86 protein-coding genes, 1 pseudogene and 1 riboswitch (1 of these 88 only partly in view) are annotated in these 88,370 nt (G+C 46.3%); of the genes and pseudogenes, 40 read left to right on the forward strand and 47 right to left on the reverse strand.

Annotation, left to right across the window (positions count from 1 at the left end; all coding sequences use genetic code 11):
• Window positions 1-504, forward strand: partial view of a DMT family transporter gene (locus tag RJ32_RS08205; RefSeq protein ID WP_034821127.1) — the 3' portion only. Its footprint begins 369 nt before the window's first position; only the last 504 of its 873 coding nucleotides appear in the window; the start codon falls outside the window, past its left edge; its stop codon occupies window positions 502-504.
• Window positions 505-590: 86 nt separating this feature from the next.
• A complete protein-coding gene (dbpA, locus tag RJ32_RS08210; protein ID WP_034821130.1) occupies window positions 591-2,015 on the forward strand; it encodes an ATP-dependent RNA helicase DbpA in 1,425 nt (474 codons plus the stop codon).
• Between the two features lie 97 nt (window positions 2,016-2,112).
• On the opposite strand, the gene katG is transcribed toward dbpA, so the two are convergent.
• The gene (gene katG, locus RJ32_RS08215; protein ID WP_034821133.1) at window positions 2,113-4,368 is read right to left on the reverse strand and encodes a catalase/peroxidase HPI; all 2,256 of its coding nucleotides are present in this window, start codon (window positions 4,366-4,368) and stop codon (window positions 2,113-2,115) included.
• A 234-nt stretch (window positions 4,369-4,602) separates the two neighbouring features.
• On the opposite strand from katG, the gene RJ32_RS08220 reads away from it, so the two are divergent.
• From RJ32_RS08220 to RJ32_RS08255, 8 genes are all read left to right on the forward strand, one after another.
• On the forward strand, window positions 4,603-7,419 hold the full coding sequence (locus tag RJ32_RS08220; RefSeq protein WP_034821136.1) for a TonB-dependent receptor domain-containing protein: 2,817 nt from the start codon (window positions 4,603-4,605) through the stop codon (window positions 7,417-7,419).
• A gap of 8 nt (window positions 7,420-7,427) precedes the next feature.
• Window positions 7,428-8,597, forward strand: a complete 1,170-nt coding sequence (locus RJ32_RS08225; protein ID WP_034821139.1) for a M14 family metallopeptidase — start codon at window positions 7,428-7,430, stop codon at window positions 8,595-8,597.
• Window positions 8,598-8,702: 105 nt separating this feature from the next.
• A complete protein-coding gene (locus RJ32_RS08230) occupies window positions 8,703-9,311 on the forward strand; it encodes an outer membrane protein (RefSeq protein WP_034821143.1) in 609 nt (202 codons plus the stop codon).
• 292 nt (window positions 9,312-9,603) lie between these two features.
• Complete coding sequence (locus tag RJ32_RS08235; protein WP_034821243.1) at window positions 9,604-11,226, forward strand: BCCT family transporter; 1,623 nt, start codon at window positions 9,604-9,606, stop codon at window positions 11,224-11,226.
• 71 nt (window positions 11,227-11,297) lie between these two features.
• Window positions 11,298-13,151 carry a DUF294 nucleotidyltransferase-like domain-containing protein gene (locus RJ32_RS08240; RefSeq protein ID WP_034821146.1) on the forward strand — a complete coding sequence of 618 codons (1,854 nt, stop codon included), beginning with the start codon at window positions 11,298-11,300 and terminating at the stop codon, window positions 13,149-13,151.
• A gap of 3 nt (window positions 13,152-13,154) precedes the next feature.
• On the forward strand, window positions 13,155-13,901 hold the full coding sequence (locus RJ32_RS08245; RefSeq protein ID WP_011234666.1) for a 3'-5' exonuclease: 747 nt from the start codon (window positions 13,155-13,157) through the stop codon (window positions 13,899-13,901).
• A gap of 119 nt (window positions 13,902-14,020) precedes the next feature.
• A complete protein-coding gene (locus RJ32_RS08250) occupies window positions 14,021-15,988 on the forward strand; it encodes a methyl-accepting chemotaxis protein (RefSeq protein WP_235598936.1) in 1,968 nt (655 codons plus the stop codon).
• Window positions 15,989-16,210: 222 nt separating this feature from the next.
• A complete protein-coding gene (locus RJ32_RS08255; protein WP_011234668.1) occupies window positions 16,211-16,825 on the forward strand; it encodes a hypothetical protein in 615 nt (204 codons plus the stop codon).
• Window positions 16,826-16,841: 16 nt separating this feature from the next.
• On the opposite strand, the gene RJ32_RS08260 is transcribed toward RJ32_RS08255, so the two are convergent.
• From RJ32_RS08260 to RJ32_RS08285, 6 genes are all read right to left on the reverse strand, one after another.
• Window positions 16,842-17,096, reverse strand: coding sequence for a hypothetical protein (locus RJ32_RS08260; protein WP_011234669.1), 255 nt, complete (start codon window positions 17,094-17,096; stop codon window positions 16,842-16,844).
• Window positions 17,097-18,275: a 2-methylaconitate cis-trans isomerase PrpF gene (prpF, locus tag RJ32_RS08265; protein ID WP_034821153.1), complete on the reverse strand. Its 1,179-nt coding sequence runs from the start codon at window positions 18,273-18,275 to the stop codon at window positions 17,097-17,099.
• Window positions 18,276-18,287: 12 nt separating this feature from the next.
• Complete coding sequence (gene acnD / locus RJ32_RS08270; RefSeq protein ID WP_034821157.1) at window positions 18,288-20,882, reverse strand: Fe/S-dependent 2-methylisocitrate dehydratase AcnD; 2,595 nt, start codon at window positions 20,880-20,882, stop codon at window positions 18,288-18,290.
• An 83-nt stretch (window positions 20,883-20,965) separates the two neighbouring features.
• Window positions 20,966-22,090, reverse strand: a complete 1,125-nt coding sequence (gene prpC / locus RJ32_RS08275) for a 2-methylcitrate synthase (RefSeq protein ID WP_034821160.1) — start codon at window positions 22,088-22,090, stop codon at window positions 20,966-20,968.
• Between the two features lie 100 nt (window positions 22,091-22,190).
• Window positions 22,191-23,069 (reverse strand): methylisocitrate lyase, encoded by an 879-nt coding sequence (prpB, locus tag RJ32_RS08280; RefSeq protein ID WP_034821163.1) that lies wholly within the window; start codon window positions 23,067-23,069, stop codon window positions 22,191-22,193.
• The gene (locus RJ32_RS08285; RefSeq protein ID WP_011234674.1) at window positions 23,066-23,755 is read right to left on the reverse strand and encodes a GntR family transcriptional regulator; all 690 of its coding nucleotides are present in this window, start codon (window positions 23,753-23,755) and stop codon (window positions 23,066-23,068) included. Before RJ32_RS08285 ends, prpB begins: the two co-directional genes overlap by 4 nt.
• Before the next feature lie 161 nt (window positions 23,756-23,916).
• On the opposite strand from RJ32_RS08285, the gene RJ32_RS08290 reads away from it, so the two are divergent.
• The 3 genes from RJ32_RS08290 (at window position 23,917) to RJ32_RS08300 (ending at window position 27,748) form a co-directional block, all read left to right on the forward strand.
• A complete protein-coding gene (locus RJ32_RS08290) occupies window positions 23,917-24,684 on the forward strand; it encodes a TerC family protein (RefSeq protein ID WP_011234675.1) in 768 nt (255 codons plus the stop codon).
• 118 nt (window positions 24,685-24,802) lie between these two features.
• Window positions 24,803-26,365, forward strand: a complete 1,563-nt coding sequence (locus RJ32_RS08295) for a peptide MFS transporter (RefSeq protein WP_011234676.1) — start codon at window positions 24,803-24,805, stop codon at window positions 26,363-26,365.
• A 66-nt stretch (window positions 26,366-26,431) separates the two neighbouring features.
• Window positions 26,432-27,748 carry a M24 family metallopeptidase gene (locus tag RJ32_RS08300; protein WP_034821166.1) on the forward strand — a complete coding sequence of 439 codons (1,317 nt, stop codon included), beginning with the start codon at window positions 26,432-26,434 and terminating at the stop codon, window positions 27,746-27,748.
• On the opposite strand, the gene RJ32_RS08305 is transcribed toward RJ32_RS08300, so the two are convergent.
• The 3 genes from RJ32_RS08305 to RJ32_RS08315 all read right to left on the reverse strand — a co-directional run bounded on the left by RJ32_RS08305 (window position 27,738) and on the right by RJ32_RS08315 (window position 31,067).
• The gene (locus RJ32_RS08305; RefSeq protein WP_181813900.1) at window positions 27,738-28,214 is read right to left on the reverse strand and encodes a hotdog fold domain-containing protein; all 477 of its coding nucleotides are present in this window, start codon (window positions 28,212-28,214) and stop codon (window positions 27,738-27,740) included. The genes RJ32_RS08300 and RJ32_RS08305 overlap by 11 nt on opposite strands.
• 97 nt (window positions 28,215-28,311) lie before the next feature.
• The gene (locus tag RJ32_RS08310) at window positions 28,312-30,537 is read right to left on the reverse strand and encodes an NADP-dependent isocitrate dehydrogenase (protein ID WP_034821168.1); all 2,226 of its coding nucleotides are present in this window, start codon (window positions 30,535-30,537) and stop codon (window positions 28,312-28,314) included.
• An 89-nt stretch (window positions 30,538-30,626) separates the two neighbouring features.
• Window positions 30,627-31,067 carry a VOC family protein gene (locus RJ32_RS08315; RefSeq protein WP_034821171.1) on the reverse strand — a complete coding sequence of 147 codons (441 nt, stop codon included), beginning with the start codon at window positions 31,065-31,067 and terminating at the stop codon, window positions 30,627-30,629.
• Window positions 31,068-31,259: 192 nt separating this feature from the next.
• Here RJ32_RS08315 and RJ32_RS08320 point away from each other — a divergent pair, with 192 nt between their 5' ends.
• Entirely contained in the window at window positions 31,260-31,481 is a 222-nt protein-coding gene (locus RJ32_RS08320) for a hypothetical protein (protein WP_034821175.1), read from the forward strand.
• On the opposite strand, the gene RJ32_RS08325 is transcribed toward RJ32_RS08320, so the two are convergent.
• The 6 genes from RJ32_RS08325 to RJ32_RS08350 form a co-directional block, all read right to left on the reverse strand.
• Complete coding sequence (locus RJ32_RS08325) at window positions 31,474-32,190, reverse strand: M48 family metallopeptidase (protein ID WP_034821178.1); 717 nt, start codon at window positions 32,188-32,190, stop codon at window positions 31,474-31,476. The two genes, RJ32_RS08320 and RJ32_RS08325, sit on opposite strands and share 8 nt — an antisense overlap.
• A complete protein-coding gene (locus RJ32_RS08330) occupies window positions 32,174-33,001 on the reverse strand; it encodes an ion transporter (RefSeq protein ID WP_034821181.1) in 828 nt (275 codons plus the stop codon). Before RJ32_RS08330 ends, RJ32_RS08325 begins: the two co-directional genes overlap by 17 nt.
• An 11-nt stretch (window positions 33,002-33,012) precedes the next feature.
• A complete protein-coding gene (locus RJ32_RS08335) occupies window positions 33,013-33,810 on the reverse strand; it encodes an undecaprenyl-diphosphate phosphatase (RefSeq protein ID WP_034821184.1) in 798 nt (265 codons plus the stop codon).
• A gap of 85 nt (window positions 33,811-33,895) precedes the next feature.
• The gene (locus RJ32_RS08340; RefSeq protein ID WP_011234684.1) at window positions 33,896-34,240 is read right to left on the reverse strand and encodes a hypothetical protein; all 345 of its coding nucleotides are present in this window, start codon (window positions 34,238-34,240) and stop codon (window positions 33,896-33,898) included.
• 81 nt (window positions 34,241-34,321) lie between these two features.
• Window positions 34,322-35,662, reverse strand: coding sequence for a lysine-sensitive aspartokinase 3 (lysC, locus tag RJ32_RS08345; RefSeq protein WP_034821188.1), 1,341 nt, complete (start codon window positions 35,660-35,662; stop codon window positions 34,322-34,324).
• Between the two features lie 97 nt (window positions 35,663-35,759).
• A riboswitch (Lysine riboswitch) is annotated at window positions 35,760-35,937 on the reverse strand.
• 44 nt (window positions 35,938-35,981) lie between these two features.
• Window positions 35,982-37,031, reverse strand: a complete 1,050-nt coding sequence (locus RJ32_RS08350) for an NAD(P)-dependent alcohol dehydrogenase (protein ID WP_011234686.1) — start codon at window positions 37,029-37,031, stop codon at window positions 35,982-35,984.
• A 136-nt stretch (window positions 37,032-37,167) separates the two neighbouring features.
• Here RJ32_RS08350 and RJ32_RS08355 point away from each other — a divergent pair, with 136 nt between their 5' ends.
• From RJ32_RS08355 to RJ32_RS08365, 3 genes are read left to right on the forward strand one after another with little or no spacing between them, the layout of a single operon-like run.
• A complete protein-coding gene (locus tag RJ32_RS08355) occupies window positions 37,168-40,080 on the forward strand; it encodes a diguanylate cyclase (RefSeq protein WP_034821191.1) in 2,913 nt (970 codons plus the stop codon).
• On the forward strand, window positions 40,077-40,955 hold the full coding sequence (locus RJ32_RS08360) for an MBL fold metallo-hydrolase (RefSeq protein WP_034821194.1): 879 nt from the start codon (window positions 40,077-40,079) through the stop codon (window positions 40,953-40,955). Before RJ32_RS08355 ends, RJ32_RS08360 begins: the two co-directional genes overlap by 4 nt.
• Window positions 40,956-40,971: 16 nt before the next feature.
• Window positions 40,972-42,786 (forward strand): DUF885 family protein, encoded by a 1,815-nt coding sequence (locus tag RJ32_RS08365; RefSeq protein WP_034821197.1) that lies wholly within the window; start codon window positions 40,972-40,974, stop codon window positions 42,784-42,786.
• 1 nt (window position 42,787) lies between these two features.
• Here RJ32_RS08365 and RJ32_RS08370 read toward each other — a convergent pair whose 3' ends face one another.
• The 4 genes from RJ32_RS08370 to RJ32_RS08385 all read right to left on the reverse strand — a co-directional run bounded on the left by RJ32_RS08370 (window position 42,788) and on the right by RJ32_RS08385 (window position 48,192).
• A complete protein-coding gene (locus RJ32_RS08370; RefSeq protein ID WP_034821198.1) occupies window positions 42,788-44,185 on the reverse strand; it encodes a phospholipase D family protein in 1,398 nt (465 codons plus the stop codon).
• Window positions 44,182-45,351, reverse strand: coding sequence for a VWA domain-containing protein (locus RJ32_RS08375; RefSeq protein WP_034821201.1), 1,170 nt, complete (start codon window positions 45,349-45,351; stop codon window positions 44,182-44,184). The genes RJ32_RS08370 and RJ32_RS08375 overlap by 4 nt, the downstream gene beginning before the upstream one ends.
• A gap of 8 nt (window positions 45,352-45,359) precedes the next feature.
• A complete protein-coding gene (locus RJ32_RS08380; protein WP_034821203.1) occupies window positions 45,360-46,196 on the reverse strand; it encodes a MoxR family ATPase in 837 nt (278 codons plus the stop codon).
• A 61-nt stretch (window positions 46,197-46,257) separates the two neighbouring features.
• Window positions 46,258-48,192, reverse strand: a complete 1,935-nt coding sequence (locus RJ32_RS08385) for a PAS domain-containing protein (protein WP_034821205.1) — start codon at window positions 48,190-48,192, stop codon at window positions 46,258-46,260.
• A 101-nt stretch (window positions 48,193-48,293) separates the two neighbouring features.
• Here RJ32_RS08385 and RJ32_RS08390 point away from each other — a divergent pair, with 101 nt between their 5' ends.
• Window positions 48,294-48,764, forward strand: a complete 471-nt coding sequence (locus RJ32_RS08390) for a hypothetical protein (RefSeq protein WP_011234694.1) — start codon at window positions 48,294-48,296, stop codon at window positions 48,762-48,764.
• Window position 48,765: 1 nt separating this feature from the next.
• Here the strand turns inward: RJ32_RS08390 and RJ32_RS08395 are convergent, their stop codons facing one another.
• Both RJ32_RS08395 and RJ32_RS08400 read right to left on the reverse strand, forming a co-directional pair.
• The gene (locus RJ32_RS08395) at window positions 48,766-49,833 is read right to left on the reverse strand and encodes a hypothetical protein (protein WP_034821206.1); all 1,068 of its coding nucleotides are present in this window, start codon (window positions 49,831-49,833) and stop codon (window positions 48,766-48,768) included.
• A 14-nt stretch (window positions 49,834-49,847) separates the two neighbouring features.
• Window positions 49,848-50,171 carry a DUF3392 domain-containing protein gene (locus tag RJ32_RS08400; RefSeq protein ID WP_011234696.1) on the reverse strand — a complete coding sequence of 108 codons (324 nt, stop codon included), beginning with the start codon at window positions 50,169-50,171 and terminating at the stop codon, window positions 49,848-49,850.
• A 121-nt stretch (window positions 50,172-50,292) separates the two neighbouring features.
• Between RJ32_RS08400 and xthA the strand changes: the two genes are divergently transcribed.
• On the forward strand, window positions 50,293-51,102 hold the full coding sequence (gene xthA, locus RJ32_RS08405; protein WP_011234697.1) for an exodeoxyribonuclease III: 810 nt from the start codon (window positions 50,293-50,295) through the stop codon (window positions 51,100-51,102).
• Window positions 51,103-51,126: 24 nt separating this feature from the next.
• On the opposite strand, the gene yfbV is transcribed toward xthA, so the two are convergent.
• Window positions 51,127-51,561 (reverse strand): terminus macrodomain insulation protein YfbV, encoded by a 435-nt coding sequence (gene yfbV, locus RJ32_RS08410; RefSeq protein WP_011234698.1) that lies wholly within the window; start codon window positions 51,559-51,561, stop codon window positions 51,127-51,129.
• 214 nt (window positions 51,562-51,775) lie between these two features.
• Here yfbV and RJ32_RS08415 point away from each other — a divergent pair, with 214 nt between their 5' ends.
• The 5 genes from RJ32_RS08415 to RJ32_RS15215 are packed head-to-tail and all read left to right on the forward strand — an operon-like array spanning window position 51,776 to window position 54,579.
• The gene (locus tag RJ32_RS08415) at window positions 51,776-52,249 is read left to right on the forward strand and encodes a PTS glucose transporter subunit IIA (RefSeq protein ID WP_227016292.1); all 474 of its coding nucleotides are present in this window, start codon (window positions 51,776-51,778) and stop codon (window positions 52,247-52,249) included.
• A 20-nt stretch (window positions 52,250-52,269) separates the two neighbouring features.
• The gene (locus RJ32_RS08420; RefSeq protein WP_011234700.1) at window positions 52,270-52,614 is read left to right on the forward strand and encodes an arsenate reductase; all 345 of its coding nucleotides are present in this window, start codon (window positions 52,270-52,272) and stop codon (window positions 52,612-52,614) included.
• Window positions 52,611-53,741, forward strand: a complete 1,131-nt coding sequence (gene dapE / locus RJ32_RS08425; protein ID WP_034821209.1) for a succinyl-diaminopimelate desuccinylase — start codon at window positions 52,611-52,613, stop codon at window positions 53,739-53,741. Before RJ32_RS08420 ends, dapE begins: the two co-directional genes overlap by 4 nt.
• Entirely contained in the window at window positions 53,735-54,439 is a 705-nt protein-coding gene (locus tag RJ32_RS08430; RefSeq protein ID WP_034821212.1) for a M15 family metallopeptidase, read from the forward strand. Before dapE ends, RJ32_RS08430 begins: the two co-directional genes overlap by 7 nt.
• Before the next feature lie 38 nt (window positions 54,440-54,477).
• Window positions 54,478-54,579: a hypothetical protein gene (locus RJ32_RS15215; RefSeq protein WP_231378638.1), complete on the forward strand. Its 102-nt coding sequence runs from the start codon at window positions 54,478-54,480 to the stop codon at window positions 54,577-54,579.
• On the opposite strand, the gene purC is transcribed toward RJ32_RS15215, so the two are convergent.
• From purC to dapA, 3 genes are read right to left on the reverse strand one after another with little or no spacing between them, the layout of a single operon-like run.
• Window positions 54,576-55,289 (reverse strand): phosphoribosylaminoimidazolesuccinocarboxamide synthase, encoded by a 714-nt coding sequence (gene purC / locus RJ32_RS08440; protein WP_034821216.1) that lies wholly within the window; start codon window positions 55,287-55,289, stop codon window positions 54,576-54,578. The two genes, RJ32_RS15215 and purC, sit on opposite strands and share 4 nt — an antisense overlap.
• A 23-nt stretch (window positions 55,290-55,312) precedes the next feature.
• Window positions 55,313-56,401, reverse strand: a complete 1,089-nt coding sequence (bamC, locus tag RJ32_RS08445; RefSeq protein ID WP_034821219.1) for an outer membrane protein assembly factor BamC — start codon at window positions 56,399-56,401, stop codon at window positions 55,313-55,315.
• Window positions 56,401-57,291: a 4-hydroxy-tetrahydrodipicolinate synthase gene (gene dapA / locus RJ32_RS08450; protein WP_011234706.1), complete on the reverse strand. Its 891-nt coding sequence runs from the start codon at window positions 57,289-57,291 to the stop codon at window positions 56,401-56,403. Before dapA ends, bamC begins: the two co-directional genes overlap by 1 nt.
• A gap of 177 nt (window positions 57,292-57,468) precedes the next feature.
• Between dapA and bcp the strand changes: the two genes are divergently transcribed.
• Complete coding sequence (bcp, locus tag RJ32_RS08455) at window positions 57,469-57,939, forward strand: thioredoxin-dependent thiol peroxidase (protein ID WP_011234707.1); 471 nt, start codon at window positions 57,469-57,471, stop codon at window positions 57,937-57,939.
• 22 nt (window positions 57,940-57,961) lie between these two features.
• On the opposite strand, the gene RJ32_RS08460 is transcribed toward bcp, so the two are convergent.
• On the reverse strand, window positions 57,962-59,041 hold the full coding sequence (locus RJ32_RS08460; protein ID WP_011234708.1) for an AI-2E family transporter: 1,080 nt from the start codon (window positions 59,039-59,041) through the stop codon (window positions 57,962-57,964).
• A 145-nt stretch (window positions 59,042-59,186) separates the two neighbouring features.
• Here RJ32_RS08460 and RJ32_RS08465 point away from each other — a divergent pair, with 145 nt between their 5' ends.
• Window positions 59,187-60,638, forward strand: coding sequence for a M48 family metalloprotease (locus RJ32_RS08465; protein ID WP_016341340.1), 1,452 nt, complete (start codon window positions 59,187-59,189; stop codon window positions 60,636-60,638).
• Here the strand turns inward: RJ32_RS08465 and RJ32_RS08470 are convergent.
• A complete protein-coding gene (locus tag RJ32_RS08470) occupies window positions 60,630-61,079 on the reverse strand; it encodes a TlpA disulfide reductase family protein (RefSeq protein ID WP_011234710.1) in 450 nt (149 codons plus the stop codon). The two genes, RJ32_RS08465 and RJ32_RS08470, sit on opposite strands and share 9 nt — an antisense overlap.
• Before the next feature lie 70 nt (window positions 61,080-61,149).
• Here RJ32_RS08470 and arsC point away from each other — a divergent pair, with 70 nt between their 5' ends.
• From arsC to RJ32_RS08485, 3 genes are read left to right on the forward strand one after another with little or no spacing between them, the layout of a single operon-like run.
• On the forward strand, window positions 61,150-61,497 hold the full coding sequence (arsC, locus tag RJ32_RS08475; protein ID WP_011234711.1) for an arsenate reductase (glutaredoxin): 348 nt from the start codon (window positions 61,150-61,152) through the stop codon (window positions 61,495-61,497).
• Entirely contained in the window at window positions 61,497-62,054 is a 558-nt protein-coding gene (wrbA, locus tag RJ32_RS08480; RefSeq protein ID WP_011234712.1) for an NAD(P)H:quinone oxidoreductase, read from the forward strand. The genes arsC and wrbA overlap by 1 nt, the downstream gene beginning before the upstream one ends.
• 9 nt (window positions 62,055-62,063) lie before the next feature.
• Window positions 62,064-62,453 (forward strand): DUF2069 domain-containing protein, encoded by a 390-nt coding sequence (locus tag RJ32_RS08485; RefSeq protein ID WP_011234713.1) that lies wholly within the window; start codon window positions 62,064-62,066, stop codon window positions 62,451-62,453.
• On the opposite strand, the gene hda is transcribed toward RJ32_RS08485, so the two are convergent.
• Window positions 62,450-63,163: a DnaA regulatory inactivator Hda gene (gene hda / locus RJ32_RS08490; RefSeq protein ID WP_034821224.1), complete on the reverse strand. Its 714-nt coding sequence runs from the start codon at window positions 63,161-63,163 to the stop codon at window positions 62,450-62,452. The genes RJ32_RS08485 and hda overlap by 4 nt on opposite strands.
• Complete coding sequence (locus tag RJ32_RS08495; protein ID WP_235598937.1) at window positions 63,163-64,248, reverse strand: DUF2066 domain-containing protein; 1,086 nt, start codon at window positions 64,246-64,248, stop codon at window positions 63,163-63,165. The genes hda and RJ32_RS08495 overlap by 1 nt, the downstream gene beginning before the upstream one ends.
• Before the next feature lie 152 nt (window positions 64,249-64,400).
• Here RJ32_RS08495 and RJ32_RS08500 point away from each other — a divergent pair, with 152 nt between their 5' ends.
• A complete protein-coding gene (locus RJ32_RS08500) occupies window positions 64,401-65,687 on the forward strand; it encodes an MFS transporter (protein ID WP_034821227.1) in 1,287 nt (428 codons plus the stop codon).
• Between the two features lie 4 nt (window positions 65,688-65,691).
• Here the strand turns inward: RJ32_RS08500 and pgm are convergent, their stop codons facing one another.
• Both pgm and RJ32_RS08510 read right to left on the reverse strand, forming a co-directional pair.
• The gene (pgm, locus tag RJ32_RS08505) at window positions 65,692-67,329 is read right to left on the reverse strand and encodes a phosphoglucomutase (alpha-D-glucose-1,6-bisphosphate-dependent) (protein WP_011234717.1); all 1,638 of its coding nucleotides are present in this window, start codon (window positions 67,327-67,329) and stop codon (window positions 65,692-65,694) included.
• A complete protein-coding gene (locus tag RJ32_RS08510; protein WP_011234718.1) occupies window positions 67,329-67,811 on the reverse strand; it encodes a replication initiation negative regulator SeqA in 483 nt (160 codons plus the stop codon). Before RJ32_RS08510 ends, pgm begins: the two co-directional genes overlap by 1 nt.
• 106 nt (window positions 67,812-67,917) lie before the next feature.
• On the opposite strand from RJ32_RS08510, the gene RJ32_RS08515 reads away from it, so the two are divergent.
• From RJ32_RS08515 to RJ32_RS08535, 5 genes are all read left to right on the forward strand, one after another.
• The gene (locus RJ32_RS08515) at window positions 67,918-68,694 is read left to right on the forward strand and encodes an alpha/beta fold hydrolase (protein WP_011234719.1); all 777 of its coding nucleotides are present in this window, start codon (window positions 67,918-67,920) and stop codon (window positions 68,692-68,694) included.
• 100 nt (window positions 68,695-68,794) lie between these two features.
• Window positions 68,795-69,010, forward strand: coding sequence for a DUF2788 domain-containing protein (locus RJ32_RS08520; RefSeq protein ID WP_011234720.1), 216 nt, complete (start codon window positions 68,795-68,797; stop codon window positions 69,008-69,010).
• A 77-nt stretch (window positions 69,011-69,087) separates the two neighbouring features.
• Entirely contained in the window at window positions 69,088-69,621 is a 534-nt protein-coding gene (fldA, locus tag RJ32_RS08525) for a flavodoxin FldA (protein WP_011234721.1), read from the forward strand.
• 45 nt (window positions 69,622-69,666) lie between these two features.
• Complete coding sequence (gene fur / locus RJ32_RS08530) at window positions 69,667-70,113, forward strand: ferric iron uptake transcriptional regulator (protein WP_034821232.1); 447 nt, start codon at window positions 69,667-69,669, stop codon at window positions 70,111-70,113.
• A gap of 4 nt (window positions 70,114-70,117) precedes the next feature.
• Complete coding sequence (locus tag RJ32_RS08535) at window positions 70,118-71,155, forward strand: trans-acting enoyl reductase family protein (RefSeq protein ID WP_011234723.1); 1,038 nt, start codon at window positions 70,118-70,120, stop codon at window positions 71,153-71,155.
• On the opposite strand, the gene glnS is transcribed toward RJ32_RS08535, so the two are convergent.
• From glnS to RJ32_RS08565, 6 genes are read right to left on the reverse strand one after another with little or no spacing between them, the layout of a single operon-like run.
• Window positions 71,142-72,827 carry a glutamine--tRNA ligase gene (gene glnS / locus RJ32_RS08540; protein WP_011234724.1) on the reverse strand — a complete coding sequence of 562 codons (1,686 nt, stop codon included), beginning with the start codon at window positions 72,825-72,827 and terminating at the stop codon, window positions 71,142-71,144. The genes RJ32_RS08535 and glnS overlap by 14 nt on opposite strands.
• A gap of 48 nt (window positions 72,828-72,875) precedes the next feature.
• A complete protein-coding gene (locus RJ32_RS08545) occupies window positions 72,876-73,829 on the reverse strand; it encodes a biotin-dependent carboxyltransferase family protein (RefSeq protein WP_011234725.1) in 954 nt (317 codons plus the stop codon).
• On the reverse strand, window positions 73,826-74,539 hold the full coding sequence (pxpB, locus tag RJ32_RS08550; protein ID WP_011234726.1) for a 5-oxoprolinase subunit PxpB: 714 nt from the start codon (window positions 74,537-74,539) through the stop codon (window positions 73,826-73,828). The genes RJ32_RS08545 and pxpB overlap by 4 nt, the downstream gene beginning before the upstream one ends.
• 25 nt (window positions 74,540-74,564) lie before the next feature.
• A complete protein-coding gene (locus tag RJ32_RS08555) occupies window positions 74,565-75,341 on the reverse strand; it encodes a 5-oxoprolinase subunit PxpA (protein ID WP_011234727.1) in 777 nt (258 codons plus the stop codon).
• Window positions 75,338-75,742: a hypothetical protein gene (locus RJ32_RS08560; protein ID WP_011234728.1), complete on the reverse strand. Its 405-nt coding sequence runs from the start codon at window positions 75,740-75,742 to the stop codon at window positions 75,338-75,340. The genes RJ32_RS08555 and RJ32_RS08560 overlap by 4 nt, the downstream gene beginning before the upstream one ends.
• A 27-nt stretch (window positions 75,743-75,769) precedes the next feature.
• Window positions 75,770-76,030: a hypothetical protein gene (locus RJ32_RS08565; RefSeq protein ID WP_011234729.1), complete on the reverse strand. Its 261-nt coding sequence runs from the start codon at window positions 76,028-76,030 to the stop codon at window positions 75,770-75,772.
• Between the two features lie 76 nt (window positions 76,031-76,106).
• On the opposite strand from RJ32_RS08565, the gene RJ32_RS08570 reads away from it, so the two are divergent.
• The gene (locus RJ32_RS08570; protein WP_011234730.1) at window positions 76,107-76,565 is read left to right on the forward strand and encodes a hypothetical protein; all 459 of its coding nucleotides are present in this window, start codon (window positions 76,107-76,109) and stop codon (window positions 76,563-76,565) included.
• A gap of 7 nt (window positions 76,566-76,572) precedes the next feature.
• On the opposite strand, the gene RJ32_RS08575 is transcribed toward RJ32_RS08570, so the two are convergent.
• The 8 genes from RJ32_RS08575 to RJ32_RS08600 all read right to left on the reverse strand — a co-directional run bounded on the left by RJ32_RS08575 (window position 76,573) and on the right by RJ32_RS08600 (window position 82,608).
• Window positions 76,573-77,343, reverse strand: a complete 771-nt coding sequence (locus tag RJ32_RS08575) for an SDR family oxidoreductase (RefSeq protein ID WP_011234731.1) — start codon at window positions 77,341-77,343, stop codon at window positions 76,573-76,575.
• A gap of 43 nt (window positions 77,344-77,386) precedes the next feature.
• Complete coding sequence (locus RJ32_RS08580; RefSeq protein ID WP_011234732.1) at window positions 77,387-78,472, reverse strand: phosphotransferase family protein; 1,086 nt, start codon at window positions 78,470-78,472, stop codon at window positions 77,387-77,389.
• Window positions 78,465-79,712 (reverse strand): acyl-CoA dehydrogenase family protein, encoded by a 1,248-nt coding sequence (locus RJ32_RS08585; protein ID WP_011234733.1) that lies wholly within the window; start codon window positions 79,710-79,712, stop codon window positions 78,465-78,467. The genes RJ32_RS08580 and RJ32_RS08585 overlap by 8 nt, the downstream gene beginning before the upstream one ends.
• A gap of 121 nt (window positions 79,713-79,833) precedes the next feature.
• Window positions 79,834-79,980: a DUF3800 domain-containing protein gene (locus tag RJ32_RS14750; RefSeq protein WP_016341343.1), complete on the reverse strand. Its 147-nt coding sequence runs from the start codon at window positions 79,978-79,980 to the stop codon at window positions 79,834-79,836.
• Between the two features lie 752 nt (window positions 79,981-80,732).
• Window positions 80,733-81,350, reverse strand: coding sequence for a hypothetical protein (locus RJ32_RS08590; protein ID WP_011234734.1), 618 nt, complete (start codon window positions 81,348-81,350; stop codon window positions 80,733-80,735).
• Window positions 81,351-81,574: 224 nt separating this feature from the next.
• Entirely contained in the window at window positions 81,575-81,721 is a 147-nt protein-coding gene (locus RJ32_RS14880) for a hypothetical protein (RefSeq protein WP_016341344.1), read from the reverse strand.
• Between the two features lie 14 nt (window positions 81,722-81,735).
• Window positions 81,736-82,191 carry a hypothetical protein gene (locus tag RJ32_RS08595; protein ID WP_011234735.1) on the reverse strand — a complete coding sequence of 152 codons (456 nt, stop codon included), beginning with the start codon at window positions 82,189-82,191 and terminating at the stop codon, window positions 81,736-81,738.
• Between the two features lie 117 nt (window positions 82,192-82,308).
• Window positions 82,309-82,608, reverse strand: coding sequence for a hypothetical protein (locus RJ32_RS08600; RefSeq protein ID WP_011234736.1), 300 nt, complete (start codon window positions 82,606-82,608; stop codon window positions 82,309-82,311).
• Between the two features lie 388 nt (window positions 82,609-82,996).
• Between RJ32_RS08600 and RJ32_RS08605 the strand changes: the two genes are divergently transcribed.
• The gene (locus tag RJ32_RS08605) at window positions 82,997-84,115 is read left to right on the forward strand and encodes a DEAD/DEAH box helicase (RefSeq protein WP_011234737.1); all 1,119 of its coding nucleotides are present in this window, start codon (window positions 82,997-82,999) and stop codon (window positions 84,113-84,115) included.
• On the opposite strand, the pseudogene RJ32_RS15220 reads toward RJ32_RS08605, so the two are convergent.
• Window positions 84,107-85,819, reverse strand: a pseudogene (locus tag RJ32_RS15220) (putative bifunctional diguanylate cyclase/phosphodiesterase). The gene RJ32_RS08605 and the pseudogene RJ32_RS15220 overlap by 9 nt on opposite strands.
• A gap of 180 nt (window positions 85,820-85,999) precedes the next feature.
• Between RJ32_RS15220 and RJ32_RS08620 the strand changes: the two are divergent.
• The 3 genes from RJ32_RS08620 to RJ32_RS08630 are packed head-to-tail and all read left to right on the forward strand — an operon-like array spanning window position 86,000 to window position 88,295.
• Window positions 86,000-86,896, forward strand: a complete 897-nt coding sequence (locus RJ32_RS08620; protein WP_011234738.1) for a prolyl oligopeptidase family serine peptidase — start codon at window positions 86,000-86,002, stop codon at window positions 86,894-86,896.
• 28 nt (window positions 86,897-86,924) lie between these two features.
• Entirely contained in the window at window positions 86,925-87,620 is a 696-nt protein-coding gene (locus RJ32_RS08625) for a GPP34 family phosphoprotein (RefSeq protein ID WP_011234739.1), read from the forward strand.
• Window positions 87,621-87,638: 18 nt separating this feature from the next.
• Window positions 87,639-88,295, forward strand: a complete 657-nt coding sequence (locus RJ32_RS08630) for a hypothetical protein (protein WP_011234740.1) — start codon at window positions 87,639-87,641, stop codon at window positions 88,293-88,295.
• The last annotated feature ends 75 nt before the right edge of the window (window positions 88,296-88,370 follow it).

Raw genomic sequence — 88,370 nt, forward strand, 5'->3', positions numbered from 1 at the left:
TGTGCCGCAATATTGTTAGTAATGGCTGGTGTCGTATTACTCACCCGTGTGTATCAAGTCGACAGCGGTGGTATTACTTCTATAGGCGTCATAGCCGGACTTCTTTCAGGTATGTCACTGGCGCTTTTTATTTTTGGTTTTAAATACGCAGCCAGGCAAGGCAGTCCTCAGGCCGTTCTTGCAATCGCGTTTTCTACCCTGACACTGGTTCTGGGCACATTAATCGATATAGAGGAAGCCGGCAGAGTCGTCAACTCCGTAGACTGGCCGCTCTTTGCTATTCTCGGAGTACTGGGCGGTGGCGCATCCTTTATTCTTTATATTATTGGGCTGAGAAGAACATTGCCCGCGCTGGCGTCCATAGTGGCGACAATAGAACCCGTTACGGCCGCGCTATTCGGCGTGATTATTCTAGGTGAGGTGCTGGCTTACACGCAGATACTAGGAATGCTGATAATACTGGCTACGGTCACTGCGCTGGGTGTTTATTCCAGCAAACAGTGAAGCTTTTGCTCAGATTACCTCAGTATATTTGTCCATAACCCTGTTACAATAACCACAGAAACCTGACACAGAAAGTGACCCCTTTAATGCCTATAAATACGCCTGAAAATATCTCAGATAACACTTCTGAGACTTCACCTGAACTCCTTCACTTTAATCAACTGAACCTGCCGCCAGCGTTACTGACACGGCTTGATGAAATTGGTTACCAACAAATGACACCGGTGCAGTCCTTAAGCTTGCCGGTTATTTTAAATAACACCGACGCCGTTGTTCGCGCGGATACCGGTTCAGGAAAAACCACCGCTTTTGCGCTGACTTTGCTGGCAAAGCTGGAGGCAAAAAGCTTTTCGCCACAGGCGTTGGTATTATGCCCTACTCGTGAACTCGCCCATCAGGTTGCTGACGAGGTTCGTAAGCTGGCTAAATCAATGCTTAATATCAAAATACTGACCCTGTGCGGTGGCGAGCCATCACGTATTCAGACCAACTCGCTTGAGCATGGCGCTCATGTTTTAGTTGGCACACCCGGGCGGGTACTTGATCATCTTGAGCAGCGCAATGTTGATTTGTCCATGTTGACGACTCTGGTTCTTGATGAAGCCGACCGAATGTTAGAAATGGGGTTTCAGGACAGCCTCAACGCCATCGTTAAACACATTCCAAAAACACGACAGACATTATTATTCAGTGCCACCTACCCTAAAAATATCGCCGCGTTAGCAGAACAGGTGACAACTAAGGCAAGAAATATTGAGGCCATTCAAGAGCAGGCAAAGCCACAAATCGAACAGCTCTTTTATGCCATGAATAATGAAGACAGCGCACAGCTGGTAATGAATTTACTGGGCGATCATCAACCCGAAAACTGTCTGGTTTTCTGCAACACCAAGAACGAAGTAAAAGACATTTTTAACACACTTAGGGCCAATAAATTCAGCGTATTGGCTCTGCATGGTGAGCTTGAACAAAAAGATCGCGATCAGGCGATTATACAATTTAGTAATGGCAGTGCTCGCGTACTCATTGCAACCGATGTCGCTTCCCGTGGGCTGGATATCGCCGAACTTGATTTAGTGATTAGCGTTAATATGGCTCATGATTTAGACACTCATACCCACCGCATAGGTCGTACTGGACGCGCGGGCAAAGAAGGCGTCGCAATAACCTTAATTGCAGAAAAAGATGATTATAAAATGCGTTTGCTTGAGGATACTTTTGCGGAGCCTATTCAAGTACAGCCTGCGCCAGCGCTGTCTAACAACAAACCGTTGAAAGCGAATATGTCGACCATACAAGTCAGTGGCGGGAAAAAAGACAAGTTGAGACCGGGTGACATTGTTGGTGCCCTAACGAAGGATAACGTTTTAAGTGCTGACGACATTGGAAAAATAAAGCTGGAAAGTACCTTTGGTTTTGTTGCGGTAAACTCCCGTTTGGCTAAGCACGCTTTAGGGCTTATCAATAATAATAAAATAAAAGGTAAGAAGTTTCGGGCGAAAGTACTTTAATTCCCGGTGCCTCAGCCGGCGCTCTTAAATGACAATATAAAAAGCGGTGATACTCTCTTGGTTCCGCAGAGAATACCACCGCTCACATGCTTTAATATTATTTCAGATCAAAACGGTCTAACTGCATGACTTTCGTCCATGCCTGAACAAAGTCGTTAACAAACTTCTCATCTGCATCACTCATTGCATACACTTCTGCAACAGCACGCAATTCAGAGTTTGAACCGAAAATCAGATCAACCGTCGTAGCAGTATATTTCTGTTCTCCGGTTTTACGATCAAAGCCTTCATATATCGCTTCGTTGTCCGGTGACTTTTTCCATTCGTTATCCATGCTTAACAGATTAACGAAAAAGTCATTATTCAACGTGCCCGGCTGGTCTGTAAAAACACCATGGTCACTGTCGTTATAGTTAGCGTCCAGCGAACGTAAGCCACCCACTAATACCGTCATTTCTGGTACCGTTAAGGTTAGCTGATCAGCTTTATCGACCATATGCTGAGCTGGTGACACACGGTTGCCTTCAGCATAGTAGTTGCGGAATGCGTCAGCTTTAGGCTCAAGGAACGAGAACGAGTTAACGTCCGTCATTTCCTGAGAGGAATCAGTACGACCCGGCTCAAAAGGTACCGTCACATCGTAACCGGCATCTTTTGCTGCTTTCTCGACAGCGGCAGCCCCGCCTAAAACGATAACATCAGCCAAAGACACGTACTTGTCACCAGACAGCTCATCGTTAAAGTCTTCCTGAACGCCTTTCAGCGTATCCAGCACTTTCTTAAGCTCAGCCGGGTTGTTCGCTTCCCAGTTCACCTGAGGCTCTAATGCAATACGAGCGCCGTTAGCACCGCCACGCATGTCAGTACCGCGGAAGCTTGATGCCGAAGCCCAGGCCGTACGAACTAACTGAGGCACGCTAAGGCCTGAGTCCAGAATAGCAACCTTGAGCTGTTCAACGTCATTGCCGTTAATCAATTCAAAATCGACTTCAGGAATTGGATCCTGCCACAGAAGATCTTCCTGCGGAACCATATCACCAAGATAACGCTGTTTAGGGCCCATATCGCGGTGAGTCAATTTGAACCAGGCTTTTGCAAATGCCAGTTCAAACTCTTTAGGGTCTTCATGGAAGCGTTTAGCAATTTTGCGATACTCAGGGTCTTCTTTCAGCGAAAGATCCGTCGTAAACATAATAGGTGCGTGACGCTTGCCTTCAACGTGAGCATCAGGAACTAAATTAGACGCCTGACCGTCAACAGGGATCCACTGAATAGCACCGGCTGGACTCTTAGTCTGTTCCCACTCAAAACCAAACAGGTTATCCAGATACTGAGTTGTCCAGGCTGTCGGGTTCACTGACCACGCCCCCTCTAAACCACTGGTAATGGTATCTTCGGCGTTACCTTTACCACATTTATTTTTCCAGCCCAGACCTTGCTCTTCAACACCTGCAGCAGCCGGTTCAGCGCCTAAACATTCTTCTGGCTTGTGCGCACCATGTGCCTTACCAAAGGTATGTCCACCGGCAATCAGAGCAACGGTTTCTTCGTCGTTCATTGCCATGCGGCCAAAGGTGTCACGAATGTCTTTCGCGGCCAATAAAGGATCAGGCTTGCCGTTAGGTCCCTCAGGGTTAACGTAAATCAGACCCATCTGAACAGCGGCCAGAGGGTTTTCAAGTTCACGATCACCAGAGTAGCGCTCGTCACCCTTTAACCATTCTTTCTCAGGGCCCCAATAAACAATATCAGGTTCCCATGCATCTTCACGTCCGCCGGCAAAACCAAAGGTTTCAAAACCCATAGATTCAAGCGCAACGTTACCGGTTAGCACCATCAAATCAGCCCATGAGATATCTCTGCCGTATTTTTGCTTAACCGGCCACAACAGACGACGCGCTTTATCCAAACTGACGTTATCGGGCCAGCTATTTAGTGGTTCAAAACGTTGTTGAGCGCCAGCCGCACCGCCGCGGCCATCCTGAACCCGGTAGGTTCCCGCTCCGTGCCAGGCCATACGAATGAAGAAAGGACCATAATGACCGTAATCGGCTGGCCACCAGTCCTGATCAGAGGTCATCAACTCTTCAATGTCCTTTTTAACCTGCTCAAGGTCAAGCTGACTGAAGGCTTCGGCATAATCAAAATCGTCGCCATAAGGGTCTGATTCAGGACTATGTTGACGCAATGGCTCTAAATTGAGCTTATTTGGCCACCAGAAATCGTTCGACTTAGGCTCTGGGGAGTTCACCTCATAAGATGAGTTTTCCTGAGCGCTTGCAACACTCGTTCCGGCTGAAAATGATATCGCAATCGCTACAGCAGAAAGTAAAGGTACTGTTTTCTTAAACATGATTAATTACCCTTTTCGTTAGACACAATAAGTGCGTAAATAATATAAAACAAACGCAGTGTTTTAGGGGGCTCAGATAGGCTCGAAAAATAGATTGCCATAATCGGATTGTCAGTCTTGACCAAAAAGTTTGAGTCATAAATATGTTAAGAATGTTTAAAAATTGAGGTAAAAAAAACGATCTGGGTATATACCTACAACTAAGTTAATTGTTAAAACAGTGTAGGTTTTATTATGAATAAACACAGAAAAAACTACTTAACCCTCTGTACATTTGCCGCTTTAAGTTCATTTGCTCTCCCCCCTCAGGCACTCGCCATGCAGCAAGAGCGCAGTGAAGAAGACGAAGAAGCTATAGAGAAAATTACGGTCGTGGGCAGTAATATTCGGGGGGCGCAAGCTGCCGGCCGACTCCCGGTAACTATCCTCGATTCAGATGACATCATTAACACAGGCGCTGTAACCGGAGATGAGTTGCTTCGCTCTATTCCTCAAGTGGGCGATATCAGTTTTAACAACGAGCGATCGATTGGTGGCGTTAATGATGCCCGTGGCGATGTCGCCTCCATTAACTTGCGAGGCATAGGCACAGGTAATACCTTAACTCTTCTCAACGGTCGTCGCCTGGTTTTGCACCCGGGAACCCAGACCGAGAATTTTGTTCCTGTTACCACAGTAAACTCAAACACGCTTCCGGTAACCGGCTTAAGGCGGCTTGAAGTACTTCGTGATGGTGCCTCAGCACTTTATGGAACCGATGCCGTAGCTGGTGTCGTTAATTATGTTTTGAAAAAAGAAATCACTCAAACTCAGTTAAACCTGAGCGCCGGCAACGCTGAAGGAACTTCCATGCAGCAGTATCTGGCCAGCGGTTCAACCGGCGTGTTCTTTAACGACAATAAGAGCCATTTAAGCTTGTCTTTTGCTTATTACACCCGTGATGAGATCGGTGCCAATGAACGCTCATATTCAGCCAGTGAAGACCGACGGTTTAACGACAGAATTCCAGAGGCATTTGTTGGTGACACCCAATTAGACAACCGTTCGTTATCCAGTCCCTGGGCAATATACGATGGCGAAAATATTGGCCGTTTCCATATTCGCCCGGAATCTATGGGTGATTGCTTTCAAACTTTGTCTGATGGAGTCTGTGCTGCCGAAGGTTCCATTCCCAGAGATATGCGTTACGACTCAGCTCAGGATCAGAGCATGACCTCGGCAATAGACCGTGTAAACCTATTTGCTTATTACACACATTCTCTTGCGCCTAACTTAGAGCTTTTTGGCGAGGCCTTGTACTACGAGGCGCTATCTAAGCGTCGTCGCGAACAAAATGCCAATCTTACTGCGCAGCGCTTCACCATTAGCGAGGATGCCGCTTACAACCCATTTGGCGAAACCGTAACATTACGCAACATACGGCCAATGGATGTCGGCCCAAGAAGAATAGAAGTTGAAGACTCCAGTTACCGTCTACTGGGAGGCATAAAAGGTTATTCAAAACAGTGGGAATGGGAATCCGCCCTACTCTATTCCAGAGCTGACACGCTGGATACAGGCTATAACCGCATCCGCGTAAGTGCGCTGCAACAGGCGATTAACTCAACCAATATTGAAGAAGCTTATAACCCATTTATTGGCGGTAATCCGGAGAACGTAAATAACGGAACATCCGTTTATAACTCAGCCGCTGTTATAGCCGGACTGACTGAAGACATAACCCGGGACAGCACTAGTGAGCTGGCGCAATGGGATTTCAAACTATCCAACCCGGCATTGGCAAACTGGTACGCAGGCGACATTGGTATTGCCGCGGGGGTTGAATATCGTTACGAAGCCTACGCCGATGACCGACATTATTTGCTGGATGGCTCTACCCCTTTCTACGATCAAGTCACTGGCGAACTGATGACTAACTCCGATGTTTTAGGAAGCAGCTTTACACCTGACTCAGAAGGCAGTCGCAATGTTTTTTCCGCTTATACGGAGCTCCTGGTACCGCTGCACCAAACCATTGATATGCAACTGGCGCTTCGTTACGAAAGATTCAGTGACGTCGGCAGCGTAACCAAGCCGAAAGTCGCCCTGAGCTGGTTACCGGTTGACTGGCTGCAATTAAGAGCATCGTACTCCGGCGGTTTCCGCGCACCTAACTTACCTCAGGTGGTTGAGGAAAGTGTTTCCCGAACCAATTCCAGAACCGATCCTGTTATTGATGATCGTTACAGCATAACCGAGATTAGAGGCGGCAATAGCAAACTCACACCAGAAGACGACGAAATTTATAACGTTGGTTTTGCCATTACCCCTTTTGAAAACTTTCTTATTACTGTCGACCGCTGGACAATTGAGCAGGAAAACGTAGTCGGAATTTTAAACAGCCAAACCCACTTACTTTATGATTCACTGCTACGCTCACAAGGCAGCTCAAATCCTGCCGTTATACGTAACGATGATCTGGAGGTCGTTTACGTAAATAATCAATACGACAACCTTGAAGTTCGTGAAATTTCCGGTACCGATATCAGTATTAATTATGAAGTTAACAGTGAAGCCTTTGGTTTATTCAACTTTTCGATCAACGCAGCTCACTTGCGTAAATTTATGCAAACCCCGGACCCTATAAGTGCCATTGTTCTGGAAGCTCAGGAAAATGGTAACCCTGCCGTTCCTATTGACATTCCGGTGGTTGGCGCAGGTGATTTACGGCAAATGGACGGGAACCCTAAATGGCGTTCGTTTGCTCGTCTAGACTGGGATCTCGGGAACTGGGGCGCTGGTATACGAGTCAACTATGTTGATGACTTTTACGAAACAAGCGTTACAACGTCGGATGGAGACATGATGCCAATTGATAGCTGGATCACAACCGATATCTATCTTGATTACTACTTTAGCCATGAGTCACTCGACGGCTTAAGTCTGCGAATAGGTGCCCGCAATCTGGCTGATAAAAAACCGCCCATTGCGGACGAGAGCTTCGGTTACTTTTCAGATGTTCACTCAAACCGTGGACGTTATACATACGCCACTTTGTCGTGGGCATTTTAGGAGTATAAATGCTCACACTAGCTAATGTTGCGTTATTAAGCCAGTTAGCACTTCAGCAGCCTGAAGAGACGGATAAAAAACCGAAGGACTGCTCTTTTGAGCAGATCGAGTTCACTATCAATTTTGCTGTGGGACGCCTGAACCATTGTGAGAAAACAGGTGATAATCAATACAGGCTTTTTCTGGAGCCTGAACGAGAGAAAATTAACCCAAGCCCCTGGTATGCTTTTGCGGTAAAAAATAAAGCTGAAACAAGCCAAACAATCGATATTACTTTAGTCGCCAGTGAAGGGGTTTCTCGATATAAACCCAAACGCAGCGAAGGCGATGATATTTGGCACGCAATTCCATTTTCTGAAGGCGACGGCACGCTTCAGTTTGAATTAACCCTTTCAGGCCAAACCAAAGAGTATATTGCCGGACAGGAGATTATTGACAACGTTCATTACATTGAGTGGCTCAGTAGTCTTATTAAAGAGCCGCAACAGACCGAAGTTATTTCTCTCGGAGTCTCCAGTGAAGGACGTAACCTGGCAGCTCTGGAGCATAGAGTTGAGTCCAGCGATAAATGGATAATTTTAATTGGCCGCCAACACCCTCCCGAAGTTACCGGCGCGTTAGCACTACTACATTTTGGTGAGTTACTGTTTAGCGACGAGCCTTACGTCGTTAAATTTCGACAAAAGTACAACATTCTATTGGTGCCCAATATGAATCCAGATGGGGTCTACCATGGGAACTGGCGCTTAACCGCGGCAGGCATCGATATGAACAGAGATTGGAAAAATCTGACCCTACCGGAAACTCAGGCCATGGCTAATTATCTTAAAAAGCTGGTTAAAGACGGCGGGGAAATTGAATTTGCAATTGACTTCCATTCTACCCGAAAAAATGTCTTTTACACCATGCCTAAAGACTACGAACCCCGCAGCGGCGTGCCTTTGAGAAACCCTCAAAGAGTCTACAACTGGATTGAGGAAATTGAAGAACTTGTCGGTTCAGTAGAACTTGATTATCAGCCCGGAGCTCATCCTGAAAGTGGTGTTTTTAAGCAGTTCATCGCTGATGAATTTGCCGCGCACGCTGTGACCTATGAAGTAAGTGACAACGAAGAACGCAATAACATTAAAAAAGTTGCGGAAGCCGCCCTCATCTCTTTAATTAATCGCTTAGATTAAAGGTTTCGTAAAGGGCATTGCTGACTGCCACGGGTGTAGCTAGCTTTAAATAGAGATAACCGCTTGGTTACTTTTGAATAGTTACTCTCAACTTAAGGAAGAATTATGAAGAAAACATTAATTGCAATTGCATTGATTGGAACTTCAACTAGCGCCTTTGCCGACTCTCCTAACTGGGATAAAATTCAGGCGTCCTACATAGAAACCGATATTGAAACACCTATCGACGATGATATTACAATGGATGGTTATGCCGTAGCCGGCTCGCTTTCACTAACTGACTCAATCTTCGTGCTGGCCAATTTCGACTCCGTTGGTGATGAATCGGATTTCGGTGACGTTGATTTAGACTCACTTAACGCAGGTATCGGCTTTAATCACGGTATCACAGAGTCGACCGATGTCTTCGCTACGGTTACTTACGAAAAACTTGAACTTGTTGGCTCAGTAGACGACCTTGGTTCAGAATCTTTCGATGAATCAGGATACGGAGCAGGCGTTGGCATTCGTTCAATGATCACCGATTTTTTTGAGCTATCGGTAAAAGCTGATTATCTGGACATTGATGACGAAAATGGTATTCGTTATGACGCTTCAGCTTTCTTTCACTTAACCAGTAACCTCTCTCTTGGTGTTGGTTATAAACTCTACGATTTAGATGAAATCGATCAGGACGTCGATACTGTCGCCGCAACAGTCCGGTACAGCTTCTAACTCTCAGTCTAAATGCTTAAACGCTGGCGTGCCAACTTCTATAGAGACACGCCAGCACACCACTCCAATATTTTTAATTTTTCTAATTCATTATTTTTACTGCAAAAAACCGATCTAACTTTAAGAAACCTTCGTAGCTCTCTATACTCTATTAGTAAATTTAGAATAAACGCTTAAATTTAAAGCGTAAGAGTACCTATTTTTATACAGGGGAGAGCAAATGAATAAAAAAGAAGAGGAAGTGCTCCGCGGGGACAAAGATCTCGAGCGCGAGCGCAAAGCTGACGACCCAATGATTCCTGACGGTGAAGTCAACCCAATAGATACAGATTATCAAGTAGGACAAGATAACGTTGTTATGAAAGTAGGACCTTTTGGTCTGGATTTCCATAACCGCGTATTCGCTATCTCCGGACTTGCGATTGTCGCCTTTGTGGTGATTACTTTAATGTTCCAGAATCAGGCGGAGCCGGTATTCACAAGTACAAAAAATTGGTTAACGGCTAATTTAGACTGGTTCTTTATCGGTGCAGCTAATATTTTTGTGCTTCTGTGTCTATTCTTAATTGTTTCACCATTAGGGAACGTGCGTTTAGGAGGCACTGAAGCAACCCCCGACTTTTCTTACCTGGGCTGGTTTTCAATGCTGTTTGCCGCAGGCATGGGTATTGGACTCATGTTTTACGGTGTCTCTGAGCCGATTACTCATTTTAGTGCTGCATTTGGTGGAACTGAGTTTAACGCGGATGGTATTCGTACCGACTCAGCACCTCTTGGCGGTGCTGGCGGTGACCAGGCTGCGGCAATAAAATTAGGCATGGCTGCAACCATTTTTCACTGGGCTCTGCACCCATGGGCTATTTACGCCGTTCTTGCTTTAGGTTTAGCCTTATTTTCTTTCAACAAAGGCTTACCATTAACAATACGCTCTATTTTTTACCCAATTCTGGGCGAGCGCGTATGGGGCTGGCCAGGACATATCATTGATATTATCGCAATACTGGCAACCTTATTCGGTCTTGCAACATCACTTGGACTGGGTGCTTCTCAGGCGGCAGCAGGGTTAAACTTTCTATTCGGCTGGGCTGAAGGTGATACCACCGATGTGCTGCTGGTTATGGGGATAACCGCTATCGCATTAATTTCAGTTCTTGCAGGCCTGGAAAAAGGTGTACAGCGACTATCGCAAGTGAATATGTCACTGGCCGCTATTCTTATGCTGTTTGTCATTATTGTCGGCCCGACGGTAGCTATTTTCACCGGTTTCGCGGAAAACCTTTACAATTACATTGTTAACCTCCCAGCCCTGTCAAATCCGGTTGGACGAGAAGACCTGGGTTACTCTCAAGGCTGGACATCGTTTTACTGGGCATGGTGGATTGCATGGTCACCTTTTGTAGGTATGTTTATTGCCCGCGTTTCAAGAGGCCGTACCGTACGTGAATTCTTAATTTCGGTACTATTGATACCTTCTCTGGCCTGCGTATTCTGGATGACAGTATTCGGTACCGCTGCAATAGAGCAATTCGTTGCGGGAGCCGAACAAATAGCCAGTGAAAAGCTTTCACTCAAACTGTTTATTATGCTGGGAGGCTTGCCCTGGACAGAAGTAACCTCGTTTGTGGGTATTATTCTGGTTATGGTATTTTTCATTACCTCGTCTGATTCAGGCTCGCTGGTTATCGATACCATAAGCGCTGGCGGTAAAGTTGAAGCACCGGTACCTCAGCGTATATTCTGGTGTACGTTTGAAGGGTTAGTCGCAATTGCGCTGATACTTGGCGGTGGTCTCGTTGCCCTGCAGGCAATGTCCTTATCCTTAGGCTTACCGTTTACCATTGTTTTATTGGCTTCCTGTTTTGCAGTCGTTCAGGGATTGCGTTCCGAGCCAAGAGTTGGTAAACCTGCTAAGTAGCTATTAGCGAAAGCTCCTTACCCATTTAAAAGCGGCGCTGAAGCGCCGCTTTTGCTATAACAGGTACAATTATGGAAGCCGAACATCTGGAAATTCTGAATTTTTTACGTCGTTTCCCTCCTTTCAATGAGTTACCTGAAGACGAACTTGTTGAGCTTGCCAAAAACACTGCAATCAGCTATTTCAAAGCCGGCTCTCAAGTACTTGAATATAATGAGTCAATTTCTGATTTATACGTCATTAGGAACGGTTCAGTAGAAACCTACAACCGTAACGGCGACCTGTTTAATCGTTTAAGCGAAGGTGGCTTTTTTGGTGAAGCGGGTTTACTGCGTAAAGGCAAGGTTCGTTACCCTGTCAAAGCATTAGAAGATACGCTTATCTACTTTATTCCCGGCAGTTTGTTTAATCGCTTGTTCGATGAATACGACAGCTTTGCCGACGCAGTGGAAGTCGAAGGGCACAGGCGCGTAAATCAAGCCGTAAAAGAGCAGGAAAACCGTAATGAATCGCTTTCTGCGACCGTTGATACAATCATTACGCGCGAGCCAGTGTCTATTGATTTAAACGCCAGTATTCACGATGCTGCCGCAAAAATGACAGATGAAAAAGTATCATCATTACTTATTATCGATGAAACACAGCATCTTCCTGTGGGTATTATAACGGACAAAGACCTACGCAAACGTGTTCTGGCGGTAAACCGGTCCAGTAGCCACCCCGTTTCTTCTATAATGACCGAGAACCTGACATTTGTTCAGCATAATAACCGCGTGTTCGAAGCTTTGTTGATAATGATGCGAACCAACCTTCACCATTTGCCGGTACTGAAAAAAGGTCAGGTTGTAGGTGTCATAGCTTTATCGGATGTGGCACAGCATGAGTCAAAAAGTACTCTGTTTATTGTCAGTGGTATTTTTAAGCAAAACTCTATTGAAGAGCTAACCGAACTTGCAGAAAGTGTCCGCGCCAGTTTTGTCCGCATGGTTAACGAAGATGCGAACTCGCGGATGATAGGTTCGGCAATGGCTACCATTGGTCGTTCGTTCAAACAGCGGCTTTTAGAGCTTGGCGAGGAGAAATTCGGACCGCCGCCGGTGCCCTACTGTTTTCTAGCTCTGGGTTCAATGGCGCGTGACGAACAAAGTATTGTCACGGATCAGGACAACGCTATGGTTTTACACGACGATTTTGATCCCAAACAGCACGATGCCTACTTTAAAGAGTTAGCGGGCTTTGTGGCCGACGGCTTAAATGCCTGCGGCTATACCTATTGTACGGGCGGCATTATGGCCACCACCGATGCCTGGCGACAACCGTTAAAAGTGTGGAAAAACTACTTTACCGACTGGATTGAAAACCCGTCACCAGAAAAGCTGCTGCACTCCTCCATATTTTTCGATTTGGACGGTGTCTGGGGACAACAAAAATTCGCCGATGAGCTCAATTCACTGATACGAAAAAAAGCCAAAGGCAATAAACGGTTTTTAGGCTCTATGGCACGTAATGCGCTAAACCGTACGCCCCCTCTGGGCTTTTTTAAAGACTTTGTCATGGAAAAAGATGGCAAACACCGTGACAGCATCAATACCAAACGTCGCGGCACCGGCCCTGTTGCAGATTTGATCCGCGTTCATGCTCTGGCCATTGGTTCATCACAGCGCAATTCCTTTACTCGTCTTGAAGACATTATTGATTCACAAATTTTGCCACAAGGTCGCGGACCAGATTTACGTGATGCTCTGGAATTAATTTCTATGGTGAGAATTCGACATCAGGCGTTAGCCATTTCGGCGGGTGAAGTGCCTGACAATAACGTTGCTCCGGAAGACTTATCTCATTTTGAGCGTAAAAACTTAAAAGACGCCTTTCAAATTCTAAGTAACGCACAAAAATATTTGCGTTACCGTTACTCGGGAGGCTAGGCAATGCTTTATCTTGCCCCGGAAAACAAACAAAAACAAAAGCCCAGAAAATCTAAGAACATTGACTGGCCCAAACAATTTGAAACCTTAGAACAGCTGAGCCACTCTCAGGCGCTTAAACGGTATTACAGTCAGGGCATCAGTTCGCCGGATACGCCTATTAATAAAACGCCCATGGTTGCCGTCGACTTTGAAACCACGGGCTTAGATCCTGAACAGCATGGCATAGTCAGCATCGCCGCAATACCTATGACCACAGAGCGGATTTTATTTTCAGAGGCAAAAAGCTGGGTTGTTAAACCACGACGCAGTCTTACGGATGAATCCGTCGTTATACATGGTATTACTCATAGCGAAATTGAACACGCCCCCGATTTAGAAAGTATTATTGATGAGCTACTGGAGCTTGTCGCCGGAAAAGTCTGGGTTGTTCATTACCACGGCATTGAACGCCCTTTCCTGCAACGGGGAATTAAAGAACGCCTGCACGAAAACATCCAGTTTCCGCTTATTGATACAATGGAAATTGAAGCTCGATTCCACCGTAAACCGTTATCCTTCTGGCAAAAACTACTTGGAAAAAAACCGGAATCAATTCGCCTTGCGGACAGTCGTACCCGCTATAACCTACCTTTTTATCCGCCGCATAATGCGTTAACTGACGCACTGGCATGTGCGGAACTTCTGCAGGCTCAGATAGCCTATCACTTTGAGCCAGATACCCCACTTGGTGAGATTTGGCTGCCTTGATCTACTCGTTGGGAGGTACGCTTTAAAGGTGAGCGATTGTCGCGCCGATGACAAATATAATATTCAATTTCGGCTTAGGCTAATCGAGGGCAAATATGAACTGGCTGGGCAATTTATCAATGCGCAACAAACTACTGTTGTTGGTGCTTCCCCCCTTATTTATGATGATGTTTCTTGCGGTAACGAACTTAGTTTCGACATATCAGCGTTACTCAGAAGCACACCATATTGAATTATTAACTGATTTAACCGTTGCCAGTGCTCCCGTGGTTGGGGCCTTACAACGTGAACGTGGTCTTTCAGCACTGACTATGGCCTCTGGCTTCAGTCAGAATAATGTAGACAATTTACAGCGGCAGCGCGATGAGCTGGATCAATTTATTAACCAGTTCTTAACTAAAACACAAAATATTGCAGCTGAAATAACTTTTTCAAAGAAAATTCAGCAGAAAATTGAAGCTGTACAAAACAATAAACTGGATGAGTGGCGCGGTAAAATAGACAGCCGCCAAATGGATCGCCAGCAAATGGTGAACCTTTATACTCAAGCCATAAGCTCATTACTTAGTGTTGTCGACGATGTCATTGCTGAGTCCTCAAATTCGCAAATTACGCGGGAACTCAGCACCTATTCTTTAATAGCAAATACAGCCGAAGCGGCAGGAAAAGAACGAGCGTCTGTCGCTGCTTATTTAGCCTCCGGACAAGCCAATACGAAAGAACTGGCTAAACTGCAAAGTTTGTCCGGACAACAGCATGCGCTATTGGATAACGCCTTCTATGCCGCGAATAAGTCGTTAAAACCGCTGATAGAAGAACTGATAAATTCGTCTCAGCTGGCTAAAGTAAAAGCCACACGCGAGCAGCTTCTGGAAAGCGATGTTTTTTCTCAACTGAGTGGTATGGAATGGTTCCAACTCAGTACTCAATATATCACCAGAATCAATAAAGCGAATCAGGCGGTGCTCGAAGTCGTTAGTGAATCCTCTATAGCAACAGCAAGCGAAACGTTAAGCCAGTTGTGGCTGTTAGTTATTCTGATTTCTGCTTTTATCCTGGCGATTGTAGTACTCACGTTCTTTATTCTGAAAGGAATATACAGCCAGGTAAGAGAGCTCCTCGAAGGCATAGACTTTGTAATGAAAAACAAAGATTTACGCCGGAAAGTTTCAAGTAAAACAACGGATGAACTGGGGAATATTGGTTCGGCTTTTAACCAGTTGCTGGAGAAGTTTAACGCTTCTTTGAATAAAATTGATCAAATGAGTGTTCAGCTTGCCACGGCAACCGAAGAAACAAGCTCTACTGCTTCGCAAAACTCGGAGCAAATAACCCGTCAGCAAAAACAAACCGAACAGGTCGCTACTGCCACTGAAGAAATGAGCGCTACCGCATCAGAAATTAGCGAGAATATTCAACGCGTTGCCGATGCTGCCGATAGTTCCATCAACAGCAAAAACAAAGGTGAAGCCGCTGTTCGCGAAAGTATCAACAGTGTCAGAGCCTTAGCTTCTGCGATAGGAAATGTAGGCGAAGTAATTAGTCAATTGCAGGAACGCAGCGTTAACATTAATCGCGTTATTGACGTTATTCAAAATGTCGCCGACCAGACTAATTTACTTGCGCTAAATGCTGCAATCGAAGCCGCTCGCGCAGGCGAACATGGTCGTGGGTTTTCAGTTGTGGCTGACGAGGTGCGAAAATTAGCAAGCCAGACTCATAATTCAACCAATGAAATTTCTGAAATGCTGACCGGTTTTCAGCAGCTATCAGATGCCGCCTATAAAGATGTGAATGAAAGTAAATCTATAGCCACAGCAACAGAGGAGCAAGCCAGAGAGCTAGAACAGGCTTTTGCAGTCATATCTGAGGACATAAATAGTATCTCCGAAATGTCGACTCAAATAGCGACCGCATCTGAAGAGCAAGTTGCTGTAGCAAAAGATATTGCCAACAATATGGAGTCAGTTAATGAAGCGTCGCTTCTTATTCTGACAGGCTCGCAGGAGATTAAGAGCGTAACCGAGGAACAGGCTAAATCGGCCAGAGAATTACAAGATTTAGCGATGGAGTTTAAAACCGCTTAATTGTTACCTCAATGACTATAAGGCCTGACTTTTTTATTGTCGGGCTTTCTGTTCTCAGGCCGCTCAGAAAAGAGTCTGCGGGTAATTTCTTGTTTAATTCAACGCGTGTGAAGTTAAGTAAAAAGTCTGGACTCTGACGCTAATTAATATCACCCTTGCTCTCTTAGTCTCAAAAAAACCACATCAGAAATTGGTTTTATAAAAAGCAAAAAGGTAACAATAATGAAAATCCGGCTTTCCATGCTTACTTTACTTTTAGGAACAGCATTATCTCATACCTCGATCGCTCAGGATCAAGTGATTAAACCAGCTCCCAGGGTTTCAACTCAGGCTCAGGCTGAGTTTTTTGCTGCTATAAACAAGCTTTGTGGTAATTCTTATGTAGGCGAGGTAACAGTCGATACGCCAACGTCAGAAGGGTTCGAAGGTGACTTAGTGATGCACGTTCGTAAGTGTGGTGAACAACGAATCGAAATCCCTTTTCATGTCGGAGACAACCACTCGCGCACCTGGATATTAACCCAAACAGGTTCCGGTATTAGCCTAAAACACGATCACCGTAAACCTGACGGCAACTATGATCCGTTAACTATGTATGGCGGACATACCACTGACAAGGGCTATGCAACTGCACAATCCTTTCCTGTAGATGCCTATTCTAAAGAGTTATTTATTGAACTTGGCGTCCCGCAATCAAATACAAACACCTGGCAAATGTACATTCACGACAATACCTTTACGTATCGTTTGGTTAGAGAAGGTCGCGAGTTTCGGGTGGACTTTGACTTAACGGAGCCGGTTGAAACACCAGCTACTCCATGGGGATACGCGGACTAAGGTTTGCCGAGTAAAACTAATTAATATCGCTCCAGTGCGTATTTTTATTACTTTTTTCTTCCTTTTCCATTAGCACCAGAGTGAGATAAATTTTGGTGGGCAGCGACAGAATAACGCCAACAGCATTCATCGCTGCCCCCAAAATATAGCCACGAAAATCAATATCATCGTTGCCAATAGTCACAGCCAGCACAACATGCCCTAACAAAATTAGGGTAATGCCGGTGATCATGGCAATTTTGAGTAACTTGACTTGCGTGGCTTTTTCCACTTAAAGAACGTCCCCCGGAATACACACCTGCCCTTCCATTAACACTCGGGCACTGCGACTCATAATGGCTTTAATGGCTGTCCATTGACCATTCACCTGTTTACATTCAGCGCCTACTTGCAAGGTACCTGAAGGATGGCCGAAATTCACCATAGTACGGTCTTTACCGCCCGCGGCTAAATTAACGGTTGTACCTGGAATAGCTGCAGCAGTGCCGATAGCAACAGCAGCAGTGCCCATCATGGCGTGATGCAATTTTCCCATCGACATCGCCCTTACCAGCAAGTCAATGTCGTTGGCCTTAATGACCTTGCCACTGGATGCGGTGTAGTCTTTTGGCGTTGCCACAAAAGCCACTTTTGGGGTGTGCTGACGGTTAGCCGCTTCGGCAATATCATCAATCAAGCCCATCTTCACCGCGCCATACGCACGTATGGTTTCAAAGCGCTCCAGAGCTTCCGGACTGCCGTTAATGACTTCCTGCAGCTCAGTACCGTCGTATCCAATTTCCTCCGCATTGAGGAAAATGGTCGGGATGCCCGCATTAATCATCGTAGCTTTTAATGTACCAATGCCGGGAACCTCTAAATCATCGATTAAGTTACCGGTCGGAAACATGGATTCACCGTCGGCAGACGGGTCCATAAACTCCACCGGAACTTCAGCCGCCGGGAAGGTCACACCGTCCAGAATAAAGTCTCCGGTTTCCTGCACTTCACCATTAACCATAGGCACTTTATTGACAATGGTTTTGCCAATATTGGCTTGCCAGATGCGCACTTCGCACACACCGTTTTCAGGTAAACGCTCAGCATCGACAAGACCGTTAGCAATAGCAAATGGTCCTACTGCTGAAGATAAATTCCCGCAGTTTCCGCTCCAGTCGACAAAAGGCTTATCAATAGACACCTGACCGAACAGGTAGTCTACGTCATGGCCTGGTTGCTCACTTTTAGAGACGATAACCGTTTTGCTGGTACTCGAGGTCGCACCTCCCATACCGTCGGTATGCTTGGCATAAGGATCCGGGCTTCCGATTACACGCATCAGCATGGCATCACGCACAGCACCCGGCTGTTGTGCCGGTTCGGGTAAGTCCTGCAAACGGAAAAATACGCCTTTCGAGGTCCCGCCACGCATATAGGTGGCGGGAATTTTAATTTGTGGTTTCTGCTTCATTATTAGAACTCCTTAGCTTGCTTCTGCTTCTAAAAAGTCCTGAGCAAAACGTTGCAGCACACCGCCGGCTTCATAAATTGACACTTCTTCTTTGGTGTCTAAGCGGCACTGTACCGGCACTTCTTCACTGTCACCATTGGCACGATGAATCACCAGCGTTAGCTTAGACCCGGCCTCAGGTGTACCTTTCACATCGAAGGTTTCAGTGCCGTCAACATTCAGCGTTTTACGTGTAGTGCCCTCTTCAAACTGCAGCGGCAATACGCCCATACCAATTAAGTTGGTACGGTGAATACGCTCAAAACCTTCGGCAACAATGACTTCAACACCCGCTAAGCGCACACCTTTTGCCGCCCAGTCGCGTGACGAGCCCTGACCGTAGTCTGCACCAGCGACAATAATCAGCGGCTGTTTGTTTTCCATATAGTGTTCAATGGCTTCCCACATGCGCACGGTTTTACCTTCCGGCTCAATGCGTGCCAGCGAGCCCTGAATGACTTTACCGTCTTCGCCTTTCACCATTTCATTAAACAGTTTCGGGTTAGCAAAGGTCGCGCGCTGCGCTGTTAAATGGTCGCCACGATGCGTTGCGTAAGAGTTAAAGTCCTCTTCCGGAACCCCCATTTTCGCCAGATACTCACCCGCCGCACTGTCAGCCATAATGGCGTTTGACGGTGACAAATGGTCGGTGGTGATGTTATCACCCAGCACGGCTAACGGGCGCATGCCCTTCATGGTACGTTCTGCAGCTAATGCGCCTTCCCAATATGGCGGACGACGAATATAAGTGGTTTGCGGGCGCCAGTCATATAGCGGATTGTTTTTCTCGCCGTAATCCACCGACAGGTCAAACATCGGGTCATACACCTTACGGAATTGCTCAGGCTTAACACTCTGTTTCACAATGGCATCAATTTCTTCGTCGCTTGGCCAAATGTCTTTCAGCGTTACCGGATTACCGTCAGGGTCAATTCCCAATACATCTTTCTCAATGTCAAAACGAATGGTACCCGCTATGGCGTAGGCTACGACCAATGGTGGAGACGCCAAAAACGCCTGCTTAGCATATGGGTGAATGCGGCCATCAAAGTTACGGTTACCGGATAGTACCGCTGTGGAGAACAAGTCGCGGTCAATGATTTCCTGCTGTATCTTCGGATCTAAAGAACCACTCATGCCGTTACAGGTGGTACAGGCAAACGCCACCACGCCAAAGCCTAAATCTTCCAGCTCAGGCAACAATTTAGCTTCTTCCAGATACATCTTGACCGTTTTTGATCCCGGAGCCAGCGATGATTTTACCCACGGCTTGCGGGTTAAGCCCAGCTTGTTCGCGTTACGGGCAATGAGGCCAGCCGCGATCATGTTGCGCGGGTTACTGGTATTGGTACAGCTGGTAATAGCCGCAATAATCACCGCACCGTCCGGCATTTTGCCTTCTTCGGGGTTCTCAATATGCTTAGCTACGCCACGCTCAGACAGTTCCGATGCCGGTAATAACGAATGCGGGTTAGATGGGCCGGCCAGGTTACGCTTAACTTTTGATAAATCGAACTTAAGTACCCGACCGTATTCAGCAGACTTCAGACTATCAGCCCACAATCCAGTCTCTTTAGCAAAATGTTCAACCAGTTCAACCTGGTCATCATTACGACCGGTCAGTTTCAAATAATCGATAGTCTGCTCATCGATATAGAACATGGCGGCCGTCGCACCGTACTCCGGTGTCATATTAGAAATGGTTGCACGGTCACCAACGGTTAAAGCTTCTGCTCCTTCGCCATAAAACTCCAGATAGGCACCAACGACACGCTCTTTACGCAAGAATTCGGTCATTTCCAACACTAAATCCGTACTGGTAATACCCGGTTGCAGCTTACCGCTCAACTCAACGCCAATAATGTCAGGCAAGCGCATATAAGATGCACGCCCCAGCATAACGCTTTCCGCTTCAAGGCCACCAACACCGACAGAGATAACACCTAAGGCATCAACCATGGGTGTATGGCTGTCTGTGCCTACACAGGTATCAACAAAGGCGACGTTGTCGCGTACTTGAACTACCGGAGACATTTTCTCCAGGTTGATCTGGTGCATAATACCGTTGCCAGGAGGAATGACATCAACGTTTTTAAACGCCGTCTTAGTCCAGTTAATAAAGTGAAAACGGTCATCGTTACGACGGTCTTCAATAGCCCGGTTTTTTTCAAATGCGTCTTTATCAAAACCTGCGTGCTCAACAGCCAGTGAATGATCAACAATCAACTGGGTTGGTACCACAGGGTTCACTTTGGCGGGGTCTCCACCTTTTTCAGCAATGGCGTCACGCAATCCGGCTAAATCCACTAAGGCTGTCTGACCTAAAATATCATGACAGACAACGCGTGCCGGAAACCATGGGAAGTCGTGTTCTTTTTTGCGGTAAATCAACTGTTCTAACGATTGCGTCAGAATATCCGCCGGGCAGCGACGGACTAAGTTTTCAGCTAATACACGAGAAGTATAAGGCAGGCGCGCATAGGCACCCGGTTCAATCGCATCCACCGCGGCTTGAGTATCAAAGTACTCGAGCGTAGTACCAGCGAGTTTTTTACGGTATGAAGTCATGAGTTACCACTTATCGTCATGGTTAAACGAAAAAAGGAGCAGTAGATGACTGCTCCTGTACTATTTATCAGTCGAAGAACAAATTAACGCTCTTCTAAAGCCGGAACTTTACGCGGCTCTGGACCCGTATAATCGGCGCTTGGGCGGATAATACGGTTATTTGCACGCTGCTCTTTCACATGAGCGGTCCAGCCTGTCACACGCGACATAACGAAGATTGGTGTAAACAATTTGGTTGGAATACCCATGTAGTGATAAGCCGATGCATGGAAGAAATCCGCATTCGGGAACAATTTCTTCTCGTCCCACATGACTTTTTCACAACGCACAGAAACGTCGTACAAGCGGCTATCACCCACTTCTTCAGATAGCTTCTTGGACCAGGCTTTAATCACGTCGTTACGCGGATCAAAATCGCGGTAAATGGCATGACCAAAGCCCATAATTTTCTCTTTGCGTTCCAGCATGCCTTTCAGCTTCTGCTCGGCATCGTCAGCGTCTTTCATGCCTTCAATCAGCTCCATTGCCGCCTCGTTTGCGCCACCATGAAGTGGGCCGCGTAATGAACCAATGGCACCGGTCACACAAGAATGAATATCTGACAAGGTTGAAGCACAAACACGAGCAGTAAAGGTCGATGCGTTGAACTCATGCTCAGCATACAGAATTAACGAAGTGTTCATTACTGCTGCGTGCAGCTCTGAAGGCGCTTTGTCATGTAGCAAGCGTAGGAAGTGTGCACCGATAGACTCTTCTTCAGAATCGGTATCAATACGCACGCCGTCGTGAGTATAGCGGTACCAGTACAGTACGATACCCGGGAAAGTCGCCAGCAAACGTTCGATATGATCGTCAGCTTCATCAAAGCTTTCTTCCGTTTCCAGGTTACCCAGCATAGAACAACCGGTACGCATAACATCCATTGGATGCGCTGACTTTGGAATACGCTCAAGTACGTCTTTCACTTCCTGAGGTAAGGTGCGCAGTGATTTTAAACGCTTTCTGTAGTCTGTAAGCTGTTGCTTATTCGGTAACTCGCCTTTCGCTAAAAGGTAAGCTACTTCTTCAAAACTGACTTTTTCCGCCAGTTCAGAAATGTCATACCCACGGTAGGTTAAACCTGAACCACTTTTACCAACAGTACATAGCGCCGTTTCGCCAGCTGACTGTCCGCGCAAACCTGCGCCGCTTAGTTTCTTCTCTGCCATAATGTTGTTCCCTTCTTGATTTCTTGTATTTTATATCTGCCATCGTTCGTAGCCTGACGTTTACGTCAGGAACGATATCTCACCTGACATGAATGTCAGGCTACTTTTTAAATAATTGATCGAGTTTTTCTTCAAAGTCGTGATAATTCAAAAATTCATACAACTCTGCGCGAGTCTGCATGTCATCAATAACGGCTTTCTGATCGCCATTCTCTAAAATACTATTGTAGACGTTAAGTGCGGCTTTGTTCATTGCCCGGAATGCACTTAAGGGGTAAAGAACAATTTCCACCCCAACATCAGCTAACTCCTGTTTATTAAACAATGGCGTAGCGCCAAATTCAGTGATATTGGCCAGAACCGGTACATTCAAGGCTTCGGTGAAGGCTTTATATTGATCAAGCGTATGAACGGCTTCTGCAAAAATGGCATCAGCGCCGGCATCCACACAAGCCTGTGCACGTTCAATAGCGGCCTCCAGACCTTGTTGTTGTAGTGCATCAGTACGCGCCATAATAAGGAACTGGTCGTCAATACGTGCATCTACGGCTGCTTTCACTCGGTCAACCATCTCTTCCTGCGTCACAATTTCTTTATTTGGGCGGTGGCCACAGCGCTTTTGAGCCACCTGGTCTTCAATGTGCATTCCGGCAGCACCGGCACGTGTCATTTCCTGAACGGTACGGGCAATATTAAAAGCGCCGCCCCAGCCTGTGTCAGCATCAACTAACAAAGGGAGATCGGTTGCTGCAGTAATACGGCGAATGTCTTCACAAACATCATTTAACGAGGTCATGCCTAAGTCAGGTAAACCGAAAGACGCATTCGCTACCCCAGCGCCAGACAGGTATAGCGCTTTGTGCCCAACCTTTTCTGCCATCATTGCTGTGTAGGCGTTAATGGTGCCAACAATCTGTAAAGGATTTTCGTCGGCAATAGCTTGGCGCAACTTAGCACCCGGGCTTGTCATATGAGTCATGATGTTTCCTTTTCTGTTTGTAACCGTAATTCAATGTTTTTACGAGACGCGCCAATATGCCGGCGCATTAGCAGATCGGCCAATTCACCATCGCGATTAGCAATAGCATTAATAATGGCTTTATGTTCATCGAAGGCGCGCGAAACTCTCGGGCCATTCATACCCATCTGTACTCGATACATACGGACAAGATAGTAGAGTTCGTCGCAAAGCATATTAATTAAATACTGATTTTTACTGCCGAGTATAATGCGATAGTGAAAATCTAAATCACCGGCTTCCTGATAGTAACTCTCACCTTCACGAACCCGCTGAGTTTGCAGATGCTTATCTAAAAGCTGCCTTAACTCGTCAATTTCATTGTCGGGCATTTGCTCTGCCGCTAAACGACAGGCCAGGCCTTCAAGCTCTTCCCGTATTTGATATAACGAAATTAATCCTTCCAGAGACAGGGTAACCACTCTGGCACCCGCATTCGGAATTCGTTCAATAAGATGGCAACGCTCAAGTCTGGCTAAAGCTTCACGCAATGGCGCTCTGCTGACATTGAAACGCCGGGCAAGCTCCGGTTCGCTAATTTTGCAACCCGCCGCAATATCTCCTTCGACAATAGCGCGCTGTATTTCAAACAAAACGCGGTCTGATGAAGTAATGGCGGAACGTTCTAAAGGGCTGACTATTTGCATTAATTGTCGACAGTAATTATTGATTTAGCTATTTTCCACGAAAAAACCGATATTTGCAAGGCGAACTAAATTAAATTGTCGACAATCTAAAATCGATTGTTTTTATCACTAATACCTTTCAATATAGCAACTATCACTTTATCAGGACTACAGAGATCAACATGTTCGAATGGATTACCATGCCAGAAGCCTGGATTGCGCTGGCAACCTTAACCGCGTTAGAAATTGTGCTGGGTATTGATAACATCATTTTTATTTCCATTTTAGTTGGGCGCCTACCTGAGCATCAACGAGACAAAGCCCGCACCATAGGCTTAGGTCTGGCTATGGGCACGCGGTTACTCCTGCTCTTTTCCCTAACATGGGTAATGACTCTTACCGATCCGCTATTCAGTATCTTTGCAGAGGAAATTTCAGGGCGCGATCTAATCTTGCTGTTAGGTGGTTTATTTCTTCTTGGAAAAAGCACGTTAGAAATTCACCATGCACTGGAAGGTGATTCGCAAACAGAAAAATCCCCTGTCGCCGCTTCTTTTATCGGCATTCTTATACAGATAGCCATTCTGGACGTTGTTTTTTCGCTGGATTCAGTCATTACAGCTGTTGGCCTGGCTGAACAGTTAAGTGTTATGGTCATTGCCGTAATTATTTCGGTAGGTGTCATGTTGGTGGCAGCAAAGTCGGTCAGCGATTTTGTCGACAAACACCCGACCATTAAAATGTTGGCTCTTAGCTTTTTAATTTTAATAGGCATGACCTTAGTTGGCGAAGGATTCGGATTTCACGTACCTAAAGGCTATGTCTATTTCGCTATGGCGTTCTCTCTTGCAGTTGAAATGCTCAATCTTAAAATACGATCTAACCGCAAAAAGCCGAAACCAGTGGAGTTGCGCAAGGGTATACCGGGAGATAAACATCCTAAAAATTGAGTATTTCATCGTTTTCGGTTTTATTTCACGGCGGTCGCTAGTAAAGTAACGCCACTTTTTTTGACTTATACCAAAGTCGAACAGGACCAAAGTTTCAATAACTAAACGGATAATAACAATGGATCCAACAAAAATAGTCGACAAAGACGCAAGTTTTTTCGGACAACCAGGGGGCTTACAAACCCTGTTTTTTACCGAAATGTGGGAGCGCATGAGTTACTACGGTATGCGCGCATTGCTGGTTCTTTTTATGACCGCAAGCTTACAAGAAGGTGGTTTAGCTTTAACGGTAGCCTCTGCCACAGCTATTTATGGTTTATATACTGGTGCCGTTTACTTTATGGGCCTGCCCGGCGGCTGGATATCTGACCGTTTATTAGGTGGGCAAAAAGCGACATGGTATGGCGGCATTGTGATTATGTTAGGTCACATTGTTTTAGCAATACCAAGTACAGCCAGCTTTTTTATCGGCATGATTTTAGTCGTTCTGGGCACTGGCTTATTAAAACCAAACATCACAGCAATGGTTGGACAGCTCTACGGTCCCAATGACGATCGACGTGATGGTGGCTATACCCTGTATTACATGGGTATTAATTTTGGTTCCATCATTGGGTATCTGGTAACAGGCTATTTGCAAGTAGAAGCGGGTTATCACTGGGGCTTTGGTGCTGCAGCAGTTGGTATGGCATTGGGCCTTATTCAGTATCGATTAACCTTACCAAAGCTAAAAGGTGTGGGGGCAAAACCTCCTAAACCTCTAAGCGCTGCCGGAATGAAACGCAGCTGGATCGTTATCGGGGTACTGTTAGCGGGCTTAGCAATCATTACAGCACTTGCATTAAATGGCATTATTATTATTGATCCCATCGTTGTCGCCAGTAATGTTGCTATTGTATTTACGGTTATTTTCTTCGGATATTACGCTAGTATTTTCTTATTCGGTAAACTAACCAAAAATGAAATGAAGCGACTGGGAGCACTATTTCTAGTGTGTATCGCATCGACCATGTTCTGGGCAGGTTTTGAACAAGCGGGCTCTTCATTTAACCTGTTTGCTCGTGACTTAACAGACCGAATGGTAGGAAGCTTTGAGATCCCCACGACTTGGTTCCAAATGCTTAACTCAATTTTTCTGGTCATCATGTCGCCATTTTTTGCAGCGCTATGGATTAATTTGAGCAAACGCATGATTAACCCGTCGTATGGCTTCAAAAGTGCGATTGGTCTCATCATTATGGCCACCGGTTTCATCGTCATGTTCTTTGCTTCTCAAGCGGCTGCCAGTGGATTGAAGGTAGCTCCTTATTGGCTGGTTGCCGTTTACTTTATTCATACCGTCGGTGAGCTGTGCTTAAGTCCAGTCGCGTTAAGTGCTGTCAGTAAGTTATCACCCAAACGCATGGCCGGTCAGATGATGGGGATATTTGTACTCACCTACTCTGTCGGTAACGTCGTAGCCGGTATTCTTGCTGGCGGGTTAGATCCTGAAAATCCTGCGGCGATGCCTGAGCTATTCTGGACCATATTCTTATTTGGTGTCACTGTTGGTGCTATTGTATTTGTACTTGCTCTGTTTACCCGTAAATGGGAAAAACTCCCACCTGACGACGATAATGCTGACAATGATGACCACCCAGGTGCTGTCATTGATGCTAATGAGCCTGTCGGCAAACCATAATTCACTTCTTTGTAAAAAACTGCTAGAAAGGGACCTTCAGGTCCCTTTTTTAATATCGGTAGCACTATGCTAAAAAACATCATTCTCCTCGCCGGCCTAACTTGCAGTACTGCCTTTTCCGCTAATCTGTTTGCTGAAAATATAACCCCCCTACCTCTTAAACAACGTGCAGAGGTTATTGATGATCTTCTTCAGAAACGAGTACAGCAACTACTCCCTGAGTTAATGCAACAAAATGACATTGATATGTGGGTATTAATAAGTCGCGAGTACAACGAAGACCCAGTGCTTAGAACCTTTCTTACCAGCGATTGGTTATCCGCCAGGCGCCGAACTATTCTGGTTATCCATAACCCGGGCAACGGTGAAAAGCTGGAAACTTTAGCAATAGCCCGATATGACGTGGGTAAAGTGTTTAAAAGTGCATGGAACCCGGAGCTGCAGCCTGATCAATGGCAACGCCTGACAGAAATTATTACCGAGCGTAACCCAGATACTATTGCGATTAACCAGTCGAAAGATTTCGCTCAGGCCGACGGGGTTACAGCAACGGATAAAGCCCTTTTCATGGCTGTTTTACCGGATAATTTAAAGAATAAAATTGTCAGTGCGGAGCCGCTTGCCGTTTCATGGCTTGAAAAGCGAATAAAGGCCGAACTGCCCTATTATCGAAATGCCGTTAAGTTAGCCCATCAAATTATAGCGGAAGGTTTTTCCAGCAAGGTTGTTTCAGTTGGTGAGACCACCACCGAAGATCTCCAGTGGTGGTTCCGCGAACGGGCGGCGGAAGAAAACCTGCCAGTTTGGTTCCATCCTTCAGTGAGTGTGCAACGTGTCGATGATCCTCAACCTGGACATCCACGCTCAACCGGAATTACCATACAGCCCGGCGACTTACTTCATGTCGATTTTGGTATTACTTATCTGCGTTTAAACACCGATACTCAACAACACGCCTATGTTTTAAAAGAAGGTGAGTCAGACGCACCTGCCCCCCTAAAACAGGCATTAGCCAACGCCAATCAACTACAGGATATTTTGACTAAGCAGTTTAAAGAAAAACATTCAGGCAATGATATTTTGTTAGCGGCTTTAGAAGAAGCTAGGGGCAAAGGCCTGGAACCTATGATTTATACCCACCCTATTGGTTATTACGGCCATGGATCAGGGCCTACCATTGGCATGTGGGATAAACAGCACGCGATACCAGGTGGAGGAGAATACCCGTTATTTTCCAATACGGCTTATTCTATAGAGCTTAATAACAAAACCACATTTGAGGATAAAGGCATCACCATCATGCTGGAAGAAGATGCATTTTTTGATGGTGACGGTGTTAGCTACTTAAACGGCAGACAGGAGTCCTTTCATCTTATCGATTAGGCTTTTCCGAAACATAAATAGTAATGTGCCCGGCGGCTACAACCGTGCCGTCGCTACGCTTTGCTTCTACGGATATAGGCTGATCGCCCGATTGCCAGGTGGACTCTGAGCTAGACGCTTCTATGGTCACATCGCTGTCAGTTTTCGCCAGATACTGCACATTCATACCTTTCGGTAACCAACGCAGATGTTTAGGAATAGATGCTTCGGCTAATGCCCCCATTGCCATTTCCATACCGTTGCACACAGCAATGGCATGCACGGTGCCTATGTGGTTCTGTACTGATTTACGTTTTTTGAAAACTAGCTGACAAAAGTTCGGTTTTAATTCAGTAATTAGCGGTTTAATCGTTTTAAAGTAAGGCGCTTTTCGGGCAAACATTGTCGAGAAAACCTTACGTCCAAAAGGCAGTTTTAAGCAGCGTTCGTATAAATTAATCAGGTAGTTGCCACTGGCCACAATCATTACTCCGAATAGGGTTTAGTACATACAGTTTATTGATATAAAAAAAGCAGGCCGAAGCCTGCTTCTTAAACTTATAGCTTAGTTTACACTATGTAAACTATAAGCTGCCAAGTGTTTCATTTAACACTGAACAAGGACGCATTGCTGCTGAAACCTTATCTGTATTTGGCTTGTAGTAACCGCCAATGTCTACTTTAACGCCCTGAATTTCGTTCAGCTCGTTGATAATCGCCTGCTCGTTACCAGACAGTTTTTCATACAACTTACTGAAACGCTCTTTCAGCTCAGCGTCATCGTTCTGGTTAGCCAGTGCTTCTGCCCAGTACATAGCCAGGTAGAAGTGTGAACCCCGGTTATCAATTTCACCAACTTTACGCGATGGTGATTTGTTTTCTTCCAGGAACTTAGCTGTTGCCACATCTAAGCTGTCGGCCAACACTAAAGCACGTTTATTATCAAAGGTACGGCTTAGGTGCTCAAGAGAAGCAGCTAACGCCAAAAATTCACCTAAAGAGTCCCAACGTAAGTGGTTCTCTTCTACAAACTGCTGTACGTGCTTAGGCGCTGAACCGCCGGCACCGGTTTCAAATAAACCACCGCCGTTCATTAACGGAACAATAGACAACATTTTCGCTGAGGTGCCCAGTTCCAGAATTGGGAACAGGTCAGTCAGGTAGTCACGCAGTACGTTACCGGTAACAGAAATTGTGTCTTTACCTTGTTTCACACGCTGTAGGGTGTAGCGAGTGGCTTCAACCGGAGCCATGATCTGAATGTCCAGACCATCAGTGTCGTGCTCTTTTAAGTACTCTTCCACTTTCTGAATCAATTGAGCATCGTGGGCACGGTTGCTGTCTAACCAGAATACCGCCGGCATACCGCTTAAGCGTGAACGATTAACTGCTAGCTTAACCCAGTCGCGAATCGGTGCGTCTTTCACCTGACACATGCGCCAGATATCACCTTCTTCCACGTTGTGTTCGAAAACAACATCACCGGCTTTATTATACACTTTGACAACACCGTCAGCCGGAATTTCAAAAGTCTTATCGTGCGAACCGTACTCTTCTGCTTTTTGCGCCATTAAGCCAACGTTAGGCACTGTGCCCATAGTTGACGGATCAAAGGCGCCGTTTTCACGGCAAAAGTCGATGGTTTCCTGATAAACGCCAGCATAGCTGCGATCCGGGATCATTGCTTTTGCGTCTTGCTGGCTATCGTTGGTATCCCACATTTTACCAGAGTCACGGATCATCGCTGGCATAGATGCGTCGATGATGATGTCACTTGGGACATGCAGGTTAGTGATACCTTTGTGCGAGTTCACCATAGCCAGTTCAGGCTGCTTCGCGTAAACCGCGTTCATGTCTGCTTCAATAGCATCGCGTTGCTCTGCAGTTAGCTTGTCCAGCTTGCCATAAAGGTCACCAATACCGTTGCTTGGGTCAAATTCAATCTCTTTCATTAAATCGGCGTGTTTTTCTAAAACATCTTTATAGAAAACACGTACCGCGTGACCAAACATGATTGGGTCAGAGACTTTCATCATGGTGGCTTTCAAGTGCAGTGACAGCAATACGCCCTGCTCTTTTGCCGCTACAGTTTCTTTTTCAAAAAACGCCTGTAGTTGTTTTTTGCTCATAGTAGCTGCGTCAACTACTTCACCAGCCAATACTGGTACAGATTCTTTCAGTACTTTTTGCTCACCATTATTTTCAAAAACAATCTTGAAGGTGTCATCGCTGGCAGACGTCACAGACTTTTCACTACCGTAGAAGTCACCTTCATTCATGTGAGCAACGTGTGACTTGGAGTCTTTAGACCATTCGCCCATACGATGCGGGTGCTTCTTCGCGTAGTTTTTTACAGCGCTTGGTGCGCGACGATCAGAGTTACCTTCGCGCAGCACAGGGTTGACCGCACTGCCTTTCACTTTGTCGTAACGCGAACGAACGTCTTTTTCTTCATCAGTTTGTGGATCAAAGGGGTAATCCGGCAGTTTGTAGCCCTGATTTTGCAGTTCTTTGATGCAGGCTGTCATTTGCGGAATAGACGCGCTGATATTTGGCAGCTTAATAATATTGGCTTCTGCGGTTTTCGCCATTTCACCCAGTTCAGCTAACGCATCTGACTGACGTTGTTCTTCGGTCAGGTACTCCGGAAACTGCGAAATAATACGACCAGCCAAAGAAATATCACGAGTCTCAACTGAAACACCTGCAGCTTTAGTAAAGGCTTCAATAAAAGGCAGAAACGAATAGGTTGCAAGACGCGGCGCCTCGTCCGTTTCAGTATAAATAATCTTTGCTTTATCAGTCGACATAGTCATTCCTATTTATTGGACCAAAGTAAAAATTGCTTCATTTACTTACATAGTTTTGTCGCGCAGATTATAGAGGATCTGCCCTTTAATTACCATTCGCCAATGTTTTCCATGGAGGTCCACGGCTCTTCCGGCGGCAAGCTATCACCCTTCTGTAATAGCTCAATGGAGATATTGTCCGGTGAACGTACAAACGCCATATGGCCGTCTCGCGGTGGCCGGTTGATAATGACACCGTTATCCATCAGCTTTTGGCAAAGCTCGTATATATTCTCAACCCGAAAAGCTAAATGGCCAAAATTACGGCCGCCGCGGTAAGTTTGTGGATCCCAGTTGTAGGTAAGCTCCAGCATGGGAGCCTGATCTTTCTTCGCTCTTTCAATGTCAGCCGGCGCTGCTAAAAAAACCAGGGTGAAACGCCCTTTTTCTACCTCCTTGCGGCTGACTTCCTGCAAACCGAGTAAATCACAGTAGAAATTTAAAGATTGTTCCAAATCATGTACACGCACCATCGTATGTAAATATTGCACCGCTAATCTCCTGTTTGTTCAATTAGAGCTTCTGCACCACGCTCAATAAGATCGACACACTCTTCGCTTCAAAGTACGGATAGGACGCCTGCAATGGTTCATCAATATTTTGTTCACTTTCCAACCTTTTCTTGATTTAAATTAAAGATGCATTTAATATGTATGTATTGAAATGCATTAGGAGTGCTTCTGATGAAACCACGTAAACTTCTACAAACCTCTAATGCCTCTATGGGGGTGTTTTTATTGCTTTCAATCGTTGTTTTTTATCTGGCCTGGTTTCAGGAAGAGAACTTACCTTTGATGCTGCTCGTTTTTTTGTATTTATCACAAGTGATCTTAGCCGGTCTATTTAAAGTGGCGTATGTATTCAGACTAATTGCGCAGAATCAGCTAGGTGAAGAGCTTAGATAAACTGGTTGGTCAGCTTCTTTCGTTCACGCCAGTCCGGGAGAAATTCATCCATCAAGGCGTAGAAGCGCGCGTTGTGATAACGCTCGAACAGGTGTGTAAGTTCGTGAACTAGCACGTATTCCAGGCACTCGACCGGTTTTTTAACCAGTTCTAAATTTAGCCATATTTTTTTGCTGCGTATGTTGCAGCTACCCCAACGGGTTTTCATTGCCCTGATGCCAAAGCTATTACTATATGCTCCCATTCGCGGTTGCCAGATATCCAGTAAAGCTTCAACTTCCCGGGTAATTTGCTCACGATACCAGCGATCCATAATCTTTTTACGTTTATCAGCATTGTAATGTGGCAGAGAAACCAGTTGTAACTGCTCACCCTCAAATTTCACTGAGGCTCCGCGCTTTTTAACTGCAACATCCAGTGTGTGACTTTTACCCCAAAGCTTGTGTTCCTCTCCTGATACAAACTGAAGTTCTGGCCGGCTTGGTTGTTTAGCAATTCGTTGGCGTTGCTTTATCAGCCAGTCATGGCGTTCAAACAGCCAGCGTTCAATTTCATTTAGCGAGCACTGCTTAGGAGCTGAGACTTCAACATCGCCTGAAGGCGCACGCACCCTTAAATACATATTTTTTATGCGCTTACTTTTAACCGTAACAGGAATATCGTTAATAAGAAGTTTTGCGCTGTATAGGCTTTTACTTTCTTTCGACATCTTGCTGAGCCACGATCAGTTGTTTTAATTCGCGAATTTCCTGTTGCAAATCGCTTATAGTAGGTTCTTTGTCCACGAAGCCCTCACCCAAGCCGTCCTCAGTAAGTTCAATTTTCCGGCTCTCTTTATCCATGACGTTAATCACAATACCAATAACCATATTCAAGAACGCAAAAGCGGTCAGGAAAATAAAGGTCATATAGTAAATCCAGCTCCAGCCGTAAACTTCCATGGTTTCGTACTGAATGTCTGTCCAGTCCTCAAAAGTCATCACCCTGAACAGCGTGAGCATTGAAGTCGCAATGTTGTCCCATAGAAACGGATTAATATCGGCGAACAAGTAGCTGCCAACAGCCGCATAAATATAGAAGATAATGAACATGAGCAAGACCACGTAGCCCATCTGAGGCAGTGCTTTTAACAAAGAATTTATTAACGTTCTTAGCTCTGGAATGATGGATATCATACGAAGTACCCGGAAGATTCGAACCAGTCGCGCCAGCAAAGCCAGTTCGGAATCATTAATGGGTATTAGACTGACCAACACAACCAATGTATCGAACACATTCCAGCCGTCTTTGAAGAACGCCTTTTTATTATCTTCAGCGATAAAACGGATGGTTATCTCAATTAAGAAAAATAGCGTAATGAAAAGATCTAAACCGACGGTCAGGCTGTTAGCGAAAGCAGGCAATTCGTAGGTTTTCGCACCAATTTCCAACGCCGAAATGATGATCACCGCCACAACCAGTGTTTCAAAAAGCTTATTACTTTTCAGTAAGAATAACTGTTTTTTAATGTTTTCGTACATAAACTGACGGCTCAGAAAAAGAGTAAGTACAAGACAACCGCTAAAACGAAACGGTAGATAACATAAGGCCACATACCAAAGGCATTCAGCCACTTAAGGAAAAAGTGAATAGCCGTAATGGCGGTTAAAAAAGACACAATACCGCCAACTAAAAAACCTAACCAATCTACGGCTATAGACTCTGAAGCTATGGTTAATAACTTTACCAAAGCCGCCGCCGCCGTAATTGGAATGGCCATAAAAAATGAAAACTTTGAAGCTGATTCCCGGTTTAGCCCTAAAAACAACCCGGCGGTTATGGTTGCTCCAGAGCGAGAGGTTCCCGGAATAAGCGCTACAGCCTGAGCAAGACCAACAATAATCGCGTCTTTGAAACCAATATCCTGCAAAGTTCTGCTGCCCCGGGCGAATCTATCTGCAGCAGCCAAAAGTACAGCAAACACAACCGTAGTGGTTATGATAACTCCTACGGCCCTTAGCGCAGTATCTATGTAATCCAGTAACAATATTCCGGCAATGCAGGCAGGTATAGTTCCGACAACAACAGCCCAACCTAATCGGCTTTGTCCAACATGCTGGCGTGCCGCAATAGAACGAAGTCCGTCAATAAAGAGTTCACTGACATCTTTGCGAAAATACAGAATTACGGCGAGTAAAGTACCGACATGAACAGCAAGATCAAAGCCGACACCCTGATCGTCCCAGCCGGTAAGTATAGGCATTAAAATTAAGTGAGCAGAGCTGGATATTGGAAGAAATTCGGTTATTCCCTGGATAATGCCCAGGATGATCGATTGTAAGAAATCCATTAAAAATGCTCGCCTTCATTCTGCCCAAATAGAAAGCGAGCATTATAGTCAGTTTCGTCCTTAGAACGAAAGTAACATTAAGCGATTAGGCGCCACATTTACCTTCTTCTGACTTTTCACCTTTTTTCTCAGACTTTTCATGTTTCATTTCGTCACCACGCTTTCCTTCGCCGCATTTGCCCTCTCCACACTTGCCTTCCTTAGCTTTGTCTTTCATATCTCTTTTATCTTTCATCTCTTCAGATTTTTCTTTCTTCTCTTCGCCACATTTACCTTCGCCACACTTCATTTCCTGTGGTTGAGACATTTCGTAGCCAGATGACAGTTCTGTGGCTTCAAAGGGATTTGCCTGAGCAGCCCCCATACTCATTGCTGAAGCGACGGAAAGAGCCGATGTAATTGCCAGAGTTTTCGATGTCAGTTGTTTCATAATAATCACCTGAATTTGGTTGCCAGAATCTCTTTAACTGTAGTTTATATTTACAATAAATAGACAATTATTTACACATTATTAACGCAATATTATGTCGTGCAAAGTGCGAATCACATTCTCGCCTTCATTGTCTGCGACAAGAAAGCATAAGTTATGTTCGCTGGCTCCCTGACATATTAGCCTCACTGCATAATCATTAACGGTGTTAAAAGTCAGCTGACTAATGTGTGCATCTCGCCCAATGCCGTTACCAATAATAGCAACAAGAGATAGACCTGTTTCCACTTCAACCCGACAAAATTGCTCCAGTTCTTCCAGGGCTGCTGCCGGTAATAAAGCCTGCCCATTCGCTGCACTGCCGCCTTCATCCAGAGTTAACGCAATGCTAACTTCTGAGGTGGTAACCAAATCAACACTCACGTTATACCGAGCCAGTATTTCAAAAAGCCTTGCGAGGAAGCCGCTTGCATGCAACATATTCAGGCTATGAACAGTCACTAAAGTCTGGTCACGGCGCAGCGCAATAGCGCGAACATCGGGCCGGCTTGTCGGACTGGCAGAAATATAGGTCCCGCCAGAAAGCGCATCCTGACTGTTACCGATAAATACGCGAATGTCGTTTTTTATTGCCGGAGCCAGGCTTGATGGGTGCAATATTTTTGCCCCAAAGGTGGCCAGCTCCGCTGCTTCAGAAAAGCTCATTTCCGCTATAGCACGTGCACTGGGGCAGATTCGGGGATCGGTAGTATAAATGCCCGCAACATCGGTCCAAATTTGTAAATCCGTTGCATTAAAGCCTGCCGCTAAAAGCGCCGCACTGTAGTCACTTCCACCGCGGCCCAGAGTCGTTGTCTGGTTATTTTCATCAGAACCAATAAATCCCTGAGTTACCCGCACACATCCGGACTCAAGCTTTTGTTTCTGCTCCAGACAATGAGATTTTGTAGTCACTTCATCTGGCTGAGCGCGGCCAAAATCACTGTTGGTTTTAAGTAGCTGCCGGGCATCGAGAGTACTGGAGCGCAGTCCCTGCTCAACAAGTAATGAGGAAAATAACAGGCTTGAGCAACGTTCACCAAAGCTCAGCAACTCATCTCGCCATGAAGCTCGGCCTTCTGTGGTTTTTTGGCAATGAAGCGCGAGTTTATGGTGCAGTTGCTCTAATGATTTTTGCACCTGGCTGGCATTTTTGAGCTTTTTCTGAATAGCGAAATGAATCTCGTAGATCTCATTTAATAGCTTTTCTACCTGCATTCCCTGTTGGGCTGCTATCGCTACTAAACGGTTAGTCACACCCGCACAGGCACTGACAACCACCAGACGGATAGATGGATTACTTTGAATAATTTCAGCACAACGGAGCATTGAAGCGTAATCAGCGACGCTTGTACCTCCGAACTTTGCAACGGTAAAAGTCACAGTTTTCTCCCGAACAAAACAACAAAAGTGTTCGGAGAACTTAGGCTTTGCAGAAAAAATATCAGTAGCTGGATTTAGCCACTAATGGGGGGACGCAAACACCAGAAGCTCTCCACCTTAAAGGTGACAGTTGCGGGTGTTCAAACCCTGCAACCGGCAACATTGCGCCAAAATGACAATATTACCTCGGCGTGACATCCCCTCTCTTTCGACTTAAATCTGGCTTTGGCGGCCTAAGCTCAAAAGTCCCTGATGTACGCACCTCTTCTCGGCCTGAATTAGACCACGCCAAATAAAGCGCGGTCAATTCATTTGCGATTTAAGACTGTTTTAATGTGTCCATATCAATAACGAAACGGTATTTCACATCGCCTTTTTTCATACGTACAAAAGCTTCGTTAATATTCTGGATATCAAGCATTTCCACATCGCAGTGGATATTGTGCTCCGCACAGAAGTCCAGCATTTCCTGAGTTTCAGGAATACCGCCAATTAAAGACCCTGCCAACACCCGGCGTTTCATTACCAGAGCTCCGGCTTGCAACGCTGGGTCTACAGGTTCCAGTAAACCGACCAGAATATGAGTGCCATCAACTTTAAGACAGTTAATATAAGGGTTTAAATCATGTTGCACCGGTACGGTATCCAACAAGAAATCAAAAGTCTCAGCGGCCGCTTCCATTTGCTCATCGTCGGTTGAGATGATGACATTGTCTGCGCCCTGCCGTTTTGCTTCAGCAACTTTGCTTTCCGAACGGGTGAAGATAGTGACTTCGGCACCCATGGCTTTGGCGAACTTGACGCCCATGTGACCCAGGCCACCCATGCCAATAACGCCCACTTTATGCCCTTCTTTTACACCAAAGTGACGCAGTGGAGAGTAAGTGGTAATGCCCGCACACAATAACGGTGCCGCTTTTGCCGGATCGAGTTTTTCCGGCACTCGCACAACAAAACGGTCACTGACCACTATTTTTTCTGAGTAGCCGCCGTAAGTTACGCTTTTATCATGTAGATCTTCACCGTTGTAGGTTGGAACCATTCCATTCAGACAGTACTGCTCCAGCCCCTGCTCACATGAAGAGCACTCGCGACAAGAGTCAACCATGCAACCAACCCCAACCGAGTCTCCTACTTTAAACCCCTTCACGTTGTCACCGACAGCCGTGACTTTGCCGATAATCTCGTGCCCCGGCACGACCGGATAAATGGTTCCACCCCAGTCGTTTTCTGCATAATGAATATCGGTATGGCATACGCCACAGTAAGTGATATCAATAGCAACATCGTCGCTACGCAGCTCACGACGTTCTATTGGGTGAGGCGCTAACTCAGAAGTTTCCGATTGTGCGGCATAGGCTTTGGTCATTTGTTGCTCCTTTCATTTGATTTATCACACTAATGTACTCATCAATTCATTTTTTAGATTGTAGTCCTTTTGAGTTATTGCAACCCAGTCAGGGACAACATACCATTCAAAAATGCTGTTCAATAATTGAAGACCTATGAAGTATCACTTTTCCTTACTGCTGGTTACCCTGTTTCTGTCTCTGAAGGTATCAGTGGCGGCAGCTTTTGTTGATGAAAATAGTGCAGAAAATGAAATACGTCCACTGAGCGACTATTTGATTCGACACTGGGAAACCCGCGATGGTTTGCCTCACAACTCTATCAACGAAATTATTCAAGATGATAAAGGCTATTTATGGTTTGCTACCTGGCAGGGGCCGACCCGCTTTAACGGCCGTCGTTTTGACATCTATGATAATTTACGCGAGACCGGATTACCCGATATAGGTATGTACACCTTAGCCTATAGCCCTTGCGATGGCAGCGTTTATGTTGCCGGTAACCGCGGCGGTATTGCCCGTTTTTATGATGGCCACTGGCAAACGCTTCAGTCAGCTCCTCCTTTTGTCAACGATTTAGCCATTGATAGAAACTGTAATCTCTGGGTCTCCACCTCAACGCTTGGCATACTTGTTTATAAAAATAATGAACGTATTGCTCAGTTCACCACCGAACATGGTTTAGATTCCATGTTCATTTTTGACTCTTTTGTTGATTCCGATGGAAACCTATGGGCCGCAACGAATAAAGGTTTGCAGGTTAAAAAGGCGGGTAAATCGAGGTTTATCGATATAACAACGATTCCAGAGGACGTTATCATCACTTTATTCGAGCTAAACGATAACCGTTTACTCGTCGGTACAGAGAAAGGCCTTTATAAACAGGTTAATGATACCGAGTTTGAACCTTTTAAACCTGAAATTGACAGCAGAATAAGCACTATTTTCCAGACTGCCGACGACCAAATTTGGTTAGGAACCTATCAGGATGGACTGCTAAGAATAAATCAATCGGGTATCGAAAGACTTAGCACTAAACAGGGCTTACCTAATAACCACGTACTCGACATTATTCAAGACAAAGAAGGCAGCTTTTGGGTAGCAACACACGGCGGTCTAGTGCAGTTCAGAGACTCCTTATTTGCCTCTTATACGACTAAAAATGGCCTTACAGGAGACTACGTCAGAGCAATAGCTGAAAATAAGGATGGCGCAATTATTGTAGGCTCCAGTGTTGGAGTATCTGTTATTGATGAATTCGATATCTCTCCGCTGGCTGCAGACACCCTATTAAGCAATTTGTCCGTATTGTCTCTGGCTTATGACGATGAGCAAAAACTCTACATTGGCAGTTACACTGACGGTCTTTATATCTGGGATGGGGAAAACATTACCAGACATTTCACTAGTGATGGCTTGCTCCAATCAAATGAAGTGCGGCAAATTGCAGTCGATGAGCAACTCGGAATTTTTCTAGCCACACCAAATGGCGTCACCCATTTGTATCAAAATACGCAAAGCACTTGGGTATCGCAGCATATCCCTTTAGAAGATGTACTGTCTAATGACTTTGTCATGGCACTGTATTTGGATAAGAACGAAAAACTTTGGGTCAGCTCCGGCGCCGGTGTCGCTCAAATAGAAATTGTCGCCAAAGAAGAGGGTTTTAATTATCAAATAACCCCCATTGACTTAACTCACCTTAATAATGCGCAACTCGCTTTTCATATTACGGAACGGGGCGACTACCTCTGGCTTGCAACCGACCGTGGACTTATTGTTCACAATATCAATAAGAATAGTTGGCAAATTTTTAATCGTGACACAGGGCTTCCTTTCGATAATTTTATGTCCGTTGCTTTTGACGGCGATGGGAACCTTTGGCTTGGTTCAAGCCGGGGGCCTATCATGGTGGAACACGACTCATTTACAGAGGTTTTAAACGGGCAAGCAGACACGCTCGACTTTCAGCGCTATACCGAAGTTGATGGTCTTGAAAGTGCTCAAATTAATACGGGCGGCCCTTCAATTCTCGAAAGTTCCGATGGACGCATCTGGCTGGCGACAAGCAAAGGTATTTCGGTCGTCGACCCAAATACCATCACCGAAATTGGTAACCTCCCTCCGGAAGTCAATATTGAATCGGTAAAAGCAGACAATGAACCGGTCATTTTTGGCGAAGAGTTGAGCGCAGATACTGATCGTATTGTATTTGAGTTTGTTGCTCCCGGTTACCTTATGGCTGAACACATTGATTATCAGGTACGCTTAGAAGGTTTTGACGAAGACTGGGTGGATAAAAACTCATTCAATTCAGTTGAATACACGACTTTGCCGGTCAAAGACTATGTTTTTCAGGTAAGGGCAAGATACCCCGGAGGCCAGTGGAGTCAGCCCGACTATTTTTCATTTCGGCAGTCCGCTCATTTTTGGATGCAACCCTGGTTCTGGATTATTGCCTCTTTAATCACTGCCCTGCTGGTTCTGGTTATCGTTCGAGCGCGCCTTAATCAATACAACAGAACCCGTTTGCAACTCGAACAAATGGTCAAAGAGAAAACCGCCGACCTGGAAACCATGGCTCGACAAGATCCCTTAACTAACCTGGGGAACCGCCGAGCCTTTGATGAGCGGTTGCAGCATGAACTTAATCGTTGTCGCCGCGACGGAACCTATTTAAGCCTGGCTATTATTGATGTCGATTATTTTAAAGAGGTTAATGACCGCTATTTGCATACTATCGGTGATAAAGTGCTTATTCGTCTGGCCGAAACTTTAAATGATGAAATACGCGACATAGACTACGTTGCCCGCTGGGGTGGCGAAGAATTTGCGGTTCTCATTACCAACTCTGAACTGGAAATTGCCAGAGAAGCCAGTGAGAGAATGCGCGAACGTATTGCTACAACCCTCTTTGATGACTTGGTTGAAGATATGAAGATTACCGTTAGTATTGGCGTAGCCAGCAGCTACGACTATGCTGACCATTCAAGTTTACTAGTTGCTGCAGATAAAGCTCTGTACCAGGCCAAGAGTGAAGGCCGCAACCGTGTGGAGTCAAAACCATGAGTGAAGAAGTAGAGAAAATTCAGGTTAAGGCGTTTTTAGATAACGACAGCGAAACTTTCAGCTATGTAGTTTACGATTCAGAAAGTAAAGACGCCATTGTTATTGATCCGGTGCTCGACTTTGACTATGCCTCCGGGAAAACCTATACCGAAGGTGCTAACCGTATTATCGAGTTTGTAAAAAACAATAAGCTTAATGTTGCTTGGTTATTAGAAACTCACGCTCATGCTGATCACTTAAGCTCGGCGCCTTATTTAAAAGAACATCTTCAGGCACCTATTGCTATTGGTGAACACATTACAGAAGTGCAGAAAACGTTTAAGCAGGTTTATAACCTGGATAAAGAGTTTCTCCCTAACGGCGAGCATTTTGACAAACTTCTGCAAGATGGTGAAACCTTTCACCTTGGGTCAATGACAATTCGGGTGATACATACACCGGGACACACACCCGCAGATATCGCCTACGTAATTAATGAAAACAAAGTGTTTGTCGGCGACACACTTTTTAACCCCGATGTTGGCACTGCCCGATGCGATTTTCCGGGTGGCAGTGCCAATACCCTCTACCGTTCTATTCAGAAATTATTTGAATTGGAAGACACCACCGAAGTGTATATTTGCCACGACTACCCGCCGGAAGAACGTCAGCATCAATGTAAAACGTCGATAGCGGATCAAAAGCAAAATAACATTCATGTCGGCGGCAAAGCCACTGAAGACCAGTTTGTGAAATGGCGTGAAGAACGTGACGCGACGCTAAATATGCCCCGACTCATTATCCCGTCAATTCAGGTAAACATTCGCGCCGGACAGCTTCCACCGGCAGAAGATAACGGCACTGTTTATCTGAAGGTTCCACTGAATCGCTTGTAATCAGCAGGTATTTAACATGATAAAGAAAACCACTCTCGCTATTTCATTGTCGCTGCTTATGGCCGGTTGTGGCCAACCCCAGCAAGCAGGACAAAACGCTGAATCACAAAAGAGTACAATCAAACAAACGTCTCAAACAGAGCAGTTAAAAGAGATTTATAATAACTACTTTGATGAACAACTGCAGCTAAACCCTTTATTAGCTACTTACATTGGTGATGACCGCTACAATGACCAGTTACCTAATTTTTATTCTGAAAGTCACCGGACTAGCTCTCTCCAGTTAGAAACTCGCTATCTAGAGCAAGTTAAGAAGATAAACGCAGAGCAATTACCACGCGCTGAAAGAATCAGCTACGAAATCTTTAAACATAACCGCGAGTTAGCCATTGAGGGAGCTCAATACCCTGACCACCTGATACCTATTAACCAGTTTTATAATATAGCCGGACAACTTGCGATGCTGGCATCAGGTACTTCAGCACAACCTTTTGATACAGCCGAAGATTATCGTGCCTGGGCCAGTCGCATGGAGAAAATCCCAAGACTGTTTGATCAGGCCATTGAGAACATGAAAAAAGGCGTTGAACAGGATATTGTTCAACCCCGGGTGTTAATTGAAAAAGCCATTCCTCAAATTGAGGCTCAAATTACAGAGGATGTCACCGAGAGTATTTTCTGGCGACCTGTTACTGAGTTACCAGACGACATTGCAGACACCGATGCCGATGCTATTCGTAAACAGTACCGCGACATTATTACCAATACGGTCATCCCCGCTTACCAGAAGCTGAGCGATTACCTGAGTAACGAGTACTTGCCGGAAACTCGCACCGAGAGCTTTGGTCTGGGGCAACTCCCCGGCGGCAAGGGCTGGTATGACTATCAAATAAAAGCCAATACATCGACAGAGCTCAGTGCTGATCGCATCCATAAAATAGGTAAAGACGAAGTTTCCCGTATTCATGATGAAATGCGCGACATTATGGAAGAAACGGAATTTGAAGGCGATTTACAGTCGTTCTTCGATTTCATGACCAACGACGAGCAATTCATTTACGAAAGCAGAAATGAAATGCTGGAGGATTACCGTTCTTTACGCGGTTCCGTTGATAATACCGTGGATAAATTGTTTGATATCTTCCCTCAAGCCGAATACGAAATTCGTAAAGTTGAAGAGTTTCGCGAACAATCGGCGAGCTCAGGGTCTTATCAGGCAGCCCCTACAGATAATTCACGTCCGGCCATTTTCTACCTGAACACTTACGACTTATCGTCTCGTCCCAGTTGGGCTAAAACCGCGCTGTTTCTGCACGAAGCCGCTCCAGGACACCACTTCCAGATTTCGATACAACAAGAACTGGAAGACTTACCCAAGTTTCGTAAGTTTGGCCGGGAAACTGCCTATACCGAGGGCTGGGGGCTTTATTCTGAATCTTTGGGCTACGACATGGGACTTTATAATGACCCATACCAACGTTTTGGTCAGCTTGCGGCCGAACTCTGGCGCTCTATTCGGCTAGTAGTGGATACCGGTATTCATGCAAAAGGCTGGAGCCGTCAGCAGGTATTGGATTACATGTACGACAACGCACCGGTAGCCGAAGCAAGAGCGGTGTCTGAGGCAGAACGTTTTATGGCACTGCCGGGACAAGCGCTGGCTTACAAAATTGGGCAGCTAAAAATTAGTGAATTGCGTCGCGACGCAGAGAGAAAGCTCGGTGAGAACTTTGATATAAAAGCCTTCCACCGAGTGGTACTAGAGGACGGAGCTGTTCCGCTTACCGTACTTGAGCGTAAAGTGAAACGTTGGGTTGCCCAACAACTATAAGCTAGAGTAAATGATCAACCGGCAACCTGGCGGTTAACCAAACCGCCAACCGTCGCCAAATACCGGCTCCCGGCTCTTTGTAGAGCCGTAACGCCGGTATTTTACTTTTATCCAGCCAATACAGTTTATAAAAACGGTTGAGTCGAGCCTCATACGATCGCAGCGGTAGTTCGTGCTCAAACATCGCGTTAATTCTCTCTGCCATCTCCGCTGACTCAATTAAAAGCCCCGACTCTGTGTTAATTTGCGCAGAACGCGGGTCAAAATTAAATGATCCAACAAAGACTTTCTCACTGTCCACTGTCACGGTTTTAGCATGCAGGCTAGACGCCGAGCGTCTGAAATAAGGACGCACATCTTTGCGTAAAGGTTTTTCCTCGGTTCGTTTCAGCTCAAACAGTTTTACACCTGACAACAACAGCCTTCGTCGGTGTCGCTGGTAGCCCGCATGTACGGCCGGGACATCTGTCACTGCCAGTGAATTAGTCAGCACGCGAACTTTTACTCCCTGCTCCGACAAATTCTCCAGCTCTTTAACACCTGTAGGCGTCGGCACAAAATAAGGAGAAACCAAAACAATAGATTGCTTTGCCAAGCCAAGAGTTTGCGTTAACTGCTGCGTCACCAACCGGCTCGGCTTACTATCAGGCAGAGCCTTTAAAGGATCATCACTGACAACCGTTGCGGTTGCCTGATACCAAGTTTCAGCGTCGCTCTGGGGAGTGTCTGTCAAGTGTTCGTCAGAAAGAACAAACTGGTGTAAATCTCGAAGTTCCGGTTGTTTTTGATAACCTTTCCAAATATCGTTAAACAATCTCGGTTTATCCGACGAGCTTATTGCGTTAACCGCAACCGATAAAGTGCAGTTCCAGTATTGCCGCCAGTCATCAAGTAACGTCTTAACGATTTTGCCTTTCGCTATTACATCAAGATCGGAAAACAGTTGTCCGGCATGTGTACCAAAATACTCGTTACCAACATTTCTCCCACCGACAATCCCCACTTCCGCATCGACCAGCATCGATTTATTATGCATTCGCCGATTCATGCGCTTAAAGTCGGTTAACCAGTTTAGCCAGCGCCAGCGTCTGTGCTTAAACGGATTAAAAAGCCTAATATTGAAATTAGCGCGGGAGGATAAATCTCGCAATAAAGGTTCTAAAGGTTTGCTGTGCAAATCATCCAGCAGAAGGTCGACCCGCACGCCACGCTCGACGGCATCCAGTAATTCCTTAAGCAGAGTGAGGCCACTGCTGTCGGGGCGCCACAAATAGTATTGTAACGCAATATGATGCCTGGCCTGACGTATTAACCTCACCCGTTCAATCAGCGCCCGGTGAGCATTTTCCAGCAATTGAAACTGATTGTCCGGGCACGCCGCGGGCAGTAAAGGTGTCATCGCAATCCACTCATCGCCCTTTCAAGCCCTTCGAGAGTCAATGGGTACATTCTTCCATCCACTATGTCATGTATCATTCTAACCGACATATAATAACGCCAATGTTTTTCTGGCTGCGGGTTAAGCCAGGCCACTTTGTCAAAGTGACGGGTTAAACGGTTCATCCAGGCTTCGCCGGGCTCTTCATTCCAGTGTTCTACACTGCCCCCCGGATACGCTATCTCGTACGGCCCCATAGTAGCATCGCCGACAAACAACAGCTTATAGTCCTCGCCGTAAGTCTGGATTAACTGTTTAGTCGGAATTTGCTCCTCGCGCCGGCGTGAATTCTCCCGCCACACGCCTTCATATACGCAGTTATGAAAGTAAAACAACTCCAGATGCTTGAACTCGTTTTTTAACGCGGTGAACAATTGCTCGCACTGGTAAACATAGTCGTCCATTGAACCGCCAACGTCTAACAGTAGAATAATTTTAACCGCATTATGACGCTCGGACTGCCACTTCAAATCAAGTAGACCACCTTTTTTTGAAGTGGCTTCAATGGTGCTGTTTAAATCAAGTTCAGTCGCGGCACCGGTGCGGGCGAACTGACGTAGCTTTCTGAGCGCCACCTGAAAACCGCGCTGCTCAAGCCGGGCATTGTCATCCAGATCACGGAATTCGCGCTTGTCCCATACTTTCGCCGCACTGCGATTACGGTTACCGTCCTGCCCAATGCGGATACCACCGGGGTGATAACCATACGCTCCAAAAGGCGAAGTTCCGCCTGTACCTATCCACTTCGAGCCGCCCTGATGACGCTTTTGCTGTTCTTTTAAGCGCTCCTGAAAAGTTTTCATGAGCTCATCCAGACTGCCCAACTGCTGAACTTTGCTTTTTTCTTCATCGCTCAAGTTGCGTTTCAACGCGTTTTCCAGCCAGTCTCCCGGGATTTTCTCAGTCACATCAACCTTGGCAACTTTATCCACATATTCGCTGAAGGCACGGTCGAATTTGTCATACTGGGACTCATCTTTTACCAGAATAAGTCGCGATAAATAATAAAATTGCTCCACATCGGCAAACGCTAAGTTTGCTTTCATGGCACTGAGTAAATCCAGCCATTCGGTAATACTGGTTTTTAGCCCGTGCCGCCGCAGGGTTTGGAAATAATCAATAAACATAGAGTGAATTAGCGCCGTTGAATGCGAGCGTATTCAGCTAAGCGCTCCACATCTTGTTCGTGCTTGAGTAAAGCACCAGATAAAGGCAGCAAGCCGCCCTGTTCACGGCTTTTACGCAATTCATTGGCATCAATATCTTCGACCAATAACAAGCGTAACCAGTCCAGTAACTCCGATGTCGACGGCTTTTTCTTTAGCCCGGGCACATCTCTCAACTCAAAAAACAACGCTAGCGCGGTATCCAGTAAATCACGATGTAAATCAGGGAAGTGTACATCGACAATGGCTTTTAATGTGTCGCTGTCAGGAAACTGAATGTAGTGGAAAAAGCAGCGGCGTAAAAACGCATCGGGCAAGGCTTTTTCATTGTTCGAGGTAATCAGCACAATGGGACGCTGCTCGGCTTTAATCTGCTCACCGGTTTCATAAACGTGAAACGCCATTTGATCCAGCTCGTGCAATAAGTCATTCGGAAACTCAACATCCGCTTTATCGATTTCATCAATGAGCAGAACGGGACGCTTCTCCGCGGTAAACGCCTGCCACAATTTACCGGGGCGAATATAATTACTAATCTCGTGTACTTTTTCACTGCCCAGCTGACTATCACGTAAACGAGAGACAGCATCGTACTCGTACAAGCCCTGCTGTGCTTTCGTTGTGGATTTAATTGACCATTGCAGTAACTGGGTATCTAAAGCATTTGCCAGTTCCTCGGCAAGGCGAGTTTTGCCTGTGCCCGGCTCGCCTTTCAGTAATAAAGGTTTCTCTAGCGTTACGGCGGCGTTAACGGCTGTCGCCAGTTCTTGCGACACGACATACTGAGAGCTACTGCTAAAATCCATTCTATATCCCTTACATTAAGCTTGAAACTGAGTCTATGATACAACACACACTCTGGCGGTGCTAATCAGTGGGCTTTCTGGATAACAGCATATCAAAGCGTTCAAGCACTCTGGCTATATCGGCTTTGACAAAGGGTTTTGTCACGTAATCGTCCATACCGGAACGCAACGCCTGAGTGCGTGTCTCAGGGTAAGCGTCCGCGGTAAGCGCAATCACATAAGGTTGGTGAATGTGCATATCCCGCAACGCTCTGGTTGCTTCCATACCATCCATATGCGGCATATGAAGATCCATAAAGAGTACGTCGTAGTCTCTGGCCTGCATCATCTTTAACGCATTATGGGCATCGCTTACCAAATCAACATATTGGTTAAGTGACAGCAGCATTTCTTTTATTATCAATTGGTTGATTTTATTATCATCAACGACCAACACCTGTTTTTTCGATAGCTTAGGCAGAACATTTTGCTCCGGTTGGTGTGTGCTTTCAGACTGAACGCTCATTGGTATGCAGAGCGTGAAGCAGGATCCCTGTTCAGGCTCGCTGTCCACCTGAATCGTGCCGCTTAATAACTGCACCAGGTTACGTACTATGGCAAGCCCCAGTCCGCTGCCGCCTTCCGGACGGTTTAACCCATCCTGCTCTTGCTCAAAAAGTTGCCAAATACGCTGAGTATCATAAATACCAACTCCGGTATCCTGTACTTTTACGATAAGGTCGCCTTCGCTTTGTTTTTCGCTATCAACTTCCCAACTTGCTTTAATCGCTATAGAGCCTCGCTCGGTAAACTTTAAAGCGTTACTGACTAAATTACTGATCACCTGGGCAATACGAGCCCGATCCATTAATGTTCGCTCCGGAATATCAGCATCAATATCGATAATAAATTCCAGACCTTTATCTTTTACAGGCTGTTCAAACAGCTGAATAACATGGCCCAACACTTTTGCCGGCGAGTGAACACCTCTTTTGACTTTTAGCTGCCCTTCTTCGGCCTGGGTTAAATCGAGCACATCATTCAACGTTGTCAGCAGATAGTCGCCGCTGTTCTTTATTGTACCCAGTAATTGCTGCTGATATGGATTGAGGTCTGTTGACTCCAACACAGAGGCGATACCCAGTATACCGTGTAGAGGGGTTCGAATTTCGTGTGACATATTCGCCAGAAACACATTTTTTGCATGAGCGGCTTTTAACGCATTCAACTCGGCTTTTTTCTGTTCTGTGACATCGGTAACCGTTCCGGTGTAGCGAATGGCCCGGCCTTGGTTGTCCCGCTCTATAATCTTTCCTCTGTCCAGTACATAAACCCAATGACCGTCACGATGCCTTATGCGATGAAGGCTTTCATAGAAAGGAGTCACTCCGTCCAGGTGATTCTTAATCGCCTGCCATACGTCGTCGTAATCTTCAGGGTGCAAACGACTCGACCAGCTTTCTACATTCGTTTCCAACTCGCAGACATCCCAGCCAAACATACTAGCCCAGCGTTGGTTAAAAATAGTAACGCCGGTTTGCGGGTTCCATTCCCAGGTACCTAAACGGGTCGCATCTAAAATAAGCTGTAATCGGTTACGCTCCATCTCGAGCGCAATTTGCAACTGTTTACGTTCAGTCACATCAATCAAGTAACCATAAAGATGGTTCTTACCATCTTCGTATCGTAATAGTACCGTTGTATCAGATACCCATACATCGTGTCCTTTAGCATGCTTTACCCGATAATCCTGATGAGTCAATGAAGAGCCGGATTCCTTGCTAAGAAGTGAATTGACCTCCTCCATGACACGGGGCAAATCGTCCTGATTAATGAGATCCCGGTACTGAATTTCATGGCTTTCTAAGCGCGTTTTTTTATAGCCTAAAAGGTCTTGTATGTTGTCTGAAACAAAACGTACTGGCCACCCCGGAGCATCCTCCCAAATAAACAGACTTAAATGACTTCCCACATTCAGCAGAGCTGCGAGGTTTTCATTGGAAATACGTGTTGGCATTTATTCGGACTCACTTTAAAGGCTTTCTTGCAACCAGTTTGCCGCAGTAGCAACTTGGTGTACACTGGCAAAAACGATAACATAAAAACAACGACATCCGAATGACTCAGGCAAACGTCAATGAATGGCAAACAGCTCTACTGACACAAGTTGATCAACTCATAGAGTTGGCGCAAACCCGTTTGCCTGGTCGACAGAAGCCAACTATCCGGGGGCCTGAATACTGGCAACGTTTTGCAAAACATCATTATGTGCGAGCCGCAGACTTACTTAAAACCGGACAAGGGTTTGAAGCCGCCAAGCACTTTCGGCGCGCCGCGTTATTTGGCCACAGCAAGGCCATGTTGTATTTAGGACAAATGTTTTTGCAAGGCAAGGATTTACCAGAAAGTATATTTCACGCTTGTTGCTGGCTAACGCTAGCGGATCGCGCCGGTGAAAGCGAAGCGGCTAAAATCATTGATGGTTTTCTACACCAGCTTACGGCAAGGCAATTAAACAGCGCCCGTCAGCTTGCCGCCGAGCGCTTTGAACAAATTTGTGATGCCAGTTTCGATGTTCATGGTTTGTAGTTTAAGGTAACCACAGCTTTGTTTTTTCTCGTATTTTTCCTGTAGCAACCCAATCCTGAAGCTGATCCGCCATACGTTTTCCTGCATCCACCGCTTTTTCCCAGTAATCAATACGAGTCGCAGCGTCCAGCTTGGCAAAGTCAGTGCGATCAGGAATTTTCCCGTAAGGCAGTGATTGAATAAAGTCTTCCGACGGCGTAATAAATACCACGCCTGGCCATTTCTTACCGGTAGTTCTGCGCCAACTCAAACGCTTGTCAAACCAGCCCGGAATCGCTTCTTTATGAAAGTGAGGGTAAAGCACCAAACCATTCACGTCAGAGAAGTCCAGGTCAAAGTGATAGTCGGTAACACCGCCATCACGATAAATGCCTTTAGGTGCTCCGGGAATATCAACCACGCCATCCAGTACTAAAGGAATTGAACCAGTCGCCAGTAACGCCTGCTGAAAGTTATTTTGAGTTAATTCAACATGATGTGTCGGTAAGTCGTTCCAGCCTTTTGCAAAGCTTAAGTCTGACTGTGGATGATGAAAGATAACGCGCTCATAAAACCGGCCCAGCCAGCGACGGTTCATACTGTTAGCAAAAGCAGAACTTAACAATCCCAGCATCTGCTTTTTCGTTTCGGCTGCCGTCCAGCCTCTACAACGTGCAACAATAAAATGATGTCGAACCGCCGACTGTCCCAGTATTTCTGTTACCGCCTGATCAGGAACGTACTTGGCCAGCAAGGCTTTAGCTTCACTGGTAATTTCATTCCGGTCGGGTTTCGCGCTGTAAGTCTGGGTTCTGTATAAACGACAAAATAAATCACTGGCGGCAACAGGGTCTTGCTGCCCCAATGCTGCGAAACGCCAGGCACCTGCGGAAGTCCCCAGGGTATTCAGCGGCGCTTTCTTGTCTTTAAAGAATTCACCGAACATCCATTTATCAAGCCCCTGAAGCACAAACCACTTCGGCCCGCCTGAAGCACCTAGCAGCAAACCGATATCATCGGCTTTCAGTCCCTGCTCCTGAATATGTTGATAAGCCGACGAGCCTGCTTTTATGTTAATCCAATCCGTCATACAACTTCCCTGTTTTACAGTTGTCGTTTTCTTTCTGCGAGAAAACCTAAGAAAAACAATATTCCAATGGTACTGACTGCCAGCAGGTGCAAAGGAATAAGGCTTAACCAGCCGGCTAAAACTGGCGTAAACCAGACGGTCAGCCAACCGTAACCAAATGCACAAACCACGATGAAGACCAAAGTCCTGAATACAAAATGCCAGTGCGCCACTTGCCTTTGCACCATGCGGTTCACTTCTGCGCCATAAATCACCAGTAGTGTGGCAATGATCGCCATAGCCAGTTCATAGAAATGTGGACGGATCATCATGCCCAAATTATTCAACACATTCTGCACGCTAGTACCCCTCTGAAAAGCATCGTCCGAGTATACGAATTTTCTGTCGTTTTCGCATCCCAAGTTTACGATTTGCTGTGTTATCCTAAGCTCATAAAGAAGCTTATTTACAGGACATTCCATGAAAATCATTTCATTCAATATCAATGGTATACGAGCGCGACTGCATCAGTTACAGGCAGTAATTGATAAACATCAGCCCGATGTTATCGGTCTGCAGGAAACCAAAGTACATGACGACCAGTTTCCGCTAAAAGACGTGGAAGCCATGGGTTATCACGTTATTTACCACGGCCAGAAAGGTCATTACGGCGTGGCCATGCTCAGTAAAAAGCCACTGGAAAACCCGCAGTTTGGCTTCCCTACTGACGATGATGAAGCACAGCGCCGCATGATAATGGGTGATTATCCACTGGCAGATGGTGGCCATGTACGTATTCTAAATGGCTACTTCCCGCAGGGCGAAAGTCGTGACCACCCTACGAAATTTCCAGCTAAAGAAAAGTTTTATCAGGACTTAATGAGCTATCTGGATAACGATCTTTCGCCGGAACAGCCAGTGATTGTTATGGGCGATGTAAATATATCCCGTATCGATTTAGATATTGGTATTGGCGAAAACAACGCCAAACGCTGGCTTAAAACCGGGAAATGCAGCTTCCTTCCGGAAGAACGGGAATGGATACAAAGATTAATGGACTGGGGTTTTACTGACACTTATCGTCAGCTAAACCCGGATGTGGATAACCAGTTCAGCTGGTTTGATTACCGCTCACGTGGCTTTGATGACAACAGAGGTTTACGCATCGACCTTATCCTTGCCACTAAAGCTCTCGCCAAGCAATGCGAAGACAGCGGTATAGACTATGAGCTCAGAGGCATAGAAAAACCTTCGGATCATGCCCCCGTCTGGTCTACATTTAAAGACTGATAGTCATTTTGCCGTCGGTTGGCCTTAGTGCTCTTCCGGCGGCAATGTTTCCAGTGCTTTACGCAAAATAATCGCCAAATCCATGTATTCAGGGCCTTTCTCACCCTGTGGCTGACACTCAACGCCCTGCTTTCTCAGCTTATCTCTCAGCTCTTTATACCAGTTCCGTAACATTGGCTTTAAAGGTTGTCTGGAACGCCAGCCGAGCCAGTACAAACCCTGCAAGGGTAAGCTCAACATAATAAGTGACAACATCAGCCCCGGGGCTAACTGCTCCTGCGGCATAAACTGCCAGGTCAGCGCAGCATTGAGTACTGCTATTCCCGGAGTCCAGCTAATGGCTTTGCGAGTTATAGGGATAATTCGCGACTCTGCCATAGCGGCAACAACTGAATGATGAGGCCATTTATCGGCATACCTCTTTCCATCTCTTAAAACCGCAAAAAATGAACGACTCATGGTGACCTCTTAGACAAACCTGCTGTAATTATAATCGATTACTGAGCTATTGTACGATATTCGCACTTTTAATATTATCTTTATTTTTCATAAAGTTACACTGTTACAACCGTGTAGTTCACAAAGATATCCACAGTTAATGTGGATACAGTTGCACCGGAGCTTTAGCTTTGCCACTATACTAACTGAATTAGTCAGTCGCATGGTGTCAGCAGTGACAACAAGTCAGCTTCCTTCTCTTTATGCGCCGGTTACCGGTCGCATCATAGCAGCACAACCTTCGGCCGCAGTATGCCAGCATGGCCTGCTTGGCAAAGGCATTGTCATAGAAATGACCGGCAGTACGCTATACGCCCCGGCTGATGGCTCACTGAGCCATATCAGCAGTGGTGGCGATTACTTGTCGTTACGCTTAAACGACACCTATTCCTTACAATTAGTCATAGGTTCCGGCGATGCGTTCGGCAACCACGACGCTTTAACTGTGCTTTGTCGCGAACAGACAGAGGTTAAGTGTGGTGATCCTCTGGTTAAGATTAACCAGTCATTACTGCGCAGCCTTAAACCCTCGCAGCAGCGTCTTGCTGTTTTGCTTTGTTCATTGAATTCCGGGCACGATAGCGAATCGCCCGAATGGCTAACCCCGGGGCTTATTACTGCGAAAGACAGTCCACTTATTACTTATTAACACCGACAGGAGCTGTACCTATGTTGCGCGTTTATGGCATTAAAAACTGCGACACCGTTAAAAAATCACTTAAATGGTTAGATAAAAACGAAGTCGCCTACGAATTTATTGATGTTCGCCAGCAACCACTACAAAAAGAAACCGTTAGCGGCTGGTTACAAAAACTGCCGGCGGAATCTTTATTGAACAAGCGCAGCACCAGCTGGCGCAACCTGTCAGATGAGCAAAAATCTGTTGTAGACGCCAACGCCATAGCTGAATTAGTTGCCGAACAACCAACATTGTTTAAGCGTCCGTTAGTTGAGTCCGGCCAGGCTGTTCATTGCGGTTTTAATGAGAAACTCTGGAGTGAACGCTACTTATGAGTTCAGAGACATTAAAGCTTGCCCGTGAGCTCATTTCCCGCCCGTCCATTACGCCGGAAGACGAAGGTTGTCAGCAACTCATAGGTGAACGGCTTGCGGCTCAGGGTTTCAACCTTGAGTCTATGATATTTGAAGATACCACCAACTTATGGGCGCGACGCGGGCAAGGCCGTAAATTGTTTTGCTTTGCCGGCCATACCGACGTTGTGCCACCCGGTGACATCAACGATTGGCAGTTTCCGCCCTTTGAACCTACAACGCACGAAGGGTATTTATACGGTCGCGGAGCCGCTGATATGAAAGGCAGCCTGGCAGCGATGATAACCGCGACGGAGCGGTTTATTAAAGACTATCCGAATGTGGACGCCGACATTGGTTTTCTCATAACCAGTGACGAAGAAGGCCCCTTTATTAATGGCACCAAACGTGTCATTGAAACACTGCAGGAGCGTAACGAAAACATAGACTGGTGTATTGTCGGGGAGCCATCCAGTACTGATACCCTGGGGGACATCGTTAAAAACGGGCGCAGAGGCAGCTTAACCGGAGACTTGACCGTACTGGGTATACAGGGTCACGTTGCTTATCCACATTTAGCAAAAAACCCGGTACATGATCTTGCACCAGCCCTCAGCGAGCTAATTAACGAAGAATGGGATCAAGGCAACGCCAGTTTTCCGCCAACCACGTTTCAGGTATCTAACATTCAGGCAGGAACTGGTGCCGGCAATGTGATACCCGGGCGTATTGATACCCAGTTTAACTTCCGCTTCTCGACAGAACTCACAGCCGAGAAAATTAAGCAACGAGTTGAAGCCATTCTCGATAAGCACTCGCTAAAATACCACCTGCAATGGAAGCTTAACGGACCGCCTTTTTTAACTGAATCAGGCGCATTAGTTGAAGCCGTTCAGGCGGCCATTGAACACGAATGTGGGTTTTCAACTACCCTCTCTACCGCGGGCGGCACATCCGACGGGCGCTTTATTGCACCAACCGGTGCTCAGGTCATTGAGCTGGGACCCGTAAATGCTACCATTCACAAAGTGAACGAATGCGTTAAAGTCAGTGATTTGGATAAACTCAGTGATGTTTATTACCGCTGTCTGGAGAAGCTTTTATGTTAAGCAGCACAGAACTGACAGGTGCCTGCGAAACACACTTAACGGCAGTAGATGGGCATAAACTGCATCCTGATGCAGCAGAAGCTTATCTCGCCATGCAAAAAGCAGCAGCGGCTGAGGGTATTGAACTGGCCATAGCCAGTGGTTTCCGCTCACTGGACAGGCAACTGTCTATCTGGAATAGAAAATGGCGAGGAAAACTGCCCCTCCGCTCCAAAGAGGGTGAGCTACTGGATGCATCAAACTTAAGCGACGTTGAGAAAATGCACGCAATTTTGCATTGGTCTGCGTTACCGGGGAGTAGCCGCCACCACTGGGGAAGTGATTTCGATATTTACGACCCCCGCCCTTTTCAGGACAGTGAACTAAAACTGCAATTAGTGCCCGGCGAGTATATTGACCAATCAGGCCCCTGTCATGAACTGTGGCAATGGCTAACCCGGCATGCGCATGAAAGTGGTTTTTTCTTTCCTTATGCACGCTATCAGGGCGGTGTTGCACAGGAGCCCTGGCACTTGAGCTTCCGCGCCGTTTCACAGCCATGCCATAAGCAATTGAACCTTGAGCTGCTAGCCGAAACCGTAGACTCATTAGCCATAGAGGGAAAACCCATTATTCTGGATAACCTGGCTCAAATAAAAAATCAGTACATTGATACAATAACGGAGGATGACGGATGGACGACTATTTGGTGTGGCTAATAATATTATTGGTAGTAGGCGTGGTTGTGAGTAACCTTATGGTGCTGAAGTATACCGCTAAGTTTAAATGGCCTGGTACGAAATCATCTAAAACCGAAGATGACTCCGACCAGGACCCTAAAAACAAAAATAAAGATTAATCCAGCGTTACGCCAAGGCGCTTAGCCACTTCGCGGTAAGCTTCAACAACACCGCCTAAGCCCTGGCGAAAACGGTCTTTATCGAGCTTCTCACGAGTCTCTGCGTCCCAAAGGCGGCAGCCATCTGGAGTAAACTCGTCACCCAGCATAATTTCGCCCTCAAACACGCCAAACTCAAGCTTGTAATCCACTAATAACAGACCGGCATCAGCAAACAAAGCTTTTAAAACGTCGTTCACTTTAAAGGTGAGTTCTTTCATTTTCTCAATTTGCTCTGCTGTTGCCCATCCAAAGGCCTGAATATGATACTCGTTAACCATAGGGTCGTGCAGCGCATCGTTCTTTAAGAAAAACTCGAATGTCGGAGGGTTAAGCTCTTTACCTTCTTCAACGCCTAAACGGCGCACCAGAGAACCTGCTGCCACGTTACGGACAACACATTCTACCGGTATCATATCCAGCTTTTTAACCAAAGACTCGGTATCGCTCAAACGCTCATCTAACTGCGTCGGAATGCCCGCTTCTTCCAGCTTAGACATAATAAAATGGTTAAACTTATTATTCACCATGCCTTTGTCATCAAGCTGCTCGACCTTCTCGCCGTCGAACGCTGAAGTATCATTACGAAACTCCAGCACCAGGCGGTTAGGATCGTCGGTATGATAGACCGTCTTTGCTTTTCCCCGATATAGTTCACTGCGTTTTTCCATGAATCTTTCCACTCGCGCTTAAGTTAAAGTTGGCTTTGCTGTTTAACAGCGTTTTTAAAGGCTTCAAATACTTGATTAATCCATTCGTCGGAAACAATTTCCTCACCCTGGTAAACCGTAACCGAGGTATTTTCACCGTCTTCCAGTAATCGGAATTCGTACTCACCTTCGGCTATGCCCAGGTCTTCGTAGTCATCGCCACCAATGAACAGGAAGCCGCTGCCGGGTTCGCTGTACTCAACAAAATAGGTTCCTGTCTCGCGGTTTAAATCTTCAACCTCAAAACCAATATTCTGAAGAGCCAAATTAACTAATGGCCATGCTTGCTCAAAATTGTCTTCAACAATGAAAACTGAATGCCCTTCTGCGGCTTTTGACAAGCTGGTTTCAATACCGGCCGCTTTTTCACGAGCTACAGCCAGTTGTTGTTTCCGGTTAACTTCAGAAATAATCGCATTAAGTAAATCAGCTTCCAAATTACGAACAACCAAAGGAGCAACCTCTTGCTCTTCACCACCAATCACCTGAGTAAAGTCGTTAACATCGACTCGTAGTGCGGTGCTGCGCTGATGCGATTCAGTTTCCTGAGTTAGTTCATAGCGGAAAGTTCTTTCCAGATCACTGTCGCTCTCTCCGCCAAATCCGAAAAAGCCGCTGTCGCCCTCAATGGTTTGCTGTACCGTCATTTGCTCGGTAAGCCAACGGTTATCACCCACGTTTTCCCATTGAATGTCGCGTCTTTCCAGTACATCAAATGCCGCCTGACGAACAAACTCGGTTACTGAGTCTCCCATGCCATCGACAATATCAAAGTACACCCGGGTTTCGGTTTCAGTTTCTAACACCCGGCTTCCCAGTCCAATAGGACGAACCTGCTGCGGAGCCATTATATTGACTTTATAGCCAACAGGAGCTGGTGCTATGTTCGTATCCGGAATTTGATACTGAGTTCCTTTTTCCGGCTTCTCCAGACCACCTGGAATATTCAGTGAGGCAGTAGGTTGAATGTTCACGTATTCAAACCCGCCGCTGGCACGTTCTTTCTCTACCGACGAACAACCTGTTACAACTACGGCAGCTACGCCCATCCACGCAAGGCGAGACAATTTCATTACGACTCCTGAATATTCAGTAGGTTTGCTTTCTGTAACACTGACTCAATCAATTGTTGATTACTCTCTTCCGGAGGTGTCAGTGGCAGACGATAATTTGCGCTGACCCAACCCATTAAAGCGAGCGACCATTTTACCGGAATGGGGTTGGATTCAACAAATAACATATTATGCAAAGGTGCCAGCTCAGCATCGATCTGATTCGCACTTTCTTTATCACCAGCAAGTGCCGCCGTTACCAGTTCTTTCATTTTTGCCGGAACAATATTAGCGGTAACACTGATAACACCATGACCACCCGCAAACATAAATTCGCGTGCAGTAGGGTCATCACCGCTTAATAAGATAAAGTCATCGCCGCAGCGCTCTTTAAGTTCCTGAACCCGACTCACGTCACCGGTAGCTTCTTTTATACCAATAACGTTATCAATTTTTGCCAGCTGTTCGACCATGTCCGGTGTCATATCAAGACTGGTGCGCCCCGGAACATTATATAGAATTTGGGGTTTATCCGTAGCATCGGCACAGGCCTGATAATGTGCAATTAAGCCTGCTAAAGAAGGTTTATTGTAATATGGCGTAACATTTAAAAAGCCACTTACACCCGCCTGGGTCATTTTTTCTGTCAGTTGCACGGCTTCGCTGGTCGAGTTTGAACCGTTTCCAGCAATAATATCGATGCGCCCGGCACTGAGTTCGACCATGGCATTAACGACAGCGATATGTTCTTCATGCGTTAAGGTTGTTGACTCCCCTGTCGTGCCAACCGCTACAATAGCGTCGGTACCCGCTTCGCAATGTTTGTTAACCAGAAACTCAAGTTCACTGTAATCAACATTGCCATATTTTGTAAAAGGGGTAACTAAAGCGACAATACTGCCCTTAAGCATACATTCTCCAAGTCCTAAATTGGGGCTCCAATGGTAATGCCAGCCCTGACGAAACACAAGTGATAGGAACGTAACTTGCCAAGAAGGTTCCGTAAACTTTTGCCGGTATGGCATTTTCCAAGACGGCATCTGTCCGCTATGATGTTGGCACTGTTAACTAAGTTCCAGGAGAATGCAATGCAGACACTACAACAGGGCGATAAAGCGCCTGACTTTACTTTACCGGATGCGAACGAGAACTCAGTGACCTTATCGGAGTTATTAAAAGAGAACCGGGTACTGGTTTACTTTTATCCAAAAGCCATGACACCGGGCTGCACTGTGCAGGCACAAAACTTACGCGACAGCCGTAAGCAGCTTGAGGAATTTAATGTTGTCTCTGTTGGTATAAGCCCTGATGCGCCTAAACGCTTAGCTAAGTTTACTGATAGAGATGAGTTAAACTTCACCTTGTTAAGCGACGAAGACCATAAAGTGGCTGAAGACTTTGGCGTATGGGGCCTGAAAAAGTTTATGGGTAAAGAATACGATGGTATTCACCGTATTAGCTTTTTAGTAGAACAGGACGGAAGCATTTCAAAAGTCTTCAATAAATTTAAAACTAAAGAGCATCACGAAGTGGTGCTGGAGCACCTTAAGCAAGCTTAAGCTCTATAGAGCAGACACCGCACTAAAGCGGTGTTTGCTCTTCTGCCTTTTCCCCGGTGCCACTGTCCCATGCTGTTAGTACCGCCTTGACCAGACTGGCCAGCGGAATAGCAAAAAACACGCCCCAGAACCCCCATATGCCGCCAAAAATTAATACCGCGCCAATAATGTAGACTGGGTTTAAGCTTATTGCCTCTGAGAACAATAGCGGTACCAGTAAGTTACCATCCAGAGCCTGAATAACCAGATAGGCTACGGTCACCCAAACAAATGCCGCCGTTGGCCCAAACTGAAATAAAGCCACTAATACCACCGGAATGGTTGCGACCGCAGCGCCTACGTAGGGAATTAAAACCGATAAACCGACCATAATGGACAGTAATGCCGAGTAGCGCAGCCCAAATAAGCTAAAGGTAACAAAAGTGACTATCGCAACCACCACCACTTCAATTGCTTTGCCACGAATGTAGTTCATAATTTGCAGGTTCATCTCCTGCCCGACCTGCGAAATTAACTGACGGTTTGAAGGCAACAGACGGCTGAAATGAGCAATCAATATATCGCGGTCTTTTAGCATAAAAAAGATTAAAAGCGGCACGATAATGAGATAAACCAGCATGGCCATGACGTTCACAATAGAGGTCAGGGAAACCGTTAACAGGCTTTCTCCTAAACTCACTGCTCGTCTTTTTACTTCCTGAGTAAACTCAGTAATTTGGCTGTCATCGACAATAGTCGGGAACATTTCAGGTAGTTTATGCAGCCAAATTTGCAGGTTCGTAACCATATCAGGCATTTCCTGAATCAAAGTCGTACTTTGTTGCCAAATAACGGGAACCAGAGTCAGCAAAGTAACAATCATTAATGCCAGGAATAACGAAAAGGTAATAATCGTGGCGGTTAAACGGGATAAACCAAGCCCCATCAATCGCATTACCGGCCAGTCTAGCAAATAGGCCAGAGATATAGCAATTAACAACGGCGCAATTAAGCTACCGAAAAACACAATGACTAATACCACAACAACCAGTAACAGAAATAAAGTTACTGCATTAGGGTCAGAAAATTTCCGTTGATACCACTGTTGAATGTATTCCCACATAACCACTATCTCTTAACCTTTGTTGAGATGATAATATCAGTCCTTGCAATCTTTCCATAACCCCATAGAGTAAAAAGGAACTAAAGATAAGAATTTTGCTCTTAAGAGAAGATTAAATCCGTTTCATTTGGCCTATGAGTAGTTGATGTCCACCAAAATATTACACACTTTCACCGCTTGTTTATTGATCTTTGCAATCAGCTTTAGTGCTGTCAGCAACGCTATGCAGGATAACCAACGTTTACCAGAAATTGGAACTACCGGCGCGGCTTTCATGAGTATCGAACGTGAACGTGTTGTAGGCGACTTTTACATGCGTCAGGTACGCTCACAAGCCCCTATTGTTCACGATCCGGTATTAGACAGCTATTTAAACAGCATTGGCCAGCGGTTAGTCAGAAACACCAGCGGTGTGCGCTATCCTTTCAACTTTTTTTGGATTAACAATAAGGAAATAAACGCCTTCGCCTTCATGGGCGGCTACGTAGGTGTGCATACGGGCTTAATTGACGAAGCAAGAACCGAGTCAGAGCTCGCGGCGGTACTTGGACACGAGGTCGCGCACATTACTCAACGTCACATGGTTCGTCGAATGCAGGAACAACAGCGCAGTATGCCTATGACCATTGCTGGTATCATTGGCTCTATTTTAGTCGGCATGGCCAACCCTGAAGCCGGTGCTGCAGGCCTTTACGCCACAATGGGTATGGCCGGTCAGTCACAAATTAATTACACTAGGTTGTATGAAATGGAAGCCGACCGCATCGGTCTCTCTACGTTGTTAGCCGCAGGTTTTGATCCCCGTGGCGCACCCGACTTTTTTGGTCGGTTGGCAGAAAAATACCGCTATGTAAGCAAGCCCCCGGAAATGCTCATGACTCACCCATTGCCTGAGTCCCGCATAGCAGACACTCGTGCTCGCGCTGAAAATATGCAAAGAGTGGACGTCCCCCCCAGCCTCGACTTTGCCCTGGCTAAAACCAGAGTTCAGGCTCGGTATATTGGCAACACCACGAATAGTGACTTTGAATCTATGCGCTCCAGTAGCAATTCAATTAACCAACAAGCAGGGCAATATGGTTTAGCCATACGCGCGTTAGACGGTGGCAACATTGATGTAGCTTATAAGCTTATGCAGCCACTACTAGAGCGCTATCCTAATGATCCATTCTATATTGATGTCCAGACCGACATTCTACTGGCACAAAAAGATTACGAGACGGTTTTAAGCTGGCTACGAGGCAAGTACATTCAGCAGCCAACCGAGCCTGTTATTACTCTTAACTTTGCTAACGCGGCCCTTCAAGCAGAAGACACCGAGTTAGCTGAGAAGCTTCTGCGCGATTTTTTACTAAAACAACCGGACCACCCGCTGGCGCTTGATCTTCTCACTCAAGTGTACGAGCGTAGTGGCAAGCGAGCGGCTATGTACGAAACCCGAGCGGAATCACTGGCGTTAAGAGGAAACTTCCGGCTCGCCATTGATCAGCTGCACACTGCACATAACCATACCGATAGCGATCTGACGCATAAACGTCTGAATGCACGTATTGAGCAAATGCGCAGCTTAGAGCAGCAAATAAAATCGTTAATGTGAGTTAACCGCATTTTCCAGCGATTCTAAGTCCTGCTCTCCCATTAAAGGCCCTTTGACGCTGCCGTCCGGCTTTATTACGTAGGTAGCCGGTAACATCTGCGGGCGCTGAAACGGAAACTTTGGCGCAGGCTCCATCAACGCCAACTGAAACTCTATTCCATGACGCTGTTTCAGCTCAGCCAGTTCAGCGTTAGACATTGGATCGAAACTGACACCGACTAACTCAACATCTTTTGCTTTGTGCTGGTTAAATTCGTTTAACTCGGGTAACTCTCTTAAACAAGGAGCGCACCACTCAGCAAAGTAGTTTACCACCACCGTTTTTTCACCAAGGTCGCCCCAGCGAAACTCATTGTCGGCATCGGTAACCACATCCGGCTCTTGCGAACAAGCTGTTATCAGCACAGCAGCTGCCGCGCACACTAGCGTTCTCAGTTTCATTCCTTACCTCAATTACGTTACTATTAACTTATACTTACCTAATAATCAGATACTACAAGGTACGATACTTATGAGCCAAGTAACAATTTATCATAACCCGCGTTGCTCAAAATCAAGACAAACTCTTGAATTACTCAAGCAGAATGACGTTGAGCCGGAAGTTGTTGAATACCTTAAAACTCCGCCTAACGCTGCAGAATTAAAAGATATACTGGAAAAGTTAGGGCTTTCTGCCGATCAGCTAATGCGCAAAAAAGAAGACGCATATAAAGAACTTGGTCTGGCCGGTATCAATAACGAAGATGAATTGATTACCGCAATGGTCAATAACCCTAAGCTTATTGAGCGCCCTATTGTTATTCGGGGTAATAAAGCGGCCATTGGCCGCCCTCCTGAAGCTGTACTGGATATTTTATAATGACCCGCGTCGTTATTCTTTATTACAGCCGTAACGGGGCTACTCAGCAGCTTGCTGACGCGATAGCCGAAGGCGTTACGGCGGCTGGAGGCGAAGCTGTTTTACGCAGCACCGGGCACGGCAGTGATGCCGTCAGTGACCGCGATCTGGAAGTTGAAAACGCTGACCTTGAAACCTGCGATGCTCTTATTCTGGGCAGTCCGACTCGATTTGGGCATATGGCCTCAAGCCTGCAAAAATTCTGGGAAGGCACCTCGCGCGAATGGTTGCAGGCTACGTTAACTGACAAACCCGGTGCGGTGTTCACTTCCTCCAGTTCTCTTCATGGGGGACAAGAATCGACCCTGCTGACTCTGGCTTTACCGCTGCTGCATCATGGTATGATGCTGGTTGGCATTCCTTATTCTGAACCGGCTCTGCATCAGACTCAGTCCGGCGGTTCACCTTATGGTGCCAGCCACCATGAGCACAGCAATAAGTTAACTGACCATGAAAAGCAATGCGCTATCGCTTTGGGTAAACGAGTCACGCAAACCGCTTCTAAGCTCTCATCATAGGAATTATCAATGCCGACTTCTCCACGCTTTTATCGCTGGTTAACACAAGTTTGTTACTGGCCACTGCTCATTTTAGTTGCACTGTGGCACGGTATGCCAACCGACGCGCCGGGTACATTGCCAGTTTATATTGCTTTGTTCCTCTGGGTGCTGCCGTTGTTATTCCCTCTGCATGGTCTGGTTAAAGGCAAACCTTATACCCACGCATGGACTAATTTTGTTTTAATGTTTTACTTTCTGCATGGCTTAACCGTGGTCTACACCCACCCGGATGAGCGTGTGTGGTCAATACTGGAACTGATATTTACAACCGGCGCATTTATTGGCGCAACAGGTTATGCCCGCTATCAGGGAAGAGCTCAGGGGTTAGGGCTGAAAAAACTAAAAGACTACGACTAAATTTCGAGAACCTGCTTAACAAAAGGAATTGTTAAGCGGCGTTGGTAAGTAATAGAGGCTTTATCAAGCTCGTTTAACGCTTTCATTAAATCCCGCATGGAACGACCCAGTCGTTGAGTCATAAAAGCCGCAACATCGTTCGGCAACTCCAGTCCACGCCATTGTGCCCGCAAAATTAACGCATTAATTTTTTCTTCGTCGTTCAGCGGCTGAACCTGAAAGCCCGTTGCCCATTGGAAACGCGATTGTAAATCCGGTAACAGAACTTTAGTTTGAGCAGCCGACTGTTTGGCCGTCATCACTAAACGCGTCGACTCATTATCGGTTACGCGATTAATAAGCGAGAACAACTCAAAACTCCAACTCTGTTCCTCGGTTACCGTATCAATATCATCCAGACAAATAAGATCAGCTTGATCTATTCCCTGCAAAACGGCAGAAGCATCGGCTTTAGCCAGCTCACGCAAAGGTAAATACGCAATACGATATTGTGAACCGGCCGAAGCTATTACGCTGTGCATTAGGTGGCTTTTTCCTACCCCACTAGCCCCCGATAGCCAAGTCAGTTGTTGGCTTCTCTTCAGCGGCGGTTCGGCGGCAGGCAATGTTTCTAACCAACTTAATAAAGTTGAATTGTCGCCCGCAAGAAAAGTAGAAAATATCTCGTCATCCGGCAATTGTACGGCTAACGGTAATTGCTGTGGTGACATCAGCGACTCTCATTCCAGCGGTAAACCGGAGTCTCAGCCTGCTGCGCCGCAACAAAAGGGCCGACTTCCTGTGATACCAGACGCCCATCCAGATTAATAGCCTGCAATATCTGATCAACAGGACCGTTAACCACAATTTCAAATTCGCTCATGGCTTGCGAGTACTCAAGTAAGCGAACTTCGCGAACAGAGACAATGCTACCCAAAAACGCTTCCAACTCTAAAACACGGTTTAAGCTACTTAACTTCTCAACTTTAATCATTAAGGTATTACGAACATTTTCATCACCGGCCGTAACACTATACTGCCTCGCCAACTGCGCCATTAGTTGCTCAACCAGAGGCTCGGCAAGCCAGTCCGGGCTGGTTGCTGTAACTTCACCGGAAAAACGGTCGTCTCCAACTTCAACAAACCAATTTAAACTCCAGGGTTCTTCCTCGTCTTCCTGACGAATCATACGACCGATCAATAAACCGTCTGTGCCGTAACGCTCGGTAGTGGTTCTAACCGGGTCTAGAAAGCGCCCCCAGACATCGGTTGCATTTATGGTGAAGCTGTCGGTCAAATCCATTAAAGGCAGCTGAATTGGAATACTGTACTGTTGTGCAAAGAACCTCAGTTGTTGGGTAAATACTGACTCGCTATTACTGTCGATAATCACGCGCTGCCCATTGTTGTTTTCCTTCGCTATCCAAAGCATCAGTTGCGGTCGCCGACTACCCCAGTAGGGTAACTGCTGCTCTGCCAGCAACGCGCGCAACTTGCGCCCATCAAATGTCGCCGTTAAGGTTCGCTTTCCCTCATTCTCGCTGTAACCGTATTGCACCAGGTAATTATTTACATCACGTTTTGCCCGTTGTATCGCGTCATGCCCGACCAATTCAGCCTGCCCGGTTAATTTTGTAATAACACGGTCAAACGCCTCCCCTATTGCCTGCTGCCGATGAGGCGAACTTTGCGAAGTCACTTCCACTTCTGCTGAATATAAATTTTCAATCAACCGCGCTTCGGCTTCTGTAGCCAGAAAAAGACTAAACAGAAAAAATAAACTGGCAGCGAAGTAAAGAATCTGCGACTTTGACATGTCATTATCCAAATAAGACTTTGAGAGCATATTAAACAGCCAGGTAGCGAACAGCAAGTAACAACTTGTGGATAAGCTTGTGGGAATCTTCACTAGGAAAACAAAGCCACTAACGGTAGTATTGCGACAAACGAACGAAGGGTGACAAAGGCATGCTAAAACAACAACTTCGCGGTATCAGCTCACTGCTTGGAAGTATCAGTTTAATTGGGGTCTGTGTCGGCATGACCAGTACCCTGTTAAGTTTGCGTGCTACCATTGAAGGTTTTGGTACCCTGGTTACCGGCTTTATCATGTCGGCTTATTTTATCGGCTATTTATTTGGCTCGACCCGCGCGCCAAAAGATATTCGCCGGGTGGGTTATATTCGTTCATTTGGCGGTCTTGCCGCGCTGGCTGCCTTTAGTATTCTGATGCAGGCAATCTGGGTTGATCCGGTGGTCTGGTTTGTCATGCGCTTTATAACCGGCTTCGCGATTTCTGGTATTTTCGTCATTGTTGAAAGCTGGCTTAATACCATGGCCGACAACCGTAGCCGCGGTACCCTGCTGTCAGTTTATCTGGTCATTATTTATAGCGGACTTATTGTCGGGCAGCTGATTCTCGGTGTCGCCGACCCGGCCGGCTTTGTTGCTTTCGCTATTGTTGCTCTGCTCATTAACTTAGCGCTTATTCCCATTCTGGTCAGCGTTACGGCTGAGCCGACAACGCACGAAAACAGAAAAGTCCCCATTTCACTGCTGCTGAAAACCGTTCCGCTGGGCGTAATTAATGCGTTTATAATGCAGGCCTGCTACGCCATGTTTTACGGTATAGGGCCAATGTATGCTTCCTATATAGGCCTTAGTGTTCTGCAAATTACCTTTTTCATGGCCGCCTTCATTGCCGGAGGTTTAGTTTCACAGGCACCATTTGGACTTTTATCGGATCGACTAGACCGTCGTTTCGTTATTGCCATTTGCGCCGCCGGCGGAACTCTTACGGCTATAGCTTTATCGCAGCTTGATGCATCAAACGCCATCTTCATTTACTTAAATGTGGGACTTTTAGGAGCCTTTATACTGCCTTTGTACTCACTGGGTATGGCGCACACCAATGATTATCTGGAACGTGACCAAATGGTGGGAGCAACAGGTGCCATCATTAAAATTGGGGGAGCGGGCTCTATTATTGGTGCGCCTGCGGTAGCTGCGTTAATGCAGTTTGGTGCCATTAATTACTTCTTTTTACTCTTAGCCGCACTTACGGCCTGTGTTGGTTTTTACTCTCTGTACCGCATTACACGTCGGGCAAAAGCAGAAGACCAGTTGCACAGCAACTTTGCCATACTGGCACCGTCACAAACTTCTGATGAGCTTTTAACGTCAATGGCTGAGGAAGCCCCGGAAACAGAAGAAGAGGACGACGAAGAAATGGAATCCAACGCCGTCCTTCGTTAACTACTTAGTCTGACAGCAGGTCATTCACCCAGGTGGTGGCCTGCTCCAGAATGTCATCCAGATGTTGCTCGCTGACAAAGCTTTCTGCGTAAATTTTATAAACAGGCTCTGTGCCTGAAGGTCTGGCAGCAAACCAGCCGTTATCAGTAGTCACTTTTATCCCACCAAACTGGGCGTCATTCCCTGCCGCTTTGGTAGAAATATCAGACACACTGTCACCCGCCAGTTCAGGCAGCTTTACTTTGTAGGCACGAATGTCTTTAAAGCGCGCATTCTTTTGCACACTGGAAGCCGTATCAACGCGACGATAATAAGCCGTACCATGTTGCTGGCATAAGTCATCGTAATACTGGCCGGGGTTTTTACCGGTTTTCGTCAGTATTTCAGCCGCCAGCAGTGCCATGACAATGCCGTCTTTATCGGTCGTCCAGGTATTGCCTTTACGGTCAAGTAAAGTAGCACCGGCACTTTCTTCACCGGCAAACGCAATTGAACGTTCAAACAACCCTTTAGCAAACCATTTAAAACCCACCGGTACTTCCATCAATGGTCGCTCGTTTGCGCCCACCACGCGGTCAATCATGGCACTGGACACTAGAGTTTTTCCAATAGCAATACTGCTATCCCAGTCGCGGTTCTTACATAAGTAATCTATTGCCACAGACAAATAATGATTCGGATTCAGTAAACCGTGTGTCGGAGTCACTATGCCGTGACGGTCATAGTCCGGGTCGTTACCAAAAGCCAAATCGTAATTGTCTTTCAGCTCGAGCAAGCTGGCCATGGCAAAAGGCGACGAGCAATCCATTCTAATCTTTCCGTCTTTATCCAACGGCATAAAAGAGAATGTCGGGTCGACCACGGCATTACGAACCTCAATCGATAAGTTGTAATGCTCTGCAATTTGCGTCCAGTACTTAGCGCCCGAGCCACCCATGGCATCAACCGCCAGTCTCAGTTTCGCATCCTGAATAGCCGACATATCAATGCAGTCATCAAGCTGGCTAATATACTGCGTGCGCCAATCAACAAAGGTTAGTTTCGGGTGCTGTAATACGTCTTCACTCTCACAGGTATTCACGCCGACAAGTCCTGAAGACAGTAACGCGTTTGCGTATTTCTCTATGGTTCGGGTCACGTCAGAGTCTGCCGGACCACCATGTGACGGGTTGTATTTAAAACCGCCATCTTCTGGTGGGTTATGCGAGGGTGTAATCACCACGCCATCGGCTTTAGCTGTGTTCTCACGGTTCCACTCAATAATCGCGCGGCTTAAAACCGGAGTTGGTGTGTAGTCATGCTCAGTCTGAACCTGAACCTCTACGCCATTGCCAATAAAAACATCTAACGCACTAATGTAAGCAGACTCAGACAGCGCATGAGTGTCTTTAGCCACCATAATAGGTCCGGTAATGCCCTGCTCCTCGCGATAAGCACAAATAGCCTGAGCAATAGCCAGAATATGCGCTTCATTAAAGGAACGCTTCAATGAACTGCCTCGATGACCCGAGGTACCAAAACTGACTTTTTCAGCCGCTTTGCGTGGGTCCGGCTCATAAACATAATACGCACTGGTCAATTGCGCTATATTGGTCAAGTCGCTGGCCTGCGCCAACTGGCCTGCTCGCTCGTGATCCGCCATTATAAAAAGTCCCTAATTTTTTCTGCATCAGCCGATTGATAACCCAGTTTTTCTGCTACCTGAGTCAGCATGGCTTTTTTCTTAGTCGTATTGGTATTGGTAATTACCCAAAATGGAGAGTCCGGAATCTGCTTCGGGTTCGTGCTGTTCCCCGATGTCAGTAAAGCTTCTTCTGAGCGGGCAAAATATTGACGATCACGACCGCGAATATCCAGCACTTGCGAAAATTCGCTCGGGTGGCAGCGGTACAACATGCTTAAAATATACAGAAAGCGCGCTACTACGCTTTTCTGAATACGCACATCCTGCTCATTCAAACGGTTAAAAACCGACTCAGTGGGTTCGCTTTTGCTGTCGGCTTCAGGTTCACTGCTATTCACGTCCAGCAAACGACGCAGAATATCCGATGCGCTCTCGCCTATTTGCCTGGTGTGGCTTGCAATGTACGTGTATAAGTCATCGTCAATGTCAATCCGCTTCATTGTTGACTTTCTACCTCTAAAAATTGAAAGGTTGCGCTTTGTCACTTGCAACACCCCGACAAAGCCTTGAAAATATAGACCAAAGTTTATCACTAAAGGCAGTTCGATGGCAGACTCTTCATTGTTGAATCACGAAACATTAGGTACGGATAGCAATCCGGCTATCATCATTATTCACGGCCTGTTTGGCGATAAAGACAATTTAAAAAGTCTTGCCCGTGAACTGTCAGAAAACTACTACTGCATTTTGCCCGACGCCCGTAATCATGGTGAATCGTTTCACAGCGACAGCATGACTTACCCGGACATGGCAGAGGACATTATCAAACTGGCTGACTCGCTGAACCTGAAACAGTTTTATTTAGTGGGTCATTCTATGGGGGGCAAAATAGCAATGGAAACTTGCATAAAAGCCCCTGAACGAATTCAAGCGGCGATATTTGCCGATATTTCACCCGCCGCTTACGACGGTACCCACGACAGCATATTAGACGCTCTTTCTAACCTGGACATAGACCAGGTAAAAAGCCGCGGCGACGCCGACAAACAGTTAGCCGAGACAATTTCAGAAAAAGGTATACGCCAGTTTCTGCTGAAAAACCTGAAAAAAACTGACGACGGTTACCAATGGCGGCTTAACCTAAAAGCGCTAAGAGAAAATTATCAGCAAATTTCAGCGGCTGTCAGCAAAGGCCAATACGACGGTCCGGTGCTTTTTATAAAAGGAGGTAGCTCAAACTACCTCACAGAAAAGCATCAACAAGACGTGGCAGCCCGATTTAGCAATGCCTCGGTAAAAGTTATTGAAGGTGCAGGCCACTGGCTACATGCCGAGAAACCAAGAATATTTAACCGCCTGGTCATTGAGTTTATAGCGCAGTAATCTCGCCACCAGCCGTGCTTTATGGTAATCTAAGCGCCGTAAAAAACAGTCAAGACCGCATTAAGCATTCTTAGGTTAAGTACCAGCGAGGTTAAGCAGTATGTTAGCTGAGTATTACGAACAAATTGAAGTTCTGGCCACCAATTTTACGCTGGGCATACTATTCTTACTAATAGGCTTAGCCATTCGGGACGTGTTAAAACGTTCTGCAGTGCCCAAATTTGGCCAGGTTATTGTCTGGATGGTGCTCTTTCTTGGCTGTTTTGGCTTTATCGCTAAAGGTATTATTCAGGTGCTCTGGGAATCCGGAGTTTAACCCAATTGATAATTTACGCCGCTGAATGGCAACCCGTTCAGTACTGTTTATTCGTATAATCAGGTGAAAATTGACTTATGGCAACTGTTGGAATTTTCTTTGGAAGCGACACCGGTAACACCGAAGCCGTCGCACAGATGATTCAGAAAGAGCTTGGTAAAAAGCTCGTTGATGTAAAAGACATCGCCAAATCCAGTAAAGAAGATATTGCCAATTACGACTTACTATTGTTCGGTATTCCGACGTGGTATTACGGCGAAGCTCAGTGCGATTGGGATGACTTTTTCCCCGAACTGGAAGAAATCGATTTTACGGACAAGCTCATTGCCATTTTTGGCTGTGGTGATCAGGAAGATTACGCTGAATACTTTCTTGATGCCATGGGCATGGTTCGCGACATTGTGGAAGCTCGTGGTGGCATTATTGTCGGACACTGGCCTACCGAGAGCTACAATTTTGAAGCCTCTAAAGGTATGGCCGACGACACACACTTTGTCGGTTTGGGCATAGATGAAGACCGTCAGCCAGAGTTAACCAAAGAACGCGTTAGCAAATGGTGCCAGCAAGTTTATGAAGAAATGTGTCTGGCAGAACTGGCAAGTGACAGCTAATACAGGGTATGCTGTTATACATGTTTAACTGAGATACTAATTATTATGGCGAGTAACGACGAACAGCTGAAAAAAGCAGGACTAAAAGTCACTTCCCCACGGATGAAGATTCTGGAGATTTTGAAAAAACCAGATAACCAACACATCAGTGCCGAAGATGTCTATAAAATTCTGCTGGAACAAAAAGATGAAATTGGCCTGGCTACCGTTTACCGGGTACTAAACCAGTTTGATGACGCTGGTATTATTACTCGCCACCACTTTGAAGGTGGGCGTTCGGTATTTGAGTTGAGTGCAAAGCACCACCACGATCATCTGGTGTGTTTAACCTGTGGCCACGTTTTTGAATTTGAAGATGACGTAATCGAAGAGCGTCAGGAAAAAGTAGCCGCAGCAAATAAAATTAAACTGACTAACCACAGTTTGTACCTTTACGGTGAATGTCAGCGTGGCGAAGGCTGCGAATACAAAACTGCCGCTGAGGCAGAGTAATAATATGGCACTGCGCTGGCTCATTTACGGTGCATACGGTTATTCAGGCAAACTTATTGCCCATCAGGCTAAAAAACGCGGTTACCAACCTATTTTAGCCGGCCGTAACGAAAACGCCCTTGAGCCAGTAGCACGTCACTTAGACTTTCAATACAAGGTCTTCTCGCTCGACAGTATTGATGAAGTTCAAAAGCAGTTAGAAGACGTAGACTTAGTCGTTAATTGCGCAGGCCCATTCAGCCAGACCGCAATTCCCCTTATTCAAGCCTGTATTGATACCAAAACCCACTATTTAGACATTACCGGCGAGATAGACGTATTTGAATACGCTCACTCTATGCACAAAACCGCGCGTGAAGCCGGTATTGTTTTATGCCCGGGCGTTGGGTTCGATGTTATTCCAACCGATTGTATTGCCGCGCGACTCAATGCGCAGATGCCGGAAGCTACACACTTGGCCTTAGGCTTTGATTCAGGTTCACGCATGAGTCGTGGCACTGCCAGAACCAGCATAGAACGTTTAGGTCGTGGTGGCGCCGCTCGTATTAAAGGACAAATTACCGATGTCCCTCACGCATGGCATTCTCGCTGGATAGATTTTGGTAATGGCGAAAAATATGCCATGACCATTCCCTGGGGCGATGTCTCTACCGCCTACTACACCACGGAAATACCCAATATTGAAGTGTACATACCGGCCAGCCCACGCTTAGTGAAGAAAATGCGCCGGATGAACTGGTTCCGTTGGGTATTTAAGTGGAAATGGGTTCAGGCTAAACTGAAGAAAAAGCTCGAATCACAGCCTGCTGGCCCTGAAGAAAAAGAACGGAAGAATAACCCCACTTACGTTTGGGGTGAAATCAGCGATGCCAAAGGCAATAAGAAAAGTATGCGGGTTAAAGTGAAAAACGGCTATTCGCTAACTGCCGAAGGAGCTGTTGAGATAGCCATTCATACCTTAAGCCAGAAGCAGTCAGGGGGCTTTTACCCCCCCTCACGTTTATACGGCGCTAAGCTACTGGACCAGTTTAAGATCCAGTAGTTTGTTCCTGTTCTATTTTCGCCCAGCTGTCACGTAAACCAACGGTCTGGTTGAATATTAAACGGCCTTCAGTCTCAGCATCCTGATCCAGACAATAGTAGCCCAGACGTTCAAACTGGAAGTTCTCGCCCAGTTTCGCACTCGCTAAGTTAGCTTCCACAAAGCCTTTCTTAATAACCAAAGACTCCGGATTCAGGGTTGAGAACAAGTCTTCCTCGGCTGCCGGGTTAGGCACCTGGAATAAGCGATCATACACACGGAATTCTGCTGCTTTTGCAGTTTCTGCAGACACCCAGTGAATAACGCCCTTCACCTTACGACCGTCTGCCGGGTCTTTACCCAGAGTGTCAGCGTCGTAATGACAGTAAATAGTCTGGATCTCGCCGTTATCGTCGGTTTCTATCCGGTCTGCACGAATAACATAGGCATTACGCAAACGCACTTCTTTATCCAGCACCAGACGCTTGAACTTCTTATTAGCCGACTCACGGAAGTCTTCCCGTTCAATCCAGATTTCACGACTAAAAGTCACCTGACGCGAGCCCATTTCCGGGTCATTCGGGTGGTTTGGCGCATCCAGCAGTTCCTGTTCGCCTTCAGGGTAGTTTTCAATAACAATTTTAACCGGATCCATCACCGCCATAGCGCGTGGTGCATTGACGTTCAGGTCATCACGAATGCAGGCTTCCAGCATGCTCATTTCTACCTGGTTATCCATTTTGGTCACACCAATACGGCGGCAGAACTCACGAACTGAATCTGGTGTATAACCACGGCGACGCAAACCAGCAATGCTGGCAATACGCGGGTCATCCCAGCCGCTTACTTTATTCTCATCTACCAACGTATTAATAATGCGTTTACTCATTACCGTGTATTGCAGATTCAGGCGCGAGAATTCAATTTGCTGTGGATGGCAGTCAATGCTGATGTTATCCAGCACCCAGTCATACAAACGACGGTTATCCTGGAACTCCAGCGTACACAATGAATGTGTAATGCCTTCCAGCGCATCCGAAATGCAGTGGGTGAAGTCGTACATTGGGTAAACGCACCATTTATCACCAGTCTGGTGATGGTGTACAAAACGCACACGGTAAATTACCGGATCGCGCATACACATAAACGGCGAGCTCATATCAATTTTTGCCCGTAATGCGGCGGTGCCTTCTTCGTGCTTACCTGCTGTCATGTCAGCAAAGTGCTTTAAGTTCTCTTCCACAGAAGTATCACGGTAAGGGCTGTTTACGCCCGGCTCTTTCAGAGTACCGCGCATTTCGCGCATTTTATCCTGCGAACTGAAATCAACGTAGGCCAGGCCTTTTTCAATCAGCTCAACCGCAAACCCGTGTAGCTGATCAAAGTAATTAGAGGAATAACGCGGCTCGCCTTCCCAGTGATACCCCAGCCATTCCACGTCTTTTTTAATGGAGTTCACATAGTCCACTTTTTCTTTCAGTGGGTTGGTATCATCAAAACGCAGGTTACAGGTGCCGTTGTAGTCTTCGGCAATACCGAAGTTCAGCACTATCGATTTGGCATGGCCAATATGCAGGTAACCATTCGGCTCCGGAGGAAAACGGGTGTGTACAGTTGCGTGCTTACCACTGGCCAAATCTTTATCAATGATTTGACGAATAAAATTACTGGGACGAGAGTCAGTATCTGCCATGAACCTTTTGTCTCCGCTACAAAATCAACACCGGATAATATGAAGCGGCTATGATCGCAGGTTATCGTCAGCCTGACAAGCTAAGCGAACATTAAAAAACTGATAAAAACGGCGCAATTGCTGCTGTGCAACTTTACCCTCAATGCGGGTAAAACGAACGGTCTGCCCCGGCTGGCATTGTGCCAGCCGACCTAAATCGAACGGGTTAATGGTGCCCAGTTTCGGGTAGCCGCCTAAGGTCTGGCGATCGTTCATCATAATAATAGGCTGGCCATTTGCAGGCACCTGTACAGACCCCACATTCACGCCTTCAGACACCAAACCCTCACCGTTATATTCCAACGCTTTACCGGACAAGCGAATGCCCATGCGGTCGCTGTCTTTAGTCACTTCGTAATCTTCGTAGCAGAAAGCTTCTCTTGCAGACATGGGAAAGGCGTCGTACTGAAAGCCCGGTATTAAGCCAATAACCGGAGTTTTCTGATAGTCGGATCTGTAGGCCCAGCCCACGCGCCGCGATACCTGATAATTCTGCTCATTAAAACTCAGTTCGTCACCCGCTTTTAAAAACGAGCCATCACCGTGCAGGCCGCCGACTGAGTCGCGAGTAACGGTTGCACAACTGCCCCACTTAGGTTCCACCTGAAAACCACCCTGCACCGCTAAATAGGCTCTGACACCAGCACTGGCGTACCCCATTTTCAGGCGTTGACCCGCGCGCACTTTAAAGTTTTGCCAGGTATTTAACACCTCGTCGTCCAGCGTCAATTGAACGTCAGCACCGGTCACAGCACACTGGCAGTCTCGGTCAAATTCTACCTCAAAGCCACCCAGGGTAATTTCTATTTGAGCGGCATTAAAATGGTTACTCAGCAACCGATTAGCCCATAAAAACGCGTGTTCATCCATAGGGCCACCACGGGTCAGGCCTTTCGACAAATACCCAAAGCGCCCAAAATCCTGAACGGCTGAGCGCATACCCGGCTCAATAATACGCATCATGACAAGGCCTCCGTGTCGCCGCCTTCTTCAATAAACTGCTCTTTACTTACCGCGTAAAACTCGACTTCATCACCTACGTTCAGCGGGCTGATAGTCCCCGATGACGGATCATATAGCTGGGTGGAAGTACGGCCAATAATATTCCAGCCTCCGGGCGATGCTGACGGATAAACCGCGGTCTGATTTTCAGCAACGGCAACACTGCCTGCGGTAATGCGTTTTCTGGGGTTATCTAAACGAGGCGTTCTGATCTTCTCACTTACTTCACCTAAATAAGCAAAGCCCGGCGCAAAACCCATGGCGTGCACGCGGTACGTTTGCTCGGTGTGTGTTTTTATTACATCATCCACAGAGCAGTTGTTCATGTCAGCAATGCGGGCAAGGTCAGGCCCGACACTTTCATCATAAAGAACCGGAATGCGATGCAGCTTGCCACTCAGCTCGTTAGTATCAGAGCTGAGGTCAGCTAAAGCTTTACGCAAGCGTTCACGTATTTCGGGCTCGTCAATGCTCAGCACGTTGTAGTAAACCATTAAGGAGTTATAGGACGGCACTAAATCCAGCACAACATCAGACAGTTGCTCCTTTACTGCCTTAACCGCAGCCAGAACACGCTGGTTAACTGACACGCTAATGCCCTCGCCTAAATAGACTATAACGGCATCGGCGCCGGCTGAAACGAATTTTGGAAAATCAGACTCTTCTTTCATAACTGAACTTTAGTCATTCCTGAGTTTATTCGTTAGCTTGCCGGACAATACTCCGCAGCTTCTCTACGGTTTCTATCGCTTTGGGGTTATCCCCGTGAACACAAAGAGAATCAATTTCAATTTGTAGCGATTTGCCCGACACGCTCTCAATAGCGCGACCTGTCGCGAAAGCCTCTGCCTGAGCATACATAGCTTCAACATCACCGTGCACAGCGTCGGGGTTGCTCCGCGAGCGCAACTGACCATTATCGTCATAAGCGCGGTCGGCAAAACCTTCAAACCATAATTCAACACCAAATTGCTGCGCGCGGTGGCGCCAGGCGTCATTTTCGGGAGTTGCCATAACCATCAAGGGCAAGGGTTCATGTCTGTCGTCCTGCAAAGCGGCAATGGCCTGACAAACAGCATCGAATTGCTGACCGTCGCTTAACATGTCGTTATAAAGTGCGCCGTGTGGCTTCACATATTTCACTTCGGTTTTCTGGCCGGAACAAATGCCCTGTAACGCCCCCACCTGATATTGAATTAAAGCGGTGACTTCATCAGGTTTTAATGCCATATGACGTCGGCCGAAACCAACGAGATCGGGGTACGCAGGATGCGCGCCTATTGTCACGTCATGATGTTTGGCTAACTTGACTGTTTTCAGCATAGTTAACGGGTCTGACGCATGAAAACCACAAGCTACATTAGCGCAGTCGATGTGCGGCATAATTAAGTCATCGGCGCCCATTTTCCAGGCACCGAAACTTTCACCAATATCGCTGTTTAATGTAATTCTCTGGCTACTTTTACGACTCATTCCTCACCTTTTTCCGATTTTCTGGCTTCAATGTCTCCCATTAGCTTAACCAGACCCACGGCAAATAAATACAGACCAACACCTACGGCGGCGAGTTGTAACGGCGGCAAGCAAAGCACCACCAGTTGATGTTTCACAAATACCGCTGCTGCACCAGTGAGGCCCATAGTCGTTATTGCGCTGGCAACTAAGGTAACAGGTGCCATCCAGGACAGCAGCCAGCGAAATTTTAACAGCGCGCAAAGCCCGCCAATAACTAAGCCCCAGGCAACAGGAACACCCAGTTTGTACCAACTCAGATTAAAGTTCGCAATTAGCGTAATCAGCTCTTCCTGCTCTGCGGTATAAAAGAACAGACCCACCGCGCCGGCCAAAATAACAATTCGTTTTGCTATATTCATTAATTTAATTCCTAACTGAGTCTCTGCTTACATAAACAGACTAATCACAAAAAGAATGACCGCAATAATCGGTATCCAGAGAATGGGAGACTGATACCATTTCAAAATGGGTTTGTCCGTGCGGTTAAGCGACTTTAAAGTCGGCTGCTTATACAGCCAGATAATACCAATTAACATAAGAACCGCGCCGGTTAACCTAACAGGAGTATCGTTGTCACTGACCACACCCAGAACGGCCAGAAGCAAGCCCACAATAAGAATCAGTAATGCCAAAACACGTTGCCACATACTTCCCCCAAATCATTGTTCTTATAATTATTGTCTTTATACTAAGAACTTATACTGTATCAGGTTCTGGAGCCATATGTTAAAGCAAATTCTTATCTGGTTAGGCGCTTCGGCCGTCACACTTCTTGTTATTTTTGTCAGCGTTGTTGTGTACCAGTACACCGCCATGGAGCCGGAGTTACCGCATGAAGATGAATGCGACATACGTCAACTGGAAACCAGTGAAGACGGCGCGCTGGAGGTTCATAGTTACTGGTGCGAACGGGGTGAAAAACAAAGTTGGCAGGGCCACGAAATTTGGCTGCACGAACCACAACCGGATAAATGGCAGCGCATTATGACCACAGAACACGACGGCTGCATTAAACTGGAACTGGCTGATCAGCGACTGGAAATAAACCACGACGGCAAGCGTGGTGACATGTTTTTAGTCGAGCCGGTATTTCTGTTTAACGATGCACAAGGCGTCAGCCAATCTCTGTCGGTGCAGGTGTCTACCCGTGGCGACGCCGTGTGCTCTGACTCTGGTGAATAACCGAAAGCTAAGCCAGCTTTAACACCCATTTCAGTGGCAGTCGTTTCATTAAAAACGCCATTAATGCCCAGGGCCAGTAAGGGACATACGCTTTCACTGGCTCTTTATTAATGGCTTTTGCCAATAAGCGACAGCCGGTTTCGGTGTCCACCATAAAAGGTGTGTTTTTCACCTTCTCGTTAATTTCCGAACGAATATAGCCCGGGTAAATAGTCGAGACTTTTATTGGGCTGTTGCTGCCGTAGGTTTTCATTAAGTCTGCACGAATGCCCTCGGTTAGCGAGGCCAAACCTGCTTTAGTTGCTGCATAAACCGTCATAGCCCGCGGCATACCGCGGAAAGCACTCATGGACGAAATAGTCACCAGGTGCCCCTGCTTTTGTTCGCGGAGAATTTCCATAGCCGCTTCACATTGTGCCAGTGCGGCTACGAAGTTCGTTTCAGCTGTTGCTTTGTTTGCTTCAAAGTAGCCAGTGCCAAGCGCTGCGCCTTTACCCATGCCCGCATTAATAATAAAGCGGTCAACTTGCCCCTGCTCTTGCTTAAACTCCTGAAACACTCGGAACACGTCCTCGTGGGCATTTACATCCAAGGTTTTAATGCTGACCGTTATGCCAGAATGCTTTTCTTCCAGTTCGGTTTTTAAGGCTTCCAGCCGGTCTAGCCGACGTGCACACAGGCATAGGTCTTTACCCTGAGCGGCAAACTCGCGAGCCATACCTTGCCCCAGACCAGAACTGGCTCCGGTAATTAAAATGGTCTTCCGTTGTTGAGACATTATTGAGCTCTCTTTATTGTTATTGTCTTTTTACTCGTATTTTTTAGGCTTTGGCAATACGACGACGGCAACGCCACAGCAAGTAGTTCACCAAAAACCAGAAGTTCTTAAAGGCTTTATTGGTGGTTTGCTTATGGTGGTACCGATAATAAATTTGCTGAGCTATAACCGCCAAGCGGAATAAACCAAACACTTCGTAAAAGGCAAAGTCTTCTACCTTAGTGCCAGTGCGCTCACAGTAATAATCAATAATTTCTTTGCGAGTTAACATGCCCGGGTAGTCGCTCGGCTGGCGTTTGGTCGCACGCGCCACTTTGTCATCGCCTGCTTCAATCCAATAAGCCAGCGAATTGCCTAGATCCATTAACGGATTGCCTAGGGTCGCCAGCTCCCAGTCCAGAATACCGATAATGTCGGTTGGGTCATCTGGGTTAAGTATCAGGTTGTCTAAGCGAAAGTCGTTGTGAACCAGACAAATTTTCTCGCTTGGCGGCTGGTTCTCTTTAAGCCAACGCATAACCGAACCCGCGCCGAATACATTCCAGGTCTTTGCTTTTTCATAACGGCCACACCAGCCATTTACCTGACGTTCGGTGTAACCTTTACCTTTGGCTATTTTGCGTAGTCCGGTGCTGTCTAAATCCACCTGGTGCAGCTTTATCAGTTTATCCAACGCGTTCGTGCATAACTGCCGCGCCTGCTCAGAACTTAACTCCAGTCCTTTAGGAAAACGCCTCCGCGGAATAATGCCGGTCACGTGCTCCATCACATAAAACTCAGCACCAATAACCGACTCGTCACGGCAATATGCCAGCATTCGGGGCACATGAGGAAACGCCGGTCTCAGGCGTTTTTGCAGACGGAACTCACGTCCCATATCATGGGCTGACTTGGCTTTTGTGCCGTCTGGTGGTCGACGCAGCACCAGTGCCAGGCCGTTGTAATCTAAACGGTAAGTCCAGTTCGACACGCCACCGGTATATTGGGTAATGCGCAAAGTACCGCGGTCTTCGGGTAGCTCGTCACCAATGTGCTCCGCCAGCCAATTATCTAATGCCTCTACGGGCAAAGTTTCTTCTTCGCGTACGTCACTCGCCTGATCGACTACGGCGGATGATGGATCAGTCATTAGAGCGCCCTTTCAATTGTTTTTCTCTTTGTTTCAACTCTGTTTTTGCAATAGTCGCGCGGTGCACCGCGTCGGGTCCATCGGCAATGCGCAGCGAACGCGCAACGGTTAATAAGCCCGGCAGTGGCGTGTCATGACACATAGAAGCACCACCGAACAACTGCATGGTTTCATCCACCACCCGCTGCAGCACATTGGGTGCCACCAGCTTAATGGCCGATATTTCTTTAATGGCTTTCATGGCACCAACGTTGTCGATTTGCCACGCCGCGTGCAGTGTCAGTAACCTTGCCTGATCAATGGCTACGCGCAAGTCAGCTAAACGCTCGGTGTTGCCGCCAAGCTTCATTAATGGCTCGCCAAAGGCAATGCGCGATACACCACGCTCAATGAAAAGCTCCAACGCACGTTCAGCCGCGCCAATAGCGCGCATGCAATGGTGAATGCGCCCCGGGCCTAAACGCCCCTGCGCAATTTTAAAACCGGCACCAGGGCCAACAATAATGTTCTCTTTCGGTACGCGCACGTTATCGAACACCACCTCGCCATGGCCATAAGGGGCATCGTACTCGCCCAGAGCAGGTAACATACGTTCAATATTCACGCCCGGCGTGTTTAACGGCAACAATACCATGGAATGGCGATGATGTTTGTCGGCGTCCTCGTCGGTCAGACCCATAACAATGGCAATCTCAGCGTCCGGATGACCCAAACCAGTACTCCACCACTTACGACCGTTTATGACCCAGTCGGAGCCGTCAGCTTTAATGGTGGTTTGCATATTGGTGGCGTCGGAGGAGGCGACATCGGGCTCTGTCATACAAAACACCGAGCGGATATCGCCGTTTAAAAGCGGCGTTAACCACTGCTCTTGCTGCGGGTCATCGCCAAAGTGATACAGCACTTCCATGTTACCCGTGTCGGGCGCGTTGCAGTTGAATACCTCGGGCGCTAACAAGCTTCGACCCATGCGCTCGGCCAGTGGTGCATATTCCAGTGTCGTTAAGCCAGCACCCAGTTCGTTGTCCGGCAAAAAAAAGTTCCAAAGCCCTTGCTCTTTCGCTAACTGCTTTAGTTCCGCCACCCGTGGCGGCACCTGCCACTCGCGCCAATGCGGCGTGCTGTTCAGCCGATAATTCTCTTTCTGATACTGGTTTTCATACGGCTCAATATGCTCGCGCATAAAGGCGTCAAGCCGCGCCAAATAGTCCTTTGTTTTCGCACTGTAGGAAAAGTCCATAATGCCCGCTCCCAACGAATAGTTAACAGCATTGTAGACGTGAAAGTGTTGGTGGTACAACCAGAGTTGGGATAAAACGAGAGGCAGTTTTGGCTGGGTTACTCCATCTTAAACTTAGTAGCTAACGCTTGAATTGAGCTGCAATTTTATCCAGTGCTAGAGAAAGCCAGTGTGCTTTTCGTTCAAACACAGTGACACCGGCCAGGATAAAATGCTCTTGATCAGCCCCGCCTGGAGTTCCAGATTCATCTGCATAAAGTAAAAACATGGTTAATCCTTAAATATCAATAATTTAAAGGATTATATTTAAATTTAGGGGGATAAAAAAGGAAGAGGCGGGGGAAAGAGCTAACGCTCAGCGCACCGCAATAAGGCAGCCCGCCAATCTTAGTTGTTTCCAACCGCGCAAAAACTGTAGAAAAAGCAGCCCGATATTGCAAGGATAATTTAGCATTTAGATACTTGGTTCCCCCTTTATAGGCAGCCCTAACTCGCGCCACATAAGCCTTTCACTTTTTGATAAGAAACCATTACAAACTTTGCCGATGCAGCCGCACGTAAAATTCACTTCGACAGCCAAAGAGAAAAGGCCTTCAGCGATTTCGTGCGAAACGATACTCCTACAACAACAAATAGAATGGAAATAATCGCAACTGGCACAATGTGGAGTAGTAAAAGTCAGCCGTGCATTGGAAGCCGCCTTTCAGTCTAGGTACAAGTAGGTGGGTATTCCAAAGTTGTTAAGCTAGTGCCCATTTCATCGTCCGCTAAAAACAGGTTCCAAAGCCCCCTGTTCTTTTGGTAACTGCTACCGTAGGACAAGTCCATAATGCCCGCTACCAGCGAATAGTTAACAGCACAGGAGACTTGAAAGTGTTGGTGGGATAATCAGGGGGCTAAAACGCGTAATGTGTTTTTGGAGGGCGCTGTAAGCTCGGGATATGCGACGAAAAGGCGAAGCTTTACAACACTAAATAGAGAAAGCTCAACCTATAAACTCATTCATTCTTAAGAGTTATCTTACATAAGCTTTCCAATTGAAGTGAATTCGGAAACTTTCCCACCTTTTAGAATACGAATTAAGTTTAAATTTTCATCAACAATAATAGTGATATTGCAACTTTTCCCTCCCCTCATAATACTAGATGCAACGAAGTTTCTCTCCTCACCAGCAATACGTTTTAGTTCAGTGAATGTAAGCCCCGTTTTTTCCGGTATTCGAGTAGAGTCCTCACTTTTCTCATCATCAGACCAGAACACTACTTTCCAGTCATTTAACTTGGAAATATAAAACTGGTTTCGGCGATATATATTTGCTTTAGTCAAAGCTAAAAATGTGGATATCAGCATGCTCGATACCATTAAGGAAGCAAGTGAAGTCAACGTATTATAATTGGCGTTTCCACTAATTAGGCCAGCGGCAAGCAGTAATCCCAAAAAAGCTGAAAACTCATTCCCCACTGAGAATGGCCAAAACTTGATTAACCTTTGCCTTATAGAACCGTAGGCTATAAGGATCGCCGCTGCTACTCCAATTAAACAAACTAAAGGAAACCATTCACTATTAACCGCTTCGCTAACTCCAGACGAAAGGTAAAATAGCAAAACTAAAAAAACTGTAAAAACAAGCCATTGCATTTTTTATCACCTATTTGTTGAAGTTTGCATCACGATTCTTATAGCACCCTAGCAAATAGCTTTTAAAAAGCGTTGCTTAGACTTTGACCGCCCCTGGCAGTTAAACCCATACTTCTCCATTCAAGGTCTGAGTTTACCCCGATTTTCTGCAGTTTGGGGGTTAGCTCTAACAGCTTTTTCGATTCATCCGTGTGTTAAAAGGTTCGTTTGTTCTGTTCAATAAATTACTCCCATCCTGGCTCAGCAATATCTCCTGCACCATCCCGTTTTAGGAATTTGTTCCTTTTTAGGGCAAACTCAAACCGCGAAAACCAGTAGAAGAAATCAAATGCAATATCTTTCAACTCGTTATTAATGTCTTCTTTTCGCACGACCTTTCCCTTTATTACATGGCTCTAGGCACACGGCTTGCTGGAGCCAAAGTTTGATTGAGTTGCCGAAGTTTGTTGAGAGAGATTTGAAACTGGCCATTACTCGGTAGCCGTTTACCTCTGAATTGCTCCCATACAAGGATTCCAGGCCCGTTATAAATTTCCTCAAACGTACCGTCACGCAAAATTTTGATGATAATTGCGTGCTGAGGCTGGCTGCGGAATGCAACAGAGCTGGATTGCGTAGCTTTGATTTCAACCTCCACGCCGGTTTCAGTAAGAGCGTCATAGCCTTTATTGGACGCTGCCTTCAGCTTAAGATCGTACGCATCGGCCACAAGACATTCACCCAAACTGCCAACCATATGACCATCCGGGGTAAAGTGCCTGCCGGGGAACATGGCCTCCAATTCGTTGACCGTGGCGTAGAGCTGCTTGACCAAAGCCCGAAATTTATCATGATCGATCATAGACATTTAACTACTAGCTAAAGGGCAAAAATACAATGCCATAATCGCGAAGCGGCATTGTGTTTTTGTCCCAGCAACCCGCCCCGCGGGTTGCGTTTTAAGCGCCTTGTTAGCTGATTATTTGCTCAGGAGTACAACTAACTCGTTAGGATTTGACACTATGAATTGGAATGTACTGCCATCAAGTAATGAAACTTTGATTGCATCAGATGTTATAGGCAGAATACCCGCACCTTTACCTGAGCATTTTTCTACTTTTGAAATTGAGCTCCTTTCAATTTTAAGAGGCCCAAGCCCATAACCTTTATTATATGGGGAAAAATGAATATCAGTTTCAGTAATCCAAAATTTCCCATCTGCTTTTGCAACACCATTTTGAACTGTGGCTGTAATCGATTTTAAAGTGGCATCTTGCATTTATATTCCTTTTGAACGGTTGCACTAATCAGCTAACAATTATATATGTTGCAGACGCATTTTGTAACGCCCAAAAACAGCACTCCTAACCGTCTTAAACAACTGATAATAACTACTATTTTCACCATTAATTCAAACTTTCCCGAAAAACTATTCGAGCATGCTCACTTTCGTTCAACCTAATGCGCAATATCATACTTTAATTTTTTGTTATATAACTGAAGATAAAAGAGTTAGTTTCATAAAGCAATGCTAAACCGTGCAACATCACCGAAGAATGTGCGCAGGCAACTGAATCAACCAGCCAGTCATAAGCGGCGGAATCGTACCAAATAACCCGGATCTAACGTACAATACACACCCTAAACACCAAACTGCACACAATTACATGAACTTTTCTGATCTCGCACTTTCCCCTGAAACCCTTACTGCCCTATCACGTCAGGGGTACAGCGAATCTACCCCCATTCAGGCGGAAGCTATTCCATTGGTGCTGGCGGGGAAGGATGTCATGGCCGCGGCGCAAACGGGTACGGGAAAGACAACGGCCTTTACCGCACCTCTTTTAGAACTTCTGAAAAGTAATGAGCGTGCCAAGGCAAATACAGCGCGTGTGCTTATTTTAACGCCCACTCGCGAGTTGGCGGCTCAGGTCGGTGAAAACGTTGCGAACTTAAGCGCGGGTCTGCCATTGAATTACGCGGTGGCGTTTGGTGGTGTAAAAATTAATCCGCAAATGATGAAGCTTCGCAAAGGCGTGGATATTCTGGTGGCCACACCTGGCCGCCTGCTGGACTTATACAAACAAAACGCGGTTCGCTTTCCTAAGTTAGAAGTGCTGGTACTGGATGAAGCCGACCGCATGCTCGACATGGGCTTTATTCACGACATTAAGAACATTATTAAGTTACTGCCGGCTAAACGCCAAACGCTACTGTTCTCGGCAACCTTTTCTGACGACATTCGTGCGCTGGCTAAAGGCTTACTGAAAAGCCCGGTCGAAATTTCGGTGGCACTACCCAACGCAACTGCCGAGCCTATTGAACAAACTTTGTATGAGGTACAAAAAAGCCAAAAGCTGGGGCTGTTATTAAAACTACTGAAAAGCCTCGACCTACCCCAAGTACTTGTGTTTTCACGCACCAAACAAGGCGCTAACCGGTTAGTTAAGCAGTTGGATAAAGCCGGCTTCTCAGCCGCCGCTATTCACAGCGCTAAAAGTCAGGGCGCCCGTACTAAAGCGTTGGCTGACTTTAAAAGTGCCAAAGTGCAGATGCTTATCGCCACTGACATAGCCTCACGCGGCATTGATATTGAAAAGCTGCCGTACGTGATTAACTACGACCTCCCCCACGTCGCGGAAGACTACATACACCGCATTGGTCGCACAGGTCGCGCCGGCCAAACGGGTCATGCTATATCGTTAGTTACAGACGAGGACGTTGCAGCACTCAAAGCTATTGAGGAGCTTATAGGCGAGACGATTGAGCAGTGTAAATTAGAGTGACTTGCTTGGTAAATAATGCTCAACACCTGTAGAGGGCTTACCAAAGAAGTACCCCTGGAAATGCTCGCACCCCATATTCTGCAAACGCTTGAACTGTTGCTCCGTTTCCACACCCTCTGCAATGACGGTAAGGTTCATGCTACGACCTAAGCTAATAATAGTTTCGGTTAATAACGCCCCTTTACTGTGTCCATCTAAGTCACGCACAAAAGCTCGGTCAACTTTGAGTTCATCAAGCGGCAGCCGTGTAAGATAGGCTAGAGACGCATAGCCAGTGCCAAAGTCGTCGAGTGAAATCGACACGCCCAGTTCACGCAGACTGGCCATTTGCTCAACAATAAAATCAATATCGTCGGCTATGAGACTCTCTGTCAGTTCAAGGCATAAACACTTGGGGTTTGCCCCGGTGGTTTTGAGGATATTTTTCACGCGCTGAACAAAGTCCCCCCGACGAAACTGAACCGGGCTAACATTGACAGATATGTTAAAGCTTTCACTGCTCTTTTCAGCGTCCCATTTCACCAGTAGTTGGCAGCTCTTTTCTAAGACTCAGTCACCCAGCGCGATAATACTGTCATTCGCTTCGGCAATAGGAATAAAGTCATTGGGCGAGAGTGTCTTAAACTTAGGATGATGCCAACGAAGAAGCGCTTCAAAGCCAGTAATGTTCTGATTCTGATCGACTTGCGGTTGCAGCGCCAGAGCCAGTTCGTCATTGTCGACAGCGTGATTTAGCGCCTGTGATATTTCTAAGCGCTTTTTAACCGATGACTCCATCTGTGAGTCGAAGAAACTGATATCGGTTGTATTGGAGCGTTTCGCCATTTTGAGTGCGATATCCGCCTGGCGCAGCAATTCGTCTCCGGATAATGTTCCGGGGCAATGAAACAACGTAATACCAATGCAGGCATTGAGTTGGTGCGACCGTCCATCAAGAATTAATGGCGCTTTTAATTTTTGAAGAATTTGAGTTGCCATTAGTTCGGCCTCTGCTGCAACAGCATCGAGTGAGGATGTCGAGCAAGGTAAAACAAGAGCAAACTCATCCTTACCAAGACGAGCCAGGTCATCTGGAGAAGAACTAAATTGCTGCAAAGATTCAGCGCAACTTACCAGGACCCTGTCACCAACACTGTAGCCCAGACTATCGTTAATACTGTGAAACTTCTCAATATCAACGATAAGCAACGCAGCAGCGGAGGTGTCACTGCTGGTGTTGCGCATAGCACTGGTTATTCGCTCCAGTATTAAACGACGGTTGGGTAACCCAGTTAGTGAGTCATAATAAGATAGGCGCTGAACTTCTGCTTCAGCCATTTCTAATGAACGCATATCCGCATCCATACAGAACATAATAGGCTCGTCATTCGGCAGTGAAACGACGGTATGGCTTGAGTAAACAGGCACCGTGGAGCCGTCTTTATGTTTGAGGTTCAATCGCGCTGGTGGAATACCCTCTTCGTTGTCAAACATCCAGGCAACGGCTTGCTTTACTTCGTCGCGCATCTCATGAGGGATAATTAAGTCAAAAAGGCTGCGCCCAAGCGCTTCGCTGGTGGAATAACCGTATATTCTTTCTGAAGCGGCATTCCAATAGACGACCGAGCCATCCACGCGATAGCCTTGAATAGACATAGCTTGTGTATCATCGAAGAGCTTATGGAACCGTGCTTCGCTAATTTGCTTGTCGCGGTTATTCGTCATAAAAATTAGCCGTTGCTTAATTTATCGGTGAGACGTCGAACTTACATTAAGCATAGAAGATAATTGATAATATTGTTAAATAAAGGTTGTTTGACGATCAATTTTCTTAAGCGGAAGGTAAATGGAACTTTATTCAAATGTTTTCCACTAAGAATTCTTACTCGATAACAATTTAAAATAATGAAAACCGCTTTCCTGATTTCAATTTTAGTAGTCTTAAGCACCTCTCCAGCCATAGCCGGCGAAAAATACCTGCGTGATGATGGCACAGAAATTCGATATTACTTAGATAACGCCGCTGCTGATAACCTGCTGGTGATTTTTCAGGGATCAGACTGTAACAGCGTTCGTCACATGACGTCAGTTACGACTATTTGGCAAACTCTAGCTCCTAATTCCGCTCTGTTGACGATTGAGAAGTATGGCATTGATGATAGCCTACCCTATGCCTCTGGAGAGCGAGATGACTGCCCTACCAAATACCTTCAACACGACACAATGACGCAGCGAATTAATGACGGGGTTCAACTCATCGACGCTTTTAAGAACTCCTATGACAAAGTCATAGTCGCTGGTGGCAGCGAAGGGGGCTCTATAGCTCTAGCTGCAGCCGAACGAGTTTCGGGCTTGCATTCTGTACTAGCGTTAAACTCGGGTTCTTCCAGTTTTCAGCATGATATCGAATTCAGCATTAAACAGACGGTGCCAGAAGGCCAACGTAATCAGGCCTTACAAGGTTTTAGACAATTTGCGGACCAAATTAAACAAAGTAAGGAGCCTTTTCAGGTCAACGTCAGTGGACACGGTTACGCATTTTGGAAAGATGCATTAGAACGAGACCTACTCAAGCCTCTCAAGACGATTGATGCTCCGGTATTTATAATACAGTCACTGGAAGATACAAGTGTCGACCCTGAGCAAACGAGACAAGAAATAAATAAAATTATTTCCGATGGCGCTAAACATATAACACTAAAGATGCTGCCGGGACTTGATCACGGTTTTCAAGATTCAAATGGTCAATCCCAACTAAAAAATGTTGTTGAGGGTGTATCTAATATCATCAATACTAAATGATAGAGAAACCTAAAAAGACAGGTACGTCATGCCAGATAATTTAAAACTCTACGAAGCCATTATGCTGCTCGCATTGTGCGAGGAAAAGGGCACCATGAACGGCATGTACGTGGAGTATGCCACCGCCGGAGCTATAGCTGCTGAACTTTTAATGCTCGGCCGAATTAAGGCTGATGAAAATAATAAAAACAAAGTTGCAGTGCTCGATGACAGCCCTACTGGCGATGCATTGTTAGATGAAGCCTTAACGATGATTGCTGAAGCGAAGCGTCCGCGTAAACTCAAGGACTGGGTACAAAAACTAGGCGGTATTAAAAATCTTAAACATAAAGTTGCACAAGCTCTTGCTGATGATGACATTGTGGCGCATGAAAAAGAAAAAGTATTGTGGTTATTCGAACGCCAGGTTTACCCGGAGGTTAATCCTAAGCCAGAGCAGGAATTGCGTCAGGCCATGCGTGATGCAGTACTCAGTGATAGCGAAGATATTGAACCGAAAATTGCTATTGCCGTTGCCTTAGCCAATAGCGCCAAGCTACTGCCACAGGTGTTCAGTAAGCAAGAGCTGAAAGACCGCAAACAACGCATTAAGCAGCTGGAAAATGGTGAACTTGTGTCTAAAGCCGCCAAGGAAGCCGTCCAGGCCATTGAAGCGGCGGTTATGGTTGCTGTGATTATGCCTGCCATAACAGCAGCGTCAGCGCCAACTTCCGGGGGATGTTAACTGTTAAAAGGAACTTACATGATACTTCTTAAGAAACTCAAACAATGGAAGGCTGGCTTAATTGCTATATTTATAAGCTTTGCCATTGCCTTCACTACTTACACAGCTCAAACCCGTGTTACCGAGATTGTACCTGACGCACAAGGTGGCATTGTCACCGTTTACTCGCTCATCATTAACGTTGTGCTCTGGTTATTTTTATCGATTGCGATTTTTCATTTTATGCGAGCACTCGCGCAAGGGCATCGGTTTAAATCCGTTATCACCGCCGCATTGATTTTTTTATTTGTCGGCTATGCGACTAACACCACTTATACCGCCATGCAATTAAATAGTGCTTTAATCGCTGCGGCTGATCCAACAACTTCTTCGCACAGGTTAACCGAACTTGCAAAAGCCGATATAGACTATGGCTACGAACTGGACAACAGAGTGGCGGGTAATCCATCAACGCCTGTTGATACGCTGGTGTCCTTATACAACAAAGAAGGCCAGATCGGCACCGACTTAACTCTGGCAGCTAACCCCAACACGCCTAATGAGATACTAATCGCATTGTCTAAACGCACCAACGAACGCTGGGGAGATGCTATCGTCAATGCTTTAAAACGTAACTCAAAAGTCATATCTGGCGAGTTGCGCTTTGATGAAGTAATGACTTTGCAGGGTAATTAAGCTTGTAATATTGAATAATTAAATTATTAAAGGGAACTTAACTCACATGAATTTAGACTCCTCAGTTAAAGCCAT

The organism is Idiomarina sp. 28-8, assembly GCF_000320945.2.
In the GTDB taxonomy this organism is placed as follows: domain Bacteria; phylum Pseudomonadota; class Gammaproteobacteria; order Enterobacterales; family Alteromonadaceae; genus Idiomarina; species Idiomarina loihiensis.

Coding starts and splice junctions, on each gene's coding strand:
- dbpA (WP_034821130.1), top strand. CDS start 591: ATGCCTATAAATACGCCTGAAAATATCTCAGATAACACTTCTGAGACT.
- katG (WP_034821133.1), bottom strand. CDS start 4,368: ATGTTTAAGAAAACAGTACCTTTACTTTCTGCTGTAGCGATTGCGATA.
- RJ32_RS08220 (WP_034821136.1), top strand. CDS start 4,603: ATGAATAAACACAGAAAAAACTACTTAACCCTCTGTACATTTGCCGCT.
- RJ32_RS08225 (WP_034821139.1), top strand. CDS start 7,428: ATGCTCACACTAGCTAATGTTGCGTTATTAAGCCAGTTAGCACTTCAG.
- RJ32_RS08230 (WP_034821143.1), top strand. CDS start 8,703: ATGAAGAAAACATTAATTGCAATTGCATTGATTGGAACTTCAACTAGC.
- RJ32_RS08235 (WP_034821243.1), top strand. CDS start 9,604: ATGATTCCTGACGGTGAAGTCAACCCAATAGATACAGATTATCAAGTA.
- RJ32_RS08240 (WP_034821146.1), top strand. CDS start 11,298: ATGGAAGCCGAACATCTGGAAATTCTGAATTTTTTACGTCGTTTCCCT.
- RJ32_RS08245 (WP_011234666.1), top strand. CDS start 13,155: ATGCTTTATCTTGCCCCGGAAAACAAACAAAAACAAAAGCCCAGAAAA.
- RJ32_RS08250 (WP_235598936.1), top strand. CDS start 14,021: ATGCGCAACAAACTACTGTTGTTGGTGCTTCCCCCCTTATTTATGATG.
- RJ32_RS08255 (WP_011234668.1), top strand. CDS start 16,211: ATGAAAATCCGGCTTTCCATGCTTACTTTACTTTTAGGAACAGCATTA.
- prpF (WP_034821153.1), bottom strand. CDS start 18,275: ATGAAGCAGAAACCACAAATTAAAATTCCCGCCACCTATATGCGTGGC.
- acnD (WP_034821157.1), bottom strand. CDS start 20,882: ATGACTTCATACCGTAAAAAACTCGCTGGTACTACGCTCGAGTACTTT.
- prpC (WP_034821160.1), bottom strand. CDS start 22,090: ATGGCAGAGAAGAAACTAAGCGGCGCAGGTTTGCGCGGACAGTCAGCT.
- prpB (WP_034821163.1), bottom strand. CDS start 23,069: ATGACTCATATGACAAGCCCGGGTGCTAAGTTGCGCCAAGCTATTGCC.
- RJ32_RS08285 (WP_011234674.1), bottom strand. CDS start 23,755: ATGCAAATAGTCAGCCCTTTAGAACGTTCCGCCATTACTTCATCAGAC.
- RJ32_RS08290 (WP_011234675.1), top strand. CDS start 23,917: ATGTTCGAATGGATTACCATGCCAGAAGCCTGGATTGCGCTGGCAACC.
- RJ32_RS08295 (WP_011234676.1), top strand. CDS start 24,803: ATGGATCCAACAAAAATAGTCGACAAAGACGCAAGTTTTTTCGGACAA.
- RJ32_RS08300 (WP_034821166.1), top strand. CDS start 26,432: ATGCTAAAAAACATCATTCTCCTCGCCGGCCTAACTTGCAGTACTGCC.
- RJ32_RS08305 (WP_181813900.1), bottom strand. CDS start 28,214: ATGATTGTGGCCAGTGGCAACTACCTGATTAATTTATACGAACGCTGC.
- RJ32_RS08310 (WP_034821168.1), bottom strand. CDS start 30,537: ATGTCGACTGATAAAGCAAAGATTATTTATACTGAAACGGACGAGGCG.
- RJ32_RS08320 (WP_034821175.1), top strand. CDS start 31,260: ATGAAACCACGTAAACTTCTACAAACCTCTAATGCCTCTATGGGGGTG.
- RJ32_RS08325 (WP_034821178.1), bottom strand. CDS start 32,190: ATGTCGAAAGAAAGTAAAAGCCTATACAGCGCAAAACTTCTTATTAAC.
- RJ32_RS08330 (WP_034821181.1), bottom strand. CDS start 33,001: ATGTACGAAAACATTAAAAAACAGTTATTCTTACTGAAAAGTAATAAG.
- RJ32_RS08335 (WP_034821184.1), bottom strand. CDS start 33,810: ATGGATTTCTTACAATCGATCATCCTGGGCATTATCCAGGGAATAACC.
- RJ32_RS08340 (WP_011234684.1), bottom strand. CDS start 34,240: ATGAAACAACTGACATCGAAAACTCTGGCAATTACATCGGCTCTTTCC.
- RJ32_RS08350 (WP_011234686.1), bottom strand. CDS start 37,031: ATGACCAAAGCCTATGCCGCACAATCGGAAACTTCTGAGTTAGCGCCT.
- RJ32_RS08355 (WP_034821191.1), top strand. CDS start 37,168: ATGAAGTATCACTTTTCCTTACTGCTGGTTACCCTGTTTCTGTCTCTG.
- RJ32_RS08360 (WP_034821194.1), top strand. CDS start 40,077: ATGAGTGAAGAAGTAGAGAAAATTCAGGTTAAGGCGTTTTTAGATAAC.
- RJ32_RS08365 (WP_034821197.1), top strand. CDS start 40,972: ATGATAAAGAAAACCACTCTCGCTATTTCATTGTCGCTGCTTATGGCC.
- RJ32_RS08370 (WP_034821198.1), bottom strand. CDS start 44,185: ATGACACCTTTACTGCCCGCGGCGTGCCCGGACAATCAGTTTCAATTG.
- RJ32_RS08375 (WP_034821201.1), bottom strand. CDS start 45,351: ATGTTTATTGATTATTTCCAAACCCTGCGGCGGCACGGGCTAAAAACC.
- RJ32_RS08380 (WP_034821203.1), bottom strand. CDS start 46,196: ATGGATTTTAGCAGTAGCTCTCAGTATGTCGTGTCGCAAGAACTGGCG.
- RJ32_RS08385 (WP_034821205.1), bottom strand. CDS start 48,192: ATGCCAACACGTATTTCCAATGAAAACCTCGCAGCTCTGCTGAATGTG.
- RJ32_RS08390 (WP_011234694.1), top strand. CDS start 48,294: ATGACTCAGGCAAACGTCAATGAATGGCAAACAGCTCTACTGACACAA.
- RJ32_RS08395 (WP_034821206.1), bottom strand. CDS start 49,833: ATGACGGATTGGATTAACATAAAAGCAGGCTCGTCGGCTTATCAACAT.
- xthA (WP_011234697.1), top strand. CDS start 50,293: ATGAAAATCATTTCATTCAATATCAATGGTATACGAGCGCGACTGCAT.
- yfbV (WP_011234698.1), bottom strand. CDS start 51,561: ATGAGTCGTTCATTTTTTGCGGTTTTAAGAGATGGAAAGAGGTATGCC.
- RJ32_RS08420 (WP_011234700.1), top strand. CDS start 52,270: ATGTTGCGCGTTTATGGCATTAAAAACTGCGACACCGTTAAAAAATCA.
- dapE (WP_034821209.1), top strand. CDS start 52,611: ATGAGTTCAGAGACATTAAAGCTTGCCCGTGAGCTCATTTCCCGCCCG.
- RJ32_RS08430 (WP_034821212.1), top strand. CDS start 53,735: ATGTTAAGCAGCACAGAACTGACAGGTGCCTGCGAAACACACTTAACG.
- RJ32_RS15215 (WP_231378638.1), top strand. CDS start 54,478: ATGGTGCTGAAGTATACCGCTAAGTTTAAATGGCCTGGTACGAAATCA.
- purC (WP_034821216.1), bottom strand. CDS start 55,289: ATGGAAAAACGCAGTGAACTATATCGGGGAAAAGCAAAGACGGTCTAT.
- bamC (WP_034821219.1), bottom strand. CDS start 56,401: ATGAAATTGTCTCGCCTTGCGTGGATGGGCGTAGCTGCCGTAGTTGTA.
- dapA (WP_011234706.1), bottom strand. CDS start 57,291: ATGCTTAAGGGCAGTATTGTCGCTTTAGTTACCCCTTTTACAAAATAT.
- bcp (WP_011234707.1), top strand. CDS start 57,469: ATGCAGACACTACAACAGGGCGATAAAGCGCCTGACTTTACTTTACCG.
- RJ32_RS08460 (WP_011234708.1), bottom strand. CDS start 59,041: ATGTGGGAATACATTCAACAGTGGTATCAACGGAAATTTTCTGACCCT.
- RJ32_RS08465 (WP_016341340.1), top strand. CDS start 59,187: ATGTCCACCAAAATATTACACACTTTCACCGCTTGTTTATTGATCTTT.
- RJ32_RS08470 (WP_011234710.1), bottom strand. CDS start 61,079: ATGAAACTGAGAACGCTAGTGTGCGCGGCAGCTGCTGTGCTGATAACA.
- arsC (WP_011234711.1), top strand. CDS start 61,150: ATGAGCCAAGTAACAATTTATCATAACCCGCGTTGCTCAAAATCAAGA.
- wrbA (WP_011234712.1), top strand. CDS start 61,497: ATGACCCGCGTCGTTATTCTTTATTACAGCCGTAACGGGGCTACTCAG.
- RJ32_RS08485 (WP_011234713.1), top strand. CDS start 62,064: ATGCCGACTTCTCCACGCTTTTATCGCTGGTTAACACAAGTTTGTTAC.
- hda (WP_034821224.1), bottom strand. CDS start 63,163: ATGTCACCACAGCAATTACCGTTAGCCGTACAATTGCCGGATGACGAG.
- RJ32_RS08495 (WP_235598937.1), bottom strand. CDS start 64,248: ATGTCAAAGTCGCAGATTCTTTACTTCGCTGCCAGTTTATTTTTTCTG.
- RJ32_RS08500 (WP_034821227.1), top strand. CDS start 64,401: ATGCTAAAACAACAACTTCGCGGTATCAGCTCACTGCTTGGAAGTATC.
- pgm (WP_011234717.1), bottom strand. CDS start 67,329: ATGGCGGATCACGAGCGAGCAGGCCAGTTGGCGCAGGCCAGCGACTTG.
- RJ32_RS08510 (WP_011234718.1), bottom strand. CDS start 67,811: ATGAAGCGGATTGACATTGACGATGACTTATACACGTACATTGCAAGC.
- RJ32_RS08515 (WP_011234719.1), top strand. CDS start 67,918: ATGGCAGACTCTTCATTGTTGAATCACGAAACATTAGGTACGGATAGC.
- RJ32_RS08520 (WP_011234720.1), top strand. CDS start 68,795: ATGTTAGCTGAGTATTACGAACAAATTGAAGTTCTGGCCACCAATTTT.
- fldA (WP_011234721.1), top strand. CDS start 69,088: ATGGCAACTGTTGGAATTTTCTTTGGAAGCGACACCGGTAACACCGAA.
- fur (WP_034821232.1), top strand. CDS start 69,667: ATGGCGAGTAACGACGAACAGCTGAAAAAAGCAGGACTAAAAGTCACT.
- RJ32_RS08535 (WP_011234723.1), top strand. CDS start 70,118: ATGGCACTGCGCTGGCTCATTTACGGTGCATACGGTTATTCAGGCAAA.
- glnS (WP_011234724.1), bottom strand. CDS start 72,827: ATGGCAGATACTGACTCTCGTCCCAGTAATTTTATTCGTCAAATCATT.
- RJ32_RS08545 (WP_011234725.1), bottom strand. CDS start 73,829: ATGATGCGTATTATTGAGCCGGGTATGCGCTCAGCCGTTCAGGATTTT.
- pxpB (WP_011234726.1), bottom strand. CDS start 74,539: ATGAAAGAAGAGTCTGATTTTCCAAAATTCGTTTCAGCCGGCGCCGAT.
- RJ32_RS08555 (WP_011234727.1), bottom strand. CDS start 75,341: ATGAGTCGTAAAAGTAGCCAGAGAATTACATTAAACAGCGATATTGGT.
- RJ32_RS08560 (WP_011234728.1), bottom strand. CDS start 75,742: ATGAATATAGCAAAACGAATTGTTATTTTGGCCGGCGCGGTGGGTCTG.
- RJ32_RS08565 (WP_011234729.1), bottom strand. CDS start 76,030: ATGTGGCAACGTGTTTTGGCATTACTGATTCTTATTGTGGGCTTGCTT.
- RJ32_RS08570 (WP_011234730.1), top strand. CDS start 76,107: ATGTTAAAGCAAATTCTTATCTGGTTAGGCGCTTCGGCCGTCACACTT.
- RJ32_RS08575 (WP_011234731.1), bottom strand. CDS start 77,343: ATGTCTCAACAACGGAAGACCATTTTAATTACCGGAGCCAGTTCTGGT.
- RJ32_RS08580 (WP_011234732.1), bottom strand. CDS start 78,472: ATGACTGATCCATCATCCGCCGTAGTCGATCAGGCGAGTGACGTACGC.
- RJ32_RS08585 (WP_011234733.1), bottom strand. CDS start 79,712: ATGGACTTTTCCTACAGTGCGAAAACAAAGGACTATTTGGCGCGGCTT.
- RJ32_RS14750 (WP_016341343.1), bottom strand. CDS start 79,980: ATGTTTTTACTTTATGCAGATGAATCTGGAACTCCAGGCGGGGCTGAT.
- RJ32_RS08590 (WP_011234734.1), bottom strand. CDS start 81,350: ATGCAATGGCTTGTTTTTACAGTTTTTTTAGTTTTGCTATTTTACCTT.
- RJ32_RS08595 (WP_011234735.1), bottom strand. CDS start 82,191: ATGATCGATCATGATAAATTTCGGGCTTTGGTCAAGCAGCTCTACGCC.
- RJ32_RS08600 (WP_011234736.1), bottom strand. CDS start 82,608: ATGCAAGATGCCACTTTAAAATCGATTACAGCCACAGTTCAAAATGGT.
- RJ32_RS08605 (WP_011234737.1), top strand. CDS start 82,997: ATGAACTTTTCTGATCTCGCACTTTCCCCTGAAACCCTTACTGCCCTA.
- RJ32_RS08620 (WP_011234738.1), top strand. CDS start 86,000: ATGAAAACCGCTTTCCTGATTTCAATTTTAGTAGTCTTAAGCACCTCT.
- RJ32_RS08625 (WP_011234739.1), top strand. CDS start 86,925: ATGCCAGATAATTTAAAACTCTACGAAGCCATTATGCTGCTCGCATTG.
- RJ32_RS08630 (WP_011234740.1), top strand. CDS start 87,639: ATGATACTTCTTAAGAAACTCAAACAATGGAAGGCTGGCTTAATTGCT.